Annotated in this window: 81 protein-coding genes, 6 tRNA genes, 1 rRNA gene and 2 pseudogenes; 59 read left to right on the forward strand and 31 right to left on the reverse strand. The window is 31.6% G+C overall.

Annotated features, from left to right (window positions below):
• Positions 1-515: 515 nt before the first annotated feature.
• From AJ930_RS03235 to AJ930_RS03260, 6 genes are all read right to left on the reverse strand, one after another.
• Positions 516-592: transfer RNA gene (locus tag AJ930_RS03235), tRNA-Ile, on the reverse strand.
• A gap of 8 nt (positions 593-600) precedes the next feature.
• A tRNA-Ala gene (locus AJ930_RS03240) sits at positions 601-676 on the reverse strand.
• A 102-nt stretch (positions 677-778) separates the two neighbouring features.
• A 16S ribosomal RNA gene (locus AJ930_RS03245) occupies positions 779-2,291 on the reverse strand.
• 745 nt (positions 2,292-3,036) lie between these two features.
• The gene (locus tag AJ930_RS03250; RefSeq protein ID WP_079396326.1) at positions 3,037-4,083 is read right to left on the reverse strand and encodes a type II asparaginase; all 1,047 of its coding nucleotides are present in this window, start codon (positions 4,081-4,083) and stop codon (positions 3,037-3,039) included.
• An 85-nt stretch (positions 4,084-4,168) separates the two neighbouring features.
• Positions 4,169-5,740 (reverse strand): single-stranded-DNA-specific exonuclease RecJ, encoded by a 1,572-nt coding sequence (gene recJ, locus AJ930_RS03255; protein WP_002860872.1) that lies wholly within the window; start codon positions 5,738-5,740, stop codon positions 4,169-4,171.
• Positions 5,727-7,358, reverse strand: coding sequence for a CTP synthase (locus AJ930_RS03260; protein ID WP_044779730.1), 1,632 nt, complete (start codon positions 7,356-7,358; stop codon positions 5,727-5,729). The genes recJ and AJ930_RS03260 overlap by 14 nt, the downstream gene beginning before the upstream one ends.
• A gap of 119 nt (positions 7,359-7,477) precedes the next feature.
• Here AJ930_RS03260 and thyX point away from each other — a divergent pair, with 119 nt between their 5' ends.
• Together thyX and AJ930_RS03270 are read left to right on the forward strand one after the other, a co-directional pair.
• Positions 7,478-8,101, forward strand: coding sequence for an FAD-dependent thymidylate synthase (thyX, locus tag AJ930_RS03265; RefSeq protein ID WP_044778558.1), 624 nt, complete (start codon positions 7,478-7,480; stop codon positions 8,099-8,101).
• Positions 8,102-8,220: 119 nt separating this feature from the next.
• Positions 8,221-9,606 carry a cation:dicarboxylate symporter family transporter gene (locus tag AJ930_RS03270; RefSeq protein WP_052782965.1) on the forward strand — a complete coding sequence of 462 codons (1,386 nt, stop codon included), beginning with the start codon at positions 8,221-8,223 and terminating at the stop codon, positions 9,604-9,606.
• Positions 9,607-9,644: 38 nt separating this feature from the next.
• Here AJ930_RS03270 and AJ930_RS03275 read toward each other — a convergent pair whose 3' ends face one another.
• Together AJ930_RS03275 and purB are read right to left on the reverse strand one after the other, a co-directional pair.
• Positions 9,645-12,014, reverse strand: a complete 2,370-nt coding sequence (locus tag AJ930_RS03275; RefSeq protein WP_070274828.1) for a ribonucleoside-diphosphate reductase subunit alpha — start codon at positions 12,012-12,014, stop codon at positions 9,645-9,647.
• Between the two features lie 15 nt (positions 12,015-12,029).
• Positions 12,030-13,358: an adenylosuccinate lyase gene (purB, locus tag AJ930_RS03280; RefSeq protein WP_044779732.1), complete on the reverse strand. Its 1,329-nt coding sequence runs from the start codon at positions 13,356-13,358 to the stop codon at positions 12,030-12,032.
• Between the two features lie 77 nt (positions 13,359-13,435).
• Here purB and AJ930_RS03285 point away from each other — a divergent pair, with 77 nt between their 5' ends.
• The 6 genes from AJ930_RS03285 to dsbI all read left to right on the forward strand — a co-directional run bounded on the left by AJ930_RS03285 (position 13,436) and on the right by dsbI (position 19,904).
• Complete coding sequence (locus AJ930_RS03285) at positions 13,436-14,338, forward strand: RluA family pseudouridine synthase (protein WP_070274829.1); 903 nt, start codon at positions 13,436-13,438, stop codon at positions 14,336-14,338.
• A gap of 111 nt (positions 14,339-14,449) precedes the next feature.
• Entirely contained in the window at positions 14,450-15,322 is an 873-nt protein-coding gene (locus AJ930_RS03290; RefSeq protein WP_002860866.1) for a fumarylacetoacetate hydrolase family protein, read from the forward strand.
• An 87-nt stretch (positions 15,323-15,409) separates the two neighbouring features.
• Positions 15,410-16,324 (forward strand): cytochrome-c peroxidase, encoded by a 915-nt coding sequence (locus AJ930_RS03295; protein ID WP_044778565.1) that lies wholly within the window; start codon positions 15,410-15,412, stop codon positions 16,322-16,324.
• Positions 16,314-18,092, forward strand: a complete 1,779-nt coding sequence (locus tag AJ930_RS03300; protein WP_002860864.1) for a methyl-accepting chemotaxis protein — start codon at positions 16,314-16,316, stop codon at positions 18,090-18,092. The genes AJ930_RS03295 and AJ930_RS03300 overlap by 11 nt, the downstream gene beginning before the upstream one ends.
• 106 nt (positions 18,093-18,198) lie before the next feature.
• A complete protein-coding gene (gene dba / locus AJ930_RS03305) occupies positions 18,199-18,366 on the forward strand; it encodes a disulfide bond formation protein Dba (protein WP_002779270.1) in 168 nt (55 codons plus the stop codon).
• Between the two features lie 11 nt (positions 18,367-18,377).
• Positions 18,378-19,904, forward strand: a complete 1,527-nt coding sequence (gene dsbI, locus AJ930_RS03310) for a disulfide bond formation protein DsbI (protein ID WP_070274830.1) — start codon at positions 18,378-18,380, stop codon at positions 19,902-19,904.
• 20 nt (positions 19,905-19,924) lie between these two features.
• On the opposite strand, the gene queC is transcribed toward dsbI, so the two are convergent.
• Positions 19,925-20,599, reverse strand: coding sequence for a 7-cyano-7-deazaguanine synthase QueC (gene queC / locus AJ930_RS03315; RefSeq protein ID WP_002871557.1), 675 nt, complete (start codon positions 20,597-20,599; stop codon positions 19,925-19,927).
• 76 nt (positions 20,600-20,675) lie between these two features.
• Between queC and AJ930_RS03320 the strand changes: the two genes are divergently transcribed.
• Positions 20,676-21,902, forward strand: coding sequence for an HD domain-containing protein (locus AJ930_RS03320; RefSeq protein WP_070274831.1), 1,227 nt, complete (start codon positions 20,676-20,678; stop codon positions 21,900-21,902).
• 91 nt (positions 21,903-21,993) lie between these two features.
• On the forward strand, positions 21,994-22,518 hold the full coding sequence (locus tag AJ930_RS03325; protein ID WP_002860860.1) for a YagU family protein: 525 nt from the start codon (positions 21,994-21,996) through the stop codon (positions 22,516-22,518).
• Positions 22,519-22,529: 11 nt separating this feature from the next.
• On the opposite strand, the gene ilvD is transcribed toward AJ930_RS03325, so the two are convergent.
• Positions 22,530-24,206, reverse strand: coding sequence for a dihydroxy-acid dehydratase (ilvD, locus tag AJ930_RS03330; RefSeq protein WP_070274832.1), 1,677 nt, complete (start codon positions 24,204-24,206; stop codon positions 22,530-22,532).
• 158 nt (positions 24,207-24,364) lie between these two features.
• On the opposite strand from ilvD, the gene AJ930_RS03335 reads away from it, so the two are divergent.
• The 3 genes from AJ930_RS03335 (at position 24,365) to AJ930_RS03345 (ending at position 25,924) form a co-directional block, all read left to right on the forward strand.
• Positions 24,365-25,012 carry a ferritin family protein gene (locus AJ930_RS03335; RefSeq protein WP_002855562.1) on the forward strand — a complete coding sequence of 216 codons (648 nt, stop codon included), beginning with the start codon at positions 24,365-24,367 and terminating at the stop codon, positions 25,010-25,012.
• Positions 25,013-25,076: 64 nt separating this feature from the next.
• The gene (locus AJ930_RS03340) at positions 25,077-25,316 is read left to right on the forward strand and encodes a ComEA family DNA-binding protein (RefSeq protein WP_044778569.1); all 240 of its coding nucleotides are present in this window, start codon (positions 25,077-25,079) and stop codon (positions 25,314-25,316) included.
• Between the two features lie 32 nt (positions 25,317-25,348).
• Positions 25,349-25,924 carry a ribonuclease HII gene (locus AJ930_RS03345; RefSeq protein ID WP_002866799.1) on the forward strand — a complete coding sequence of 192 codons (576 nt, stop codon included), beginning with the start codon at positions 25,349-25,351 and terminating at the stop codon, positions 25,922-25,924.
• On the opposite strand, the gene AJ930_RS03350 is transcribed toward AJ930_RS03345, so the two are convergent.
• From AJ930_RS03350 to AJ930_RS03365, 4 genes are all read right to left on the reverse strand, one after another.
• Positions 25,925-27,370 carry a glutamate synthase subunit beta gene (locus AJ930_RS03350; protein ID WP_070274833.1) on the reverse strand — a complete coding sequence of 482 codons (1,446 nt, stop codon included), beginning with the start codon at positions 27,368-27,370 and terminating at the stop codon, positions 25,925-25,927.
• 15 nt (positions 27,371-27,385) lie between these two features.
• Positions 27,386-29,077 (reverse strand): DUF262 domain-containing protein, encoded by a 1,692-nt coding sequence (locus tag AJ930_RS03355; RefSeq protein ID WP_002870067.1) that lies wholly within the window; start codon positions 29,075-29,077, stop codon positions 27,386-27,388.
• A 21-nt stretch (positions 29,078-29,098) separates the two neighbouring features.
• Positions 29,099-33,586 (reverse strand): glutamate synthase large subunit, encoded by a 4,488-nt coding sequence (gene gltB, locus AJ930_RS03360; protein ID WP_070274834.1) that lies wholly within the window; start codon positions 33,584-33,586, stop codon positions 29,099-29,101.
• A gap of 133 nt (positions 33,587-33,719) precedes the next feature.
• Positions 33,720-35,027 (reverse strand): Na+/H+ antiporter family protein, encoded by a 1,308-nt coding sequence (locus AJ930_RS03365; protein ID WP_070243337.1) that lies wholly within the window; start codon positions 35,025-35,027, stop codon positions 33,720-33,722.
• Between the two features lie 204 nt (positions 35,028-35,231).
• Here AJ930_RS03365 and sorA point away from each other — a divergent pair, with 204 nt between their 5' ends.
• Positions 35,232-36,470 carry a sulfite:cytochrome c oxidoreductase molybdopterin oxidoreductase subunit gene (gene sorA, locus AJ930_RS03370; RefSeq protein WP_002853131.1) on the forward strand — a complete coding sequence of 413 codons (1,239 nt, stop codon included), beginning with the start codon at positions 35,232-35,234 and terminating at the stop codon, positions 36,468-36,470.
• A 2-nt stretch (positions 36,471-36,472) separates the two neighbouring features.
• Positions 36,473-36,814, forward strand: coding sequence for a sulfite:cytochrome c oxidoreductase monoheme cytochrome C subunit (gene sorB / locus AJ930_RS03375; protein WP_002853099.1), 342 nt, complete (start codon positions 36,473-36,475; stop codon positions 36,812-36,814).
• A 26-nt stretch (positions 36,815-36,840) separates the two neighbouring features.
• Here the strand turns inward: sorB and gyrB are convergent, their stop codons facing one another.
• The 3 genes from gyrB to dnaA all read right to left on the reverse strand — a co-directional run bounded on the left by gyrB (position 36,841) and on the right by dnaA (position 41,728).
• Positions 36,841-39,150, reverse strand: a complete 2,310-nt coding sequence (gyrB, locus tag AJ930_RS03380) for a DNA topoisomerase (ATP-hydrolyzing) subunit B (RefSeq protein WP_070274835.1) — start codon at positions 39,148-39,150, stop codon at positions 36,841-36,843.
• Positions 39,151-39,178: 28 nt separating this feature from the next.
• Entirely contained in the window at positions 39,179-40,246 is a 1,068-nt protein-coding gene (gene dnaN / locus AJ930_RS03385) for a DNA polymerase III subunit beta (protein ID WP_070274836.1), read from the reverse strand.
• A gap of 159 nt (positions 40,247-40,405) precedes the next feature.
• On the reverse strand, positions 40,406-41,728 hold the full coding sequence (dnaA, locus tag AJ930_RS03390; protein ID WP_070210593.1) for a chromosomal replication initiator protein DnaA: 1,323 nt from the start codon (positions 41,726-41,728) through the stop codon (positions 40,406-40,408).
• A 94-nt stretch (positions 41,729-41,822) separates the two neighbouring features.
• Between dnaA and ruvC the strand changes: the two genes are divergently transcribed.
• The 4 genes from ruvC (at position 41,823) to AJ930_RS03415 (ending at position 46,498) form a co-directional block, all read left to right on the forward strand.
• The gene (ruvC, locus tag AJ930_RS03395; RefSeq protein WP_079860060.1) at positions 41,823-42,305 is read left to right on the forward strand and encodes a crossover junction endodeoxyribonuclease RuvC; all 483 of its coding nucleotides are present in this window, start codon (positions 41,823-41,825) and stop codon (positions 42,303-42,305) included.
• A gap of 203 nt (positions 42,306-42,508) precedes the next feature.
• Positions 42,509-45,082 carry a flagellar hook protein FlgE gene (gene flgE / locus AJ930_RS03400; RefSeq protein WP_070274837.1) on the forward strand — a complete coding sequence of 858 codons (2,574 nt, stop codon included), beginning with the start codon at positions 42,509-42,511 and terminating at the stop codon, positions 45,080-45,082.
• Between the two features lie 247 nt (positions 45,083-45,329).
• Positions 45,330-45,713, forward strand: a complete 384-nt coding sequence (queF, locus tag AJ930_RS03410) for a preQ(1) synthase (protein ID WP_070274838.1) — start codon at positions 45,330-45,332, stop codon at positions 45,711-45,713.
• Positions 45,714-45,850: 137 nt separating this feature from the next.
• Positions 45,851-46,498: an outer membrane beta-barrel protein gene (locus tag AJ930_RS03415; protein WP_070274839.1), complete on the forward strand. Its 648-nt coding sequence runs from the start codon at positions 45,851-45,853 to the stop codon at positions 46,496-46,498.
• 27 nt (positions 46,499-46,525) lie between these two features.
• Here AJ930_RS03415 and AJ930_RS03420 read toward each other — a convergent pair whose 3' ends face one another.
• Complete coding sequence (locus AJ930_RS03420) at positions 46,526-47,155, reverse strand: hypothetical protein (RefSeq protein ID WP_002860843.1); 630 nt, start codon at positions 47,153-47,155, stop codon at positions 46,526-46,528.
• A gap of 462 nt (positions 47,156-47,617) precedes the next feature.
• Between AJ930_RS03420 and leuD the strand changes: the two are divergent.
• Positions 47,618-48,004, forward strand: a pseudogene (gene leuD / locus AJ930_RS03425) (3-isopropylmalate dehydratase small subunit); the annotation flags it as partial.
• Here leuD and AJ930_RS03430 read toward each other — a convergent pair.
• From AJ930_RS03430 to AJ930_RS03440, 3 genes are all read right to left on the reverse strand, one after another.
• A complete protein-coding gene (locus AJ930_RS03430; protein WP_044778582.1) occupies positions 47,984-48,514 on the reverse strand; it encodes a GNAT family N-acetyltransferase in 531 nt (176 codons plus the stop codon). The pseudogene leuD and the gene AJ930_RS03430 sit on opposite strands and share 21 nt — an antisense overlap.
• Positions 48,515-48,541: 27 nt before the next feature.
• A tRNA-Val gene (locus AJ930_RS03435) sits at positions 48,542-48,617 on the reverse strand.
• Positions 48,618-48,620: 3 nt separating this feature from the next.
• Positions 48,621-48,696, reverse strand: a tRNA-Ala gene (locus AJ930_RS03440).
• A gap of 115 nt (positions 48,697-48,811) precedes the next feature.
• Here AJ930_RS03440 and AJ930_RS10810 point away from each other — a divergent pair.
• From AJ930_RS10810 to AJ930_RS03475, 8 genes and pseudogenes are all read left to right on the forward strand, one after another.
• A pseudogene (locus AJ930_RS10810) lies at positions 48,812-49,096 on the forward strand (DNA topoisomerase); the annotation flags it as partial.
• Positions 49,097-49,195: 99 nt separating this feature from the next.
• Positions 49,196-49,552, forward strand: a complete 357-nt coding sequence (locus tag AJ930_RS10815) for a topoisomerase DNA-binding C4 zinc finger domain-containing protein (RefSeq protein ID WP_425394294.1) — start codon at positions 49,196-49,198, stop codon at positions 49,550-49,552.
• Positions 49,549-50,646, forward strand: coding sequence for a hypothetical protein (locus tag AJ930_RS03450; protein ID WP_070274840.1), 1,098 nt, complete (start codon positions 49,549-49,551; stop codon positions 50,644-50,646). Before AJ930_RS10815 ends, AJ930_RS03450 begins: the two co-directional genes overlap by 4 nt.
• A 138-nt stretch (positions 50,647-50,784) precedes the next feature.
• Entirely contained in the window at positions 50,785-51,123 is a 339-nt protein-coding gene (locus tag AJ930_RS03455) for a hypothetical protein (protein ID WP_070274841.1), read from the forward strand.
• Between the two features lie 80 nt (positions 51,124-51,203).
• Positions 51,204-51,899 carry a hypothetical protein gene (locus AJ930_RS03460; RefSeq protein ID WP_053872652.1) on the forward strand — a complete coding sequence of 232 codons (696 nt, stop codon included), beginning with the start codon at positions 51,204-51,206 and terminating at the stop codon, positions 51,897-51,899.
• A gap of 155 nt (positions 51,900-52,054) precedes the next feature.
• Positions 52,055-52,393: a hypothetical protein gene (locus AJ930_RS03465; RefSeq protein ID WP_070240252.1), complete on the forward strand. Its 339-nt coding sequence runs from the start codon at positions 52,055-52,057 to the stop codon at positions 52,391-52,393.
• On the forward strand, positions 52,390-52,671 hold the full coding sequence (locus tag AJ930_RS03470; RefSeq protein ID WP_070209948.1) for a hypothetical protein: 282 nt from the start codon (positions 52,390-52,392) through the stop codon (positions 52,669-52,671). The genes AJ930_RS03465 and AJ930_RS03470 overlap by 4 nt, the downstream gene beginning before the upstream one ends.
• Positions 52,672-52,724: 53 nt before the next feature.
• Positions 52,725-53,030, forward strand: a complete 306-nt coding sequence (locus tag AJ930_RS03475; protein ID WP_070209947.1) for a hypothetical protein — start codon at positions 52,725-52,727, stop codon at positions 53,028-53,030.
• Between the two features lie 95 nt (positions 53,031-53,125).
• Here the strand turns inward: AJ930_RS03475 and AJ930_RS03480 are convergent, their stop codons facing one another.
• The 5 genes from AJ930_RS03480 to AJ930_RS03495 all read right to left on the reverse strand — a co-directional run bounded on the left by AJ930_RS03480 (position 53,126) and on the right by AJ930_RS03495 (position 55,897).
• Positions 53,126-53,515 (reverse strand): hypothetical protein, encoded by a 390-nt coding sequence (locus AJ930_RS03480; protein ID WP_053872655.1) that lies wholly within the window; start codon positions 53,513-53,515, stop codon positions 53,126-53,128.
• A 1-nt stretch (position 53,516) separates the two neighbouring features.
• Positions 53,517-54,311: a Fic family protein gene (locus AJ930_RS03485; protein WP_004305857.1), complete on the reverse strand. Its 795-nt coding sequence runs from the start codon at positions 54,309-54,311 to the stop codon at positions 53,517-53,519.
• A gap of 196 nt (positions 54,312-54,507) precedes the next feature.
• Positions 54,508-54,672: a YopX family protein gene (locus tag AJ930_RS09980; protein ID WP_079860130.1), complete on the reverse strand. Its 165-nt coding sequence runs from the start codon at positions 54,670-54,672 to the stop codon at positions 54,508-54,510.
• A gap of 89 nt (positions 54,673-54,761) precedes the next feature.
• Positions 54,762-55,166, reverse strand: coding sequence for a glycosyl transferase family 90 (locus AJ930_RS10490; RefSeq protein ID WP_224385748.1), 405 nt, complete (start codon positions 55,164-55,166; stop codon positions 54,762-54,764).
• A gap of 643 nt (positions 55,167-55,809) precedes the next feature.
• Positions 55,810-55,897, reverse strand: a tRNA-Ser gene (locus tag AJ930_RS03495).
• 136 nt (positions 55,898-56,033) lie between these two features.
• Here AJ930_RS03495 and AJ930_RS03500 point away from each other — a divergent pair.
• Positions 56,034-56,110, forward strand: a tRNA-Met gene (locus tag AJ930_RS03500).
• Between the two features lie 13 nt (positions 56,111-56,123).
• Here AJ930_RS03500 and AJ930_RS03505 read toward each other — a convergent pair.
• The 3 genes from AJ930_RS03505 to AJ930_RS03515 are packed head-to-tail and all read right to left on the reverse strand — an operon-like array spanning position 56,124 to position 57,848.
• A complete protein-coding gene (locus AJ930_RS03505) occupies positions 56,124-56,222 on the reverse strand; it encodes a hypothetical protein (protein WP_002869298.1) in 99 nt (32 codons plus the stop codon).
• Positions 56,219-57,289, reverse strand: a complete 1,071-nt coding sequence (gene rlmN, locus AJ930_RS03510) for a 23S rRNA (adenine(2503)-C(2))-methyltransferase RlmN (RefSeq protein ID WP_070274843.1) — start codon at positions 57,287-57,289, stop codon at positions 56,219-56,221. Before rlmN ends, AJ930_RS03505 begins: the two co-directional genes overlap by 4 nt.
• Positions 57,290-57,311: 22 nt before the next feature.
• On the reverse strand, positions 57,312-57,848 hold the full coding sequence (locus AJ930_RS03515; protein ID WP_002859707.1) for a phosphorylase family protein: 537 nt from the start codon (positions 57,846-57,848) through the stop codon (positions 57,312-57,314).
• Positions 57,849-57,928: 80 nt separating this feature from the next.
• Here AJ930_RS03515 and rsmA point away from each other — a divergent pair, with 80 nt between their 5' ends.
• From rsmA to secY, 24 genes are all read left to right on the forward strand, one after another.
• The gene (gene rsmA, locus AJ930_RS03520) at positions 57,929-58,729 is read left to right on the forward strand and encodes a 16S rRNA (adenine(1518)-N(6)/adenine(1519)-N(6))-dimethyltransferase RsmA (RefSeq protein ID WP_070233459.1); all 801 of its coding nucleotides are present in this window, start codon (positions 57,929-57,931) and stop codon (positions 58,727-58,729) included.
• Complete coding sequence (locus tag AJ930_RS03525; protein ID WP_079264877.1) at positions 58,698-60,692, forward strand: ribonuclease J; 1,995 nt, start codon at positions 58,698-58,700, stop codon at positions 60,690-60,692. Before rsmA ends, AJ930_RS03525 begins: the two co-directional genes overlap by 32 nt.
• A gap of 35 nt (positions 60,693-60,727) precedes the next feature.
• Positions 60,728-61,489, forward strand: coding sequence for a pseudouridine synthase (locus AJ930_RS03530; RefSeq protein ID WP_002853086.1), 762 nt, complete (start codon positions 60,728-60,730; stop codon positions 61,487-61,489).
• Positions 61,490-61,686: 197 nt separating this feature from the next.
• Complete coding sequence (gene rpsJ, locus AJ930_RS03535; protein WP_002779353.1) at positions 61,687-61,998, forward strand: 30S ribosomal protein S10; 312 nt, start codon at positions 61,687-61,689, stop codon at positions 61,996-61,998.
• A 9-nt stretch (positions 61,999-62,007) separates the two neighbouring features.
• A complete protein-coding gene (rplC, locus tag AJ930_RS03540; RefSeq protein ID WP_002779987.1) occupies positions 62,008-62,583 on the forward strand; it encodes a 50S ribosomal protein L3 in 576 nt (191 codons plus the stop codon).
• A complete protein-coding gene (gene rplD / locus AJ930_RS03545; RefSeq protein WP_002829330.1) occupies positions 62,580-63,194 on the forward strand; it encodes a 50S ribosomal protein L4 in 615 nt (204 codons plus the stop codon). The genes rplC and rplD overlap by 4 nt, the downstream gene beginning before the upstream one ends.
• Positions 63,195-63,196: 2 nt before the next feature.
• The gene (locus AJ930_RS03550; protein ID WP_002856384.1) at positions 63,197-63,478 is read left to right on the forward strand and encodes a 50S ribosomal protein L23; all 282 of its coding nucleotides are present in this window, start codon (positions 63,197-63,199) and stop codon (positions 63,476-63,478) included.
• 1 nt (position 63,479) lies between these two features.
• The gene (gene rplB / locus AJ930_RS03555; protein ID WP_070274844.1) at positions 63,480-64,310 is read left to right on the forward strand and encodes a 50S ribosomal protein L2; all 831 of its coding nucleotides are present in this window, start codon (positions 63,480-63,482) and stop codon (positions 64,308-64,310) included.
• Position 64,311: 1 nt separating this feature from the next.
• A complete protein-coding gene (rpsS, locus tag AJ930_RS03560; protein ID WP_002851509.1) occupies positions 64,312-64,593 on the forward strand; it encodes a 30S ribosomal protein S19 in 282 nt (93 codons plus the stop codon).
• Between the two features lie 10 nt (positions 64,594-64,603).
• Complete coding sequence (rplV, locus tag AJ930_RS03565; RefSeq protein WP_004305840.1) at positions 64,604-65,029, forward strand: 50S ribosomal protein L22; 426 nt, start codon at positions 64,604-64,606, stop codon at positions 65,027-65,029.
• Positions 65,029-65,730, forward strand: coding sequence for a 30S ribosomal protein S3 (rpsC, locus tag AJ930_RS03570; protein ID WP_002851138.1), 702 nt, complete (start codon positions 65,029-65,031; stop codon positions 65,728-65,730). The genes rplV and rpsC overlap by 1 nt, the downstream gene beginning before the upstream one ends.
• A gap of 2 nt (positions 65,731-65,732) precedes the next feature.
• Entirely contained in the window at positions 65,733-66,158 is a 426-nt protein-coding gene (gene rplP, locus AJ930_RS03575; protein ID WP_002779441.1) for a 50S ribosomal protein L16, read from the forward strand.
• Positions 66,145-66,330: a 50S ribosomal protein L29 gene (gene rpmC, locus AJ930_RS03580; RefSeq protein ID WP_002851566.1), complete on the forward strand. Its 186-nt coding sequence runs from the start codon at positions 66,145-66,147 to the stop codon at positions 66,328-66,330. The genes rplP and rpmC overlap by 14 nt, the downstream gene beginning before the upstream one ends.
• A gap of 11 nt (positions 66,331-66,341) precedes the next feature.
• Entirely contained in the window at positions 66,342-66,593 is a 252-nt protein-coding gene (gene rpsQ / locus AJ930_RS03585) for a 30S ribosomal protein S17 (protein WP_002851549.1), read from the forward strand.
• The gene (gene rplN / locus AJ930_RS03590) at positions 66,593-66,961 is read left to right on the forward strand and encodes a 50S ribosomal protein L14 (RefSeq protein WP_002779438.1); all 369 of its coding nucleotides are present in this window, start codon (positions 66,593-66,595) and stop codon (positions 66,959-66,961) included. Before rpsQ ends, rplN begins: the two co-directional genes overlap by 1 nt.
• Positions 66,961-67,194 (forward strand): 50S ribosomal protein L24, encoded by a 234-nt coding sequence (gene rplX, locus AJ930_RS03595; protein ID WP_002779437.1) that lies wholly within the window; start codon positions 66,961-66,963, stop codon positions 67,192-67,194. Before rplN ends, rplX begins: the two co-directional genes overlap by 1 nt.
• Before the next feature lie 3 nt (positions 67,195-67,197).
• Entirely contained in the window at positions 67,198-67,743 is a 546-nt protein-coding gene (gene rplE, locus AJ930_RS03600; protein WP_002851453.1) for a 50S ribosomal protein L5, read from the forward strand.
• A gap of 1 nt (position 67,744) precedes the next feature.
• Positions 67,745-67,930: a type Z 30S ribosomal protein S14 gene (locus tag AJ930_RS03605; RefSeq protein WP_002851478.1), complete on the forward strand. Its 186-nt coding sequence runs from the start codon at positions 67,745-67,747 to the stop codon at positions 67,928-67,930.
• Between the two features lie 9 nt (positions 67,931-67,939).
• The gene (rpsH, locus tag AJ930_RS03610; RefSeq protein ID WP_002860830.1) at positions 67,940-68,335 is read left to right on the forward strand and encodes a 30S ribosomal protein S8; all 396 of its coding nucleotides are present in this window, start codon (positions 67,940-67,942) and stop codon (positions 68,333-68,335) included.
• A 78-nt stretch (positions 68,336-68,413) separates the two neighbouring features.
• Positions 68,414-68,950, forward strand: coding sequence for a 50S ribosomal protein L6 (gene rplF / locus AJ930_RS03615; protein ID WP_004305835.1), 537 nt, complete (start codon positions 68,414-68,416; stop codon positions 68,948-68,950).
• A gap of 9 nt (positions 68,951-68,959) precedes the next feature.
• On the forward strand, positions 68,960-69,316 hold the full coding sequence (rplR, locus tag AJ930_RS03620; RefSeq protein WP_044778598.1) for a 50S ribosomal protein L18: 357 nt from the start codon (positions 68,960-68,962) through the stop codon (positions 69,314-69,316).
• An 11-nt stretch (positions 69,317-69,327) separates the two neighbouring features.
• A complete protein-coding gene (gene rpsE, locus AJ930_RS03625; RefSeq protein WP_002779428.1) occupies positions 69,328-69,771 on the forward strand; it encodes a 30S ribosomal protein S5 in 444 nt (147 codons plus the stop codon).
• Positions 69,772-69,775: 4 nt separating this feature from the next.
• Positions 69,776-70,168 carry a 50S ribosomal protein L15 gene (gene rplO / locus AJ930_RS03630; protein ID WP_002868266.1) on the forward strand — a complete coding sequence of 131 codons (393 nt, stop codon included), beginning with the start codon at positions 69,776-69,778 and terminating at the stop codon, positions 70,166-70,168.
• The gene (secY, locus tag AJ930_RS03635) at positions 70,168-71,433 is read left to right on the forward strand and encodes a preprotein translocase subunit SecY (protein ID WP_070274845.1); all 1,266 of its coding nucleotides are present in this window, start codon (positions 70,168-70,170) and stop codon (positions 71,431-71,433) included. The genes rplO and secY overlap by 1 nt, the downstream gene beginning before the upstream one ends.
• 27 nt (positions 71,434-71,460) lie before the next feature.
• Here secY and AJ930_RS03640 read toward each other — a convergent pair whose 3' ends face one another.
• A complete protein-coding gene (locus tag AJ930_RS03640; protein WP_070274846.1) occupies positions 71,461-72,732 on the reverse strand; it encodes an MFS transporter in 1,272 nt (423 codons plus the stop codon).
• A gap of 194 nt (positions 72,733-72,926) precedes the next feature.
• Between AJ930_RS03640 and topA the strand changes: the two genes are divergently transcribed.
• From topA to AJ930_RS03670, 6 genes are all read left to right on the forward strand, one after another.
• Positions 72,927-75,029, forward strand: coding sequence for a type I DNA topoisomerase (topA, locus tag AJ930_RS03645; RefSeq protein WP_070273943.1), 2,103 nt, complete (start codon positions 72,927-72,929; stop codon positions 75,027-75,029).
• A gap of 1 nt (position 75,030) precedes the next feature.
• A complete protein-coding gene (locus AJ930_RS03650; protein WP_070274847.1) occupies positions 75,031-75,867 on the forward strand; it encodes a biotin synthase in 837 nt (278 codons plus the stop codon).
• Complete coding sequence (locus AJ930_RS03655; RefSeq protein WP_070274848.1) at positions 75,848-77,023, forward strand: cation:proton antiporter; 1,176 nt, start codon at positions 75,848-75,850, stop codon at positions 77,021-77,023. The genes AJ930_RS03650 and AJ930_RS03655 overlap by 20 nt, the downstream gene beginning before the upstream one ends.
• A 114-nt stretch (positions 77,024-77,137) precedes the next feature.
• Entirely contained in the window at positions 77,138-78,406 is a 1,269-nt protein-coding gene (locus AJ930_RS03660; RefSeq protein ID WP_070248629.1) for a citrate synthase, read from the forward strand.
• An 80-nt stretch (positions 78,407-78,486) separates the two neighbouring features.
• A complete protein-coding gene (locus AJ930_RS03665; protein WP_002866832.1) occupies positions 78,487-79,251 on the forward strand; it encodes a 3'(2'),5'-bisphosphate nucleotidase CysQ in 765 nt (254 codons plus the stop codon).
• Between the two features lie 39 nt (positions 79,252-79,290).
• Positions 79,291-80,058 (forward strand): hypothetical protein, encoded by a 768-nt coding sequence (locus tag AJ930_RS03670; protein WP_083263155.1) that lies wholly within the window; start codon positions 79,291-79,293, stop codon positions 80,056-80,058.
• 3 nt (positions 80,059-80,061) lie between these two features.
• On the opposite strand, the gene AJ930_RS03675 is transcribed toward AJ930_RS03670, so the two are convergent.
• Complete coding sequence (locus AJ930_RS03675; protein ID WP_070274850.1) at positions 80,062-81,816, reverse strand: hypothetical protein; 1,755 nt, start codon at positions 81,814-81,816, stop codon at positions 80,062-80,064.
• Between the last annotated feature and the right edge of the window lie 105 nt (positions 81,817-81,921).

Genomic DNA, 81,921 nt, shown 5'->3' on the forward strand with positions numbered 1-81,921 from the left:
TTATTGATTCTAAAACGCATCACTTCCTTGTTAAAGTTTTTATGATAAGACTTCTTTATCTTAAGACGGAAAGCATTCAAACACTTAATATAAAACTAAATGATTTAGTCTTAACTAAGCTGTGAGTTTGAAACTTGTCTTTAATTTACAAATCTTAAATCTAATATTCTCTTTATTTTAAAGATAAAGATAATTAAAAGATATAAGTTAAACCAAAGAAAAGATAAATAGGTTTTATCCTTTAACAAGTCCTGTAAAATTGTTTTTATTAAAACTTGCTTGTGACTCTTAACAATGATAATTAAAAAGAACATTTAGGTTTAAAACCTAAAGGAAGTATATATTAATATAATCATTATAAATATAAATACATAATGTATATGCTATTTATATCTATTAAAGTATATTCTTTTATAGCTAAAGATAAAAATAAATCTAAGTATTTAGAGTTTATATTTTATCTACTTTATATACTTGCTTTAGATTTTAAAGCTTTTTTATTCAAATCTTTTTTATGGTGGGCCTAACAAGACTTGAACTTGTGACCTCACCCTTATCAGGGGTGCACTCTAACCAGCTGAGCTATAGGCCCTTAATAAATGGTGGAGAATAGCGGGATCGAACCGCTGACCTCCTGCGTGCAAAGCAGGCGCTCTCCCAGCTGAGCTAATTCCCCATAAACAATTAGCTTTATCATCAATCTTTGAAATCTAAACAAGAATCAATTGAGTTTATATATTGAAGTAATAGTTGTGAGACTTATTACTTTGTACTCTAGAAAGGAGGTGATCCAACCGCAGGTTCTCCTACGGTTACCTTGTTACGACTTCACCCCAGTCGCTGATTCCACTGTGGACGGTAACTAGTTTAGTATTCCGGCTTCGAGTGAAATCAACTCCCATGGTGTGACGGGCGGTGAGTACAAGACCCGGGAACGTATTCACCGTAGCATGGCTGATCTACGATTACTAGCGATTCCGGCTTCATGCTCTCGAGTTGCAGAGAACAATCCGAACTGGGACATATTTTATAGATTTGCTCCACCTCGCGGTATTGCGTCTCATTGTATATGCCATTGTAGCACGTGTGTCGCCCTGGGCATAAGGGCCATGATGACTTGACGTCGTCCACACCTTCCTCCTCCTTACGAAGGCAGTCTATTTAGAGTGCTCGGCCGAACCGTTAGCAACTAAATACGTGGGTTGCGCTCGTTGCGGGACTTAACCCAACATCTCACGACACGAGCTGACGACAGCCGTGCAGCACCTGTCTCTAAGTTCTAGCAAGCTAGCACCCTCATATCTCTATAAGGTTCTTAGGATATCAAGCCCAGGTAAGGTTCTTCGCGTATCTTCGAATTAAACCACATGCTCCACCGCTTGTGCGGGTCCCCGTCTATTCCTTTGAGTTTTAATCTTGCGACCGTACTCCCCAGGCGGTACACTTAATGCGTTAGCTGCATTACTGAGATGACTAGCATCCCAACAACTAGTGTACATCGTTTAGGGCGTGGACTACCAGGGTATCTAATCCTGTTTGCTCCCCACGCTTTCGCGCCTTAGCGTCAGTTGAGTTCCAGCAGATCGCCTTCGCAATGGGTATTCTTGGTGATATCTACGGATTTTACCCCTACACCACCAATTCCATCTGCCTCTCCCTCACTCTAGACTATCAGTTTCCCAAGCAGTTTAATGGTTAAGCCATTAGATTTCACAAGAGACTTGATAATCCGCCTACGCGCCCTTTACGCCCAGTGATTCCGAGTAACGCTTGCACCCTCCGTATTACCGCGGCTGCTGGCACGGAGTTAGCCGGTGCTTATTCCTTAGGTACCGTCAGAATTCTTCCCTAAGAAAAGGAGTTTACGCTCCGAAAAGTGTCATCCTCCACGCGGCGTTGCTGCGTCAGGGTTTCCCCCATTGCGCAATATTCCCTACTGCTGCCTCCCGTAGGAGTCTGGACCGTGTCTCAGTTCCAGTGTGACTGATCATCCTCTCAGACCAGTTAAGCGTCATAGCCTTGGTAAGCCATTACCTTACCAACTAGCTGATACTATATAGTCTCATCCTACACCGAAAAACTTTCCCTACTCAACTTGTGTTAAGCAGGAGTATAGAGTATTAGCAGTCGTTTCCAACTGTTGTCCTCTTGTGTAGGGCAGATTAACTATACCTTACTCACCCGTGCGCCACTAATCCACTTCTAGCAAGCTAAAAGCTTCATCGTTCGACTTGCATGTATTAGGCACGCCGCCAGCGTTCACTCTGAGCCAGGATCAAACTCTCCATAATAAACCTTCTTTAGCATCAAGGCAAAGCCTTGACTAAGAAGCAAGCTAAAGGCCTACCCCGCCAACCTAATATAGATAAACTACTTAGATTGCATTAAAGAGATAAACCTTATTACTTTTATAGATAGTTTAATCTTTTTCTTCAAAGAAAAAGTTATATAAAGATTAAAAGAAAAGTTTTTAATCTTTTTAATATTAGATTGAATAGATTTTACATAATTGCTTATGCCTAAATCTTTCTGGCTCAATCGATCACTTATTTAGATTTCAAAGATTGACTAATAAGATTTGAATAACAATACTAAGTTAAAAGAACAAAACAAAAAATCATTTTTAAAAGAAAAGTTTTTAAATTAAAAACAAGATTTATAAAAAAGCTTTTAGTTTTAAATTAAAAAATTAAGAAAGTTAAAAACTCAAATAATTTAAAAACTTAAAAAATCTAAAATAAAGTTAATTTATAAAATCTACTCAGTTAGTGAAACTTTATAATTTAAAAGATTTTAAGTCCTTTTTTCAAAAAAGGAAATGAAAGTATAACCAATTAAACTTAAAAGGGGATTAAATAAAGGATTAAATAGTATAAATATTTGTGTAAGTATTTATATAAGTATTTGGTGGGTTAAAAAATGGGGGCTATATTTTAATGATAATAAAAAATGCAAGATATAATATACTATTATTAGGATTAAAAGGCTTGACTTAGGGAAGATAAATTCCCTAAGTTTAGAAATATTTAAAAAATTTTAATATTTTAAAAAATACTCTTGAATTTTTTTAGGATCACTTGTTTTTGTAAGCGCTAACATAAGCAAAACTCTTGCTTTTTGAGGATTCAAATCTTCAGCACTAATAAAACCTAATTTTTCATCTGAATCACTCACAGCAACACGACCTGCTACAACCCTTGAACTTACAACAACATCAAGTCCTTTTTTTATAAGCTCTTTTAAAACATTTTTTTGATCTTCATGTATACTTCCTGCACCACTTCCTGCAACAACTATGCCCTTAGTTCCATGTTCAAATAAAGCTTTTGCAGCGACACCACTACCATCATTTGAATAGCTATAAAGAATATCTACTTTTGGCAAACTTGTGAGTTTGCTTACATCAAAAGGAGCGTTTTTTGCATGAGCTTTAGTAACATTATTATAGAAAAAGACTTTACCATCTACTATATAACCCAAATCCCCAAAATCAGGAGAAGAGAAAGCATCAACATTTAAACTATGGGTTTTTACTACACCTCTAGCACTTAAAATTTTATCATTCATAGCTACCATAACACCCTTGCCCTTAGACTCTTTATCAGCAGCTAATGCTACAGCATTGTAAAGATTTTTTGGCCCATCTGCACTTATAGCAGTTGATGGACGCATAGCGCCAACTAAAACTACAGGCTTATCACTTTTAATGGTTAAATTTAGAAAATAAGCAGTTTCTTCCATGGTATCAGTACCATGAGTTATAACCACACCATCCACCCCTTCAGCAAAAAGCTTATTGATTTCTTTAGCAAGCTTTAGCCAAATTTCATCACGCATATTTGAACTATCAATATTTGCTATTTGTTCCCCGCTAATATTAGCTAAATCTTGAATTTGTGGAACCGCTTTGATTAAAACATCTACACCAACAACCCCAGCTGTATAACCTGTTGTGGCAACAGCACTATCAATAGAACCTGCTATCGTTCCACCTGTTGCTAAAATAGCAATCTTTGGTTTAGCTTCTGCCATACATGCTCCTATAGATAAAAATACTAATACACATAATAGTAACTTTTTCACAATTCTCCCCTTATTTTGTTAAAATTCGTTTCATTAATGAAACTTATATAATATTAATAAATAATAAATAAAAATTTTATAAAATTTATAAAATTTCTTTAATAACAAATTGTGGAGTTACTAATCCTCTAAATTCATTCTTAGAAATACTTCCAAGCAAAGAAATATTTTGATTCAATTCTGGCTCTTTATCAAAATTAAAAAATAAAGCTTCTATGGTTTTATTTTCCTTGGTTAAAATAAGCTTTAAGTGTTTTTCATCTTTACCTAGAAGTTTTTTATTTTTTACACAAAGATTTTCTAAAACAAAAAAAGGTCGTGGATTTTTATGTCCAAAAGGTTCAAAAGATTCTAAAATTTCAAGCATTTCAAAATCAATTTCGCTAGGTTCTAAGATTCCTAAAATTTCATCTGTATCCAAAAATTCACTTTCAGAAATTTGCGAACATTCTTTTTTGATTTTATTTTTAAATTGTTCAAAATTTTCAGAGTTTAAACTGATTCCAGCGGCACCTTTATGACCACCATAATTGCTTAATATAGAATTTGTCTTAGAAATTAAAGCTAAAATATCAATCTTGCCAACACTTCTTGCACTACCTTTTAAGTGTTCTTTATTTTGAGAAAATACAAAAGCAGGTTTATTAAAATGTTTAGCTAAACGACTTGCCACAATCCCTAAAACCCCTTCATGCCAATTTAAACCCGATACCACAATACAAGAATCGTTTTCATCGATTTGATTTAAACTATCTTCAAAAAGCTGTTTTTCTTCATCTTTACGACTTTCATTAAAACTAACAATTTGCTCTAGATATTCTAAAGCTTTATTAAAATCTTTAGTGTGTAAAAATTCATAAGAAATACTTGCATCATCCATTCTTCCAGCACTATTTATAAGCGGAGCAATTAAAAACCCTATATTATCAAGAGCAAATTTATCCTTTTGATAATAATGCTTAATAGCCCTAAAAGCAGCCCTTTTAGATTTGTTAATATGATCTATACCACGCCTTACTAAAGCACGATTTAAATCTCTAAGTTCCATCATATCTGCAATAATTGCAATCGCCAAAAGTTCTAAAAATTTACACATGTCATATTTAAGCTTGCACACCTCTTTTAAAGCCGCTATCAAATACCATGCAACTTGAGCTCCACAAATTTCAATTTCTGGAAAATCACAATCTTTTTGCTTTGGATTGATAATGGCAAAAGCATCAGGTAAAACATCTTGAGGCATATGATGATCAGTGATAATCAAATCTATATTTTTTTCTTTACAGAGTTTGGCTGCTTCAAGAGCAGCTATTCCATTATCTACTGTTATTATTAAATTTACATCAAGTTCGTTGATAATCTCAGCATTTAATCCATATCCATCTTTAAAACGATTTGGAATTCTTACTATATAATCAAAACCTATATCATCGAAAAATTCTGCCATAATAACACAAGAAATGATTCCATCAACATCATAATCCCCTACTATGGCGACTTTCTCATTTTTTTCTACAGCTTCTTTGATGCGATTAGCTGCTTTATATGCATCCTTTAAACAGCATGGCAAAGGCAGATCACAAAGTTTGGTATGCAAATCTTTTTCAAAGCGTGAAGCCAAAATTTTTTTAATTTCATTTTTATTAATTATCTTCATAGTTTATAGCTGCCTTGATAAAACCGCAAATCACAGGGTTAACATGCTCAAGTCTTGAAGTAAATTCTGGATGAAACTGCACAGCCAAGAAAAAAGGATGACAGTTAAGCTCAACTGCTTCGATCAATCCTTTGCTTTCACCACTTACAATCAAACCGTGTTTTTCAAAATCTGCTCTATATTTTGGATTTGCTTCATAGCGATGACGATGGCGTTCTTTTACACTTTTTGCTTCATTATAAACCTTAGCCAAAAGGGATTTTTCCTTAATATCGCATTTATAAGCTCCTAAACGCATAGTTCCGCCTAAAGGAGTTTTTGCAGTACGAATTTGTTTTTCTCCATTTGTATCCATAAATTCATCAATCAAATAAACCACAGGATTTTGGCATTTCTCATCAAATTCACTTGAATTTGCATCTTTAAGTTTTAATACATTTCTAGCAAATTCCACCAAAGCAAGCTGCATACCCAAACAAATTCCTAAAAAAGGAATTTTATTTTCTCTTGCGTATTGAATGGCTTTTATCTTACCTTCTACACCACGATATCCAAATCCCCCTGCAACTAAAATTCCACTCACATCTTTAAATACTTCAGCACTTTCCATATTTTCAAGTTTTTCACTATCTACCCATTTTAACTCCACTTTAGTATCTAGAGCTGCACCTGCGTGTATAATAGCTTCAGTAAGGCTTTTATAGCTTTCTTTTAAATCCACATATTTGCCTACAAAAGCGATTTTAACTTCATTGCTTGGAGCTATAACTCTTTTTACCAAAGAGTCCCAATTTTCCATATTAGGTTTTAAATTTTTCAAATCCAAAATTTCAGCAATAGGGCTTAAAATATCTTGCTTTAAAAAATTAAGTGGAATTTGATAAATACTAGCCGCATCAACACTTTCTATCACGCAATTTTTTTCTACCCCACAAGAAATAGCAATTTTATCTTTTAAATCCCTATCAAGAGCTTTTTCACTACGACAAATAATCATATCAGGACTAATGCCTATGCGTCTTAACTCGCCTACACTATGTTGAGTTGGCTTTGTTTTTAATTCTCCTGTAGCCTTGATAAACGGTACTAGAGTAAGATGAATATTCATAGCATTATTTTTACCCACTTCCAAACGCAAAGCACGAATAGCTTCTAAAAAAGGCAAGCCTTCTATATCCCCAACAGTTCCGCCTATTTCAACGATGAGTATATCTTTGCCTTCTCCTGCTTTTTTAATGCGATCTTTGATTTCTCCTACTATATGAGGGATAACTTGAATGGTTTTGCCAAGATATTCTCCACGCCTTTCTTTTTCAATCACACTTTGATAAACGCGTCCTGTAGTAAAGTTATTATCTTGAGATAAACTCTCATCCAAAAAACGCTCATAATGTCCCAAATCAAGATCCGTTTCTGCTCCATCATCAGTTACAAAAACTTCCCCATGCTCAAAAGGACTCATGGTGCCTGGATCGACATTGATATAAGGATCAGCTTTTAAAATACTCACTTTAAGCCCTGAATTTTTTAAAAGTGTTGCGATAGAAGCAGCAGCTATCCCTTTACCCAAAGAACTTAAAACTCCGCCTGTTACAAAAATATATTTTGTTTGTTTCATTGATAATAAGCCTTATTTTTTTATCTAATTATAGCTTGATAAAACTTTTTATTTCATTAGAATTTTAAGTAAAAAATGCAAGAATTATAAAAAATATTTTTATCAAAAAAGGAATAAGCATGCAAATCACTTTACTTTTTCACACTCCATTATCTATTTGTTCTCATGCAACAAGAACTTGTTGGCAAAGCTTTGAAAAAGGCGATTGCGGTGGCGAAAAAGATAAAGAACTTATCGATCGCGTGGGTAATAAATTCAAACACGCTTCAACCTTAGAACATCTAAACTATACTTTTTATATACAAGGAATTTCAAGAGCTTGTTTGCAAGAAGTTGCAAGACACCGTCACACTAGTCCTAGTGTAAAAAGCACGCGTTATACCTTAAAAGAACTTCGCAATGAAGCTGAATTTAAAACAGGAGATTTTGAAAATGCAAGCCGTTATCTTGTGCTTTGTGGCAATGAAGAGGTTGATAACGCAAGTATTAAAGCCTTAGAAAATTTACGCACTATTTTACAAAAAAGCATTAGTCTAGATATAGCCAAATACTGCTTACCAGAAAGTTATAAAACCGAACTTACACTAACGATTAATGCAAGAAGTTTGCAAAATTTCATATCTTTGCGTAGTTCAAAATCAGCTCTTTGGGAGATTAGAAATTTAGCAAATGCTTTATTTGAAGCCTTACCACAAGAACACAAATTTATATTTGAACATTGCCTACATAAAGATATAGAATAAATCATACTAATTTTATCTTATTTAAAATATTTTTATGCTACCATTTATAAAATCAAGCTTTATGCAAGTATATTTTCATATACCTTGTGCTTGATTATAGTTTCTTATAAGGACTTTTTATGGATAAACAATTTTTTCAAGATTTTTTAATGCTTTCACAAGCTCATACTATAGCTACTCTTGCTATGCTTTGTGTTGCTTTTTACGCATTAAAAAAAATGCGGGATATAAAAATCAATTTTTCTCTTCGCATGCTATTTGCGCTTTTAATGGGTTTGGGGTTTGGTTTTGCTTTGCAATATTTGGCAAATTTTCCAGATGCTAAAGAAGCAAGTAATATCCTTTGGTATAGTGAAACAAAACATTGGTTTGCATTTGTAAGTTCTGTTTTTGTAGCTTTTATAAAAATGTTGGTTGTTCCCCTTGTAAGCATTTGCATTATAAAAGTAATTATAGAAATTGATAAAAATATCAAAATATCCTCCTTGCTTGGAATAAGTCTTTTTTGGATACTCTTTAGCACAGCCATAGCTGCAACCTTGGGTATATTTTTAGGTTATAGTTTTGATTTAGGAAGTAATTTTGCTATACATGAAGGAGATAAACAAATTCGCGAAATTCAAACTTTTTCAAATATTATACTAGGGCTAATACCTAGCAACATCATTACAGCTATTAATAAAGAAAATATTATAGCTATTGTCATTTTTTCTTTTTTTGTAGGAATTAGTGCTAAAAAAATTTCTAAAAAAGAAGAGTATGAACAAGCCTTTAAAAGTTTTCATAATTTTATCCTAATCTTTTATAATATTATGATGAACATGACTGCTACAGTTATTAGATTTATGCCTTATGCTGTAGTTTGTATGATGGCTAATGTGCTTTTAAGCAATGGTTTTGAAGCTATCAAAACAGCTGGGCTTTTTATAATGCTTATTTATATGGCTATGTTTATAATGTTTGGGGTGCATTTTTTACTTCTTGCTTCACAAGGGCTAAACCCTATAAAATATGCAAAAAAAGCATTTCCTGTATGGTTATTTGCATTTAGCTCAAGATCTTCTTTGGGCACTTTGCCTATGACCACTTCAACTTTGCAAAATAAATTTGGAGTTAATTCAGCTATAGCTAATTTTGTAGCATCTATAGGTACAACAACAGGACTTAATGGTTGTGCAGGATATTTTCCAGCTTTAGCGGCAGTTTTTGTAGCTTTTGCTACACATACACATATTGATTTTACATTTGCTTTAATGATAGTTTTGGTAGCTGTTATTGGATCCTTGGGTATAGCTGGGGTACCTGGAAGTGCAACTATGGCAGCTTCTATTATGCTAGCAGGGATTGGATTTGGTAATAATTTTGTCATGCTAAGTTTGATTTTAGCCATAGATCCTATTATAGATATGGCAAGAACAGCAAGCAATGTCTCAGGAGCTATGACTTCGGCACTTTGTACTGCAAAAAATCTAAAAGCTCTAGATAAAGAAATTTACAATTCTTAATCTTTTAAAACCCAATGCTTTTCATTGGGTTTTAGTATTTATTGGCAACCTTCACATTCTATGCTACGATCTGCAACATTAACTTTTTCACTATCAGGGCTTTCGCTTCTTAAATAATAAGTAGATTTTACTCCAAGCTCCCAAGCGAGTTGATAAATTTCATTTAAATATCCCCCACTTGCTTTATCAAGTGATAAAAAGATATTTAAACTCTGCCCTTGATCGATCCATTTACCACGCACAGCAGCAGCCTTTACAAGAATTTTTTGATCAAGTTCGTAGGCTGGAGTATAGTATTGCCAAGTATCAAGGCTTAAATTTGGCACAACAACAGGTATCATACCACTTAAATTTTGTTCAAACCACTTTCTTTTGTAAACAGGTTCTATAGTCTGCGTAGTACCCACCAAGATAGAAATAGAAGAAGTAGGCGCAATGGCCATCAAATAACCATTTCTCATACCATCTTTTTTAACTTTTTCTCTAAGTTTAACCCAGTCGCATTCACTTTGATCAAATAAGCCTTCTCTTAAAGTTAAAGCTTTAGCCTTAGGACTTGCTACATCAATAGGAAAAATCCCCTTGCTCCAATTTGATCCTTCAAAATCTTCATAAGAACCTTTTTCAAGAGCTAAATTTGAACTCGCATTAATAGCTTCAAAGCTAATTTGCTCCATAATCTCATCGATTTTATTTAAATGCTCATCGCTTCCCCAATGAATCTTAGCCTCAGCAAGCATTTGTGCTTCACCCATCACTCCAAGTCCTATGGCGCGAGATTTTAAATTTGTATCTTTTACTTTTCTATGAGGATAAAAATTTAAATCAATTACATTATCAAGCATACGAATAGCCGTTGGCACAACACGCTCTATATCTTCTTTAGTATATACTTTGCTAAGATTTATACTTGCTAAATTACAAACGGCTGTTTTTCCATCATTTTTATATTTTTCCACTATATAAACTTTATTACCATCAATGCTATCTAAAGTTGATATTTTTTTGGCTAGTTTTTCATATCCCCCATCGATCACAACCTTTTGCTCTTCATCAAAATGAAGCTCATCTCCATTTTCAAAAACTACTTTAATTTGATAATAATTTGGCTCGGTATTTTGAAAAATTTCAGTACATAAATTTGAACTTCTAATAATTCCTACATGAGCATTTGGATTTGCTCTATTAGCACTATCCTTAAAACATAAAAATGGCAAGCCTGTTTCAAAATAATTTAGCAAAATTTTCTTCCAAAGCTCTTTAGCTTCTACGATTTCTTTGGTAATGCTTTCATCTTTTTCATATTCTTCATAGCGTTTTTCAAAAGCCTCGCCATATAAATCACACAAATCCGCTGTATCTGCAGGATCAAAAAGAGTCCATTTATCATTAGCTCTTACTCTCTTCATAAAAAGATCATTGATCCATAAAGCAGGGAAAAGTTCATGAGCACGGCGTCTTTCTTCACCTGAATTTTTACGCAAATCAATAAAATCACTTATATCCATGTGCCAAGGCTCTATATAAACCGCTATAGCCCCTTTTCTAGTACCTAGTTGATCTACTGCCACGGCAATATCGTTGGTAATTTTCAAGAAAGGTATAATCCCTCCTGCGGCATTTTTATGCCCATCTATGCTTCCACCCATAGCACGCACTTTAGACCAATCCCAACCTATACCACCACCAAATTTAGAAAGTAAAGCCATTTCTTGATAAGAATCAAAAATACCTTCAATATTATCAGGGGTTGATCCTATATAACAAGAACTAAGCTGATGGCGCGTTGTTCTTGCATTAGATAAAGTCGGAGTTGCAAGCATGAGTTCAAATTTAGAAATTAAATCATAAAATTTCTTCGCCCATTCTTGAGGATTAAATTCATTCTGCGCTAAAAACATCGCAATGGCCATAAACATTTGTTGAGGAAGTTCTATAGGCATACCTTTACTATCTTTAATCAAATATCTATCATATAAAGTTTTAATACCAAGATAAGTAAATTGCATATCGCGTTCAGGCTTAATATAAGCATTTAAATCATCTAAATCGTATTTTTCTTTAAGACCAAGTAAAATTCTTCCTTCTTTTTCGCCCTTTTCAAAATATTCACGCAAATGATTATAGCGATTCATACCATTAACTTTCTTATACAAATCAAATAAAAAAAGTCTAGCTGCAACAAAGGTCCAATTTGGACAATCAATATCTATCTTATCTACCGCGGTTTTAATTAAAGTTTTTTGAATTTCTTCAGTTGAAATTCCATCGCGAAATTGAATCTTTGCATCGAGTTCAAGTTCGCTTAAATTCACACCTTCTAAATCTTTTACAGCATCAGAGGTGCATTTTTTAATCTTAGAAATATCCAATTCTTCTGTGCGACCATTTCTTTTAATAACTTTCATTGCCTTCCTTGCTTTTTATTTAAATGTTCTTTTAAAAATTGCATCAACATTTTTTGTATAGTAGTTATAATCGAAACATTTTCTTACATCCTCTTCGCTCAAACTTTTTCTTAAATCCTCATCCTCTAAAAGTGCCAACAAAAACAAACTTTCATTTTTTTCATTGATAGCAGCCTTGCCATTTTGCAAATCCGCCCAAACTTTCATAGCATTTCTTTGAACTATTTTATAAGCTTCTTCACGACTAATGCCTTTAAATGGAAGCTCTAAAAGCACCCTCCCTGAAAATACAAGCCCGCCTGTAAGATTTAAATTTTTCATCATATTTTCAGGATAAACCAAAAGCTTATCAACCATATTTGTAAGACGCATAAGCATAAAATCAGCCGTGATAAAAGCATCAGGCAAAATAAATCTTTCGACACTAGAATGAGATATATCTCTTTCATGCCAAAGTGCAACATTTTCTAAAGCTGGAGTTACAAAAGATCTAAGCACACGACAAAGCCCTGTGATATTTTCACTTAAAACGGGATTTCTTTTATGTGGCATAGCTGAACTTCCCTTTTGTCCTACACTAAAATACTCTTCAGCCTCATAAACTTCAGTTCTTTGAAAATGTCTTATGGCTACAGCGATTTGCTCACAACTTGAAGCTAAAATCGCAATAGCAGAAATAACTTGAGCGTAACGATCTCTTTGAATCACCTGATTTGAAACAGGAGCGGCTTTAAGACCTAAATTTTTACAAACTTCTTCTTCAAATTCCAAAGGTGCATGAGCAAAATTTCCCATTGCACCGCTGATTTTTCCATAGCTTATCACTTCTTTTGCATGTTCTAAAAGCTCTTTTGCATGCAAAATTTCATCATACCAAATAGCTAACACCAAACCAAAAGTGATAGGCTCTCCATGAATTCCATGACTTCTTCCTACCATTAAGGTGTTTTTATGCTCCAAAGCACGCTTTTTGATCACTTCTAAAAGCAAAGAAACATCTTCTAAAATAAGCTCCAAACTCTCTTTTATCTGTAAAGCAACAGCTGTATCTATACAATCAGAACTTGTCATTGCATAATGCACAAAACGACTCTCTTCTCCCAAACTTTCACTTACACTTGTAAGAAAAGCGATAACATCGTGTTTTGTGGTTTTTTCTATTTCGTCTATTCTTGCAATATCAAATTTTGCATTTTTAAGAATTTTTTCGCAGTCTGTGTCATTAATGAGACCGAGTTTATTCCAAGCTTTTACAGCAGCTAATTCTACTTTTAACCACGCATCATATTTTGCTTGCATGTCCCATTTTTTAGCCATGATTTCTCTGCTATATCTTTCAACCATCTTTGAAACCTTTTTAGCTATAATTTTATATTTTAAAAAACGGAAATTATATCAAATTATCCTAAGAAAGTTATTAAATGGCCTACATAAAAATAAAACTCTCAAACAATGGAAAAAAGGCGTTTCAAGTCCTTATGGAAAATTTAAAAATTAGCATAAATGAAGCACAAAAACTCATAGACAAAAAAAGACTTTTTTGTGATGGAATTTTAGTAGAAGAAAAGAATAAAATTTTAAATGGTTTAGTAGAGCTTATAGTCTATGAAAACAACCCCAAAGGAGTAGAAATTGTCTTTGAAAATGAAGACTTTGCCATACTTGAAAAAGAAAGTGGGATCTTAAGCCATCCAAATGGTAGACATTGCAAATACAGTCTTAGTGATGAAATTTGGCATCTTTGGGGAAAAGAAGCTTGCGTAGCGCACAGGCTTGATAAAGAAACAAGCGGACTTATACTTGTAGCTAAAAATAAAAAAGCACAAATTGATCTTAAAAGCTTGTTTGAAAAAAAACTAGTTCAAAAAGAATACCTTGCTCTAGCTCATGGAAAAATAGAAGAAAATTTTATAGTTGATAAAGCTATAAATTTAACTAAAAACTACGATGATATAAAAACAAGAATGCAAATTTGCAAAGAAGGAAAACAGGCTATCACTGAATTTGAAATTTTAGAATACTTTCCTAAAATCAACGCCACTCTTTTACTTTGCAAACCCTTAACAGGCAGGCAACACCAAATAAGAGTGCATTTGCACTATAAAAACCATACCATTTTAGGAGATCCGCTTTATGGGCTTAGCAAAGAACAAATCGAAAGCATTTTAGATGAAAAATTAATTCCTAAAGAACGCTTAAAACTTACAGGTGCCTTGCGTTTGTGTTTGCATTCTTATCGTTTGAAATTTCAATATAAAAATCAAAATTTTGATATCAACTCAAAAATAAACATAAAAGAAATTTTCAACAATTCCATAAAATAAAATGATGTTTCACTACGCTACAATCAATCACTTTTTTACCAAATTTTAAAACAAAAAAATAATTCTTGCTAAAACTTTAAGTATAATTAAATAAAAAAGCGAGATTTTTTAATGAAATTTGTTAATTTTATACAGGATCAAAAACCCAATCTAGGAGTACTAAATTCTAGTGGAAAAATTGTAAGTTTTGCTGATCTTGGCATTGAAACTAACGATATGAATGAATTTATTATCTATTTTGATAAATTTAAACACAAGCTTACAGACTTGGATTCTAAAATAGCCTATGAAATTCCAAAAGAAGATTATCTAGCTCCTATTATAGAACCTCGTCAAGATATTATATGTCTTGGGATTAATTTTTTAGATCATGCCAAAGAATCTGCCAAATTTAAGGGTGAAAAATTTGAAGAAAGAGAATATCCTGTATATTTTGGAAAACGCTGCAATCAAGCTACGCCACCTTTTGGTGATATACCTTTACATGCAGATGTAACTTCTCAGCTTGATTATGAATGTGAGCTTGCATTTATTTTAAGTAAAGATGCTTATAAAATCAAAGCTAAAGATGCAAAAAATTATATCTTTGGCTATACTATTATCAATGAAATTTCAGCTCGCGAACTTCAAAAACGCCACAAACAATTCTACCGAGCAAAAAGTCTTGAAGGTAGCACTATAATGGGACCTTATATCACAAGCGTAGATGAAATTTCTTATCCTCCTAAACTCCAACTTCAAAGCTATGTCAATGATGAACTACGCCAAAACTCTAACACCCAATTGTTTATTTTTGATATTGCTTATGTCTTAGAAGAACTTAGCGCGGGCATGCTTTTAAAAGCTGGAAGTATTATATCTATGGGAACTCCTAGTGGAGTGGGCATGGGGTTAAATCCACCTACTTTTTTAAAATCAGGAGATAAAGTACGTTGTGTCATAGAAAATTTAGGAGAACTTTGCAATAAAATAAAAAAACTTTAAATAAAAAATATCAATATATTAAACAATTTACCAAAATTAAAGTATAATGACATTCTGAGAAATTTAAACTTAAGGTAGAAATTTATTATGAAAAAAATAATAATAATTTTATGTTTATCTTATGCAAATATAGTCTTTGCAGTAGATATGATAACCCCTATTCCAAATTCCATCCCTTATGATAAAGAAAAAGCTAAGCTTGGAAAAAGTCTTTATATGGATAAAAGCTTATCCAAAGATGGAAAAGTTTCATGTAATACCTGCCATAGGCTTGATCAACACGGCGTTGATGGACTTGAATTTTCAATAGGAGTTGATAATCAACTTGATAAACCTTTTAACACTCCTACAACCTTTAATTCTGTGTTTAATTTTGTGCAATTTTGGAATGGCAGAGCCAAAGATTTAGCAGAACAAGCAAAAGTGCCTTTTTTTAATCCAAAAGAAATGGGACTAAGTCCTGAACTTCTTTTACAAAAAGTTAATTCTAATGAAGATTATGTAAAAACTTTTAAAAAACTTTATGGAGAAGTTACGGTAGAAAACATAGCTCTTGCAGTTGCAGAATTTGAAAAAACCTTAATCACTCCAAATTCTCCTTTTGATCGCTATCTTAGCGGAGATCAAAATGCTATTTCAGCTCAAGCTAAAAAAGGTTATGAAGATTTTAAAGCTAATGGCTGCATTTCTTGTCATCAAGGTCAAAATATAGGTGGAAATATGTTTCAAAAAATCGGTATTTTTGAAGAATACCCAAATCAAGAAGATTTAGGACGCTATGAAATCACAAAAAGAGAAGCTGATAAAATGATATTTAAGGTTCCTAGTTTAAGAAATATAGCCAAAACCGCGCCTTATTTTCATGATGGTTCTATACCTACTTTAGATGCTTGTGTTCAGTTTATGGCTTACTATCAACTAGGAAAATTTTTAGATCAAAAAACAGTTGATAATATAGTTGCATTCCTAGAAAGCTTGACAGGAGAATATCATGACAAATAAAAAAAGTTCATTTTTGATAAAATTTATTATTTTATCTACGCTAGTTTTAGCTTTTATTCTTGTTTTGCTAGGTATTATTTTTAACAACTACTCCTCATCTAAAGATAATAAAGACTTAATAAACATAGTTCAACAGCTACAAATTTCAGATGAAAAAATCAATTCCGTTTTTCAAAATAGTTTTAATTTTATTAACTATGATCCAAGTGTTCAAGCAATAAAAAAAATGCAAGAAAACTTTAAAAAACTTAAAACTTTTGGGATTGATATAAGCAAAGCGGAAGAAATTTTTAATGCCAAACTAATCCAGCTTAATTATTTCAAATCCGCAAATTCCATAGCGGTAAATTCAAAACTTTATTTGTTTGAATTAGCTAAAAATTATTTTGAAGAATTAGAACAAAACCATGAAACAAATAAAAACAACTATAGAACAATGAGTTCTATGTTAAGCGTTCTTTCAACTGAAAGTATTTTGCAAAAAACAACACTCAATCAACTCAACAGCCTTATGAAAGAAATCAAAAACGATACAAAAAGTGAAAATTTACAACTTTTTCTAAAACACTATAAAATGATTGTAAAACAGATTTCTATTATGCAAGATAATTCTTCTATTTATGAGAATAATTCTCTTATGAAAGAGTTAAAACAACTTAACGCTTTCACTCAAAATGCTGTAGAACAATCTAATTTATTTAAATTTTATATCGCTTTAACAGTATTTGGAATCACTCTTGTATTATTTGTATTTTTTATTTTATTAACACTAAAAAAAGTCATCATGCCAATTCATACTTTAGAAAAACTAAGCGCTAATTTAGCTAGTAAAGAAGCCAATCTACACTCTCGTTTAAATATAGATCCAAAAAGCGAACTTGGACAAAGTGCTCAATATATTAATTCATTTATATCCACCGTTCAAAACTCAATCATAGAAGCCATAGAAAATGCTAAATCAAGTCATCAAAATTCACAAAAGCTCAAAAACAACTCTATGATGCTTGAAAACAGTTCTAATTCACAACATGAACAAATTCAAGGCGTTAAAGAAATCACCTATGTCCTAGATGATCATATCAATCTTGCGGGAAATTTAGCACAAGAAAGCATAGAAAATATGCAAGATATGCACATACTGATGGATAAGGTAGAACTTACTCTATCTGAACTTGTAAATTTAATAAATGAAAATAATGAAAAAGAGCAAAATATAGTAGCCAATATGGATAATCTAACTCAAAGTGCAGATAATATCATAGAAATTACAAGTTCTATTAGAGATATAGCCGATCAAACCAATTTACTTGCCTTGAATGCAGCTATTGAAGCTGCAAGAGCGGGCGAACATGGACGGGGTTTTGCAGTTGTTGCTGATGAAGTAGGTCAACTTGCCGATAAAACAAGTAAATCTCTTTTAAATATAAATGCTACTGTTAATGCTATAGTCCAACAAATCAATGACAACAAAGCCTTGATGGATCTTATCCATGATTCTATGAAAGAAACCTCTTTAAAAACCAATGATTTACAACAAGAACTTGTAAATTCTATGCATAAACTAGAAAGCTCTATAGAATCAACCCAAACCATGAAAGATAAAAGCATGGAAGTAAAAGATAAAATGCTTATCCTAGGAACAAGCATAGACAAGGTTAATGAACTTGCAAATTCTGTTAAAGATTTATCATCCGAAATCAATAATATCTCTCAAAATGTTCTAAATGGTGCGTCTAAACTCTCTGAAAAATTAAGTAGCTTTCAGTAACTTTTTTCGTGTTAATTTAAATTAACACGAAATTTTAATAAAAAATTTATCTTTAATTTATGTTTTTAAAGTAAAATTAACGGTTTTTATTTCATAAGGAGATACTATGGAGTTTCTTGAACTTTTATTAGTTTTAATCGCCTTGATACTGATTATCAAAAAACCAGAAAAAGAAAATTTGGCTTTTGGTTTAGTAATGGTAGCTTGGCTTTTAATGGTTTTTTTCTATGTTGGCCACAAAACAGGCGCACTATTAACAATAATGAATCTGTAAGGGAGGGCTAAATGAACGAAATCAATAAAACAAAAAATTTCTACACACTAATGTGTTTAGCAGGCTTTTTGATCATACTCTTACCTGTAGGTATTGCAAATTTTGTATTTGGTTATATGTTGGGTGATAGTCCCTGCACACTTTGCTGGGGACAAAGAGAAGCAATGATCTTTATCGGTGTGATGGCGCTTTTCATTGTTCGTTATGGTATGAAAGGTAAATACCTTGCTGCTCTTTTAATCATGACAGCAGTAGGCCTTTATCAATCTTTTGCTCACTATGGCAATCACGCTCATAGAGATTTAGATCAAGGTTTTGGTTTAGCAGTTTTTGGTATCCATACTTATTTTTGGGCTGAAGTGGTATTTTGGGCTGTTGTATTGCTTTTAGGTGTGATTTTTGCTTTTGCTCCTAAATTTAATGCTTTTGAAGCAGAATTAAATGGAGAAAAATTTAGAAAATATACGAAATTTTCTCTCGCAGCTGTAGTTATCAGTGCGATTGTAGTAGCTTCAAATGTTTTCCAAGCTTTTGTAAGCACAGGAATTCCTCCTTATGTGGGACAAGGCGATCCTGTAAGATTTAGCTTAAATCCAAAATACATCATTTGGAGTAAAGAAGGTTGGAATGGTTTATGGCAAAATATTTCTTTCTTAGGAAAGCGCGATGTTAAAGCTCCTGATTATGCTTTTGCACCTGCAAGTGAAAAACTTGGCATAAAATTTGATAATGATATCAACAATGCTCCATTTGCAAAAATCAATGATGAGCTTAAAATCACAAATGAACAAACTATAAATTTTGACAAAGCCATCAATACTCTTGATTATATCAACAATGAATTTGTAGCAAGCTCTAAATGGGATGTGGCTTTCTTAGATAATAATTTTAGCGTTAAAGAAGGTTTTGAGCTTGATCCTTATTTTTCAGCTACTATCGATCCAATTATTGGCATCATACCTTATATGAACGATAAATTCATTCTTATGGGCTCAAACAAATCTTTCTTAAGATTTGCAAAAAATCCTAATGCAAGTGAAGAAGATATCGCTAAACAATACGCTGATTTTGTAAAAGGTAATGATAAATTTAAAGGCCAAGGCGAAGGTTTAGGTCGTGGAAGACTTGATACTGTAAGAGCAAAATTTAACCATGTAGCAAGCATGACTACAGATGGAAATTATCTTTATCTTGCAACTGTTCCAAACAACAAAGACGCTAAAACTTTTGTAATCTCTAAAGTTTCTTTAAAAGATCGTGTTCTTTCAGGAGAATTTACTCCAAAAGCGAATCTTAAAGAAGGTAAAACTTTAGGCGATCTTTATGTAACTTCTATGACTTTTAAAGATGGAGAAATTTATGCACTTAGTAAAAATCACAATGTGATTGCCGTAATTGATCCAGTTAAGGAAGAAGTAGTAAAAACTATCGCTTTCCCAAGCTCTATCACTAATGCTAGAAGCATTTTCTTTAAAGATGGAAAAATCAACATTCTTTCTTATCAAGATGGAGCAAACAAGCTTTATACTCTAAACTAAGCTTTAAGTCCTAGTGAAAACTAGGACTTATATTTGATCTTATCTTTAAATCCTGCTTTTTCAAAACCTCTTAAACGAAGTAAACAACTATCGCACTCCCCACAAGCTTCATCTTCACTCTCATAACAAGACCAAGTAAGCTCTAAAGGCACATTTTCTTTTAAAGCTAGTTCTACAATTTTAGCTTTGTTCAGTCTAACAAGCGGAGTTTTTATATAAACTTTGAAATTCTTACTCGTACCTTCATTGATAAATTCTTGTGCCTTTTGTATAAACTCATCAGTACAGTCAGGATAACCACTGCCATCTTCTTCTACTACCCCTATAAAAATACTCTCACAATTTTCCTTTTCAGCCAAAGATCCTGCTATACTTAAGAAAATTCCATTGCGAAAAGGCACATAAGTGATAGGTGGAGTATCACTTATACAAAGCTCATTTTTAGGAATGTCTATACTTTTATCGGTTAAGGCATTACCCCCTATATCTTTGATAAAACTCACATCTAAAATATAAGATTTTTCTACTTTTAAAGCCTTGCAAATTTGCTTAAAACATTCTCTTTCTTTCTCTTGAGTGCGTTGTTCATAATCAAAATGCAAAGCGATGATTTCATAACCTTCTTTTTTGGCTAGATAAGCACACAAAGTACTATCCATACCGCCACTTATGATACAAAGTGCTTTTTTGCTCATTTTTATCCTTAAATTTGCTATAATTTCGCAATTTTAACGAAAATTTTTAAATTTAAATTGCAAAAAAGGTAAAAGCATGATAAACATAAAACTCATAGAACACATTTTTAAAGCCGCTTCTATCAGTCGTTGGAATGATTATCCAAGAATGGCAAATTTAGTGGAACTTGACAAACAAGCTCATAAATTCATCATCGCATATTTTATCGCTAAAATGGAAAAAGATGTGGATATGAGAGTGATTATAGAAGGGGGAATTTTTGAGTTTTTAAGTCGTGTGGTAGTAACTGATATACGCCCTGATGTGTATCATGAAATCGTGCGTCAAAAAAAAGCTGAAGTTAATGCTTGGGTTTTAAGCAAAATCGAACCTATGATAGAAGATATAGAAGAAGGAGAGTTTTTAAAGCGTTTTGAAGCGTATTTAAACGGCAATGCTTATGCTAAAGAAAGACTTATCTTAAAAGCAGCTTCGTATTTTGCTACAAGATGGGAATTTAACATAGTTTATCAAACCTCAGCTTTTTTAAATGATATTGATGAGATTAAAAACAAAGTTGAAGAAGAATTAGAAGATTACTATGAACTTATAGGAGCTAGAAAAATCGCTTTAAATCAAAAAATTGCAAAAATTATTGATCTTAGCGGAAGACTTCGCTTTCAAAAGCGTTGGGCTCAAACTCCACGCATACCAGAAACTGCGGTTTTAGGACATATGCTTGTGGTGGCGATTTTAGGATATTTTTACTCACTAAAAATCAAGGCTTGCGATAAAAGACTTGAGAATAATTTTTATTGTGCTTTGTTTCATGATTTACCAGAGTCTTTAACACGTGATATTATCAGCCCTGTAAAATACGGTATTGATGGGCTTCATGATATCATAAATGATTATGAAATGAAACTTATTAATGAAAGAATTTTACCCTTTGTGCCTGAGGGTTTAAGGGCTGAGTTTTCTTATATTTTAGGTATTAGAGAAGGTAGAAACGATGAGTCGAATTTTGTAAAAAATGAGTTTGAAAATCGCACTTATAAAAATGCTAAAATAGAACTTTGTAGCGGAAGTTTAAGCTCTTTTAATGAAAATGAATTTGGCGCTATAGATGGTAAGGCGCTTAAATACTGTGATAAAATCGCTGCTTTTATAGAAGCAGGACTTAGTATAAGCTATGGTGTAAAGTCTAAAGAACTTGAAAGTGGTTTTTTAGGAATGCATGAGTTTTTTAAAGAAAATCCTACTATAGATGGGGTGAATTTTTTTGAAATTTGTGAAAGTTTAAGAGAGTATTTTAAAATTTAAATAAGATTTTTATACTCCTATTTTCAATATATTTTAAATAAAAATATTATAAATTCAAATTTTATTTTGTATAAAATATAAAGGAGTTATTATGAAAAAATACTTTCAAAAGCGCTATACTTTAGCCTTTTTCATAGGTATATTAGCGGGTATTTTCGGAGCTATTGTTAAATGGGGGTGGGAAGTACCTTTTCCTCCAAGAAATCCCAATGTTTTTTGGCCAGCAGATGCTTTAGAACGCGTTACTCCACCTAAAATTTTTCTAGAACAACTAGGCTTACCTACTGATTGGACTTATATGTTTTCAGGTATGCAAATGCCTTTGTCAATTTTTATAGTGCATGTTGGTTTTTCTATTGTTTTTGGAGTGGCTTATTGTATGATAGCGGAAAAATGGCACCGTATTACTATGTGGCAAGGTGCAGTTTTTGGATTTTTTGTTTATCTTTTTGCCCATGTTATTGTAATGCCTTTAATTGCAGAAGTTCCACCACTTTCTGAAATTCCTTTTGATGAACACCTGTCTGAAATTTTTGGACATATTGTTTGGCTGTGGGGCATGGAAATAGTTCGTAGAGATATAAGAAATCGTATAACCAAAGAAATAGAAGAATGAAAGGTTTCCTTTCATTCCATATCCAAAACCGCACCTTTACTAGCATTGCTAACAAGTTTTTGATACATTCTAAGCCATCTTGAAGGCACTTCTTTTTGAGGTAATACAAATTCTTTTTTGCGTTGAGTGATTTCTTCTTCACTTAAATTTGCATGGATGGTATAAGCATCTACATCAATTTCTATTTCATCTCCATCTTTTAAAAGTCCTATAAGACCACCTTCAGCTGCTTCAGGGGAAATATGACCGACGCTTAAACCCCTTGTAGCCCCACTAAAACGACCATCAGTGATTAAAGCTACATCAGCACCCAAACCCATACCCATTAAAAGTGAAGTAGGGCTTAACATTTCTTGCATACCAGGGCCACCTTTTGGACCTTCATAGCGTATCACACAAACATTTCCTTTTTGCACCTTGCCTTTAATGATGCCTTTTATAGCTTCATCTTGAGAGTTAAAACAAACAGCTTTGCCTTTAAATTTTCTTTCTCCAACTATTCCTGCGGTTTTTATAACACAACCTTGCTCAGCTAAATTTCCAAACAAAATAGCAAGCCCACCTACTTTTGAGTAGGCATTATCTACCTTACGAATGATATTTTCATCTTTGATTTTGGCATTTTTTAAGCGTTCTTTGAGACTTTCTCCTGTGATAGTCAGTGCATCAAGTTCTAAAATATGTCCTTGTCTGCTTGAAATTTCAGCCATAACTGCACTCACACCCCCTGCTTTGTGGATATCATCCATATAAACACTATTTAGCGATGGGGCTATTTTTGCTATGTGTGCAACTTTGCTTGAGATGAAATTTAAATCTTTAATATCTAGTGCTACCCCTGCTTCACGTGAAATGGCAAGCATGTGTAAAACAGTATTGCTACTTCCACCCATTGCCATATCTACTACCATAGCATTACGCACGGCTTTTTGAGTGATGATATTGCGAATTTTAAAACGCTCATCTAAGGCGATTTCACAAATACGACGCGCTGCTTTTCTTAAAAGCTCTTCTCTTTCTTTGCTTAAAGCTAAAATGGTTCCATTACCTTCTAGTGCTATACCCATAGCTTCGCATAAGGTATTCATGGAATTTGCCGTAAACATTCCCGAGCAAGATCCACCACTTGGACAGGCTGAACATTCTATGTCTTTAAATTCTTCTTCGCTAATTTTTTTGGCTTCATAAGCCCCTACAGCTTCAAAAACAGAGCTAAGACTGATCTTTTCTCCTTTTTTGGTTACTCCTGAAGCCATAGGCCCACCACTTACAAAAATGGTTGGAACATTAACCCTTAAAGCTCCCATTAACATACCAGGAGTGATTTTATCGCAGTTTGGGATACAGATTAAAGCATCAAGTTGATGAGCATTCATCACTGTTTCAATGGAATTTGCGATAATTTCACGACTTGGTAAAGAATAAAGCATACCTTCATGCCCCATAGCTATACCATCATCTACACCTATGGTATTAAACTCAAAAGGCACACAACCATTTTTGCGTATCTCATCTTTAATGATTTTAGCATAATCATTTAAAAAATAATGCCCTGGGATTATGTCTATATAGCTATTTGCTACACCTATAAAAGGTTTGTCAAAATCTTCATCTTTCAAACCACAAGCACGAAGTAAAGAACGATTAGGTGCTTTTAAATGTCCTTTTTTTATCGCATCGCTTCTCATTGTAACTCCTGATAATAATTTTTTAAAATTATATTTAGCAAAGCTTAATTTTTGTGAAATTTATTTTGATATACATTTTCATAAATGATAAAAATTATTAATTGACAAAAATATTTTTTTATAATACAATGCTTTTTGATAATCAAAAAGGAGTCAAAATGAGACAATATGAAACCTATAAATGCCAAAAATGTGGCAATGAAGTAGAAGTTCAAAATGTAGGCGGTGGTAAACTTAGTTGTTGTGGTGAAGAAATGAAATGTATCACTACAGATTTAACTGCAGTAAATTTGATGAAAGCTTTTGCAGGCGAATCTATGGCAAGAAACAAATACGATTTGTTTGCTGATGTAGCTGAAGAAGAAGGTTGGCACGCGGTTGCTAGACATTTTAGAGAAGCAGCTGAAAATGAAAAATGGCATGCAAGAGCAGAATTTAAAGCTTATCATGAAATCGTTGATGGCAAACCTTTAGAGGTAACTACAAAAAATCTAGTAAGTGCTGCAGAAGGTGAAAACTATGAGCACACAACTATGTATCCAAATTTTGCAAAAATTGCTGAAGATGAAGGCAAAAAGGCTATAGCGAGATTATTTACAGCTATTGGCAAAGTAGAAATCGAACACGAAAGAGAATATCTAGCGCTTAAAAAAATGCTTGAAGAAGAAGAATTTTTTAATAGCGAAGTAGAAGAATTATGGGTTTGTGAAGTATGCGGACATATACATCGTGGTAAAAAAGCTCCAGCAGCCTGTCCTTTATGTAAAGCACCAAAAGAGTATTTTAAACGCGAATTTTTGGGTTAAGTTAAGAAATTCTTATCCTTTTTAAGATAATATTACAATTATTTTTTAATAAAAGGATAATAAAATGAAAAAATTACTATTTTTATTTTTTGCTTTAACGGCTTTTCTCTTTGGTGCTGTAAATATCAACACTGCAACGCTAAAAGAATTAAAAAGTTTAAATGGTATTGGCGAAGCTAAGGCTAAAGCAATTTTAGAATACCGCAAAGAAGCAAATTTTACAAGTATTGATGATCTTAAAAAAGTTAAAGGCATAGGTGATAAGCTTTTTGAAAAAATCAAAAATGATATCATAGTAGAATAAAAGGGCATTTTTGCCCTTCTTTTTAGAAAAATTTGAAAACTTTATTTGACACAAAAGAACTTTTAAACGAATTTGACATAAATTTAATTGGTATTGATGAAGCAGGACGTGGTGCTTTGGCAGGTCCTATGATGATGGCAGCTTGCAAACTGAACAAAAAACTTGATGGGTTGTGCGATTCTAAAAAACTAAGCGAAAAAAAACGCGAAGAACTTTATGAAATCATCATCAAAAATTCAAACTATCTCATACTTGCTTTTTCTTCAGAACAAATCGACGCACTAGGCTTAAGCACTTGTTTAAAAACAGGCTTAAAGCTTATAAAAAAGCATTTTAAAACAGAAAATAACTTCTTATATGATGGAAATACCAACCTAGGTATAAATGGGATAAAAACACAAATCAAAGCCGATGCTAGCATTTTGCAAGTAAGTGCAGCTAGCATACTTGCAAAAGTTAGTAAAGATAGGGTGATGAATTTCTTAGCTAAAGACTTTCCTTGTTATGAATTTGAAAAAAACAAAGCCTATGGCACAAAAGCTCATAAAGAACTTATAGCTAAATTTGGAATTTGTAAACTCCACCGAAAAAGTTTTAAACTTTTATGATTATTTTGCTAAATTTTGATGCAAACTCAAAGCACATTCTATACCATCTTTTATAGCCCAAACAACTAAAGATTGTCCTTTTCTAGCATCTCCACAAGCAAAGATTTTTTTATGAGTGGTTTGGAATTTTTCTGTGCTTATGTTGTTTTTCTCATCTAATTTCACTCCAAAATTTTTAGCGATAGCTTCTTCGCACCCGCTAAAACCCATAGCTAAAAGCACTAAATCCGCTTTATAAGTTTTTTTAGAATTTGAAATTTCAACATTTATAGCTTTGCCTTCTTTAAACTCGCGTTTTAAATCATTTGCTTCAACACCTTCTACATGAGTTTTTCCTAAAAATTTCTTTGTCATTTTTTGATATTCCCTAGGATCTTTGCCATATACAGCAATGGCTTCTTCTAAACCATAATCAGTAGTAAAAATGTCAGCTTTTAAAGGCCAAGGATTGTTTTGGCTTCTTTGCAAAGGTCTTTTTGGACTTCTTTCAAAACGCACTATAGATTTAGCCCCTTGTCTTGTCGCTACAGCGATACAATCCACACTTGTATCCCCGCTTCCTATAACTAAGACATTTTTACCTTTGGCTGTATCTGCACCCTTGCCTGTTTTTAACAAAGTTTTGGTATTTTGCGTTAAAAAATCAAGGGCAAATTCAACCCCTTTTAGCTTTCTACCTTCTATATCAAGATCTATAGGCTTACTTGCTCCTGTACAAAGCACCAAAGCATCAAATTCTTTTAGAAGTTTTGAAACCTTATCTTTGCTGTCTATATTTTCATTCACTTTAAATTCAATCCCACTTTTTTTAAGCAAATCCACCCGTCTTTGAACTATACTTTTATCAAGCTTCATATCAGGGATGCCATACATCAAAAGTCCGCCTATTTTATCGCTTCTTTCAAAAACACTTACTTTATAACCTAGTGAATTTAAAGTATTGGCACAAGCAAGCCCAGCAGGCCCACTTCCTATGATAGCGATTTTTTTGCCATTGTATTGCTTAGGTTTATTTACTCTTACTAAATTTTCCTTAAAAGCATTTTCTATAATGGATAATTCATTATTTTTGATACTCACACTTGTGCCATTTATCGCACACACACAAGAATCCTCACAAGGAGCAGGGCAAACACGACCGGTAAATTCAGGAAAAGGATTGGTAAGATCAAGTCTTTCATAAGCTTCTTTCCATAAAGAACGATAAATAAGATCGTTCCATTCAGGAATGAGATTGTTTAAAGGACAGCCCACATCTTTTCCTTCGCTCATCACACCCGTATGACAAAAGGCTACACCACAATCCATACAACGCCCACCTTGAATTTCTTGTTCTTTTTTATCCAAAGGTGTAGTAAATTCTTTGTAATTTAAAACCCTTTCTTTAGGAGCAGTTTTTTTAAAATCCACTCTTTTAAAGTCTAAAAAACCTCTTGCATTTCCCATTTTTACTCCTTAAAACTAATCAATATTTTGCTTAAAAAAGTCTACTAATCTATTATAAATCTCTTCATTTCTCTTTTCAATATCTTCCTTTAGCCAATCATTTTTAGTATACTTGGATAATTCTTGTGCTTCTAAAAAGTTTGATTCTTTATATTTTTCTTTCTTATCATCAAAATAATTGTTGCCTGCTTTAATATTTAATCTTTTTTCGAGCCACATTTTATTACCAATGGATTCAATGTAAGACTTTGCTTCTTCTTTATCCCAACCTGTATAACTTGGTCTCCATTGTGTAGTTTTTGGGAAAATATGTTCAATTTCAGCTTTAATATCAGTTTTTTGATTCGGATATTTTATATAAAGATTAAGAGTTAATAGTGCTGGAATAAGTTTATTTGCTTTAAAAAACTGTTCTTTAAACAATATCTCATTTTCTAAAATTTGCTTTGAATCTGTCTGAAAATTTAGTTCTCCTTTAGAATATAATGATGTATATGCATTAAAAACAATTGGTTTGACTTCTGCAATAGTCGGCTTATTGATAAGTTTTACTAAAAAATTAGCAATTATTTTTGCTAAAAAATTCTCATGGTTTTTATAATAATTTATTTTTTTATCTTGACAATACATATAATATGCACTATCTAAATATTTCCAATATTCATTTGGTAACTCATTTAAAACTTCATAAAATTGATATGACCTATTATTATATAAATCACTAAATTCATCATTCCAAAATTTACTAAGCTGTTCAATTTCACTTATAATATTATCATCTTGTAAAATATTCTTGTACTCTTTAGTAAAAAAAACTCTTAAACCAATTTCACTTGTTTTAATTTTATTTCTAGCACGAATAACATGCATATAATTTCTAAATATAAAATCCATATCTTTTTTATCTTCAAGTTCTTTCCACTTATTTGCAAATTCTTTTCTTCTTTCTAAAGTTTTTTTGCTTTTAAAAATAATACTTTTAAAAATATCAGAATCACTAAGTGGAATTCCTCTATTATTTAAAGTATTAAAAATTCTTAAAGCATTCTCAAGCCTAGAATCTTCATCATAACCTTCGCATTCTATAGGAAGCAAAATACAAGATTTTAATAAAACTACACAAAATTTTTCCCATTTAGTTGGATTTTCTTTTGCAAATTCATCAGATTTTAAAAGAAAAAATAAATAATTTTTCTCATAATTAGATTTAACTTTTTTAATCTTTGTTTCAATATCATTATTTTCTAGTCTATATTCATTAGTCAAAATTTGTTTTAATATATCTTCATCTTCTTTCGTAATAACATCACTTTCTAAATGTGACGCGTTATAGTCTGCTTTTCCGCTAATATCATCAATATCCCATAAACAGCTTTCAAGCATTGCCACAAGATTTTTTGTTTCTTCACTTCTATCTTTAAAAGCTTTTACATATAAAGCTTTTAACAACAAACTTAAAGATATTGTTCTTTGTTGTCCATCTATAATATTTTGATGATTATTTTGCTTATACATCACAATACTACCCAAAAAATATTCATCTTCAGGTTTTCTATCCTCATCATTAAAAAAAGTAACAATATCATTCCACAACTGTTCACATTCTTCTAATGTCCAAGCATAAGGTCTTTGATACATTGGGATTAAAAATTTATTTTTAGAAAGATAATCTAAAACACTTTTTCTTTCTGTTTTCATTTCAGCCATAATTTCTCCTCTAATAAAAATTTATTGTGTGATTTTCAAAAATGCTGCTAAATTTGGATCTTTTTCATTTTTACAAAGATCAAGCATTTTTAACATCTTTTCATAATCTCTTGGCATGACTTTAAAAAAGTCTTTTTTATCGAATTTTTCTAAGATATCTTTAGCCTTTTTAGAATCTGTATAAGCGATATGTTTTTCTATCACGGCTTTTAATTCTTTTTCATCCTTGGCATTAAGATCTTTAATATCCACAAGCTCGGTATTTACATGAGCTTCATTGTGTCTTCCAAAGATATAAACAACGCCCCCACTCATACCAGCAGCGAAATTCGCACCCACATCTCCAAGAACTACAACTTTTCCACCTGTCATATATTCACAACCATGCACACCTGTTCCTAAAACCACAGCCAAAGCTCCTGAATTTCTTACACAAAATCTTTCCCCTGCTATACCATCTAAATACACTTCACCTTTTGTAGCTCCATATAAACAAGCATTTCCTGCGATAATATTTTCTTCAGGTGAAAAAGTGGCTTCATTTGAAATTTTTGCTATGATTTTGCCACCACTTAAACCCTTGCCTAAATAATCATTGCTATCGCCTATAATCTCAAGTTTAATACCCTTTAACAAAAACGCCCCAAAGCTATTACCTGCATTGCCTATAGCTTTGATATGGATACTATCTTCATCTAAAGCATCTTTTCCATAAGTTTTTAAAATTTCACTTGAAAGCATAGTCGCAAAAGTACGGCTTTGGTTTCCTACTTCTAAAGAAAGTTTGATAGGCTCTTTTTTCTCCACAGCATTTTTACAAAGCGGAAGTAAAATTCTATAATCGATCGTTTTTTCAAGTTTATTGTCTTTATAATCTTTAAAATGCACAGCGGTTCTATTATAAGTAGGCAAGGATTTTAAAATTTTATCTAAATTTAGCTTTCCTGCTTTACCTTGCACACTTTTTTGGCGGAGTTTATCCACGCGACCTATCATATCATCTAGGCGTTCAAAACCAAGCCTTGCCATGTATTCTCTAAGCTCCTGGGCTATAAAATACATGAAATTAATCACATCATCTACTTTGCCTTTGAAACGATCTCTAAGTTCTGTATCTTGAGTGGCTATACCAAAAGGACAGGTATTTAGATGACAAACTCTCATCATTGTACAACCTAAAACAATCAAAGGCGCGGTTGCAAAACCAAATTCTTCAGCTCCTAAAAGTGCTGCTATGGCTAAATCACGCCCATTCATAAGCTTTCCATCAGTTTCTAATCTTACCCTATCTCTAAGCTTATTTAAGATCAAAGTTTGATGCGTTTCAGCTAAGCCTAACTCCCAAGGAATTCCAGCATGCGGTATAGAAGTTCTAGGACTTGCACCCGTACCTCCATCATAACCTGAAACAAGGATTAAATTCGCGCCTGCCTTAGCCACACCTGCAGCAACCGTTCCTATGCCATTTTCGCTTACAAGTTTTACTGAAATTTTAGCGTCTTTGTTCGCATGTTTTAAATCATAAATGAGTTGAGCCAAATCCTCAATAGAATAAATATCATGATGAGGAGGTGGGGAAATAAGCGTCACACCTGCAGTAGAATGTCTAGCCTTAGCTATCCAAGGATAGACTTTAAAGCCCATTAATTGTCCGCCCTCACCTGGTTTTGCACCTTGAGCGACTTTGATTTGAATTTCTTTTGCATGACTTAAGTAGTTTAAATCCACGCCAAAACGCCCACTTGCTACTTGCTTAATGGCTGAGTTTTTATCCACACCCTCTTTGATTTCATAGCGTTCTTCATCCTCACCACCTTCACCTGAATTTGATTTAGCACCTATTTTATTCATAGCCCGTGCTAAACACTCGTGCGCTTCTTTAGAAATAGAACCATAACTCATCGCTCCTGTTCTAAAGCGTTTAACTATACTTTCTACACTTTCAACCTTATCTATACTGATAGCTTCACTAAAATCAAATTCCATCAAAGAACGCAAATTAACTTGTTTTTCATCTACTAAAGCCGAGTATTTTTTAAAGCTTTTATAGTCTTTGTTGCGACAGGCTTGCTGAAGATTAAAAATCACAAGTGGATCGATTAAATGTTCTTCTTTAGCACTTCTAAAACCATGAATTCCTTTAGAATCTAAAGCCTTATGCGTATCGTTAAAAGCATGTTTATGTAAAGCAATGAGCTCTTTTTCAAAATCTTCTAAATCCATACCTTCAATGCGTGAAGTTGTAGAAGTGAAGTATTTATCAATCACTTTAGAGCTTAAGCCCAGACATTCAAAAAGTGCAGAGCCATTATAACTTTGCAAGGTAGAAACTCCCATTTTAGAAGCAATTTTGACTATGCCACTTGAACTTGCCTTGATGAAATTTTCTACCGCCTTTTCATAACTTAAATTTAAATCTTTATTGGCAATAAGTTTTTGTATGCTCTCATAAACCAAATAAGGATTAATAACAGTCGCACCATAACCTAAAAGACATGCAAAATGATGAATTTCTCTAGGTTCACCACTTTCGATAATAAGACTTGTGTGTGTTCTTAAATTTTTTCTTACTAGATGATTATGCACTCCAGAAACAGCAAGCAAAGCGGGGATATAAGCGTTTTTTTCATCCACTCCTTTATCGCTTAAAATGATAATAGAAACACCTTTTTTAACCTCATCTTCTATCTTAACGCAAAGCTCATCTAAAGCCTTTTCTAAAGTTTTTTTAGAATAATCATAAAGTATAGAAAATTCTTTAACTTGAAATTTATTTAAAGCCTTAACTTCAAAAAGTTCTTCATTGCTTATCACAGGCAAGGCTATTTTTACACGTTTTGCATTGTTTTCATCAGGTTTTAATAAATTGCCTTCGCTTCCTAGATAAATCCTTGTAGAAGTAACAATCTCCTCTCTTATGGCATCAAGAGGAGGATTAGTTACTTGTGCAAAAAGTTGTTTAAAATAATTATACAAAGGTTGATAAGTTTTAGAAAGTATAGCCAAAGGAGTATCTACACCCATAGCTGCTATAGCTTCTTTACCATTTTGAGCCATAGCAGCCACACTCATTTTAAGCTCATCATAACTCCAACCAAAAGCTTTTTGGAGTTTTAAAACCTCATCTTCTTTTAAAAACTGATGTTTATAAACTCCGCTTTTTTGTTTTTCAAGTTCAACTAAATTTTTAAGCCATTTTTTATAAGGCTTAGAATTAGCATAATGCTCTTTGATTTCATTATCAGCTATAACCCTACCTCTTGCTGTATCAACGAGTAAAAGTTTTCCAGGTTCTAAGCGTTTTTTGGCTTTAATATTTTTTTCATCTAACTTTAAAGCCCCTGTTTCACTTGAAAGTATGAGCATATCATCTTTTGTAAGATAATACCTTGAAGGACGAAAACCATTTCTATCCAAACTCGCCCCCATAATCACTCCATCAGTAAAAACTATAGCAGCAGGCCCATCCCAAGGCTCCATCAATAAAGAATGATATTCATAAAAAGCACGCTTTTTGCTTTCCATATTTTCATTTTTATGCCAAGGTTCTGGCACCATCATCATAAAAGCTTCTTCTAAAGTGCGACCATTTAGAGCTAAAAATTCTAAAGTATTATCAAACATTGCAGAATCACTGCTAGGTTTAGCTATGATGGGAAAAATTTCATCTAAATTTTCAAAATACTCACTTTGCATCAAGCCTTCTCTAGCTCTTATGCTATCGACATTTCCGCGTATGGTATTAATCTCTCCATTATGCACCATATAACGGTTTGGATGGGCTCTTTCCCAACTTGGGAAAGTATTAGTCGAAAAGCGAGAATGCACCAAAGCGATGGCTGATTTCATATTGACATCTTTAAAATCAAGATAAAAATCGCTCAATTGAGTTGAAAGAAGCATTCCTTTATAAACTATGGTGCGTGAAGAAAAACTTGAAAAATAAAATTTTGGCACATTAATAGCTCTTTTTTCTATAAGGCGACGCGTACTATAAAGCACTCTTTCAAACTCAAGTCCTGCACTTATTTTACTTGGTTTTTTTACAAAGGCTTGTAAAAAATAAGGCATAGCTTTTAAAGCACTTGCACCTATATCACTAGGATTAAAAGGCACTTCTCTAAAACCTAAAAATTCAAGTTTTTTATCCTTTAAACCTTGTAAAAATATCTCTTTTGCTTCTTCTTTTGCATCAGTATTGGGTGATAAAAACATCTGTGCTACGGCATAATCACCCTTTTTAGGGAGTTCAAAACCCAATTCTTGAGTTTTAAAAAAATCATGTGGAATTTGAATCAAAATCCCCGCCCCATCACCTGAATTTTCTTCAGCTCCTGCACCACCTCGGTGCTCAAGATTCATCAAAATTTCTAAAGCATCACAAATAACCTTATAAGAAGCAATACCGCGTATATTAGCAACTGCAGCAATACCACAGGCATCGTGTTCGTTCTTTGGGTGATATAAACCTATGCTTTGATTATTTTCTAGGATATTTTCTAAATCCATTTTGCTCTCCTTATAAGACTGATTTAAATTTTGTTAGCTTTATAAGGATTATAGCATACATTTTTCTAAAATCGATATAATTTTTATCTTAAAAATAAATAAATTAAAAAATATTTTAATAGATTTGCAAAAATTATAAAAACATGGCGATAATACTACCTAAAATCAATAATGGGCCATTATAGAAAATAAAAGTTGGTATGCAAGTATCTTTAATATGATCGTGTTGTTTATCAGCATTTAATCCTACAGTAGTTCCCATGGTTGTTTCACTGGCTGGACTTCCTGCATCTCCTAAAGCTCCTGCTACTCCTAAGATAAATATAATAAGTGCTGTACTAAAACCAAGCTCCAAACAAATAGGACAAAAAAGCGTAGCTATGATAGGTATAGTTCCAAAAGAAGTACCTATACCCATAGTGATGATAAGTCCTATTAAAAGCATGAAAAATACTGCTAAAAATTTACTTTGCTCCATCCAAGGAACGACTGAATTTACAAGATCTATTACTGATCCACTTTCTTTTAAAACTTCTCCATATCCTGCAGCAACAAGGATAACAAAAGCTATAAAACCCATCATTTTAAGCCCATCATCAAAAACTTCATTGACTTTTGAAAATTCAACTCCACCCAAAATAACCATTAAAACAAAACCCAAAAGCCCTGATAAAGGTAAATTCATAGTCAAAATTTGCAAAATTAAAGTTAAAACAAGCCCAGCTAAAACGCCCCATTCCTTACGAGTCATTTCAAGATTTTCTAAATCCACTTTAGCAATTTCTACTTCTTGATACTCTCTTGGCTTACGATAAAACACAAAAAGCGCTAGAAAAAGTCCTGCTATCATACAAATAGCAGCAAAATACATAGTATTTGTAACATCATTTAAAGATACACTTACATTATTTGCATTTAAATTATCTTTTAAAAGATCTTGAAAAGTAAGTCCAAAGCCTACTGGCAAAACCATATAAGGCGTAGTAAGTCCAAAAGTTAAAGCACAAGCAACCGCTCTACGATCGATTTTAAGTTTATTAAAAAGACTTAAAAGAGGTGGAATTAACAAAGGTATAAAAGCCACATGAATAGGAATTAAATTTTGAGAAAAACAAGAAATCAAAGCTATAGACAAAAGCAATAAATATTTTTTATGGGATATAAAATGACTTACTATCTTAATCAAATATGCAGTTAAATTTGTCTTTGAAATCGCCGCGGCAATGGCCCCTAAGAGTATATAGCTAAGAGCTGTTTTTAAATTTTCTTTCATTCCGCTTATAAGTATATTCATAGTATCTACGAGTTCAAGATGAGAAAATACACCTGCAACAAGAGCTGAGATCAAAAGACTCAAAAGCACATTAAAACGAAACAAACAAAGTAAAGTCATCAAAACAACACTGATAATGATAGGATTAGTAAGTAAAGTCAAAATCATTCCTTAAATAATTTTAAAAATTTAATTGTAGAAAAAACTTAGTTAAAATGTAATAAAACTCGAACATATGATGATTTTATTTTAATATGTAAAATTATAAAAATAATTAATTTTTTTAATTTAAATAATTAATTATATTAATTATTTAAATTTTTAAAATTTATAATAAAATAAAAGATTATATAAATATTTAAGGATATTTCAATGAAACAGAACGATCAAAAAGAAAATCGTAGAGACTTTCTAAAAAATATAGGACTTGGTTTATTTGGCATTAGTGTATTGTCAAATTTTTCTTTTGAGAATTTTTTAGGAAGTAAGGCTTTGGCAAAAGAATTGCCTGATTTTAAAATAGAAGGTAAAAAAGATCTTATCTACCATGGCGAAAAACCATTAACAGCAGAAACTGAAATTTATGCTCTTGATTCTGATTTTACTAAACCTGAAAATTTCTTTGTTAGAAATAATGGCTTACCACCAAGCCTAGAAACGATAAAAGAAAGACTTCACAAAGGTTGGACTTTAGAAATCGATGGAGAAAGCATTATCAATAAAAAATCTTACACCATAGAAGATTTAAAAAAGAAATTTAAAACCTATACTTATGCCTTAACAGTTGAATGCGGTGGAAATGGTAGATCCGAAGTTATACCTAGCACAAAAGGAACTCAATGGGGTTATGGTGCAGTAGCTTGCGGTAGATGGACAGGAGTGCGTTTAAAAGATATTTTAAAAGATTGTGGCATCAAAAATGATGCGGTTTATATCGGATATTATGGCATAGATACAAAATTAAATGGTGAAGAAACTTCACCTATTAGTAGAGGAGTTCCTATTTCTAAAGCTTTACAAGATGAAACTCTAATAGCTTGGGCTTATGAAGGCAAAGATATTCCTTTAGTCAATGGCTATCCACTTAGACTTGTTTGTGGTGGTTACCCTGCAAGTACAAGCGGTAAATGGCTTTATAAAATTTCAGTAAGAAATAAAATTCATGATGGTGAAAAAATGGAAGGTTCTTATAAAGTTCCTGTAAATCCGGTAAAACCAGGAGATTTTAACTATAAAGGCGAGATGAAAATCATAGAATCAATGCCTATAAGATCTGTAATTACTAATATCAAAAATGGTTCTGAAATAAAAGCAAATAAAAAATTTGAAGTTAGAGGTAAAGCTTGGGCTGGAGAACTTGAAGTTAGTGAAGTTTATGTAAGCAATGATTATGGCGTAACATGGACTAAAGCAAAGGTAGAAAAACCATTAAATAGATTAGCATGGCAAAAATGGAGTGCTCAAATATCAATACCAACAAAAGGATATTATGAAATTTGGGCAAGAGCTATCGATAGTCAAGGTAACAGTCAACCTATGGTTTTAGCACAGTGGAATCCAGGAGGATATATCAATAATGCATGCCATAGAGTTAATGTTTATGGAGTTTAAGTATGAAAAAAATTATATTGATCTTAGCATTGTTTTTAAGTGCAAGTTGGGCTCAAAATCTTGAAATTAACCCTGATACAGGATTGATTATCGATCCTGATTCACCTTTAGTGGAAGCAAATTGTTTAGCTTGTCATGGATCCAATCTCATTACTAATATGCATGCAAGTAGAAAAGCTTGGTTAGCAGCTATAAGATGGATGCAAGATAGTGAAGGACTTTGGGAAATAGAACCTGAAGATGAAGAAAAAATTTTAAATTATCTTGAAAAATATTATGGAGAAAAATACGATACAAGAAGAAGAATTCCTCTAGCTATACTCTTACAAAACAAAACTCATTGAAGAAATGATTTCTTCAATGATAAATTTTACACATCCAAATGCTTTACATCTTTAGCGTGTGCTTGGATATAATCGCGTCTTGGTTCAACCTCATCACCCATAAAGAGATTAAAGGTATCATTTGCACTTTGTGCATCTTCAATAGTGATTTTTAAAAGTCTTCTTACGCTTGGATCCATTGTGGTTTCCCAAAGTTGCTCAGGATTCATTTCTCCTAAACCTTTATAGCGTTGTATAGTAGCACCTTTTTTAGCATTGGTTTCAACATCTTCAAGAACTTCTAAAATATCTTTATCAAATTCCAAGCCTCTATCTTTAATCTTATCAAAAATATAACTTGCTTCTTCATATAGTGGATGAGTGAAAAGTTCTTCATTGATCACAAGTTCTTCTAGGCCATTTTGAGTTTGAACAAAAGCTCGAATTTCATTTTCGTTGATATAATGATTTAAGATATTGTGTCCTTGTGTTTCTAAAAATTGTTTGATTACACTAAATAATTCTTCATTATTTGCTTTAACTAAATTTGAATTTTCTATCATATAGCGTATCACAGAAATCACATTAAAACGCTTTTCAAGATCTTTTAAAATCGCACGATAAGCTGCAACGATTTTTAAATAATCTTTTAAATCATTCATTCCTATACCTTCATAATTTAAACCTTCTATTCCCGTTTCTATCAGGTATTCGCTCAAAGCTTTTTCATCTTTTAAATAAATTTGTTTTTTAGCTTTTTTATAAAGATATAAAGGCGGTTGTGCTAAATAAATATGTCCATTTGTTACAAGTTCATTCATAAAACGGAAGAAGAAAGTTAAAAGCAAGGTTTGTATATGTGATCCATCAACATCCGCATCTGTCATGATGATGATTTTATGATATCTTAGTTTTGAAAGATCAAAATCTTCACCTATACCACAGCCAAAAGCGGTAATCATATTTTGAATTTGCTCAGATTTTAAAATTTTATCTAGTCTTGCTTTTTCAACATTTAAAATTTTACCACGCAAAGGCAATATAGCTTGGAAAGATCTTTCTCTACCTTGTTTTGCAGAACCTCCTGCAGAATCCCCTTCCACAAGATAAATTTCACTTTCACTTGGATCTTTACTTTGACAATCAGCTAATTTCCCTGGTAAAGTTCCTACGCTTAAACTTTCTTTTTTACGCGTTAATTCTCTGGCTTTTTTCGCTGCTTCTCTTCCTCTAGCTGCCATTAAGGCTTTGTTCATTATAGCTTTAGCTTCGATAGGATTTTCTTCAAAATATTTAGTCAAATACTCAAAACTTGCTTTTGAAACTATAGGACGCACATAAGTTGAACCAAGTTTTCCTTTGGTTTGTCCTTCAAATTGTGGTTCAGGCACCTTTACACTTACAACAGCGATCAAACCTTCACGCACATCTTCACCCGTGATTTTATTATCCTTTTCTCTAGCACTTGCATTTGCTTCTATATAATTACTTATTACACGAGTTAAGCCCATTCTAAAACCAGCTTCATGTGTTCCACCATCTGGAGTTTTGATATTATTTACAAAAGAGAATAAATTTTCGCTATAAGTATCATTGTAAAGCAAAGCTACTTCAACATTCACATCTTCTTCATCTACGCTAAAGAAAATTGCTTTAGTTAAAGCTTCTTTTTTATTTAAGTCTGTAACAAACTGAGAAATTCCACCTTCAAAGTGAAAACTTTCATGTTTGCCTACGCGGTTATCTTTAAAATTTATAGTGATTTTTGGATTTAAGTATGCAAGTTCACGAAATCTTTTAGCCAAAATTTCATAATCAAATTCAGTCACTTCAAAAATTTGATCATCAGGCCAAAATTCTATAGTTGTTCCTGTCTTTTTACTTTTTCCTATCACACCAAATTCACTGATAACTTTACCTTCTGAAAATTCTTGACGATAAATTTCTCCATTTCTTTCAACTGTAGCTACAAGTTTTTTAGAAAGTGCATTTACAACTGAAACCCCAACACCGTGCAAACCGCCTGAAACTTTATAAGTATCTTTATCAAATTTTCCCCCTGCATGAAGGACAGTTAAAACAACAGTTAAAGTTGGCATATTTTCAGTTGGGTGCATATCAACAGGAATACCACGACCATTATCACTAACTATACAGCTTCCTTCAGTAGTGATTTCTACATCTATAGTATTACAATGTCCTGCCATAGCTTCATCAATAGAATTATCCACAACTTCATAAATCATATGATGAAGTCCGCCTATGTTTGTATCTCCTATATACATACCCGGGCGTTTTCTAACAGCTTCTAGGCCTTTTAGAACTTTAATATTACTTGCACCGTAATTTTCTTGCATATTTTTCCTTTATCTTTTACTTGTTTTATTATAAAATCATAGGCATGATAATCATTGATAGTCCTTGGGATTTGACTATAAATGCTGAATTAGGTTCATTTACACTTAAAGTGAATTTTTCTTCTTCTATAGAAGTTAAGAAATCAAGTAAATATTTGATTTTTATAGTAAGATTAAATTCTTCATTCACTCCTGTTTGAATTTCAAGCTCTGTTTTTGCTTCCATATTGTCTAAACTTATACCTTCAAAGATGATTTTATCTTTGTTAAAATGAAGTTTCATTTTTTCAGTTACAACGCTGATTTTTTTAAGACTATCTATAAAATCTTCAGTTGAAAAGCTAAGTTCTTGTTTGAAAGTTTTTGGTATAACTTTTTCATAATCTGGAAATTTATCGTTGATAAGTTTTGTAAAGAATTCAAAGTTTTCATTTTTAGCAATAAGCATATTTTGATCATAAAAAATTTCTATTTTTTCATAGAAAAGTTTTTGCATTTCCATGATAGCTTTTTTAGGGATACTAAAACTAAATTCTTGATTATTTGCTTTTTCTAAAGTATAAATTGCAAGGCGTTTTGTATCAGTTCCTACGAAGTTAATTTTATCTGTTTTTATATCTAAAAATGCACCGTTTAAGGAGTATTTTGGATTGTTTGTATCAATACTTGGTAATATCTTTTTAAGAGAACGACTTAAGTCACTTGAATCAATGTCAAATTGGTTTTTTCCTTCTGTATTTGGAAAATTTGGAAAATCTTCGTGATTAAACATAGGAAGTTTGTATTTTGTACTTTTTTGTCTTATAAATAAAAAATTATCAATGGTTTCTAAAACAACTTCTTCATTGTTTAAGCTTTTAATAACATCTGCAATACTTTTTGCATTTGCAGTAGCAAAACCACTTGATTCTACGCGGATTTTTTTTATCTTATAGTTGATACCTATTTCATAATCACTAGCTCTAATAAGAAGTTTATCTTCATCAGCATGAAAAAAAAGATGAGAAGTAATAGTGCTTGAGTCTTTTTTTTCTACATAAGCATTACATAAAATCACTGCAGATTCTAAAGTATTTTTATTGATACTTAACTTCATTTTTTCTCCTTGGTTTATTTTAATTTTAAATTCGTTGTAATAATAAGCTTGTTGAAATTGTGAAATTCTTCAAAGCAAAATAATCAAATTTGTATTTTATCATACTTTGCTTAATTTCTTTTTTTCACACTCTAGAATTTATTTTTCACATCCTTTCACTTAACTTTGACTTTTAACAAGAATTTTGTTTTTAAGTTCTTCGATTTTTGCTTTTAAAGAAGCATCATTTTCTATCATTTCTGTGATTTTTTTAACATTATGTGAAATAGCTGTATGATCTTTCATTTCAAAATAATTCGCAAGTTGTGGCATAGTCAAAGCTGTAAGTGTCCTAGCTAGGTAAATCACAATGCGTCTTGCTGTGACTATATTTTGAGTTTTTTTATTGGATTTCACATCGCTTGGTTTGATGTTAAATTCTTTACATATTAAAGATAAAATATCATCTATGGTGATATTTTCTTTCTTTTCTTTGATATGATCTTTCATCACACTTTTGGCAAGTTCGAGTGTGATTTCTTGTCCTAGTATGGTTGCATAAGCATTTAAACTTATGATGATGCCTTCGATTTCTCTTATATTATCCCCTAAAGAAGTGGCGATATAGTTTATGATATCATTAGAAAGATTGATATCATTAAATTCACATTTTTTTCTTATGATGGCTATTTTTGTATCTAGTTGAGGTGGAGTTATATCAGCTATGATCCCATGTGCAAAACGACTTTTTAAGCGTTCGGTTATACCTTTTAGCATGTTGGGTGGATTGTCTGAAGTCATGATGATTTGTCCATCGTTGTTTTTGATTTCATTAAATATAAAGAAAAATTCTTCTTGAATTTTATCGGTTTTTCCTAAAAACTGCACATCATCTATAAGCAAAACATCGCAGTTTCTATACTTTTCATGAAATTTATCTAAAGAGCCATTTTTTAAATTTGAAGTAAAATCATTGATAAAATTTTCACTTGTAGCATAAATGACTTTTTTTCCCATTTCTAAGCTTGCATTTCCAACCGCTTGAAGCAAATGTGTTTTTCCAAGTCCTGTAGGCCCATAAACAAAGATAGGATTATAAAGTTTTCCAAGCTTGTCTTTATGTATTATAGCTTTACATGCTCCATAAGCGTATTTGTTAGAATCCCCCACAACAAAACTTTCAAAAGTAAAAGAAGGATTTAAAATCGTGCTTTGTGCCTTTATATGAGCTATGTCGATTTTTGTGCTTTTGTTGCTTTGCTTAGCACTTTGTGCTTGTATGTTTATGATGGCTTTATTTCCGCTTTGCACTTCATAAAAATGTGCGATTTTTTTGCCGTATTTTGTTTGTATGAATTTAGCCATGAGTTCATTTGGAGCATTAAAAACCAAAAGATCTGCTTTGCTTTGCTTTTCGTTGAATTTTAAATTTGATAGATAGTTTTCGTATTCGTTTTCGCTTAATTCTTTTTTTAAATTTTCAAGTATTTGGCTTGGATTCATAATCTCTCTTTAAATTTTGCATAATGTATAAATTTTATCTTAAATTTCATAAAAAAAGGTTAAAATCCGCTTTTGTATTTTATTTTCAAAAGGTATGAATTTGAAAATTTTAGGTATAGATCCAGGTTCGAGAAATTGTGGTTATGCTATCATAGAAGCCAGCAAAGGAAAAAACATTCTCATAGAAGCAGGGCTTATAAAGATAAAGCCAAGTACTTTACAATATCAAATCACAGAGCTTTGCGAGGGTTTGGATTTGATTTTTAAAAACTATTCTTTTGATGAGGTGGCTATAGAAGATATCTTTTTTGCTTACAATCCAAAAACCGTTTTAAAACTCGCACAATTTCGCGGAGCCCTATCTTTAAAAATTCTTCAAATTCATGGAGACTTTGCAGAATACACTCCCTTACAAGTGAAAAAAGCCGTCACAGGAAAAGCCAAAGCAACCAAAGAACAAGTTGCTTTTATGGTAAAAAGACTTTTAGGACTTAGTAAAGATATCAAGCCTTTAGATATCACAGATGCTATAGCAGTGGCTTTAACCCATGCGGCAAATTTAAGAGTTAGGGTGTGATTTTGGTAATTTTCATTACACAAAAGTCCAAAGCTCCATAAACTCCTAAAATACCTTTAAATTTTTTCTATAAATTTTTAAAAAATTCATAAAAAATTTCAAAAGTTGGAACAGAACTTGCTTGTAAAACTTCACATAAACGCAAAAGTTTTTTAAAGCCAAAGCGTTAAATTTTTAAAGCAATATTTTATAAAGGATTTAAGATGATGAGATCACTTTGGTCTGGCGTAAGCGGACTACAAGCACATCAAGTTGCGATGGATGTTGAAGGTAATAACATTTCAAATGTTAATACTACTGGTTTTAAATACTCTCGTGCAGATTTTGGAACTATGTTTAGCCAAACAGTAAAAATCGCTACTGCTCCAACTGATGGAAGAGGTGGACAAAATCCACTTCAAATCGGTCTTGGCGTTTCAGTAAGTTCTACTACAAGAATTCACTCTCAAGGTTCAGTTCAAACCACAGATAAAAACACTGACGTTGCTATCAATGGTGATGGTTTTTTCATGGTGAGTGATGATGGTGGTCTTACAAACTATCTTACAAGAAGCGGGGATTTTAAACTTGATGCTTATGGGAATTTCGTAAATAATGCCGGTTTTGTTGTGCAAGGATGGAATATCAACTGGGATGATCAAACCATAGATAGCTCAAGAACTCCACAAAACATTTTCATCGATCCAGGTATGCATATCCCTGCAGCAAAATCAACCGAAGTGGCTATAAAAGCAAATTTAAATAGCGGTTTAAATATTGGCACTTCTAGTACAAATTTATACGGGCTTGACTCTGTTCATGGTTGGAATACGAAAACTAATAGAGCCGAAGATGAAAATGACACAGGAACTACTCAGTTTTATACTACTTCTAAAAATTCAGTTGAAGTAACAGAAAAAGGTGTGGATGCGGGAGCACTTTTTAATGCTAGTGGAACAGGACTTAATCTAAGAGATGGGCAAGGAATTTGGGTTTCATACGCAGATGCAAAATATTCAACCAATAAAGTAGGTGTAAGTGCTTTTGATTCAAATTTACGACAAAATCAAACAGCAGCTTTTTGGGGAAATGCAGATCAAAAAGTAACTTTAGACATTACTTTAAATGGTGTAAGAATTACAAATAATGAAATTCAAAGTATAGATGAAGCTATAGCTTATATCAATACTTTTACTGCCCCAACTGATACTAGAGATGGAACTGGGGTAAAAGCGGTTAAAAATTCTGATGGCAGTGGTATAGAATTTGTCAATACAAATTCTGATGGCACTACAGACAATATGAAAAATATAAATCTTGTAGTCGCTTCTACTAATACAGCGGGAGAACTTTGGAATGCTAAATGGAGTGCACAAGAACAAAAATTTACTTTTAATCAAAATGATCCTGCAATAACAAAAAATAATACTTCTTTATGGACAGCTACAAAAATAGCCGGTACTCCAAATGGTAATACAGCTATAACATTAACGGGTAAAGATAGAGTTGAAGTTATTACAGCACATAAGTATATCTATAGTTCAAATCCTGTGAATATAGGTCCTATGTATAATCCAGATGGTGGTCCTTCTTTCATTGATGATGATAAAAATGCTGCAACTAGACCAACTGATCCTGCTTCAGGAGCTTACTATGATGCGGTAAATGGCGGACTTTTAAATACAAATGCAAGGACTTTTAGAACTACAGAGGATTTAAGAGAACTTTTGCAAAGAGATGCTAGATATGGGGTGGATTATGATGGGAGTGGAGATTTTGCAGTAGCAGATATTAATCAAAGTGTAAAAGTAGTTGTAAATTCAAGCGGACATTTTGCTATCTCTAATGCTAATGAAACATCAACTGTTCCAGGAAATGCAATTAATAATGTTACAAATAATACTATAACAAATCCAAAAACAATGAGTTTTAATATTACGGCTTATTCTAATAAAGAAGGCACAGTTAGCACCAATGATGCTTTTACAGCTATGTTTAAAGCTTTTGATGGTCCTTTGGTTGTAGGTGGATCGATCAAAGAAAGTGAGCAATTTAAACTTTCAGCTTTTTCAGCAGGGCTTGAAATTTATGATTCTTTAGGTTCAAAACACACTTTAGAAGTGCAATTTGTAAAACAAAGCACCACTCAAGATGGGGGTAATGAATGGCAAATGATCATCCGTGTGCCAGAACCTGCGGAAATCAATACCACAGGAGAAGGTCCAAATAATATCATCGTAGGAACAGCAAGATTTAATAATGATGGATCTTTGGCAAACTATACACCAAAAACGATCAATTTCTCACCAAATAATGGTGCTGCGCCAAATCAACAAATCAAACTTTCCTTTGGAACAAGCGGAAGCAATGACGGCCTTGTAAGCTCAAACTCTGCTTCAACTCTAACAGGACAAGCAACTGATGGTTATACTTCAGGTAACTTAAAACCTGATGCTATCCGCGTTGATGATAAAGGAAATATCTTAGGCGAATTTACCAATGGTAAAACCTTTGCAGTGGCAAAAATCGCTATGGCTTCAGTGGCTAATAACTCAGGTCTTGAGGAAATCGGCGGAAATCTTTTCAAAGTTACTGCAAATAGTGGTAATATCGTAGTAGGTGAAGCAGGAACAGGTGGTCGTGGTGAGATGAAAACCTCAGCTCTTGAAATGTCAAATGTGGATTTAAGTCGTTCTTTAACAGAGCTTATCATTATCCAAAGGGGTTATCAAGCAAACTCAAAAACCATTTCAACGAGTGATCAAATGCTTCAAACCTTGATCCAGCTTAAACAATAATTTAAGCTTTTAGCATTCTATAGAATATTGTTTTTTGCTCCCTTAAAGGGAGCAAGCCTTGCTTTACAAGCCTATCTTGGTAGTCTTGTAATACTAGGCTTAGGCTTGAACTGCCTTCAATTTATTGCTAACTCACTCTTGCTAGGGGTGAGTTGCAATAAAATTGCATTTTCTTATCTGTATCATAATCGTTTTAAAAACTTATTTTGTTATAATTTTTGCTTGAATTTAAATTTAAGGAAAATCTATGCGTTATGGTGAAAAAGAAATCAAAGAATTTGATGTAGAAAATATGGAAATTTGGCCAAATGATGCAAAAAATGACTATATCATTAAAATCACTTTGCCTGAATTTATGTGTTGTTGTCCGCGTTCGGGTTATCCTGACTTTGCGACGATTTATCTTGAGTATATGCCTGATAAATTTGTGGTTGAGCTTAAGGCGATAAAGCTTTATATCAATACTTTTATGTATAGAAATGTTTCACATGAAACAAGTATCAATGAAATTTATAATACTTTAAAAGATAAATTAAAACCAAAATGGATTAAAGTTGTGGGGGATTTTAACCCGCGTGGAAATGTGCATACGGTGATAGAATGTCGTAGTGATATAGTTGTTCCAAAATAATATTTGAGTAAAATATTCACATATTTTTATGTAAAGATTAAATATTTTATAAAAAATTCTTATTTAATCTTTGAAGAATATATAATATAAAAAGATCTAAAATTTTTAGATCGAATTTTATTATAAGGAGTTAGGTTATGAATAAAAAATTATTAAGCATTGTCGCAAGTGCTACTTTGTTTTCAAATTTGGCTTTAGCAGATGAGAATTCCGGTTTTTTTATAGGTGCTGATGCAGCTTTTTTACATACTAAAGTAAAAAGCGATCTTAAGCATAATGGGAATAAAAGTTTAGTGATCAATGGAGATATGATAGAAAATATTCCGGTTTTAGATTTGAAAATAGGATATCGTTTAAATCAACTTCATAGAATTTATTTTCTTTATGCTAATTCTGATGGCTTTGATGATTTTATTACAACTCCTAAGTTTAATATAGAAGCTGATTTTTCTATAAATAAATTTTTATTAGGTTATGATTTTACTCCAGAACTTTTTGAAAAAACAAGAGGAGTTTTAGGTGTGTATTCTGGTTATGCAAGAACAGATATTGATTTAAAAACTTCGCGTTTATCTTTATCTAAAAAATTTGATGGTTTTGTTTATGGAGTTAAAGCAGGTGCTATATATGAGCTAACTGAACACAATGAAATAGAACTAGGTGTTAAAGCTGAACAAATAAGATATAATTCTAGAAATTTTTATGAAAATAGCATCGGATCAAATTTTTATGATCCTAAACAAACAAACTATAGTATTTATTTAGGATATGCTTATAAATTTTGATAAAATGCAACTTTAAGTTGCATTTTATCAACCTCCACCGATAAAGTATTTTTCAACATCATCAAGTAATTTTTCACAAATTTGAGAATCTGTGTTTTTTTCTACTATAAGATTTATATAAGTTTTAGTATCTCTAAAGCTTCCTGCTGATTTTGAATTTTCGCGAGTGAGTTTTTGAGTGTCTCTAGTGTATTCTATATTGATGTTAAATTTTAGTGCAGCACTTGCTTCACCTAAATTCGTTTTTACTACTACATTCATTTTAGAAGCTTTAGCGAGTGTAGCTTGGGTTTTATTTATGATTTCTTTAAAGCGTTGGCAAGATCGTATAAGTGTAGCGATGAATTTGTTATCAAGTCCCTCATAAGCTACTTTGAGTTTGTTTTTGATATCTTTTGTACTTTCCTTTTCAGGGGCGACAAAAACCATGTAAAAACCGTTTTTTATAGCTACATTGTCTGTTTTTACATCGCGTCCACTTGACATAACTTTAACATAAATGGCATTATCAAGATAAACACGATCTACCATAGGGCCATAAATTTCGTATTCTTTTTTTCGGACTATGACTTCACGGGCTAGCATATTTAATTTTACATTGGCTTCGTGAATAACAGGTTCCATTTCTTTTTTAATCTCTAAGAGTTCTTTTAACATCAACATCCTTTTTGTTACTTAAAATTACAATTATATCAATAATTTTCTTAATTTAAGAATTTTACAAATACATTTACTAAAAATATGATACATCAAGGATTAGTTTTAACAAAGGAGGAAAAGATGAAGCAAATTTGTAAATTTCAAATTCAGTCCAACAAAAAAGTAAAGACAATACTTTTAATCTGCTACTGCAACTCTCACTTTAAAACTCAATTTTATTTTTAATCATTTTTTACATTTTTAATTTTTTATCATTGTTGTTAAGTTTTTGAAATTTTATTCATTTAGTCTATTTGGTTTTAAAGGATTAAATCATGAAAGATAATAAAATCATAATCTTTGATACCACTTTGCGTGATGTAGAAAATGCGATTTAGAAGAAGTGGTTATGGCGATAAAAACTTGCCTTGAAAATTTAGACTACGATGAAAATATTTATAATTTAGATGATGTTTATGTTTGGTGAGTTTTGAAAATTTTTGTAGTGGTTCTTCAAGAGAGCATGCGCCTTGGGCTTTGGTTGATTATGGTATTAGAGCTATTATCGCACCTTCTTTTGCAGATATTTTTAAAAACAATGCCTTAGGAAATGGTTTGCTTACCATAGAACTTACTAAAGATGAGATTTTGGAAATAGTTGATGAGTTAAAAAAATCCCAAGATAAAAATATAGAAATTTCTTTGTTGGAAAAAAGAGTATTTTTTAAAGATAAGATTTTTTCTTTTGATTTAGATGATTTTCACAGAATTTGTCTTTTGGAAGGACTTGATAATATAGCTTTGACTTTAAAACATGAAGCACAAATCAAAGCCTATGAGAAAAACTCAAAAAGCTTTTTGGTTTAGAATTTTTTCATAAGCTAAAAAAGGATCTTGGTAATTAGGTATGTCAAAATTTCCACAAAAATTAAAATCGAGCTTTTTAAAAAGCGAATTCATAGGAAAATTTTTACTATGAGTATCTGCTCTTAAACTTGCCTTGTGATTTTCCAAGGCAAAATTTTCGCAAAAATTTAAAAGTTTTTGTGCTACGCCTTTGCCCTTTGCCTTTTGTTTGACGGCTAAACGGTGTAGATAAAAGGCTTTATCATCATAATTTTTGTTAAAAATAACTTGTTTATAAAATTCAGGTTCAAATTTTTCATTGATACAGATAAAGCCTAAAATTTCATCATTTTCTTTAAACACATAAAGTTCTTGTGCTTGTATATCTTCTTGAAAAACTATTTCATTGGGATAATTCTCATCCCATTGGTAAAAATTCATAGCTTTCATAGCATTTAAAGCATCTTTTGTGATTTCAAGTATAGAATTTAAATCTTTATGGATGGCTTTTTGTATGATAGTGTTTTGCATGATAATCCTTTGTATAAGGAAGGGTGATGGTGGCTCCGATTGGACTTGAACCAACGGCCACTACCATGTCAAGGTAGTGCTCTACCAGCTGAGCTACGGAACCATATGGTGGAGCATAGCGGGTTCGAACCGCTGACCCCAACGCTGCCAGCGTTGTGCTCTCCCAGCTGAGCTAATGCCCCTTTGTAAGTCTGAGATTTTATCGCAATATTACTTGTTTTTGGCTGAAAACTAAAATCAAATTTTTAATTTATGATGTAATATACTACTTTATTAAAAGATTTAAATCAAGTTTCTAAGTATGTTAAAGATGAAAAAATTAAAAAACTTTTAATAGAAAAAGATAAAGATAAAAAAGGCGAAAATGGCGGAATAGGAACTCCAGCAACAAGAAGTAATCACATAGAAACTTTAATAAACAGAGGCTATATTGTAGTTTCAAAGGATAAAAAGCAAGTTGTTAATGCTACAGAACTTGGAATTAATTTAATCCAAAATTTAGATCCTATATTGACAAATCCAGACATGACAGCTTTATGGTTTGAATCTCAAAAAGAGATACAAGAAGGAAAACTAAAAAGAAGCGATTTTTTAAATTCAATTAATGATTTTATTTTAAAAATAATTGATAATGAAAAGAGTTTAAACAAAAAAATTGTTTCTAATGAAGAAAAAGAAAAAATAACTTGTCCTAAATGTCAAAAAGGTTTTTTAAGAGAAATAAATGGAAAATTTGGAAAATTCTTTTCTTGTTCTGAATATTCTAATGGTTGTGATTTTAAGGCGAAATCTGTTAATGGAAAACCTGAATTAGAAAATAAAAGCACTAATTTAAATACATCTTTTAAATGTCCTCAATGTAATCAAGGAAGCTTAATAAAAAGAGAAAGTAAAAATGAAAAAAACAAATTTTGGTATGGTTGTTCTGAATGGAAAAATGGTTGTAAATTTATGTGTCCTGAATTAAATGGCGAACCTAATTTAAATGCTAAAAATAATTTTCAAAACAATTATAAGCAAAAGGTTAAATACAAATGAAAAAAATAATTTTATTTTTATTGCTGTTTAATTTCTTATTTGCAGAAGGAACAAATAATGGGCAAGGAGTTGTTTCTGAAACTACTAAAGAAGAAATGCAAAAAATATTTCCTAATAGTGATGATGACATAGATTCTAAAAATGGATGTAGTTGGGAGTGTAGAAAGGTTAATAGCGGATATGGAACTCAAATCATAGGATTTGATTTTAAAAATGGGACAACTTTTTGTAGAGTTTATAAAAATGAAAATTTTGATTTAGATTTAAAATTTAATGCTTCAAAAACTAATTTATCTTGTGCTAAACAAGTGTATACAGGACTTGATACTGAATTAAAAAATTATGAAAATATAGATAGAAAAATTAATTTAGAAAGTATAATTAAATGGACGCCAAGCGATACTAAAATTAATTTTGCAAAATATTTAGTTGCTTTAGCAACTTTAAATCCAAATATTATTGATAGAGAAAAAACTTATAATTTAGGAGAATTAACCTTAAAAGATGGTATAGATAATTTTAGCATTAAAACTATACAAAAAAATCAAAGTTTTATGGATTTTTTGATAGCTCCAAATTCTGTTTTAAATCAAAATAAAGGATTTTCTGCTTCAAGTATAAGTTTGCAAGAAACTTCAGCTGTAGATGGTTTTAATAAAAATAATATGGCGTATTTTTCAAATCTATTTTTAGCCAATGAAAAAATTTATCAACATTTACAAATTCTAATTCTTGTTTTAGTTGGTGGATTTTTTCTTACTTCAATTAGTGCAGAAAAAATTCAAGCTTACTTAGAAAATAGGGGCGAAAATGAAGGAAAGCAAAAATTTTTACATAAATTTTATATTCCAATGATTATGATAGGAACATTTTTTATGCCTATACCCGAAGGAAATGGTTTAGCTCACTCAACAATTATGCAAAACGTCATTAGATATTTTGCATTAAAATCAACAGATATTGCAGATATGGCTAGTGCAATTGGTGGAAAAACCTATATGGATAAAATTTATAAAAGTATAGGTGGAGTAAATATTCAAGGTATTAAAGCCTTATTAGAAAAAAAGAAAGAAAATGAGTTTCTTATAAGTTAAGGAGATGAAATTTATAAAAAAACTTGTTCTTTAAGATATAAAAACCAACTATCTGCTATTAGAGAAAGCTATATCACTTCTTTAACAGATGAAGATAAAGAAAAAATAAAACGATTTTTAGCTGAAGATAGTAATGATATGGCAGGAAAAAATGGCGATATTTCCTTGGAAGCTTGTATAGCTTTAGAAGCTGATATTTTAAAAGCAAGAAATGAAATAACTAAAATAAATTCTCAAATGGAAAAAATTGATAAATTAAGAGATAACACTCAAAAAATCAATGAAATGAAAAATCTTGATGCTTATTTTGCAGTAAGAGAAATGCAACTTGGATGGATAAATTCTTTATTTACGCCAAGTAGTGCAATTTTAGCAGAAGTAACTATGTTTAAAGAAGAGCAAGGTGATGAAGATGAACAAAAAGAAAGGATGATTAAAGCAACTAAAAAAATATTCAAAACACTAAAGAAAATATAAATAAAGGAGATATTGAAATTAGTAAAGATGATATTACAGATAGCTCTTTAGGATGGATAGCAGGTAAATTAGTATGGATGATGTTACCAGGAGCTTCAACTATAAAAGATTTTGTAATGGAAAATACTGGAAAATTCATGGCTGTAATTCAAGCAGCAGCGGCTTCTACTGTGCCAATCATAGGAACAGTAGGTGGAGCTATCGTTGGATACATAACAGGAACAGTTGCCTCAACAATTACAGGATATGCTATAGCTATAATGTTAATAGAATGGACTTTTCAAAAAATACCATTATTGGTTTGCACTACAGCTTCTATTATAATATTTGTATCTTATTTAGTTTCTTTGATAAAATATTTTTATATTTCACCATTCGTTGTAGCTTTCTCCTTAGCAACTAAAAGAATGGATAAAATTATTGAATTCTTAATTAATGGCATGGCTATATTTTTAAAACCCGTATTAATTATTCTCTTTATATATTTATCATTATTTATAAATGTTTTAGTAGACGAATTTTTCTTATTTGTTTCTGTAGAACAATTTACAGGAATTAAAACTAGCGTATATAATTTTCACACTAACTTTATTATAGGTGCAATCACAGGCTTATTAACCATATTTGCAAAAATTGCTTCAGCGGTAATTATGTGGAATTTAATTATTAAAGGGTCTTCATGGGCTTTATCATTAGTAGGTATTGATGGAAAACAAAGTGAAATGATTTCTCAAGGTATGGAAAACACTTTAAACAAGAGAGCAAATATTGTTTAAAGAAATCTCAACTAAACCAAATATATACAAAGGAATAAAATGAAAAAAAATATATAGAACTTGAAAGAAAAGAAGGACAAATCAATGACATTCCATACGCTATTTTGAAAGTTGAATATCCTAATCTAAAAGAATTAAAAGATAAGGATTTATTAATGCAAAATGACAAAGGACAATGGCTTTGTGGCTATATTGGCTTAAAACACGAACAAGAATTAGATTTTAATAAGTTGAAAAATGAAGTTTGTATAGCCCCTATTTATTTAGAAAAATTTGACACTGATTTATTTGAAAAAGACGAGAATATTACTAAAATCATATTTTTTGATCAAAATCATTCTTGGAATAAAAGTAGGATAAATACTCAGTTAGATGAAGATTTATGCTTAAAAGATATTGAAAAAGTAGTAAATCACATTATTAATTTTAACAAAAATAATATAAAAGAAGAAAATTCCAATAAAGAATATAAATTTCAAAGGAGAAGAAAATGACAAAAATAGATTATTATAATTTTTTAGATGAAGCAGATTACTTAATGAAAAAATACAAAGAAGAACAAAAGGAGCTTACAGAAGAAGTATTTTTAAATTTTTTAAAAGAAATGGTAGAAAAATACAATCTTAATAAAAGAAAATATGATTTTTTTGTGCTTCATAATAATTTTTTCTTTGTAACAAAAAACAAGCAATGTTACACAATAATCAGCTTTGAAAAAGACAAAGATAGAAAAATAGATTTTTCAGGATATAGCCTTGAAACAAAAGAATAAGGACAAAAATATTTTGAAGAAAATTTTAAAGAATATGAGAAAGTTGATTTTTTATGGAAAACATAAAATTTGAGAAAAAATTAAAAGAATTAGAACTTACAAAAAAAAGAATTTGTAAATATGGAAAGAGTAACTATGTTAAAATTACAAATCCAAACGCAACAAAAAAAGATATAGAAAAGAATAAAAAGAAAATGGTAGAAGAGAAAGAAAGTAAGGGGAGCAATCTTATACAATTAAGAATTAGCGATAAGACGAAAGAATACCTTCAAGAGAGAGCTGACAGCTTAGGTTTTCCTTTAAATACATATATTTATCATCTTATTATGAAAGATATGGAAACTTTTAATCGAAAGTGATTAAAAGTTTTTTCGAAAAATGCTAAACTCAAAGAAACACTAGATAAAAAAGCTGAAGAGTTAGGCATTAACACAACTCAACCCATAAAAACATTTTAATTATCAGAAATATCACAAAATTTCCTTCGCAAATTACACTCAACGCTAAGTATACTATAATGATCATTATAATTTATAATCATTATATCAGCATATTCATATCTTCCATTTTCAATTTCTTTTTTAGATTCTTTTTGTGAATTTAAAAGAAAATTATAATCTCTTTCTTTAAGTGTTTTAATATTTTTTATTTCGCTTAAATCAATTAAAGAATACTTTCCACTTGTTTTATACTCTTCATCAATTTTTTTAAGTGCAAATTCATATCCTTCTTTACTTCCTTGCTCTGAATTATAAGTATATTCTTTAAGTTTAGGTTCTCCACAACCTATAAAAATTAAAGATAATCCAAAAATAATTAAATGCAAACTTTTTTCTTTTTTCATTTTAGTTCCTTCTTATTTTATCTTTTAAATTTTCTTGATATTCATTTTTTTCATTTTTTAGAGCGAAATGTTTTCTTTTTTCTAGTTCATTTTTAACTTCTTTTATTACTATTGTGTCAAATTTTTCAAAGTTTTTATAATAACAAGCTTCTTCCAAAGCTTGAAAGTATTCTTCTTTTGAAGAATACTTAATATTGATAGGTGGATAATTATTTTTAACAAGCTCATAATTCATTAAAAGCCTTGACATTCTTCCATTACCATCAATAAATGGGTGTATTCTAACAAAGTCAATATGTATTCTTGAAGCTCTAATAATAGGGTGTAAATTTTGTGCTTCATTCTCATACCAATTTAAAAAGTTTTTCATTTCAAAATCAATACTCAAATAATCAGGTGGAATATGTTTTGCACCGCTAATCACTACATTAGCCTTTCTATATACTCCAGCATTCTTTATATCAATTGTTTGTAAAATAATTTGATGTAAAGATTTAATATCAAATTCATTTAAAATTGTATTAGCATTTGCAAGTTCTAACATAAAATCAATAGCATGTGAATGGTTTATGGTTTCTAAGTGTTCTTTTACACTTTTTCCTGCAATAGTCATACCTTCAAGCACTGCTTTTGTTTCAAATAAGGTAAGTGTATTTCCTTCGATTGCATTAGAATCATTTGTATATCTTAATTTAAAATCTTCTTCTAGTGATTTTTTAGTTTCAAAAGCTAGTTTGTGTTCTTTCAAAAAATCTTTTAGAATATCAATTTCCTTTAGAACATCTTTTAAATTCATTTTCTTTTCCTATTTTTTATAATGATAGAATATTTTTTTATTTTATCAATTTTTCTATTAATTTAACCATCCCAATACAAAAAACAGATATTTCTCCATATAAGACAGAAATTCCCTAACTTTTCTTTTGTTATTCATTTTTTCTCCTTTTATTCCAAAGATAATCAATATTATATAGTATTATATTATAAAATTTTCACTCCTTAACTTCTAATAACTCCTTGTTTTCATGGATATTGCCTACGATTTCAAAATTATAATAATATTTTTCATAATAAGTTATTTCTCCACCTTGTTCCGCATCTTCATCTATATTCGATGTAAGCACAAAACCATTTTTCCCAAATTTAACAATACCCATATATTTTTGCCAAAAATGATAAGCTGTGATAAATGTATAAAAAGATTTATTTTTTATGAAAAATTAGAGAATTAATGAGAGTAATTTTACTATTTGATTAATTCTAAAATATCTCTTTTTTTGTTAAGTTCAAGTTGTCTAGAATAATAAAAATATTTGGTCAAAACCAAAATTCCTATATGGAATTCTTTTTTCTTATCTAAAAATTTCTTAATATATTGATGAGCATTATTAATAATTTCCAATGCATCTTTTGGGCGACTTTTAAAATATTCAATTACTGCTGACAAATTCTCATTATCAATCAAAGCAAAGTGATAATTTGGTTTTAAAGTTCCTTCCATAAACCAAGTTTCGCAAGTTATTTTTGGAGCTAAAACTAAAGAATTAGAATTCATAGCCCATTTTAAGTTGCTTGCTACATCGTTACCCTCTAAAGAAATTATAAATTTATATTTCATTTGTTCTTTTTTGTTTAAAAAGTTTTTTTCCATTGGCTAGGTTGTTTTGAAGTATCTCCTATATCGCAAAAAGTTCTACCAAAATAAGAATCAAAAATTCTTTTCGATGTTTTTGATATACTGCTCCTCTAAATATCGCTATATCCTTTTTATTTTCATAGTTTATGTTATCTTTTAAAAAGCAAAAGTGCCTATTTTTATCAAGTTTTAATAAAATATTATTTATATTATTTTCCAAAGATCTCGATTTGCAAATAGTTGCTTCTTTAAAAGTATGTCTTACATCGCCAAATTCTTTATTCCATAAAAATTCATCTTTAAAGTATTTACTGATTTCATAAGCATCAAAAGCATAAGAGGTGCTTTTAAAAGGAAATTTTCCTATTTTTTCCTTTGCTGTAGGTGTAAAAAATTCATCTATTTGATTATAATATTTAACTCGAGTTTGTATTTCTTCTAAGTCTTTAATATTGTATTTTTATCTAAATTTATTTGAAAAAAATATCTTGGTATAAAAGATATTCCCATTCCTTTTAAATTTATCAAAAGTCTTGATTGTAGCATTATAAAAAACCTAATAAATAAAATTTTTAATATTTTATCAAAAATTTAAGAATTTGTAAACAATAAAATAACTTTTGACAAAACAATAATTTTTAAATATTAAAAATAAGAATGGCAGACAGGAAGGGATTCGAACCCTCGAAAGCTTGCACTTTACACGCGTTCCAGGCGTGCTCCTTCAACCGCTCGGACACCTGTCTATGAAATAAAGCGTTCATTATATCTATAAAAGCTTTAAAAATAAAGAAATTTTTTAAATATTGAAAATAAAATTATTTTTTTTAAAAAATCAGAAAATTTTTAGTAAAAAGTAGTATAATTATATTTTTATTTTTAGTCAGGGTAGCTCAGCTGGTTAGAGCGCTGGTCTCATAAGCCGGAGGTCGGGAGTTCAAGTCTCCCCCTTGACACCATTAAATGTAATAATTATTTTTTTTCTTTTGTTACTACAAAAACAATTCCACCAAAACCTATAATCACAACAGCTGTTATAAAAACGATTTCAAAAATATCTAGCATTGTCATTGTTCTTTTGCCCTTTCTTTAAGCTGTCCACAAGCAGCTGAGATATCAAGCCCTTTACTTTCTCTTATAGTACAAGTTACACCTTTATTGCTGAGTAAATCTTGAAATTTAATCGCGTTTTCTAAACTAGGGCGTTTATATAAGCTTCCTTCATGTGGATTAAAGAGTATTAAATTCACTTTAGCTTTAATGCCATTTAAAAGCTTGACTAATTCTTTAGCGTGTTCAAGCTTATCATTGATACCATCAATTAAAAGATATTCAAACATTACCCTTTTTCTTTGATCTATAGGAAATTCACGCACCGCATCCATAATCGCAGCGATATTATAAGCTTTATTGATAGGCATAAGCTCAGTTCGAAGCTCATCATTAACTGCATGCAATGATATAGCAAGTAAAGCACCTAAATTCATTTGACCTAATTCTTTGATTTGTTTTGCTAAACCGCTAGTACTGATGGTTTGACGGCGTGGGCTTATGGCAAGTCCATCATTTTGTGATAAAATTTTTACCGCTTTAGAAACATTTTTAAGATTATCCAAAGGCTCACCCATACCCATATATACTATATTTACACGGCGTTCGTAAGGGATATTGTTTTGTTTTTTGATCCATAAAATTTGTCCGACTATCTCCCCTGCACTTAAATTTCTTTTCAAACCACCCTTGGCAGTAAGACAAAAACTACAGCCACTTTTACAACCCACTTGAGAAGAAACACAGATAGTATATCTCGCATGAGAAATTCTTTTGCCTTCCGCGTCTATTTTTTCTTCTTTCATAGGCAAAAGCACACTTTCTACCCTTAAACCATCAACGAGTTCAAAAAGATATTTTATACTTCCATCTTTACTTTGCTCATTTTTAACGCATTTTACAGGAGAGAAATGAAAATTTTGTGCAAGTTCTAAACGTAGATCTTTTGGTAAACTTGACATATCGGAAAAATTATTGGCGTATTTTTGATAAATCCATTGATAAATTTGTTTCACACGAAACATCGGTTTGATTTTTTCTCCTAATTCTTCAGGTAAAAAATCTAAAATATTAACAAGCTCTTTCAAAATTATTTTCCTTTTTGAATTTTTAAATATAATGATATTTTTTTAAGTATTCTTCTAATTTTTCTTTTGCCTTTTGATGATTTTTTATAAAATCTTCGTGAGCGTTTTCATTGCAAAAATTTGTTGCACACAAAATACACTCTGCATCAATATTTAAATTTTTAGCTACGCTCAAAACAGAAAAGGCTTCCATATTTTCTGCAAAAAAACCTAATTTTGAAAATTCTTTTGCTGCTTTTGAATTTTGACAAATATAATTTGAAGAATTGATTTTGATTGTTTCACGAGAAACATTTTCTTTTTCTAAGCAAATTTCATATTTTGCAGGAGTATAAAAAGCATGTGAAATTTTAGAAAATTCTACATTAAAAGCATGTGAACTTCTATAAATTTCTAAAATTTCCCCCTTATCATAAAGCCCACAAGTTCCTATAAATATAAGTTTTGATGGTTTTTCTTTGAAGCAAAGTTGACTCAAATGAAAAGCTGATTCAACCAAACCTATGCCTATAGCTTTTGCAAAAGAAAAATTTTCATTTCCACCCGCACAAACAATCATTTTGATCCTTATGAAATTTTACAAAAAATAATTCTACCTAAAAAGACTTAATTAAGAATTTTTAGATAAAATTATTTCTTATGGTTAAAGCAAAAAAACAATACGGACAAAATTTTTTAATCGATAAAAGCGTATTAGCAAAAATCATCCAAGCCATACCCAAAGAGATGAACAATATCATTGAGATTGGGCCTGGCTTAGGTGATTTAACGCAAGAACTTTTAAAAATTTCTCAAGTAAAAGCTTATGAAATCGATAATGATCTCATACCTATTTTAAAAAAGAAATTTCAAAAAGAACTTGAATGTGGAAAATTTAACTTGATCCATCAAGACGCAAGCGAAGCTTTTAATCCTAGTCTTGATGAAAAACCATATTTTTTGGTTGCAAATTTGCCTTATTATGTTGCAAGTCACATTATATTAAAAGCTTTAGAAGATAAAAATTGTCTAGGGCTTATTGTAATGGTGCAAAAAGAAATGGCTGAAAAATTCTGCGCTAAAGAAGGAAATAGTGAGTTTTCTTCCTTGGGCGTTTTAAGTGCAATGATTTGCGAAAGAAAAATGCTTTTTGATGTTGATCCACAATGTTTTAATCCGCCGCCAAAAGTTATGTCAGCGGTGATGAGTTTGATTAAAACTAAGGATTTTGATGAACTTTGCGAAATAGAAAATTTCAAAAATTTTCTAAAAGACTGTTTTAAAGCTCCTAGAAAACAACTCTTAGGAAATTTAAAAACATATAAAGTAAAAGTTTTAGAAGTTTTAAGTGCTCTTGGCTTAAAAGAAAACATCAGACCACATGAAATTTGCGTTAATTCATACCTTAAAATTTATGACAAATTAAAGGATGAATATGGACGAAAACAAAGAGATAAATAAAAATGAACAAAATCCGAACTCAAATTCAAAAAACAATAAACGCTATAAATATAAAAATCGTAGAAAAAAATTAGCTGATTCTTTGCAAAATGAAAACGATACTCCAAAAATCGATCAAAATTCTAACAAGGAAAATTCTGAAAACTCAGAAAATAAAACTGAGAAAAAAAAGAAGAAAAATCGTAATCTTCCTTCAAAACTCACAGGCAATGAAGATTGGCAAATCGCTCTTGCAGAATGTATAGAAGCTAACCGTGTTTCACATGAAAACCGCTTACACCCCTTAAAATATAATAATTCTAGCGAACATAAAATCCGCATCACTCCTTTAGGAGGCTTAGGGGAAATTGGTGGAAATATCAGTGTTTTTGAAACTAATAAAGACGCAATTATAGTAGATATAGGTATGAGTTTTCCAGATGGGACTATGCATGGGGTAGATATTATCATCCCTGATTTTGACTATGTAAGAAAAATTAAAGATAAAATTCGCGGTATAGTGATCACTCATGCACACGAAGATCATATCGGTGCGGTGCCTTATTTCTTTAAAGAATTTCAATTTCCTATCTACGCTACACCTTTGGCTTTAGGAATGATTTCAAACAAATTTGAAGAACATGGCTTAAAAGCAGAACGCAAATGGTTTCGTCCTGTAGAAAAACGTAAAGTTTATGAAATAGGTGAATTTGATATAGAGTGGATCCACATCACGCATTCTATCATTGATGCTTCAGCACTTGCGATCAAAACAAAAGCAGGAACGATTATCCACACAGGTGATTTTAAAATTGATCAAACTCCAATCGATGGCTATCCAACAGACTTAGGACGTTTGGCACATTATGGAGAAGAAGGGGTTTTATGTCTTTTAAGCGATAGTACAAATTCGTACAAAGAAGGTTATACAAAAAGTGAAAGCTCCGTAGGGCCAACTTTTGATCAAATCTTTGCACGTACCAAAGGCAGGGTGATCATGAGCACTTTTAGTTCTAATATCCACCGCGTTTATCAAGCTATCACTTATGGTTTAAAATACGGTAGAAAAGTTTGTGTGATCGGTCGTTCTATGGAAAGAAATCTTTATACTACTATGGAATTAGGCTATATCAAACTTGATAGAAAAATTTTCATCGATGCTGATGAAGTAAGCAAATATAAAGACAATGAAGTGCTTATCGTAACTACAGGAAGTCAAGGTGAAACTATGAGTGCGCTTTATAGAATGGCAACAGATGAGCATAAATTTATAAAGATTAAGCCTACAGATCAAGTAATCATTTCAGCTAAAGCTATACCAGGAAATGAAGCAAGCGTTTCTGCAGTGCTTGACTATCTTTTAAAAGCAGGAGCTAAAGTAGCGTATCAAGAATTTAGTGAAATTCATGTAAGCGGACACGCTAGTATAGAAGAGCAAAAGCTTATGCTAACTCTTACTAAACCTAAATTTTTCTTACCGGTTCATGGGGAATACAACCATATCACCAAACACAAAGAAACAGCAATGAAGTGCGGTATCCCTGAAAGAAATATTTATCTTATGAGTGATGGCGATCAAGTAGAACTTTGCCAAAAATATGTCAAACGCATAAAAACCGTAAAAACAGGTAAAGTTTTTGTAGATAATCAAATCAACAAACAAATCGCCGATGATGTAGTTATAGATCGCCAAAAACTTGCAGATAGTGGTATAGTAGTTATTATCGCACAAATTGACAAAGCTACAAAAACACTGATCAACAAACCAAGAGTATTTAGCTATGGGCTAGTAGCTGACAAACACGACCATGCTTTTAGCAAAGATATGGCTGAAGTTTTAGGACAATTTTTCATCAATGTTAAAGATGAAGTACTCAATGATCCAAGATTTTTAGAAAATCAAATCCGCCAAGTTTTAAGAAAACACATCTTTAGAAAGATTAAAAAATACCCAACCATAGTTCCAACTATTTTTGTAATGTAAAAAAGGGCAAAAACGCCCTTTTTAAGGAAGATCAAATGAGAATTAATAAATTTATATCCCATAACACCCGCTATTCACGCCGTGAAGCCGATGAACTTATCAAACAAGGCTTAGTAAAAATAAACAACAAAATTGCCCTTTTAAGCGATGAAGTTAAATTTGATGATAAAGTTTTTGTTAAAGGTAAAAGAGTGCAAAAAAGAACGCAATTTAGCGTGATAATCTACCATAAACAAAAAGGTGAAATTGTCAGTAAAAAAGACGATCGTGGAAGAAAAACTATATATGATACCTTGCCAAGACAATTTAGTACTTGGCTTAGCGTAGGCAGGCTGGATTATGCAAGTGAAGGCTTACTTTTGCTTACAGATTCTCCTGTGATTGCCGATGCTTTAATGCATAGCGATTTAGAAAGAGAATACTACCTTAAAGTTAAAGGCACGGTGAGCAAACAAGTCATCGAAGCCATGCAAAATGGACTTGAGATTAAAAATGAAAAAAAAGGCGCGCATGCAAAAACTAAAATTACCTCTATGAGTTTTGCTCCTTTTATAGACTTTGAAATTTTTGGATCAAGTGGAGGCTATACTAAGCTTAGAGTGGTTATAAATGAAGGTAAAAATAGAGAGCTTAGACGCTTTTTTGGACATTTTGATCTTGAGGTTATGGATCTTAAGCGTGTTGCTTTTGGGGCTTTAGATCTTGGTATGTTAAAGGCGGGAAAACACCGTTATTTAGAAAATGGCGAATATGAAAAATTAAGAGATTTTTTGAAATTTAATGAAATAAGATATTGATCATTATATACAAAAATTTAAAAAATAATGATAATTTTTAAATTCTAAAAATTCTATTATTATCCTTTTTAAAAGGAAAATAATAGAAAAATTTCATCAAATTCCTTGACTTTGAAAACAAGATTTTATATACTCTCATTTCAATTTTTATAAATTGGTTAGTTTTTAACTAACGAGTTCTTTTTAAAGGAAATATTATGGAAAGAATTAGGCTTAAGCTAAAAGCTTATGACCATCGAGTACTAGACAGAACAGTTGCAGCAATCGTAGAAGCTGTTAAAAGAACAGGTGCGGATATCAGAGGTCCGATACCAATGCCTACTAAAATCAAACGCTATACAGTTTTAAAATCTCCACACATTAACAAAGATTCTCGTGAGCAGTTTGAGATAAGAATTCACGCGCGTATGCTAGATATAGTAGCAGCGACTCCAGATACAGTTGATTCTTTAACTAAGCTTGATTTAGCGCCAGAAGTAAGCGTTGAAGTAAGAGCTATGGGTAAGTAAGGATAAGATATGGAATATATTGTAGAAAAAATCGGAATGAGCAGAACAATTACTAATCCAAGTATCGCTGTAACTTTACTAAGAGTTGTAAATGCAAAAGTATGTGAAGTTGAAGGCGGAAAGGCTTTAGTAGCATATCCAAAAGGTAAAGCAAGTAATAAATGTGTCGCAGGACAACAAAAAAAGTATAATCTTTCTGCAGAATACAATAGATTTGCGACTTTAGAAGTAGCAAATACTGAAGCAGGAGATTTAGATGAAACTCCATTAAATGAAGCAAAAATTTTAAAAGTAAGCTTTAACACCAAAGGTAGAGGTTATAGCGGTGTTATGAAAAGACATAACTTTGCAGGGGGTCCAGCAAGTCACGGTTCGAGATTTCATAGACGCCACGGATCTATTGGTAATAGAGAATGGCCAGGTCGTGTTCAACCAGGTATGAAAATGGCAGGACACTATGGAAATACTAAAGTAACCGTTAAAAACGAAGTTGTATCTTATGATGCTGAAAACAAAATTTTAGTAGTTAAGGGTGCAGTACCAGGTTATAATGGTGCTATGGGTAAAATAAGGATTGCAAAATGAGTAAAGTAGTTGTTTTAAATGATAAATTAGAAAAAGCAGGTGAACTTGATTTACCTTCAAAATATGCGGAAGTAAATCCACACAATCTTTACTTATATGTAAAATCTTACCTTGCAAGTTTAAGAGCAAATACAGCTCATACTAAAGGTAGAAGTGATGTAAGCGGTGGTGGTAAAAAACCTTGGAGACAAAAAGGTCGTGGCGGTGCTAGAGCGGGTTCAACAAGAACTAACGTTTGGGTAGGCGGTGCGGTTGCTTTTGGTCCAACAAATGAAAGAAACTACTTCCAAAAAGTAAATAAAAAACAAAAAAGATTGGCGCTTGAAAGAGCTTTAGCAGATAAAGCAGCTAAAGGTGTGTTATTTACTGCTGATTCTTTGGCTATTGAAAGTGGTAAAACAAAAGATGCAAACGCTGTGATTAAAAAACTTGGCGTCAAAGATGCTTTAATCGTTAAAGATTTACTAGATGAAAAAACACTTTTAGCTTACAGAAATTTAGCAAATTGCTATGTAGTTGATGTAACTGAAGTAAATGCTTATTTAGTATCTGTATTTAATGCTGTTATCATAGAAAAATCAGCGTTAGAATCTATTACAAAAGAGGGATAATTATGGCAGATATTACTGATATAAAGACTATACTTTACACAGAAAAAAGTTTGAATTTGCAAGAGCAAGGTGTCGTAGTTATTCAAACTTCACCAAAGATGACTAAAACAGGCTTAAAAGCGGTTTTAAAAGAGTATTTTGGTGTAACTCCAAAAAGCATCAATTCATTAAGAATGGATGGAAAAGTTAAGCGTTTTAGAGGTCGTTTAGGTCAAAGAAACGATTACAAAAAATTCTATGTTAAGCTACCTGAAGGTGTTAGCTTAGAAAATACGGAGGCTTAAGATGGCAATTAAAACTTATAAACCATATACTCCAAGTAGAAGATATATCACAGGTTTAAGTTCTGAAGATATTACAGCTAAACCAAGTGTGCGCTCACTACTTGTTAAACTTCCAGTGCACGCAGGTCGTAATAGCTATGGAAGAATTACAAGTCGTCATAAAGAAGCGGGTACTAAAAAACTTTACAGAATTATTGATTTTAAACGCCGTAAATTTGGTATAGAAGGCAAAGTAGAAGCAATCGAGTATGATCCATATAGAAATTGTAGAATTGCTTTGATTGCTTATAAAGATGGGGAAAAAAGATATATTCTTCAACCACGTGGATTAAGCGTTGGCGATATTGTTGCAGCTGCTGAAAGCGGACTTGATATTAAACCAGGTAATGCAATGAAACTTAAAAACATTCCTGTGGGTACTATTGTTCATAATGTTGAGTTAAAGCCAGGTAAAGGCGGTCAAATGATTCGTTCTGCGGGTGCTTACGCACAACTTATGGGTAAAGAAGAAAAATATGTTATTTTAAGACTTGCAAGCGGCGAAATGAGACAAGTTTTAGCTGAATGTATGGCAAGTATCGGCGAAGTAGGTAACGAAGAATGGGCTAATGTAACTATCGGTAAAGCAGGTAGAAATCGCCATAGAGGTATCCGTCCACAAACTCGTGGTTCTGCTATGAACCCAGTAGATCACCCGCACGGTGGGGGTGAAGGTAAGAAAAATTCAGGCCGTCATCCAGTAACTCCATGGGGTAAACCAACCAAAGGTGCGAAAACTCGTCGTAAAAAAGCTAGCGATAAGCTAATAATTTCAAGAAGAAAAGGAAAGTAAGATGGCTAGATCACTAAAAAAAGGTCCTTTTGTTGATGATCATGTAATGAAAAAAGTCATCGCTGCTAAAAAGGCTAATGATAATAAACCAATTAAAACTTGGTCAAGAAGAAGCACAATTACTCCTGATATGATAGGACTTACATTTAATGTTCATAATGGTAAAAGCTTTATTCCAGTTTATATTACTGAAAATCATATCGGTTATAAGCTTGGTGAATTTGCTCCAACACGCACATTTAAAGGGCATAAAGGCTCTGTGCAAAAGAAAATTGGTAAGTAAGGGATAAGATATGAGTAAAGCATTAATTAAATTCATAAGATTATCTCCAACTAAAGCAAGATTGATTGCTAGGGAAGTTCAGGGGATGAATGCAGAATTAGCTATGGCTAGTTTAAAATTTATGCCAAATAAAGGTGCAAAATATATCGCAAACGCAATTTCAAGTGCAGTAGCAAATGGTGGCTTTGAAGCAAACGAAGTGGTTGTAAAAAGTTGTCGCGTGGATGCAGCTGCGGTGTTGAAAAGATTTAGACCAAGAGCTAGAGGAAGTGCAAGTCGTATTAGAAAACCAACTTCACATATTTTAGTAGAAGTGGCAAAAGCAGAAGTGAAAGCTGAAGAGAAAAAAGCAGTAGCTAAAAAAACTACTACAACAAAAGCTCCAGCTAAAAAAACAACAAGCACTAAAAAAGCAACAGCGAAAAAGGAAAGCTAATGGGACAAAAAGTTAATCCAATTGGTCTAAGACTAGGAATCAATAGAAACTGGGAATCAAGATGGTTTCCAACTAAAGCAAATTTAGTAGAAAATATCGGTGAAGATTACAAAATCAGAGCTTTCTTAAAAAGAAAACTTTATTACGCAGGAATTAGCCAAATTTTAGTAGAAAGAACTGCTAAAAAACTTCGCGTTACTGTAGTTGCTGCAAGACCAGGTATCATCATCGGTAAAAAAGGTAGTGATGTTGATAATTTAAGAAAAGAATTGCAAGATTTAATCGGTAAAGATGTAAATATCAATATCAAAGAAGAAAGAAAAGCAGGAGCTTCAGCTCAACTTGCTGCTGAAAGTGTTGCAACTCAACTTGAAAAAAGAATTGCTTTTAGAAGAGCAATGAAAAAAGTAATTCAAGGCGCGCAAAAAGCAGGCGCTAAAGGGATTAAAGTTTCAGTTTCTGGTCGTTTAGGCGGTGCTGAAATGGCAAGAACAGAATGGTATCTTGAAGGACGCGTTCCACTTCATACTTTAAGAGCAAAAATCGATTATGGTTTTGCAGAAGCTAGAACTACTTATGGAAACATAGGGGTTAAAGTATGGATCTTTAAAGGTGAGGTATTACACAAAGGTATGCAACCTGAAAAAACTGAAGAAAGTGCTCCAGCTAAAAAGCCAAGACGCACAAGAAGGGGTAAATAATCATGTTAATGCCAAAAAGAACTAAATATCGCAAAATGATGAAAGGGCGTAACAGAGGTTATGCTAATCGTGGAACAGAATTTACTTTTGGTGAATTTGCATTAAAAGCAACTGAAGCAGGACGCATTAACTCACGCCAAATCGAAGCAGCGCGTATTGCTTTAACTCGTTTCGTTAAAAGACAAGGAAAAACTTGGATTAGAGTTTTCCCAGATAAGCCTTTGACAAAAAAACCTTTAGAAACTCGTATGGGTAAAGGTAAAGGTGCTGTTGAGGAATGGGTAATGAATATCAAGCCAGGCCGTATCATTTATGAAATGGCAGGAGTAAGCGAAGAAATGGCAAGAGAAGCATTGACTTTAGCTATGCATAAACTTCCATTTAAAACTAAGTTTGTTACAAGAGAGAGCCAAAATGAAATATACTGAGATTAAAGATAAAACAGCAGCTGAGCTTGCAACAATGCTAAAAGAAAAAAAGGTGCTTTTATTCACTTTAAAACAAAAGCTAAAAACAATGCAACTTACTAATCCAAAAGAGATTAGCCAAGTAAAAAAAGACATTGCTAGAATAAATACAGCAATTAACGCTTTAAGATAAGGATAGAGAAAATGGCATTTAAAAGAGAAATTCAAGGCGTTGTTGTTAAAATCGCTGGTGAAAAAACCGCAAGTGTTTTGGTTGAAAGAAAAGTGGTTCATCCAAGATATAGAAAAATTGTTAAACGCTTTAAAAAATATCTAATTCATGATGAGAGAAATGAAGTTAAAGTGGGTGATACTGTTGTTGCAGTAGAATGCAGACCACTTTCAAAAAGAAAATCATTTCGCTTAAAATCTGTATTAGCTACAGGAGTTGAGTAATGATTCAAAGTTTTACAAGACTTGCAGTTGCTGATAATAGCGGTGCAAAAGAATTAATGTGTATCAAGGTTTTAGGGGGTAGCAAAAGAAGATACGCTACCGTAGGTGATGTAATCGTTGCATCTGTTAAAAAAGCTTTACCAAATGGAAAAGTTAAAAAAGGTCAAGTGGTAAAAGCGGTTATCGTTAGAACTAAAAAAGAAATTCATAGAGATAATGGTTCTTTGATTCGTTTTGATGAAAATGCTGCGGTTATTCTTGACAACAAAAGAGAGCCTATCGGAACTCGTATCTTTGGGCCAGTGGGCAGAGAAGTTAGATATGGTGGCTTTATGAAAATCGTTTCACTAGCACCGGAGGTATTATAATGGCGGTTAAATTAAAAATCAAAAAAGGTGATAGCGTTAAGGTTATCACAGGCGATGATAAAGGTAAAACAGGTAAAGTTTTAGCGGTATATCCAAAAACACTTAAAGTGGTAGTTGAAGGATGTAAAATCGCTAAAAAAGCTATTAAGCCGAGTGAGAAAAACCCAAATGGTGGTTTTATCAATAAAGAAATGCCAATGGATATTTCCAATGTGGCAAAAGTTCAGGAGTAAGCGATGATGAGATTAAAAGAAAAATACAATCAAAGCATTAAACCTGCATTGGTTAAAGAATTTGATATTAAAAATCCTATGCTTATCCCTGTGATCGAAAAAGTAGTTATCAGCGTAGGTGCTGGTGAGTTGGCTAAAGATCAAAAAGTATTGCAAAATGTTGCAGATACTATTTCTTTAATTGCAGGACAAAAGGCTGTGATTACTAAAGCTAAAAAATCAGTTGCAGGATTTAAAGTTCGCGAAGGTTTTCCTGTGGGTGTAATGGTAACTTTAAGAAAAGAAAATATGTATGCTTTTCTTGATAAATTAATTTCTATTGCTTTGCCAAGGGTGAAAGACTTTAGAGGTTTAAGTAGAGATGGTTTTGATGGACGCGGAAACTATAACTTCGGTCTTGATGAGCAGTTGATGTTCCCAGAAGTGGAGTATGATAAAATTTTAAGAACTCATGGTATGAATATTTCTATAGTTACAACAGCACAAAATGACAAACAGGCACAAAAGTTATTAGAACTTATCGGTGTGCCATTTACAAAAGGAAAGTAAGATGGCTAAAAAATCAATGATTGCAAAAGCGGCACGCAAGCCTAAATTTAAGGTTAGAGCTTATACGAGATGCCAAATTTGTGGGCGTCCGCATTCGGTTTATAGAGATTTTGGAATTTGCAGAGTTTGCTTAAGAAAAATGGGCAATGAAGGTTTGATTCCAGGCCTTAAGAAAGCAAGTTGGTAAGGATAAAATATGATAAATGATATTATTTCAGATTCACTCACTCGTATCAGAAATGCAGGAATGAGAAAGCTTGAAACAACCAAGCTTTTACATTCTAAAGTTGTAGAAGCTTTAGTTGGAATTTTTCAAGCTAAGGGCTATATTGAGAGTTTTAATGTTATTGAAGAAGATAAAAAGAAATTTATCAATGTAGTTTTAAAATACGATGAAAAAGGTAAGAGTGTTATCAATGAGCTTAAAAGAATTTCTAAGCCTGGTCGTCGTGTTTATAAAGGTAAAGATGAAATCAAGCGTTTTAAAAACGGTTATGGTACTATCGTAGTTAGCACAAGTCGTGGCGTTTTAGCTAATGATGAAGCTTATAAAGCAGGTGTTGGCGGCGAAATTTTATGTACTATTTGGTAAAAAATCTGCTTTTTATGGCATTGGGTATCCATTCTTTTAAAAAAGTAGAAATATCCTAGACAAATAAAAAGGAAAAATATGTCTCGTATAGGTAAACAACCGATTGCTATTCCAGCAGGAGTAGAAGTAAAATTAGAAGGAAATTTGCTTAAATTTAAAAAAGGAAATTTGGCAAAAGAACTTGATACTAAAGCAAATGTAAATGTTGAGATTAAAGATAATAATATTCTTTTTTCTCCAAAAGGTGAAGATAGACAAAGTAGAGCTTATTGGGGAACTTACAGAGCTTTAGCTTACAATATCGTTGTAGGTTTAACTCAAGGTTTTTCAAAAACTCTTGAAATCAATGGAGTTGGTTATAAAGCAGCTTTAAAAGGTAAAGTTTTAGAACTAAGCCTTGGTTTTTCTCATCCTATTAATTATGATATTCCAGAAGGAATTGAAATTGTAGTGGATAAAAATACTATTACAGTTAAAGGAAGTGATAAACAAGTTGTAGGTCAAGTTGCTGCTCAAATTCGTGAATTTAGACCACCAGAGCCATATAAAGGAAAAGGCGTTAAGTATTCTGATGAACGCATTATCCGCAAAGCTGGTAAGACATCTAAGAAGTAAGGGTAGAATATGAGAGCAAATGTATTAAAAAGAAAACTAACTTTAAGAATCAAAAGAAAAAAAAGAATTAGAGCGAAAATTTCAGGTTGTGAAAATTTTCCAAGAATTTCTGTATTTAAATCGAACAGAACTCTATATATCCAAGCGATTGATGATGCAAAAGCTGTAACTTTAGCAGCAGTTGATGGACGCAAACTTGGCGTTAAAGCAAATAAAGAAGGCGCTAAAAAAATCGCTGCTGAATTTGCTAAAACTTTAAAAACTAAAAAGATAGAACAAGCTGTTTTTGATAGAAATGGTTATGTATATCATGGTGTTATTGCAGTTTTAGCTGAATCTTTAAGAGAAAATGGCATTAGGCTATAAGGGGTAAATCGATGGAAAAATATAATAGAGAAGAATTTGAAGAAGTAATCGTCGATATCGGCAGAGTTACTAAGGTTGTTAAAGGTGGTAGAAGATTTAGATTTACTGCTTTAGTTATCGTTGGAAACCGCAAAGGTTTGGTAGGTGTTGGTTATGGTAAGGCTAAGGAAGTTCCAGATGCTATCCGTAAAGCTGTTGACGATGCGTTTAAAAATATCGTTGAAGTTAAAACTAAAGGCTCAACTATCGCTCATGATGTAGAGGTAAAATACAACGCAAGTAGAATTTTACTTAAACCAGCTAGTGAAGGTACAGGAGTTATCGCGGGTGGTTCTACACGCCCTATCGTCGAGCTTGCAGGTATTAAAGACATCTTAACCAAGTCTTTGGGTTCAAATAATTCAGCTAATGTGGTTCGTGCTACAATCAAAGCTTTAACAATGTTAAAAGGATAAGAAGATGAATTTAACAAAAGCAGCGGGTTCAACGCATAAAACTAAAAGAATTGGTCGTGGTCAAGGTTCTGGCATGGGTAAGACTGCTACTAAAGGGGGTAAAGGTCAAACTGCTAGAAAAGGCTATAATGAAAAAAGAGGTTTTGAAGGGGGTCAACAACCACTTCAAAGAAGACTACCAAAAGTAGGTTTTACTTCTAAAATTCAAAAACCTTATGTAATCAATGTTGAAAAAATCACAGCTGTAAAAGAGCTTAGTGAAATTACATTTGAGAGCATTAAAAGTGTTCACAAAATTTCAAAATCTGTGAATAAAATCAAATTAATTGGTGTAAGTGCAAAAGACTTAGTATCAAAAATCAAAGACGAGAATATTAGCGTCACCGGATCAAAATAATGAATAGAGCATTGACGAATAAGATTTTAATCACCTTAGCATTTTTGTTTGCTTATAGGGTTCTGGCTTATGTGCCAGTTCCTGGCGTCAATGCTGATGTGATTGCGGAATTTTTTAATAACAATCAAAACAATGCTTTGGGTTTATTTAATGTTTTTAGTGGTGGAGCGGCTGAACGCTTTTCTATCATTTCTTTAGGTATTATGCCTTATATTACTGCTTCTATTATTATGGAGCTTCTTGCAGCAACTTTTCCAAATATTGGTAAGATGAAAAAAGAGCGTGATAGTATGCAAAAATATATGCAAATTATCCGTTATGCGACTATTGTGATTACTTTGGTTCAAAGTATAGGCGTTGCTATAGGTTTGCAAAGCTTACATGGTCGTGGTGGCGCAGGGGCTATAATGGTGGAAGATTTAAATATGTTTATCGCACTTTGTGCTATTTCTATGCTTGCAGGAACTATGCTTTTAATGTGGCTTGGCGAACAAATTACACAAAGAGGTATAGGAAATGGTATTTCTTTAATCATTTTTGCAGGTATTGTTTCAGGTATTCCAAGAGCGATTTCAGGAACTGTAGGACAAATTAATTCAGGTGAGATGAATTTCTTAACCGCTTTTGCAATTTTTGCTTTGATTTTAATCACTATAGGCGTGATTATTTATGTAGAACTTGGAGAAAGAAGAATTCCTATTTCTTATTCTCGTAAAGTTGTAATGCAAAATCAAAACAAACGCATTATGAATTATATTCCTATTAAACTCAATCTTAGTGGAGTTATTCCACCGATTTTTGCTAGTGCGATTTTGATGTTTCCAACAACGATTTTACAAACTAGTATAAATCCTTATCTACAAGCCATTAATGACTTTTTAAATCCAAATGGTTATTTGTTTCATGTTTTAACTTTCTTGTTTGTAATTTTCTTTGCTTATTTTTATGCTTCTATTGTATTTAACGCTAAAGACATAGCAGAAAATTTGAAAAAGCAAGGCGGTTTTATCCCTGGAATTCGTCCAGGTGAAGGAACTTCAAATTATCTTAATGAAGTGGCTTCTCGTTTAACTTTATCAGGTTCTATTTATTTAGGGCTTGTTGCAACCTTGCCTTGGGTTTTGGTGAAATTTATGGGTGTGCCTTTTCATTTTGGCGGTACTTCTGTACTTATTGTAGTTCAAGTAGCGCTTGATACAATGAGAAAAATTGAAGCTCAAATTTATATGAGTAAATACCAAACTTTAAGTGCAGTAGGTTTGTAATAAATAAAATTAGCAAGATTTTTCTTGCTAATTTATCCTAGGTTTTTGCTTTAAAAATAAAAACACAATGCACACTATAAAAATTACTATTGACCATATTAAAAAAGCATCTACAAGACCCATTTGCCTAACGATAGGTTGAGAGATAATAGGACTTAAAAATTGTCCTAAAAATATACAACTTGCTAAAATTCCATAAGCCCTAGCGCGAGCATTTTCGGGACAGATTGAAAAAAGATAAGCCGTATTATTTACAAGCATAATACCTCCGCCCATTCCAAGCAAAGCTAAGGCGATTAAAACTGTGAAAAAGCTATCTACTAAAAAAAGCAGCAAAAAAGAACAAGATACGATAAAAAGAGTTAAAACATAGATAGTTTTAATACTTAAGAATTTTATAATATATCTATAGCTTAGAGAGAAAAAACCATAACATAGTGCAGACACAGACATCGAAATACCTATATATTTAGGGTCCAATCTTAAATGTTCTTCTATATAGTAAGGAAGTTGAGTTGGCGAAATATAATAAACTACCATGATAAAAAAACCTATAAAATAGATAGGAAAAAATTGCCAATAATTTGTTTTTGCTTCTATTTTTGTATGATTATAGAATTTAAATTTTCTAGGTTCAAAAAGATAAATGATAGCCATTAAGGTAATTAAAATTCCAAGTCCATACACCAAAAAAGGATAACGCCAAGAATAACTTGAAACAAATCCCGCAATAGAAATAAAAACAGCACCCCCTACCGCACAAAAAAATCCTTGAAGACTTAAAGCATTTTCTCTGCGATTAAAGCCACCGCGACTATAATAATCTCCAAGTAAAGCCGAAGCGCCTGTCATTATAAAAGCAGTTGCCATACCAAAAATAGCTCTTGAAGTCAGTATAGCATAAATATCATTTAAGAAAAAGCCACTTACCCCAGAAATAGTCCAAACCACCATAGCTGGAAGAATGAATTTTAATTTGCCAAATTTATCCATTAAAATACCAGCGAATGGAGATAAAATGACAACAAAAATAGCAGGAATGGTTAAAACTAAGCGAACAAGTATATCAAGATGAGCTAATGTGAAACTTGAAGCAAGAGTAGCGCCACTTTGGGTTAAAAGTTCTTCAAAATGTCTGTTGATAGCAGGCAGAGCAGATGAAATGACTACGCTTCCTAGCATAGTCATAGCGGCCATAGAAAACACAGCCGCTTTAAATCCAGACTTTTCAGTAATTTGAATTATTTTTCTATCCATTTTTGTGTCATTTGGATGAAATTTATAATTTTTGCTATTCATAATTTTTACCTTTTTTATTTTATTATACTCTAAAAATTATGATTTGTATTTAAAATTACTTAAAATTATATTTTATTTATTTTGCTATGATAGTTTTGTTTTTAAAATATTTTAGCCTAATTAAAATATATTTTATAAGTAGAATTTTAAATATTTTTAGCTAAATTCAGCTTTTTATTTAACAAGGGTGTAAAATGAAGAAAAATTTAATCATAGTAGAATCTCCTGCAAAAGCTAAAACCATAGGAAATTTTTTGGGAAAAGATTATGAAGTGATTGCTTCTAAAGGACATATTAGGGATTTACCTAAATCAAGCTTTGGGATTAAAATAGAAGATGATGAATTTATCCCTGAGTATAGAATCACAAGTGATCATAGCGCCTTAGTTAAAGAACTTAAAAGCAAAGCCAAAGATGCCAAAGAAGTTTATCTTGCAACGGATGAGGATAGAGAAGGAGAAGCCATAGCTTATCATATTGCAAAAGCTATAGGCAAAGATGAAAATACCTTACCACGCATCGTTTTCCATGAAATTACTAAAAGTGCTATAGAAAATGCTTTAAAAAATCCAAGAAAATTAGATATGCACTCTGTAAATGCCCAACAAACTAGACGCCTTTTAGATCGCATTGTAGGATATAAACTCAGCCCCTTATTGGGGCAAAAAATTCAAAGAGGACTTAGCGCAGGGCGTGTTCAAAGTGCGGCTTTAAAGATCATAGTCGATCGTGAAAAAGAAATTCGTGCCTTTGTACCACTGGAATATTTTAGCATAGATATGATTTTTCAAAAAGATTTGGATGCAGAACTAGTTGAATTTGATAAAGCTAAGATAGAAAAACTTACCATTATCAATAAAGATCGTGCCAAACTTGTACTGGAAGTTTGTAAAAATGAAGCTTATACTATAAGTGACATTGAAAGCAAAGAAAGAAAAATCGCTCCACCACCTCCTTTTATGACTTCAACTTTACAGCAAAGTGCTAGCAATCGCCTTGGTTTTAACCCTAAAAAAACCATGATGATAGCTCAAAAACTCTACGAAGGAGTAAATACTCACGAGGGCGTGATGGGGGTTATTACCTACATGAGAACTGATAGTTTAAATTTGGCCAAAGAAGCTATAGAGAATGCAAGAAAATTCATACAAGCAAATTTTGGCCAAGACTATCTTCCAAGCAAAGCAAATGTATATACTACAAAGGCCAAAGGCGCCCAAGAAGCACATGAAGCTATACGCCCTACAAATTTAAGTTTTACTCCAGAAATTGCAGCTAAATTTTTAGACAAAGATGAGTTAAAACTTTACACACTTATTTACAATCGCTTTTTAGCCTGTCAGATGAATCCTGCTATTTCTCAAACTCAAAATGTATTTGTAAAAAATGATAGAGCAGTTTTTAAAATAGGCGGTAGAAAAATCCTTTTTGAGGGATATTATAAAGTTTATGGTGATATGGATAAGGATAAAATTTTACCAAATCTTAAAATAGGCCAAAATTTAAAAGTGCAAAATTTAGAAATGAACTCACATTTTACTGAACCTCCTTCAAGGTATTCAGAAGCAGGACTTGTAAAAAAACTTGAAAGTTTAGGCATAGGTCGTCCTTCTACTTATGCTCCAACCATTTCTATACTTACAAGCCGTGATTATGTAAAAATAGACAAAAAACAACTCATTCCTAGCGAGGTTGCTTTTAATGTAACCGAAGTGCTTGAGAAAAATTTTAGCGATATAGTAGATAGCAAATTTACTTCAAATCTTGAAAACACTTTAGATGAAATCGCAGAAGATAAGGCAGATTGGCAAGAAACTTTAAAAGAATTTTACTATCCTTTTATGAGAAAAATCGAAGAAGGAAAAACAAAAATCGCCAGTCAAAAAACTGTTACAAAATTAGGTGAAAGTTGTCCTGATTGTGGCGGGGAACTTGCTATTAGAAAAGGACGTTTTGGAGAATTTGTAGCGTGTTTAAATTTTCCAAAATGTAAGTATTCAAGAAATTTAAAAAGTGAAAGTAAAAATGAAAGCGAAAATACTGCCGCAAAAGCTAAAGCTAATGGTACAGGTATTACTTGTCCAAGTTGTCAAAAAGGTGAAATCGTAGAACGCTTTTCAAAACGCGGTAAATTTTATGGCTGTAGCGCTTATCCAAAATGCAATTTTATAAGCAAATACAAACCAAGCGAAGAAAAATGCGAAGAGTGTGGCGAAACTTTAGTGATAAAAGAGCTTAAAAAAGGTACATTCTTAGAATGTTTAAAGTGTAAAATTAAAAAAGAAATGAAGGATTAAAATGCAAATCATGCTTTGTGCTATTTCAAATATAGCGAGTGGAAATTGTTCAGAAGACTGTAAATACTGTACCCAAAGTGCCCATGTAAAAACAGATATTCAAAAATATCGTCGTAAAGAACTTTCACAAATCGTTTTAGAAGCAAAAATGGCAAAGAAAAATGAAGCCTTGGGTTTTTGTTTGGTTACAGCAGGACTTGGGCTTGATGATGAAAAGCTTGAGTATGTTTGTGAGGCTGCTAAGGCCGTGCAAAAAGAAGTGCCTAACTTGCTTTTAATTGCCTGTAATGGCATGGCAAGCGTGGAACAACTCAAAGAACTTAAAAAAGCAGGAATTTTTTCTTATAATCACAATCTTGAAACTTCTAAGGAATTTTTTCCACAAATTTGCACCACTCATACTTGGGAAAGTAGATTTCAAACCAATTTAAACGCTAAAGAAGCAGGACTTATGCTTTGTTGTGGTGGAATTTATGGTATGGGTGAGAGTGAAGAAGATAGACTAAGTTTTAGAAAATCTTTGCAAGAATTACAGCCTTTTTCAACGCCTATTAATTTTTTTATAGCAAATGAAAATTTAAAACTACAAGTTCCAAGACTTAGTGCTGATGAAGCCTTAAAAATTGTTCGTGATACCAAAGAGGCTTTGCCTCAAACTGTAATTATGGTCGCAGGTGGGCGTGAAGTGGTATTGCGAGAAAGACAGTATGAAATTTTTCAAGCAGGTGCTGGGGCTATTGTTATAGGAGATTATTTAACCACTAAAGGTGAAGAACCAAGTCAAGATATAATAAAATTAAAAAAAATGGGATTTACTTTTGCATCAGAGTGTCATTGATACACAGGCTTTAATCGATTTAAAAATTCTTATTGTTATAGCCTTGTGTTTGCTTTTTTCTCCGCATATTGCAAGAATTTTTCGCTTACCTATTTCGGCTACTGAAATTATTTTAGGGGCAATAATAGCGTATTTTGGTTTCATAGGAAAAAGTGAAAATTTTGCACTTTTAGCCAATGTAGGTTTTTATTATCTAATGTTTATAGCGGGCATGGAGGTAAATTTAAGAGCCTTTTTTAATATGGATAAAGAAGTTGTCAAAAAAAGCTTTTTTTATATTTTTTTACTTTATGCTTTATCTTCTTTTATAGTATGGATTTTTGGACTTTCTTTAGTATTTGTTATCATTATACCTGTGATGAGTGTAGGGCTTTTATCTTTGCTTTTTAAGGATTTTGGAAAAGAGTGTTATTGGCTAAATATTGCTATGGTAGTAGCTACTTTAGCTGAGGTGATTTCTATTGTGCTTTTGACTATAGCGGGAGCTTTTTTGCGCGAAGGAACGGGTATTATTGATGTAGTGCAAAGTATTTTATATCTTAATATCTTTTTGGGGCTTTGTTTACTTGGATTTAAAATGCTTGGTGTGCTTTTTTGGTGGTATCCTCAGCTTAAAGTTGTGCTTATGCCATGGGAAGATAAAAATGAAAAAGATATAAGATTTTGTATGGCTATTTTTATACTGATTATTGTTGCTATGGTTATTACAAAACTTGAAATCGTTCTTGGTTCTTTTATAGCAGGTTCATTTATAGCTACTTTTTTTGATCATAAAAAAGATCTTGAGCACAAGCTTTCTACTTTTGGACACGGGTTTTTGATCCCTATTTTTTTTATCCATATAGGTTCAACCTTTGATCTTAAAATGATTTTAGATTATAAAATCGTTTTACAAGCATTTTTACTTATGTTTGTTATGGTGGGTTTAAGAATTTTATGTGCAAGTGTTTTTTTAAAAAGAATTGGTTTTAAAAATATGATTTTATTTGGTCTTAGTCATTCTATGCCTTTAACCTTGCTTATAGCAACAGCTACTCTGGGTTATTCGGGCAAGGTTATTGATGAGAAGCTTTATTCAGCACTTATTTTAACAGCGTTGTTTGAGGCTATTATTGTTATGAGTATGATTAAATTTCTTTCCAATTCTAAAAAATGAAAGTTACTTTTTTACTCAAAAAAGCAAACAAAATCTTAAAAATTTAATAATAAAAAAACTCATAATCGCCCTTTTTTGTTAGAATTAATAAAAGTAACAATAAAAGGAGCGAAAATGTCAAATTCCGTTACTATAACCGATAATAGAAATGGAAAAAGCTATGAATTTCCTATATATGATGGTACAACTGGCCCAAGCGTTGTGGATATGTCAAGTTTTTATAAACAAACAGGAATGTTTTCTTATGATGAGGGCTTGACTTCTACAGCTACTTGTAAATCAAAAATCACTTATATTGATGGAGAAAACGGAATTTTAATGCACCGTGGCTATCCTATAGAGTGGCTTGCTGAAAACAAACTTTATTTAGATGTGGTTCATCTTTTACTTTATAAAGAATTACCTGATGCTACGCGTCTTGAAGCGTTTCGTTATGAAATGAAAAAGCGTTCTTTTATCCATGAAGGTATGCATCGTCTTTTTGATTCTTTCCCTGATAATGCTCATCCTATGGCAGTTTTACAAGGTGCTGTTTCATCGCTTAGTGCTTTTTATCCTGATCATTTAAATATGAACGTAAAAGAAGAATATATGGAAATGGCAGCTAGAATAGTAGCTAAAATCCCTACTATAGTGGCCACTGCTTATAGATATAAACACGGCTTTCCTATGGCTTATCCAAATTTAGATCGTGGTTTTACAGAAAATTTCTTATATATGTTAAGAACTTATCCTTACGATCATGTAGAGCTTAAACCTATAGAAGTAAAAGCACTTGATACAGTTTTTATGCTTCATGCAGATCATGAGCAAAATGCTTCAACTTCAACGGTTCGTGCTGTGGGTTCAACTCATGCTCATCCTTATGCCTGTATAGCAGCAGGTATTGGTGCGCTTTGGGGTCATGCACATGGTGGAGCTAATGAAGGTGTTATTAGAATGCTTGAGCAAATAGGTAGTGTTGATAGGGTAGATGAATTCATCAAAAGAGCTAAAGATAAAAACGATCCTTTCCGCTTGATGGGCTTTGGGCATAGGGTTTATAAAAATTTTGATCCTAGAGCAAAAGTACTTAAAAAGCTTCGTGATCAACTTATTGATGAGTTGGATATTGATACCAATCTTATTAAAGTAGCAACGCGTATAGAAGAGATTGCTTTAAATGATGATTATTTTGTTCAAAGAGGGCTATATCCGAATGTTGATTTTCATAGTGGACTTATTTTAAAAGCCTTAGGTATTCCAAATGAAATGTTTGCTACTTTATTTGTTATAGGACGCACCCCAGGATGGATAGCTCAGTGGATAGAACAAAAAGAGCAAGAAAGTCTTAAAATAGTCCGTCCAAGACAACTTTATTTGGGTGAAACTAGTAAAATTTAATTAAAATTTTTGTGGAAATTAAAAATTCCACAAAATCTTCTTGTATAATTTTAAAAAATCTTATAGAAAGTCTTATAATCATGCTTAATCTTGATAAATTTTTAGAAATTGCTATAAATGCTAGCAATCAAGCTTCTAAAGCTATTTTAGAAGAGAGAAAAAATTTTAAAACTTGGGAAAAAGAAGATAAAAGCCCGCTTACATCAGCAGATCTTGCTTCTAATAAAATTCTAAATGATATTTTAGGTTCTACGGATATTAAAATTCTATCAGAAGAAAAATTACTCAGCAAAGAAGAGTGTGAAGAATTAAAAACTTTTTGGCTTATCGATCCTCTTGATGGAACAAGTGGTTTTTTAAAAGGCAGTGATGAATTTTGTGTTATGATAAGTTTAGTTCATGACAATCGCCCTGTTTTATCGCTTATACAAAATCCATCAAAAGGTGATATATTCTATGCTCATGCAAAAACCAAGGTTTATAAAAACGATAAACCTTTGCAAATTGACCAGCAAGAATACGAGAAAAATAAATATAAAGCCTTATTGAGTGTTAATCATCTTAGCAAAGAAGATGAAGACTTTGCAAAAGAGCATCAATTAGAAGCTATTAATATAGGTTCTGGATTGAAATTTTGTGCTATTTTAGAGGCTAGGGCAGGAGTTTATAAAAGATTTGAAAAGCTTAATATTTGGGATATTGTAGCAGGAGATTTTTTGATTAATCAAAATGGAGGATTTATGGGAGATTTTTCTAAAAAATACATTTTATATAACCCTTTAAATTATAAATCCAGTCCTTTTATTTGTGTTTCATCTAGGAATTTTTTACAAGATTTTTTATAAAATAAAGAATATAATTTTATATTTAAATAGTTTATAAGGATGAAGATGAGGTATTGTTTCATTTTGTTTTTAAGTTTAGTTTTAAGTTCTAATCTTTTAGCGAATAATTTTTCTCAGAAAAAAGTTATTAAAATTGAAAAAAGCGCAGATAGTTTTGAGCTAATAGATCTAAATCAAAATGTTGCAAATCCAAATCTAAATCAACAAAAAGCATTGTTTGATAGTTCTACTTTAATTGAAAAAAAATCGCAAATCACCAAAGATAAAGATATTGATTTTGCTATTGTATTAACTTTTAGGAAAAATTTTGGTTATTTTTTAGATGGTTTTAGGGTGAGTGATAAGGAATTTTCTACATTATTTGCTAAAAATTTGATTCAAAGTTTAAAGCTTAATTGGGTTAATTCTGCTGCAAATGGTATTTATCAAAGTCCTAAAACTTTGTCATATTTTAGCCCTAAGGATGCAAAACTTATAAATGTAAGTCCTTTTTTAACACAAGAAAAAGATAAGGCTAAAATGTATGCTAAATTTACAGATTATGTTGTGGTGGTAAATTTGCAAGATTTTTATGTAAATATTACAAATTATTTTATCACAACTAGTAAAGAGGGTGTGGCTAATGTTAATTTTAAAATTATTTCTACAAGCAATGGAAAAATTCTTTCAGCTAAAAATGCAAAATTAAATTTGACATTAAAAGATCAAGATGCAAAGCAAAATTATCAAGATATTATAAACCAAATGCCAAAAATGCTAGCTGATGTTATCAAAAACCAAATTTTCCACCTAAAGCTCTTAAACTAAGCTTTAGTTTAAGATATCTTTAATCAGTTTTTGCAAATTTCTTTTTGTTTCTTCTTGTTCTTTTATGATAAAACATTTTGCTTTTGGCCAAAAATAACTTTTAGGATTTTCAAATTTTCCCCAACGCCAATCAAATCTAGGATGTAAAAGAACTATAGTAGGAATATCCATAGCTAAGCTTAAATGCGCTATAGCACTATCAATACTAAGCATACAGTCAATATCATATAAATAATTTAGAGTATCATTCCAATTTTCTATAAGCTTGCTTCTATCTTCTATTACCTTAGGCAATTCTTCTTTTAATTGCATTTGAAAAGAAATGATTTCATAATCTAAGTCTTTTAATACATCAAATAAAAATTCAAATTTTACATTTCTTAATAAATCAGAATTTTCAGCATTAGGAGTAGCATAAAAAATACCAAGTTTTTTTCTTTTATTATGCGGTTTTTTCTGTGGCAATATAGGTGTTTTTAATCGTGAAATCTCATCAAGCTTAATATCAATAAAAAAAGGCAAAGAACAAATAGGAATAGCATAATCAAAATTTGTAGGTAGATTTTTTAAAACCTTTACATTTTTAAAAATATCATCATTTTGATTTAAAAATTTGATTTGATTTTTAAACATTTCATACATGGCACTTTGAGGAGCAAATAAAACCTTTGAAGCGATTTTGCAAAGTTTTTCTAAGCATCTTGCATACATTATAGTATCGCCAAAGCCTTGCTCGCAAAATACTAAAACTTCTTTATTTTTAAAAGCATCAACGCCAAATTTATTAAAAGCTTTTAAGCTTTCATTATAATGATAAGTAGAAAAAGTTTCATTATGAGCATAAAATAATCTGCTTTCATAATATTTCTTACCCTCTTCAAAATTATCATCCACTCCCATACGCATCAAAAGATAAGCCAAATCAAATTGATAGGTTGCATGAGAATCCAAGCTAAGACATTTTTTATAAGCATGATAAGCTTCTTGATAGTTTGAATTAAATTCTAAGACCTTAGCATAATTTTGCCAAAACTGTGCATGGTGTTGATTGGCTTCTTGTAGTGATTGAAAAAGTTCTAAAGAATCAGATATTCTAAAAAGCTTAAAAAGCAAGTATGCTTTTTGGGGTAAAATTTGATGAGTTAAAAAATCTTCTATTTTAGAAATAGTAAGATTTTCTTTGGTTTTACTATGAAGCCTATCTTCGAGTTTAATTAAATTAAGATTGGTTTGTTCAGCAATGATTCCTTTTTGTAGTTTATCAATCAAATCTTGCATAAAATGACACAAGTGCTCATGTGCATTTAATGCCTTGGTAAAATCATGTTTAAAATAAATTTCTGCATAATTTTTCCATAGATTAAGATTATACATATCTTTAGAAAGTAATTCTTTGAAAATTTGTTCAGATTCTTCTAGTTTATTACTCAGTTTATAAATAAAAGCCAATTCTAACTTAAGTTCATCTTCTAAATCATCTTTGCGAGTTAAAAGTGTTTGTAATAAATTCAAGGCTTCATCAAGTCTTAAATTTTCAATATAGCTTTTAGCAAGCATAAGACCATTAAAACTTGTAGGATTTAAAGAAAAAAGCTCTTGAGCATAATATAAAGCTTTTTGAAAAAGAGAAAGTTTATAAGAAGAAAGCATAGCAAATTCTAAAGCAAATTTTGGACTTTCTTTTAAAAATTGCTCACTCAAGTTTAAACATTTTTCATAATTAGCATTAAAATAATAATAATGAATTTTATCAAACATATTTTTCCTTGATAGTTACATTAAATCCAATATTATCTTATAAGTTGCATAAAAAGATAATTATATTTTTATAAAATTAAATAATAAAACAAAAATAAAAAAATA

It is taken from the genome of Campylobacter sp. BCW_6871 (assembly GCF_001762325.1).
GTDB lineage: Bacteria > Campylobacterota > Campylobacteria > Campylobacterales > Campylobacteraceae > Campylobacter_D > Campylobacter_D jejuni.

Bases quoted from the DNA above. Each gene is read 5' to 3' on its own strand.
- recJ (WP_002860872.1), bottom strand. From the start codon at position 5,740: ATGAAGATAATTAATAAAAATGAAATTAAAAAAATTTTGGCTTCACGC.
- AJ930_RS03260 (WP_044779730.1), bottom strand. From the start codon at position 7,358: ATGAAACAAACAAAATATATTTTTGTAACAGGCGGAGTTTTAAGTTCT.
- thyX (WP_044778558.1), top strand. From the start codon at position 7,478: ATGCAAATCACTTTACTTTTTCACACTCCATTATCTATTTGTTCTCAT.
- AJ930_RS03270 (WP_052782965.1), top strand. From the start codon at position 8,221: ATGGATAAACAATTTTTTCAAGATTTTTTAATGCTTTCACAAGCTCAT.
- AJ930_RS03275 (WP_070274828.1), bottom strand. From the start codon at position 12,014: ATGAAAGTTATTAAAAGAAATGGTCGCACAGAAGAATTGGATATTTCT.
- purB (WP_044779732.1), bottom strand. From the start codon at position 13,358: ATGGTTGAAAGATATAGCAGAGAAATCATGGCTAAAAAATGGGACATG.
- AJ930_RS03285 (WP_070274829.1), top strand. From the start codon at position 13,436: ATGGCCTACATAAAAATAAAACTCTCAAACAATGGAAAAAAGGCGTTT.
- AJ930_RS03290 (WP_002860866.1), top strand. From the start codon at position 14,450: ATGAAATTTGTTAATTTTATACAGGATCAAAAACCCAATCTAGGAGTA.
- AJ930_RS03295 (WP_044778565.1), top strand. From the start codon at position 15,410: ATGAAAAAAATAATAATAATTTTATGTTTATCTTATGCAAATATAGTC.
- AJ930_RS03300 (WP_002860864.1), top strand. From the start codon at position 16,314: ATGACAAATAAAAAAAGTTCATTTTTGATAAAATTTATTATTTTATCT.
- dba (WP_002779270.1), top strand. From the start codon at position 18,199: ATGGAGTTTCTTGAACTTTTATTAGTTTTAATCGCCTTGATACTGATT.
- dsbI (WP_070274830.1), top strand. From the start codon at position 18,378: ATGAACGAAATCAATAAAACAAAAAATTTCTACACACTAATGTGTTTA.
- queC (WP_002871557.1), bottom strand. From the start codon at position 20,599: ATGAGCAAAAAAGCACTTTGTATCATAAGTGGCGGTATGGATAGTACT.
- AJ930_RS03320 (WP_070274831.1), top strand. From the start codon at position 20,676: ATGATAAACATAAAACTCATAGAACACATTTTTAAAGCCGCTTCTATC.
- AJ930_RS03325 (WP_002860860.1), top strand. From the start codon at position 21,994: ATGAAAAAATACTTTCAAAAGCGCTATACTTTAGCCTTTTTCATAGGT.
- ilvD (WP_070274832.1), bottom strand. From the start codon at position 24,206: ATGAGAAGCGATGCGATAAAAAAAGGACATTTAAAAGCACCTAATCGT.
- AJ930_RS03335 (WP_002855562.1), top strand. From the start codon at position 24,365: ATGAGACAATATGAAACCTATAAATGCCAAAAATGTGGCAATGAAGTA.
- AJ930_RS03340 (WP_044778569.1), top strand. From the start codon at position 25,077: ATGAAAAAATTACTATTTTTATTTTTTGCTTTAACGGCTTTTCTCTTT.
- AJ930_RS03350 (WP_070274833.1), bottom strand. From the start codon at position 27,370: ATGGGAAATGCAAGAGGTTTTTTAGACTTTAAAAGAGTGGATTTTAAA.
- AJ930_RS03355 (WP_002870067.1), bottom strand. From the start codon at position 29,077: ATGGCTGAAATGAAAACAGAAAGAAAAAGTGTTTTAGATTATCTTTCT.
- gltB (WP_070274834.1), bottom strand. From the start codon at position 33,586: ATGGATTTAGAAAATATCCTAGAAAATAATCAAAGCATAGGTTTATAT.
- AJ930_RS03365 (WP_070243337.1), bottom strand. From the start codon at position 35,027: ATGATTTTGACTTTACTTACTAATCCTATCATTATCAGTGTTGTTTTG.
- sorA (WP_002853131.1), top strand. From the start codon at position 35,232: ATGAAACAGAACGATCAAAAAGAAAATCGTAGAGACTTTCTAAAAAAT.
- sorB (WP_002853099.1), top strand. From the start codon at position 36,473: ATGAAAAAAATTATATTGATCTTAGCATTGTTTTTAAGTGCAAGTTGG.
- gyrB (WP_070274835.1), bottom strand. From the start codon at position 39,150: ATGCAAGAAAATTACGGTGCAAGTAATATTAAAGTTCTAAAAGGCCTA.
- dnaN (WP_070274836.1), bottom strand. From the start codon at position 40,246: ATGAAGTTAAGTATCAATAAAAATACTTTAGAATCTGCAGTGATTTTA.
- dnaA (WP_070210593.1), bottom strand. From the start codon at position 41,728: ATGAATCCAAGCCAAATACTTGAAAATTTAAAAAAAGAATTAAGCGAA.
- ruvC (WP_079860060.1), top strand. From the start codon at position 41,823: ATGAATTTGAAAATTTTAGGTATAGATCCAGGTTCGAGAAATTGTGGT.
- flgE (WP_070274837.1), top strand. From the start codon at position 42,509: ATGATGAGATCACTTTGGTCTGGCGTAAGCGGACTACAAGCACATCAA.
- queF (WP_070274838.1), top strand. From the start codon at position 45,330: ATGCGTTATGGTGAAAAAGAAATCAAAGAATTTGATGTAGAAAATATG.
- AJ930_RS03415 (WP_070274839.1), top strand. From the start codon at position 45,851: ATGAATAAAAAATTATTAAGCATTGTCGCAAGTGCTACTTTGTTTTCA.
- AJ930_RS03420 (WP_002860843.1), bottom strand. From the start codon at position 47,155: ATGTTAAAAGAACTCTTAGAGATTAAAAAAGAAATGGAACCTGTTATT.
- AJ930_RS03430 (WP_044778582.1), bottom strand. From the start codon at position 48,514: ATGCAAAACACTATCATACAAAAAGCCATCCATAAAGATTTAAATTCT.
- AJ930_RS03450 (WP_070274840.1), top strand. From the start codon at position 49,549: ATGAAAAAAATAATTTTATTTTTATTGCTGTTTAATTTCTTATTTGCA.
- AJ930_RS03455 (WP_070274841.1), top strand. From the start codon at position 50,785: ATGGCAGGAAAAAATGGCGATATTTCCTTGGAAGCTTGTATAGCTTTA.
- AJ930_RS03460 (WP_053872652.1), top strand. From the start codon at position 51,204: ATGTTACCAGGAGCTTCAACTATAAAAGATTTTGTAATGGAAAATACT.
- AJ930_RS03465 (WP_070240252.1), top strand. From the start codon at position 52,055: ATGCAAAATGACAAAGGACAATGGCTTTGTGGCTATATTGGCTTAAAA.
- AJ930_RS03470 (WP_070209948.1), top strand. From the start codon at position 52,390: ATGACAAAAATAGATTATTATAATTTTTTAGATGAAGCAGATTACTTA.
- AJ930_RS03475 (WP_070209947.1), top strand. From the start codon at position 52,725: ATGGAAAACATAAAATTTGAGAAAAAATTAAAAGAATTAGAACTTACA.
- AJ930_RS03480 (WP_053872655.1), bottom strand. From the start codon at position 53,515: ATGAAAAAAGAAAAAAGTTTGCATTTAATTATTTTTGGATTATCTTTA.
- AJ930_RS03485 (WP_004305857.1), bottom strand. From the start codon at position 54,311: ATGAATTTAAAAGATGTTCTAAAGGAAATTGATATTCTAAAAGATTTT.
- AJ930_RS09980 (WP_079860130.1), bottom strand. From the start codon at position 54,672: ATGGGTATTGTTAAATTTGGGAAAAATGGTTTTGTGCTTACATCGAAT.
- AJ930_RS10490 (WP_224385748.1), bottom strand. From the start codon at position 55,166: ATGGAAAAAAACTTTTTAAACAAAAAAGAACAAATGAAATATAAATTT.
- AJ930_RS03505 (WP_002869298.1), bottom strand. From the start codon at position 56,222: ATGACAATGCTAGATATTTTTGAAATCGTTTTTATAACAGCTGTTGTG.
- AJ930_RS03515 (WP_002859707.1), bottom strand. From the start codon at position 57,848: ATGATTGTTTGTGCGGGTGGAAATGAAAATTTTTCTTTTGCAAAAGCT.
- rsmA (WP_070233459.1), top strand. From the start codon at position 57,929: ATGGTTAAAGCAAAAAAACAATACGGACAAAATTTTTTAATCGATAAA.
- AJ930_RS03525 (WP_079264877.1), top strand. From the start codon at position 58,698: ATGAATATGGACGAAAACAAAGAGATAAATAAAAATGAACAAAATCCG.
- AJ930_RS03530 (WP_002853086.1), top strand. From the start codon at position 60,728: ATGAGAATTAATAAATTTATATCCCATAACACCCGCTATTCACGCCGT.
- rpsJ (WP_002779353.1), top strand. From the start codon at position 61,687: ATGGAAAGAATTAGGCTTAAGCTAAAAGCTTATGACCATCGAGTACTA.
- rplC (WP_002779987.1), top strand. From the start codon at position 62,008: ATGGAATATATTGTAGAAAAAATCGGAATGAGCAGAACAATTACTAAT.
- rplD (WP_002829330.1), top strand. From the start codon at position 62,580: ATGAGTAAAGTAGTTGTTTTAAATGATAAATTAGAAAAAGCAGGTGAA.
- AJ930_RS03550 (WP_002856384.1), top strand. From the start codon at position 63,197: ATGGCAGATATTACTGATATAAAGACTATACTTTACACAGAAAAAAGT.
- rplB (WP_070274844.1), top strand. From the start codon at position 63,480: ATGGCAATTAAAACTTATAAACCATATACTCCAAGTAGAAGATATATC.
- rpsS (WP_002851509.1), top strand. From the start codon at position 64,312: ATGGCTAGATCACTAAAAAAAGGTCCTTTTGTTGATGATCATGTAATG.
- rplV (WP_004305840.1), top strand. From the start codon at position 64,604: ATGAGTAAAGCATTAATTAAATTCATAAGATTATCTCCAACTAAAGCA.
- rpsC (WP_002851138.1), top strand. From the start codon at position 65,029: ATGGGACAAAAAGTTAATCCAATTGGTCTAAGACTAGGAATCAATAGA.
- rplP (WP_002779441.1), top strand. From the start codon at position 65,733: ATGTTAATGCCAAAAAGAACTAAATATCGCAAAATGATGAAAGGGCGT.
- rpmC (WP_002851566.1), top strand. From the start codon at position 66,145: ATGAAATATACTGAGATTAAAGATAAAACAGCAGCTGAGCTTGCAACA.
- rpsQ (WP_002851549.1), top strand. From the start codon at position 66,342: ATGGCATTTAAAAGAGAAATTCAAGGCGTTGTTGTTAAAATCGCTGGT.
- rplN (WP_002779438.1), top strand. From the start codon at position 66,593: ATGATTCAAAGTTTTACAAGACTTGCAGTTGCTGATAATAGCGGTGCA.
- rplX (WP_002779437.1), top strand. From the start codon at position 66,961: ATGGCGGTTAAATTAAAAATCAAAAAAGGTGATAGCGTTAAGGTTATC.
- rplE (WP_002851453.1), top strand. From the start codon at position 67,198: ATGATGAGATTAAAAGAAAAATACAATCAAAGCATTAAACCTGCATTG.
- AJ930_RS03605 (WP_002851478.1), top strand. From the start codon at position 67,745: ATGGCTAAAAAATCAATGATTGCAAAAGCGGCACGCAAGCCTAAATTT.
- rpsH (WP_002860830.1), top strand. From the start codon at position 67,940: ATGATAAATGATATTATTTCAGATTCACTCACTCGTATCAGAAATGCA.
- rplF (WP_004305835.1), top strand. From the start codon at position 68,414: ATGTCTCGTATAGGTAAACAACCGATTGCTATTCCAGCAGGAGTAGAA.
- rplR (WP_044778598.1), top strand. From the start codon at position 68,960: ATGAGAGCAAATGTATTAAAAAGAAAACTAACTTTAAGAATCAAAAGA.
- rpsE (WP_002779428.1), top strand. From the start codon at position 69,328: ATGGAAAAATATAATAGAGAAGAATTTGAAGAAGTAATCGTCGATATC.
- rplO (WP_002868266.1), top strand. From the start codon at position 69,776: ATGAATTTAACAAAAGCAGCGGGTTCAACGCATAAAACTAAAAGAATT.
- secY (WP_070274845.1), top strand. From the start codon at position 70,168: ATGAATAGAGCATTGACGAATAAGATTTTAATCACCTTAGCATTTTTG.
- AJ930_RS03640 (WP_070274846.1), bottom strand. From the start codon at position 72,732: ATGAATAGCAAAAATTATAAATTTCATCCAAATGACACAAAAATGGAT.
- topA (WP_070273943.1), top strand. From the start codon at position 72,927: ATGAAGAAAAATTTAATCATAGTAGAATCTCCTGCAAAAGCTAAAACC.
- AJ930_RS03650 (WP_070274847.1), top strand. From the start codon at position 75,031: ATGCAAATCATGCTTTGTGCTATTTCAAATATAGCGAGTGGAAATTGT.
- AJ930_RS03660 (WP_070248629.1), top strand. From the start codon at position 77,138: ATGTCAAATTCCGTTACTATAACCGATAATAGAAATGGAAAAAGCTAT.
- AJ930_RS03665 (WP_002866832.1), top strand. From the start codon at position 78,487: ATGCTTAATCTTGATAAATTTTTAGAAATTGCTATAAATGCTAGCAAT.
- AJ930_RS03670 (WP_083263155.1), top strand. From the start codon at position 79,291: ATGAAGATGAGGTATTGTTTCATTTTGTTTTTAAGTTTAGTTTTAAGT.
- AJ930_RS03675 (WP_070274850.1), bottom strand. From the start codon at position 81,816: ATGTTTGATAAAATTCATTATTATTATTTTAATGCTAATTATGAAAAA.